Source organism: Catellatospora sp. NPDC049111 (assembly GCF_040648615.1).
GTDB lineage: Bacteria > Actinomycetota > Actinomycetes > Mycobacteriales > Micromonosporaceae > Catellatospora > Catellatospora aurea.
Genome location: NZ_JBEZEB010000008.1, coordinates 11,949 through 123,160, shown reverse-complemented (window position 1 = coordinate 123,160; position 111,212 = coordinate 11,949). Strand labels below are relative to the sequence as shown.

At 72.6% G+C, this 111,212-nt stretch carries 110 protein-coding genes (1 of these 110 only partly in view); 48 read left to right on the top strand and 62 right to left on the bottom strand.

The features are described 5' to 3' along the window. The 13 genes in view from AB0B66_RS14715 to AB0B66_RS14655 are tightly spaced (at most 44 nt apart) and all read right to left on the bottom strand, a layout consistent with a single transcriptional unit that may run on beyond the window. A protein-coding gene (locus AB0B66_RS14715; RefSeq protein WP_360528594.1) for a S41 family peptidase crosses the window boundary here: on the bottom strand, positions 1 to 630 show its 5' portion. The gene continues 312 nt to the left of window position 1, outside the view; only the first 630 of its 942 coding nucleotides appear in the window; the start codon lies at positions 628 to 630; the stop codon falls past the left edge of the window. Between the two features lie 44 nt (positions 631 to 674). Continuing rightward, positions 675 to 2,888, bottom strand: a complete 2,214-nt coding sequence (locus AB0B66_RS14710; protein WP_360528591.1) for a LysM peptidoglycan-binding domain-containing protein — start codon at positions 2,886 to 2,888, stop codon at positions 675 to 677. Positions 2,889 to 2,932: 44 nt separating this feature from the next. Beyond that, a complete protein-coding gene (locus AB0B66_RS14705) occupies positions 2,933 to 3,340 on the bottom strand; it encodes a hypothetical protein (RefSeq protein ID WP_360528588.1) in 408 nt (135 codons plus the stop codon). Next, the gene (locus AB0B66_RS14700) at positions 3,337 to 3,774 is read right to left on the bottom strand and encodes a TadE family protein (RefSeq protein WP_360528585.1); all 438 of its coding nucleotides are present in this window, start codon (positions 3,772 to 3,774) and stop codon (positions 3,337 to 3,339) included. Before AB0B66_RS14700 ends, AB0B66_RS14705 begins: the two co-directional genes overlap by 4 nt. Continuing rightward, positions 3,771 to 4,163 carry a TadE/TadG family type IV pilus assembly protein gene (locus AB0B66_RS14695; protein ID WP_360528582.1) on the bottom strand — a complete coding sequence of 131 codons (393 nt, stop codon included), beginning with the start codon at positions 4,161 to 4,163 and terminating at the stop codon, positions 3,771 to 3,773. Before AB0B66_RS14695 ends, AB0B66_RS14700 begins: the two co-directional genes overlap by 4 nt. A gap of 29 nt (positions 4,164 to 4,192) precedes the next feature. After that, a complete protein-coding gene (locus tag AB0B66_RS14690; protein WP_360528579.1) occupies positions 4,193 to 4,408 on the bottom strand; it encodes a hypothetical protein in 216 nt (71 codons plus the stop codon). Between the two features lie 14 nt (positions 4,409 to 4,422). Next, positions 4,423 to 5,301 carry a type II secretion system F family protein gene (locus tag AB0B66_RS14685; RefSeq protein WP_360528978.1) on the bottom strand — a complete coding sequence of 293 codons (879 nt, stop codon included), beginning with the start codon at positions 5,299 to 5,301 and terminating at the stop codon, positions 4,423 to 4,425. Further along, positions 5,301 to 6,203 (bottom strand): type II secretion system F family protein, encoded by a 903-nt coding sequence (locus AB0B66_RS14680; protein ID WP_360528576.1) that lies wholly within the window; start codon positions 6,201 to 6,203, stop codon positions 5,301 to 5,303. The genes AB0B66_RS14685 and AB0B66_RS14680 overlap by 1 nt, the downstream gene beginning before the upstream one ends. After that, the gene (locus AB0B66_RS14675) at positions 6,200 to 7,702 is read right to left on the bottom strand and encodes an ATPase, T2SS/T4P/T4SS family (RefSeq protein WP_360528573.1); all 1,503 of its coding nucleotides are present in this window, start codon (positions 7,700 to 7,702) and stop codon (positions 6,200 to 6,202) included. The genes AB0B66_RS14680 and AB0B66_RS14675 overlap by 4 nt, the downstream gene beginning before the upstream one ends. After that, positions 7,699 to 8,493, bottom strand: a complete 795-nt coding sequence (locus AB0B66_RS14670) for a ParA family protein (protein WP_360528570.1) — start codon at positions 8,491 to 8,493, stop codon at positions 7,699 to 7,701. The genes AB0B66_RS14675 and AB0B66_RS14670 overlap by 4 nt, the downstream gene beginning before the upstream one ends. Before the next feature lie 10 nt (positions 8,494 to 8,503). Further along, entirely contained in the window at positions 8,504 to 9,175 is a 672-nt protein-coding gene (locus AB0B66_RS14665; RefSeq protein ID WP_360528568.1) for an SAF domain-containing protein, read from the bottom strand. 31 nt (positions 9,176 to 9,206) lie between these two features. Beyond that, positions 9,207 to 10,157: a hypothetical protein gene (locus AB0B66_RS14660; protein WP_360528565.1), complete on the bottom strand. Its 951-nt coding sequence runs from the start codon at positions 10,155 to 10,157 to the stop codon at positions 9,207 to 9,209. After that, a complete protein-coding gene (locus tag AB0B66_RS14655; protein WP_360528562.1) occupies positions 10,151 to 10,741 on the bottom strand; it encodes a hypothetical protein in 591 nt (196 codons plus the stop codon). The genes AB0B66_RS14660 and AB0B66_RS14655 overlap by 7 nt, the downstream gene beginning before the upstream one ends. Positions 10,742 to 11,149: 408 nt before the next feature. Between AB0B66_RS14655 and AB0B66_RS14650 the strand changes: the two genes are divergently transcribed. Beyond that, positions 11,150 to 12,361 (top strand): cytochrome P450, encoded by a 1,212-nt coding sequence (locus tag AB0B66_RS14650; RefSeq protein ID WP_360528559.1) that lies wholly within the window; start codon positions 11,150 to 11,152, stop codon positions 12,359 to 12,361. A 117-nt stretch (positions 12,362 to 12,478) separates the two neighbouring features. Here AB0B66_RS14650 and AB0B66_RS14645 read toward each other — a convergent pair whose 3' ends face one another. From AB0B66_RS14645 to AB0B66_RS14635, 3 genes are all read right to left on the bottom strand, one after another. Further along, complete coding sequence (locus AB0B66_RS14645) at positions 12,479 to 15,298, bottom strand: AAA family ATPase (RefSeq protein ID WP_360528556.1); 2,820 nt, start codon at positions 15,296 to 15,298, stop codon at positions 12,479 to 12,481. Positions 15,299 to 15,409: 111 nt separating this feature from the next. Next, positions 15,410 to 15,724, bottom strand: coding sequence for a hypothetical protein (locus tag AB0B66_RS14640; RefSeq protein WP_360528554.1), 315 nt, complete (start codon positions 15,722 to 15,724; stop codon positions 15,410 to 15,412). Between the two features lie 136 nt (positions 15,725 to 15,860). Continuing rightward, a complete protein-coding gene (locus AB0B66_RS14635) occupies positions 15,861 to 16,121 on the bottom strand; it encodes a Prokaryotic metallothionein (protein WP_120318848.1) in 261 nt (86 codons plus the stop codon). A gap of 171 nt (positions 16,122 to 16,292) precedes the next feature. Here AB0B66_RS14635 and AB0B66_RS14630 point away from each other — a divergent pair, with 171 nt between their 5' ends. The 5 genes from AB0B66_RS14630 (at position 16,293) to AB0B66_RS14610 (ending at position 21,400) form a co-directional block, all read left to right on the top strand. Then, the gene (locus AB0B66_RS14630) at positions 16,293 to 17,546 is read left to right on the top strand and encodes a sensor histidine kinase (protein ID WP_360528551.1); all 1,254 of its coding nucleotides are present in this window, start codon (positions 16,293 to 16,295) and stop codon (positions 17,544 to 17,546) included. Further along, complete coding sequence (locus tag AB0B66_RS14625; RefSeq protein WP_360528548.1) at positions 17,543 to 18,196, top strand: response regulator transcription factor; 654 nt, start codon at positions 17,543 to 17,545, stop codon at positions 18,194 to 18,196. Before AB0B66_RS14630 ends, AB0B66_RS14625 begins: the two co-directional genes overlap by 4 nt. Before the next feature lie 266 nt (positions 18,197 to 18,462). Continuing rightward, entirely contained in the window at positions 18,463 to 20,517 is a 2,055-nt protein-coding gene (locus AB0B66_RS14620; protein ID WP_360528545.1) for an MMPL family transporter, read from the top strand. A gap of 200 nt (positions 20,518 to 20,717) precedes the next feature. Further along, positions 20,718 to 20,981 carry a type II toxin-antitoxin system VapB family antitoxin gene (locus AB0B66_RS14615; RefSeq protein ID WP_360528542.1) on the top strand — a complete coding sequence of 88 codons (264 nt, stop codon included), beginning with the start codon at positions 20,718 to 20,720 and terminating at the stop codon, positions 20,979 to 20,981. Beyond that, positions 20,981 to 21,400, top strand: coding sequence for a PIN domain nuclease (locus AB0B66_RS14610; protein WP_360528539.1), 420 nt, complete (start codon positions 20,981 to 20,983; stop codon positions 21,398 to 21,400). Before AB0B66_RS14615 ends, AB0B66_RS14610 begins: the two co-directional genes overlap by 1 nt. Here the strand turns inward: AB0B66_RS14610 and AB0B66_RS14605 are convergent. Both AB0B66_RS14605 and AB0B66_RS14600 read right to left on the bottom strand, forming a co-directional pair. After that, a complete protein-coding gene (locus AB0B66_RS14605; RefSeq protein WP_360528975.1) occupies positions 21,397 to 22,497 on the bottom strand; it encodes a sulfite oxidase in 1,101 nt (366 codons plus the stop codon). The two genes, AB0B66_RS14610 and AB0B66_RS14605, sit on opposite strands and share 4 nt — an antisense overlap. Positions 22,498 to 22,571: 74 nt before the next feature. Next, complete coding sequence (locus AB0B66_RS14600) at positions 22,572 to 23,363, bottom strand: alpha/beta hydrolase (RefSeq protein WP_360528972.1); 792 nt, start codon at positions 23,361 to 23,363, stop codon at positions 22,572 to 22,574. Between the two features lie 304 nt (positions 23,364 to 23,667). On the opposite strand from AB0B66_RS14600, the gene AB0B66_RS14595 reads away from it, so the two are divergent. Further along, the gene (locus AB0B66_RS14595) at positions 23,668 to 24,564 is read left to right on the top strand and encodes an ADP-ribosylglycohydrolase family protein (RefSeq protein WP_360528536.1); all 897 of its coding nucleotides are present in this window, start codon (positions 23,668 to 23,670) and stop codon (positions 24,562 to 24,564) included. A 15-nt stretch (positions 24,565 to 24,579) separates the two neighbouring features. Here AB0B66_RS14595 and AB0B66_RS14590 read toward each other — a convergent pair whose 3' ends face one another. Beyond that, positions 24,580 to 25,176 carry a hypothetical protein gene (locus tag AB0B66_RS14590; protein ID WP_360528533.1) on the bottom strand — a complete coding sequence of 199 codons (597 nt, stop codon included), beginning with the start codon at positions 25,174 to 25,176 and terminating at the stop codon, positions 24,580 to 24,582. A gap of 373 nt (positions 25,177 to 25,549) precedes the next feature. On the opposite strand from AB0B66_RS14590, the gene AB0B66_RS14585 reads away from it, so the two are divergent. The 5 genes from AB0B66_RS14585 (at position 25,550) to AB0B66_RS14565 (ending at position 33,413) form a co-directional block, all read left to right on the top strand. Further along, positions 25,550 to 27,292 (top strand): VWA domain-containing protein, encoded by a 1,743-nt coding sequence (locus AB0B66_RS14585; RefSeq protein ID WP_360528530.1) that lies wholly within the window; start codon positions 25,550 to 25,552, stop codon positions 27,290 to 27,292. Positions 27,293 to 27,567: 275 nt separating this feature from the next. Then, complete coding sequence (locus AB0B66_RS14580; RefSeq protein ID WP_360528527.1) at positions 27,568 to 28,056, top strand: hypothetical protein; 489 nt, start codon at positions 27,568 to 27,570, stop codon at positions 28,054 to 28,056. 53 nt (positions 28,057 to 28,109) lie between these two features. Beyond that, positions 28,110 to 29,795 carry an aspartate-alanine antiporter gene (gene aspT, locus AB0B66_RS14575; protein ID WP_360528524.1) on the top strand — a complete coding sequence of 562 codons (1,686 nt, stop codon included), beginning with the start codon at positions 28,110 to 28,112 and terminating at the stop codon, positions 29,793 to 29,795. Between the two features lie 103 nt (positions 29,796 to 29,898). Continuing rightward, positions 29,899 to 31,122: an FIST N-terminal domain-containing protein gene (locus AB0B66_RS14570; RefSeq protein ID WP_360528521.1), complete on the top strand. Its 1,224-nt coding sequence runs from the start codon at positions 29,899 to 29,901 to the stop codon at positions 31,120 to 31,122. Next, positions 31,119 to 33,413, top strand: a complete 2,295-nt coding sequence (locus AB0B66_RS14565) for a bifunctional diguanylate cyclase/phosphodiesterase (protein ID WP_360528518.1) — start codon at positions 31,119 to 31,121, stop codon at positions 33,411 to 33,413. The genes AB0B66_RS14570 and AB0B66_RS14565 overlap by 4 nt, the downstream gene beginning before the upstream one ends. Before the next feature lie 6 nt (positions 33,414 to 33,419). Here the strand turns inward: AB0B66_RS14565 and AB0B66_RS14560 are convergent, their stop codons facing one another. Further along, positions 33,420 to 33,770 carry a DUF2203 domain-containing protein gene (locus tag AB0B66_RS14560; RefSeq protein WP_360528515.1) on the bottom strand — a complete coding sequence of 117 codons (351 nt, stop codon included), beginning with the start codon at positions 33,768 to 33,770 and terminating at the stop codon, positions 33,420 to 33,422. A 203-nt stretch (positions 33,771 to 33,973) separates the two neighbouring features. Here AB0B66_RS14560 and AB0B66_RS14555 point away from each other — a divergent pair, with 203 nt between their 5' ends. Further along, positions 33,974 to 34,471, top strand: coding sequence for a DUF6232 family protein (locus AB0B66_RS14555; protein ID WP_360528512.1), 498 nt, complete (start codon positions 33,974 to 33,976; stop codon positions 34,469 to 34,471). Between the two features lie 54 nt (positions 34,472 to 34,525). On the opposite strand, the gene AB0B66_RS14550 is transcribed toward AB0B66_RS14555, so the two are convergent. The 8 genes from AB0B66_RS14550 to AB0B66_RS14515 form a co-directional block, all read right to left on the bottom strand. Next, complete coding sequence (locus AB0B66_RS14550; protein ID WP_360528509.1) at positions 34,526 to 37,222, bottom strand: PEP/pyruvate-binding domain-containing protein; 2,697 nt, start codon at positions 37,220 to 37,222, stop codon at positions 34,526 to 34,528. 36 nt (positions 37,223 to 37,258) lie between these two features. Further along, positions 37,259 to 37,747, bottom strand: a complete 489-nt coding sequence (locus AB0B66_RS14545; protein WP_360528506.1) for a MarR family winged helix-turn-helix transcriptional regulator — start codon at positions 37,745 to 37,747, stop codon at positions 37,259 to 37,261. Positions 37,748 to 38,095: 348 nt separating this feature from the next. Next, positions 38,096 to 38,749, bottom strand: a complete 654-nt coding sequence (locus tag AB0B66_RS14540; RefSeq protein ID WP_360528503.1) for a response regulator transcription factor — start codon at positions 38,747 to 38,749, stop codon at positions 38,096 to 38,098. Further along, the gene (locus AB0B66_RS14535; RefSeq protein ID WP_360528500.1) at positions 38,746 to 39,984 is read right to left on the bottom strand and encodes a histidine kinase; all 1,239 of its coding nucleotides are present in this window, start codon (positions 39,982 to 39,984) and stop codon (positions 38,746 to 38,748) included. Before AB0B66_RS14535 ends, AB0B66_RS14540 begins: the two co-directional genes overlap by 4 nt. A 45-nt stretch (positions 39,985 to 40,029) precedes the next feature. Continuing rightward, on the bottom strand, positions 40,030 to 40,995 hold the full coding sequence (gene egtD / locus AB0B66_RS14530) for an L-histidine N(alpha)-methyltransferase (RefSeq protein WP_360528497.1): 966 nt from the start codon (positions 40,993 to 40,995) through the stop codon (positions 40,030 to 40,032). After that, positions 40,992 to 41,726 carry an ergothioneine biosynthesis protein EgtC gene (gene egtC, locus AB0B66_RS14525; protein ID WP_360528494.1) on the bottom strand — a complete coding sequence of 245 codons (735 nt, stop codon included), beginning with the start codon at positions 41,724 to 41,726 and terminating at the stop codon, positions 40,992 to 40,994. The genes egtD and egtC overlap by 4 nt, the downstream gene beginning before the upstream one ends. Next, entirely contained in the window at positions 41,726 to 43,027 is a 1,302-nt protein-coding gene (egtB, locus tag AB0B66_RS14520) for an ergothioneine biosynthesis protein EgtB (protein WP_360528491.1), read from the bottom strand. The genes egtC and egtB overlap by 1 nt, the downstream gene beginning before the upstream one ends. After that, the gene (locus tag AB0B66_RS14515; protein ID WP_360528488.1) at positions 43,024 to 44,247 is read right to left on the bottom strand and encodes a glutamate-cysteine ligase family protein; all 1,224 of its coding nucleotides are present in this window, start codon (positions 44,245 to 44,247) and stop codon (positions 43,024 to 43,026) included. Before AB0B66_RS14515 ends, egtB begins: the two co-directional genes overlap by 4 nt. Before the next feature lie 217 nt (positions 44,248 to 44,464). Between AB0B66_RS14515 and AB0B66_RS14510 the strand changes: the two genes are divergently transcribed. Beyond that, positions 44,465 to 44,653 (top strand): hypothetical protein, encoded by a 189-nt coding sequence (locus AB0B66_RS14510; RefSeq protein ID WP_360528485.1) that lies wholly within the window; start codon positions 44,465 to 44,467, stop codon positions 44,651 to 44,653. A gap of 144 nt (positions 44,654 to 44,797) precedes the next feature. On the opposite strand, the gene AB0B66_RS14505 is transcribed toward AB0B66_RS14510, so the two are convergent. Beyond that, complete coding sequence (locus AB0B66_RS14505; RefSeq protein ID WP_360528482.1) at positions 44,798 to 46,837, bottom strand: glycosyl hydrolase family 18 protein; 2,040 nt, start codon at positions 46,835 to 46,837, stop codon at positions 44,798 to 44,800. A gap of 89 nt (positions 46,838 to 46,926) precedes the next feature. Beyond that, the gene (locus AB0B66_RS14500) at positions 46,927 to 47,862 is read right to left on the bottom strand and encodes a sulfite exporter TauE/SafE family protein (protein ID WP_360528479.1); all 936 of its coding nucleotides are present in this window, start codon (positions 47,860 to 47,862) and stop codon (positions 46,927 to 46,929) included. Between the two features lie 205 nt (positions 47,863 to 48,067). Here AB0B66_RS14500 and AB0B66_RS14495 point away from each other — a divergent pair, with 205 nt between their 5' ends. Both AB0B66_RS14495 and AB0B66_RS14490 read left to right on the top strand, forming a co-directional pair. Then, positions 48,068 to 48,661 carry a hypothetical protein gene (locus tag AB0B66_RS14495; protein WP_360528476.1) on the top strand — a complete coding sequence of 198 codons (594 nt, stop codon included), beginning with the start codon at positions 48,068 to 48,070 and terminating at the stop codon, positions 48,659 to 48,661. Between the two features lie 207 nt (positions 48,662 to 48,868). Continuing rightward, entirely contained in the window at positions 48,869 to 50,401 is a 1,533-nt protein-coding gene (locus AB0B66_RS14490; protein WP_360528473.1) for an alpha-N-arabinofuranosidase, read from the top strand. A gap of 62 nt (positions 50,402 to 50,463) precedes the next feature. Here AB0B66_RS14490 and AB0B66_RS14485 read toward each other — a convergent pair whose 3' ends face one another. The 4 genes from AB0B66_RS14485 to AB0B66_RS14470 are packed head-to-tail and all read right to left on the bottom strand — an operon-like array spanning position 50,464 to position 52,996. Beyond that, complete coding sequence (locus AB0B66_RS14485) at positions 50,464 to 51,465, bottom strand: aldo/keto reductase (protein WP_360528471.1); 1,002 nt, start codon at positions 51,463 to 51,465, stop codon at positions 50,464 to 50,466. A 26-nt stretch (positions 51,466 to 51,491) separates the two neighbouring features. Then, positions 51,492 to 52,025 (bottom strand): GNAT family N-acetyltransferase, encoded by a 534-nt coding sequence (locus AB0B66_RS14480; protein WP_360528468.1) that lies wholly within the window; start codon positions 52,023 to 52,025, stop codon positions 51,492 to 51,494. Positions 52,026 to 52,043: 18 nt separating this feature from the next. After that, on the bottom strand, positions 52,044 to 52,229 hold the full coding sequence (locus tag AB0B66_RS14475; RefSeq protein WP_360528465.1) for a hypothetical protein: 186 nt from the start codon (positions 52,227 to 52,229) through the stop codon (positions 52,044 to 52,046). Positions 52,230 to 52,255: 26 nt separating this feature from the next. After that, on the bottom strand, positions 52,256 to 52,996 hold the full coding sequence (locus tag AB0B66_RS14470; protein ID WP_360528462.1) for a CBS domain-containing protein: 741 nt from the start codon (positions 52,994 to 52,996) through the stop codon (positions 52,256 to 52,258). Positions 52,997 to 53,174: 178 nt separating this feature from the next. Here AB0B66_RS14470 and AB0B66_RS14465 point away from each other — a divergent pair, with 178 nt between their 5' ends. Then, entirely contained in the window at positions 53,175 to 53,408 is a 234-nt protein-coding gene (locus AB0B66_RS14465) for a DUF6158 family protein (protein ID WP_239167130.1), read from the top strand. Between the two features lie 79 nt (positions 53,409 to 53,487). On the opposite strand, the gene AB0B66_RS14460 is transcribed toward AB0B66_RS14465, so the two are convergent. Further along, on the bottom strand, positions 53,488 to 53,727 hold the full coding sequence (locus AB0B66_RS14460) for a hypothetical protein (RefSeq protein ID WP_360528459.1): 240 nt from the start codon (positions 53,725 to 53,727) through the stop codon (positions 53,488 to 53,490). Between the two features lie 117 nt (positions 53,728 to 53,844). Here AB0B66_RS14460 and AB0B66_RS14455 point away from each other — a divergent pair, with 117 nt between their 5' ends. After that, entirely contained in the window at positions 53,845 to 54,606 is a 762-nt protein-coding gene (locus AB0B66_RS14455) for a hypothetical protein (protein WP_360528456.1), read from the top strand. 246 nt (positions 54,607 to 54,852) lie between these two features. Here AB0B66_RS14455 and AB0B66_RS14450 read toward each other — a convergent pair whose 3' ends face one another. Further along, entirely contained in the window at positions 54,853 to 55,332 is a 480-nt protein-coding gene (locus tag AB0B66_RS14450; protein WP_360528453.1) for a GNAT family N-acetyltransferase, read from the bottom strand. A 75-nt stretch (positions 55,333 to 55,407) separates the two neighbouring features. After that, positions 55,408 to 55,653 carry a DUF5522 domain-containing protein gene (locus AB0B66_RS14445; protein ID WP_360528450.1) on the bottom strand — a complete coding sequence of 82 codons (246 nt, stop codon included), beginning with the start codon at positions 55,651 to 55,653 and terminating at the stop codon, positions 55,408 to 55,410. Between the two features lie 53 nt (positions 55,654 to 55,706). Here AB0B66_RS14445 and AB0B66_RS14440 point away from each other — a divergent pair, with 53 nt between their 5' ends. Then, positions 55,707 to 56,210, top strand: coding sequence for a macro domain-containing protein (locus tag AB0B66_RS14440; RefSeq protein WP_360528447.1), 504 nt, complete (start codon positions 55,707 to 55,709; stop codon positions 56,208 to 56,210). An 89-nt stretch (positions 56,211 to 56,299) separates the two neighbouring features. On the opposite strand, the gene AB0B66_RS14435 is transcribed toward AB0B66_RS14440, so the two are convergent. Next, complete coding sequence (locus AB0B66_RS14435; protein ID WP_360528444.1) at positions 56,300 to 56,866, bottom strand: GNAT family protein; 567 nt, start codon at positions 56,864 to 56,866, stop codon at positions 56,300 to 56,302. Positions 56,867 to 57,013: 147 nt separating this feature from the next. Here AB0B66_RS14435 and AB0B66_RS14430 point away from each other — a divergent pair, with 147 nt between their 5' ends. The 4 genes from AB0B66_RS14430 to AB0B66_RS14415 all read left to right on the top strand — a co-directional run bounded on the left by AB0B66_RS14430 (position 57,014) and on the right by AB0B66_RS14415 (position 58,717). Beyond that, a complete protein-coding gene (locus AB0B66_RS14430) occupies positions 57,014 to 57,340 on the top strand; it encodes a metalloregulator ArsR/SmtB family transcription factor (protein ID WP_360528441.1) in 327 nt (108 codons plus the stop codon). Beyond that, complete coding sequence (locus tag AB0B66_RS14425; RefSeq protein WP_360528438.1) at positions 57,337 to 57,696, top strand: VOC family protein; 360 nt, start codon at positions 57,337 to 57,339, stop codon at positions 57,694 to 57,696. The genes AB0B66_RS14430 and AB0B66_RS14425 overlap by 4 nt, the downstream gene beginning before the upstream one ends. 78 nt (positions 57,697 to 57,774) lie before the next feature. Continuing rightward, positions 57,775 to 58,266, top strand: coding sequence for an AraC family transcriptional regulator (locus AB0B66_RS14420; protein WP_360528435.1), 492 nt, complete (start codon positions 57,775 to 57,777; stop codon positions 58,264 to 58,266). Between the two features lie 10 nt (positions 58,267 to 58,276). Further along, the gene (locus AB0B66_RS14415) at positions 58,277 to 58,717 is read left to right on the top strand and encodes a VOC family protein (RefSeq protein ID WP_360528432.1); all 441 of its coding nucleotides are present in this window, start codon (positions 58,277 to 58,279) and stop codon (positions 58,715 to 58,717) included. 154 nt (positions 58,718 to 58,871) lie between these two features. Here AB0B66_RS14415 and AB0B66_RS14410 read toward each other — a convergent pair whose 3' ends face one another. Together AB0B66_RS14410 and AB0B66_RS14405 are read right to left on the bottom strand one after the other, a co-directional pair. Beyond that, on the bottom strand, positions 58,872 to 59,483 hold the full coding sequence (locus AB0B66_RS14410) for a histidine phosphatase family protein (RefSeq protein WP_360528429.1): 612 nt from the start codon (positions 59,481 to 59,483) through the stop codon (positions 58,872 to 58,874). Between the two features lie 79 nt (positions 59,484 to 59,562). Next, entirely contained in the window at positions 59,563 to 60,834 is a 1,272-nt protein-coding gene (locus AB0B66_RS14405) for an FAD-dependent oxidoreductase (protein ID WP_360528427.1), read from the bottom strand. A gap of 237 nt (positions 60,835 to 61,071) precedes the next feature. Here AB0B66_RS14405 and AB0B66_RS14400 point away from each other — a divergent pair, with 237 nt between their 5' ends. The 3 genes from AB0B66_RS14400 (at position 61,072) to AB0B66_RS14390 (ending at position 63,715) form a co-directional block, all read left to right on the top strand. Next, a complete protein-coding gene (locus tag AB0B66_RS14400) occupies positions 61,072 to 61,656 on the top strand; it encodes an RNA polymerase sigma factor (protein ID WP_360528424.1) in 585 nt (194 codons plus the stop codon). Then, a complete protein-coding gene (locus AB0B66_RS14395) occupies positions 61,653 to 62,726 on the top strand; it encodes a hypothetical protein (protein WP_360528421.1) in 1,074 nt (357 codons plus the stop codon). The genes AB0B66_RS14400 and AB0B66_RS14395 overlap by 4 nt, the downstream gene beginning before the upstream one ends. Positions 62,727 to 62,815: 89 nt before the next feature. Continuing rightward, on the top strand, positions 62,816 to 63,715 hold the full coding sequence (locus tag AB0B66_RS14390; RefSeq protein WP_360528418.1) for a dienelactone hydrolase family protein: 900 nt from the start codon (positions 62,816 to 62,818) through the stop codon (positions 63,713 to 63,715). A gap of 116 nt (positions 63,716 to 63,831) precedes the next feature. On the opposite strand, the gene polX is transcribed toward AB0B66_RS14390, so the two are convergent. Then, complete coding sequence (gene polX / locus AB0B66_RS14385; protein WP_360528415.1) at positions 63,832 to 65,559, bottom strand: DNA polymerase/3'-5' exonuclease PolX; 1,728 nt, start codon at positions 65,557 to 65,559, stop codon at positions 63,832 to 63,834. A gap of 22 nt (positions 65,560 to 65,581) precedes the next feature. Between polX and AB0B66_RS14380 the strand changes: the two genes are divergently transcribed. The 4 genes from AB0B66_RS14380 to AB0B66_RS14365 all read left to right on the top strand — a co-directional run bounded on the left by AB0B66_RS14380 (position 65,582) and on the right by AB0B66_RS14365 (position 68,192). Next, positions 65,582 to 65,857, top strand: coding sequence for an acylphosphatase (locus AB0B66_RS14380; protein WP_360528412.1), 276 nt, complete (start codon positions 65,582 to 65,584; stop codon positions 65,855 to 65,857). Positions 65,858 to 65,997: 140 nt separating this feature from the next. Beyond that, the gene (locus tag AB0B66_RS14375) at positions 65,998 to 66,669 is read left to right on the top strand and encodes a DUF3105 domain-containing protein (protein WP_360528409.1); all 672 of its coding nucleotides are present in this window, start codon (positions 65,998 to 66,000) and stop codon (positions 66,667 to 66,669) included. Further along, positions 66,666 to 67,202 (top strand): peptide deformylase, encoded by a 537-nt coding sequence (def, locus tag AB0B66_RS14370; RefSeq protein WP_360528406.1) that lies wholly within the window; start codon positions 66,666 to 66,668, stop codon positions 67,200 to 67,202. Before AB0B66_RS14375 ends, def begins: the two co-directional genes overlap by 4 nt. A gap of 126 nt (positions 67,203 to 67,328) precedes the next feature. Continuing rightward, the gene (locus AB0B66_RS14365) at positions 67,329 to 68,192 is read left to right on the top strand and encodes a hypothetical protein (RefSeq protein ID WP_360528403.1); all 864 of its coding nucleotides are present in this window, start codon (positions 67,329 to 67,331) and stop codon (positions 68,190 to 68,192) included. A 9-nt stretch (positions 68,193 to 68,201) separates the two neighbouring features. Here AB0B66_RS14365 and AB0B66_RS14360 read toward each other — a convergent pair whose 3' ends face one another. After that, positions 68,202 to 69,452, bottom strand: coding sequence for an ATP-grasp domain-containing protein (locus AB0B66_RS14360; RefSeq protein WP_360528400.1), 1,251 nt, complete (start codon positions 69,450 to 69,452; stop codon positions 68,202 to 68,204). A gap of 115 nt (positions 69,453 to 69,567) precedes the next feature. Then, complete coding sequence (locus AB0B66_RS14355) at positions 69,568 to 70,821, bottom strand: SGNH/GDSL hydrolase family protein (protein ID WP_360528397.1); 1,254 nt, start codon at positions 70,819 to 70,821, stop codon at positions 69,568 to 69,570. A 188-nt stretch (positions 70,822 to 71,009) separates the two neighbouring features. On the opposite strand from AB0B66_RS14355, the gene AB0B66_RS14350 reads away from it, so the two are divergent. Beyond that, positions 71,010 to 71,585, top strand: coding sequence for a TIGR03086 family metal-binding protein (locus tag AB0B66_RS14350; RefSeq protein ID WP_360528394.1), 576 nt, complete (start codon positions 71,010 to 71,012; stop codon positions 71,583 to 71,585). Here AB0B66_RS14350 and AB0B66_RS14345 read toward each other — a convergent pair. Beyond that, a complete protein-coding gene (locus AB0B66_RS14345; protein ID WP_360528392.1) occupies positions 71,546 to 73,150 on the bottom strand; it encodes an MFS transporter in 1,605 nt (534 codons plus the stop codon). The two genes, AB0B66_RS14350 and AB0B66_RS14345, sit on opposite strands and share 40 nt — an antisense overlap. Positions 73,151 to 73,291: 141 nt before the next feature. Between AB0B66_RS14345 and AB0B66_RS14340 the strand changes: the two genes are divergently transcribed. Together AB0B66_RS14340 and AB0B66_RS14335 are read left to right on the top strand one after the other, a co-directional pair. Continuing rightward, on the top strand, positions 73,292 to 74,266 hold the full coding sequence (locus AB0B66_RS14340; protein WP_360528389.1) for a LysR family transcriptional regulator: 975 nt from the start codon (positions 73,292 to 73,294) through the stop codon (positions 74,264 to 74,266). A gap of 151 nt (positions 74,267 to 74,417) precedes the next feature. Then, positions 74,418 to 74,945, top strand: coding sequence for a hypothetical protein (locus tag AB0B66_RS14335; RefSeq protein WP_360528386.1), 528 nt, complete (start codon positions 74,418 to 74,420; stop codon positions 74,943 to 74,945). 54 nt (positions 74,946 to 74,999) lie between these two features. Here the strand turns inward: AB0B66_RS14335 and AB0B66_RS14330 are convergent, their stop codons facing one another. Then, positions 75,000 to 75,809, bottom strand: coding sequence for an ATP-grasp domain-containing protein (locus tag AB0B66_RS14330; RefSeq protein ID WP_360528384.1), 810 nt, complete (start codon positions 75,807 to 75,809; stop codon positions 75,000 to 75,002). A 133-nt stretch (positions 75,810 to 75,942) separates the two neighbouring features. After that, positions 75,943 to 76,443, bottom strand: coding sequence for a helix-turn-helix domain-containing protein (locus tag AB0B66_RS14325; protein ID WP_360528381.1), 501 nt, complete (start codon positions 76,441 to 76,443; stop codon positions 75,943 to 75,945). A 55-nt stretch (positions 76,444 to 76,498) separates the two neighbouring features. Between AB0B66_RS14325 and AB0B66_RS14320 the strand changes: the two genes are divergently transcribed. Next, positions 76,499 to 77,026 (top strand): PaaI family thioesterase, encoded by a 528-nt coding sequence (locus AB0B66_RS14320; RefSeq protein WP_360528378.1) that lies wholly within the window; start codon positions 76,499 to 76,501, stop codon positions 77,024 to 77,026. A gap of 77 nt (positions 77,027 to 77,103) precedes the next feature. On the opposite strand, the gene AB0B66_RS14315 is transcribed toward AB0B66_RS14320, so the two are convergent. The 4 genes from AB0B66_RS14315 to AB0B66_RS14300 form a co-directional block, all read right to left on the bottom strand. Next, positions 77,104 to 78,495, bottom strand: coding sequence for a GH1 family beta-glucosidase (locus tag AB0B66_RS14315; protein ID WP_360528375.1), 1,392 nt, complete (start codon positions 78,493 to 78,495; stop codon positions 77,104 to 77,106). Then, positions 78,492 to 79,304: a carbohydrate ABC transporter permease gene (locus tag AB0B66_RS14310; RefSeq protein WP_360528372.1), complete on the bottom strand. Its 813-nt coding sequence runs from the start codon at positions 79,302 to 79,304 to the stop codon at positions 78,492 to 78,494. Before AB0B66_RS14310 ends, AB0B66_RS14315 begins: the two co-directional genes overlap by 4 nt. Beyond that, positions 79,301 to 80,212, bottom strand: coding sequence for a sugar ABC transporter permease (locus tag AB0B66_RS14305; protein ID WP_360528369.1), 912 nt, complete (start codon positions 80,210 to 80,212; stop codon positions 79,301 to 79,303). Before AB0B66_RS14305 ends, AB0B66_RS14310 begins: the two co-directional genes overlap by 4 nt. A gap of 85 nt (positions 80,213 to 80,297) precedes the next feature. Then, positions 80,298 to 81,566 (bottom strand): extracellular solute-binding protein, encoded by a 1,269-nt coding sequence (locus AB0B66_RS14300; protein ID WP_360528366.1) that lies wholly within the window; start codon positions 81,564 to 81,566, stop codon positions 80,298 to 80,300. 263 nt (positions 81,567 to 81,829) lie between these two features. On the opposite strand from AB0B66_RS14300, the gene AB0B66_RS14295 reads away from it, so the two are divergent. The 3 genes from AB0B66_RS14295 to AB0B66_RS14285 are packed head-to-tail and all read left to right on the top strand — an operon-like array spanning position 81,830 to position 84,656. Continuing rightward, entirely contained in the window at positions 81,830 to 82,840 is a 1,011-nt protein-coding gene (locus AB0B66_RS14295) for a LacI family DNA-binding transcriptional regulator (RefSeq protein ID WP_360528363.1), read from the top strand. 23 nt (positions 82,841 to 82,863) lie between these two features. Next, on the top strand, positions 82,864 to 84,213 hold the full coding sequence (locus AB0B66_RS14290) for an NAD(P)/FAD-dependent oxidoreductase (protein WP_360528359.1): 1,350 nt from the start codon (positions 82,864 to 82,866) through the stop codon (positions 84,211 to 84,213). A gap of 14 nt (positions 84,214 to 84,227) precedes the next feature. Next, complete coding sequence (locus AB0B66_RS14285; protein WP_360528356.1) at positions 84,228 to 84,656, top strand: hypothetical protein; 429 nt, start codon at positions 84,228 to 84,230, stop codon at positions 84,654 to 84,656. 48 nt (positions 84,657 to 84,704) lie between these two features. On the opposite strand, the gene AB0B66_RS14280 is transcribed toward AB0B66_RS14285, so the two are convergent. The 5 genes from AB0B66_RS14280 to AB0B66_RS14260 form a co-directional block, all read right to left on the bottom strand. Continuing rightward, positions 84,705 to 86,471, bottom strand: coding sequence for an ABC transporter ATP-binding protein (locus tag AB0B66_RS14280; RefSeq protein ID WP_360528353.1), 1,767 nt, complete (start codon positions 86,469 to 86,471; stop codon positions 84,705 to 84,707). A 238-nt stretch (positions 86,472 to 86,709) separates the two neighbouring features. After that, on the bottom strand, positions 86,710 to 87,177 hold the full coding sequence (locus tag AB0B66_RS14275; RefSeq protein ID WP_360528350.1) for a peroxiredoxin: 468 nt from the start codon (positions 87,175 to 87,177) through the stop codon (positions 86,710 to 86,712). 156 nt (positions 87,178 to 87,333) lie between these two features. Next, positions 87,334 to 88,788 carry a glycoside hydrolase family 6 protein gene (locus AB0B66_RS14270; RefSeq protein WP_360528347.1) on the bottom strand — a complete coding sequence of 485 codons (1,455 nt, stop codon included), beginning with the start codon at positions 88,786 to 88,788 and terminating at the stop codon, positions 87,334 to 87,336. Between the two features lie 254 nt (positions 88,789 to 89,042). Beyond that, a complete protein-coding gene (locus tag AB0B66_RS14265; RefSeq protein ID WP_360528344.1) occupies positions 89,043 to 90,032 on the bottom strand; it encodes an AEC family transporter in 990 nt (329 codons plus the stop codon). A 292-nt stretch (positions 90,033 to 90,324) separates the two neighbouring features. Beyond that, positions 90,325 to 91,875 carry an AMP-binding protein gene (locus AB0B66_RS14260; RefSeq protein WP_360528341.1) on the bottom strand — a complete coding sequence of 517 codons (1,551 nt, stop codon included), beginning with the start codon at positions 91,873 to 91,875 and terminating at the stop codon, positions 90,325 to 90,327. A 233-nt stretch (positions 91,876 to 92,108) separates the two neighbouring features. On the opposite strand from AB0B66_RS14260, the gene AB0B66_RS14255 reads away from it, so the two are divergent. Further along, on the top strand, positions 92,109 to 93,371 hold the full coding sequence (locus AB0B66_RS14255; RefSeq protein ID WP_360528338.1) for a hypothetical protein: 1,263 nt from the start codon (positions 92,109 to 92,111) through the stop codon (positions 93,369 to 93,371). 56 nt (positions 93,372 to 93,427) lie between these two features. On the opposite strand, the gene AB0B66_RS14250 is transcribed toward AB0B66_RS14255, so the two are convergent. Further along, a complete protein-coding gene (locus AB0B66_RS14250) occupies positions 93,428 to 94,339 on the bottom strand; it encodes a PAC2 family protein (RefSeq protein ID WP_360528336.1) in 912 nt (303 codons plus the stop codon). Positions 94,340 to 94,510: 171 nt separating this feature from the next. Continuing rightward, the gene (locus tag AB0B66_RS14245) at positions 94,511 to 95,530 is read right to left on the bottom strand and encodes a hypothetical protein (RefSeq protein ID WP_360528333.1); all 1,020 of its coding nucleotides are present in this window, start codon (positions 95,528 to 95,530) and stop codon (positions 94,511 to 94,513) included. A 100-nt stretch (positions 95,531 to 95,630) separates the two neighbouring features. Between AB0B66_RS14245 and AB0B66_RS14240 the strand changes: the two genes are divergently transcribed. The 4 genes from AB0B66_RS14240 to AB0B66_RS14225 all read left to right on the top strand — a co-directional run bounded on the left by AB0B66_RS14240 (position 95,631) and on the right by AB0B66_RS14225 (position 100,359). Then, positions 95,631 to 96,233: a TetR/AcrR family transcriptional regulator gene (locus AB0B66_RS14240; protein WP_360528330.1), complete on the top strand. Its 603-nt coding sequence runs from the start codon at positions 95,631 to 95,633 to the stop codon at positions 96,231 to 96,233. A gap of 110 nt (positions 96,234 to 96,343) precedes the next feature. Further along, positions 96,344 to 98,317: a CocE/NonD family hydrolase gene (locus AB0B66_RS14235; protein WP_360528327.1), complete on the top strand. Its 1,974-nt coding sequence runs from the start codon at positions 96,344 to 96,346 to the stop codon at positions 98,315 to 98,317. A 58-nt stretch (positions 98,318 to 98,375) separates the two neighbouring features. Further along, positions 98,376 to 99,686 carry an MFS transporter gene (locus tag AB0B66_RS14230; RefSeq protein WP_360528324.1) on the top strand — a complete coding sequence of 437 codons (1,311 nt, stop codon included), beginning with the start codon at positions 98,376 to 98,378 and terminating at the stop codon, positions 99,684 to 99,686. Positions 99,687 to 99,756: 70 nt separating this feature from the next. Then, a complete protein-coding gene (locus tag AB0B66_RS14225; RefSeq protein WP_360528321.1) occupies positions 99,757 to 100,359 on the top strand; it encodes a TetR/AcrR family transcriptional regulator in 603 nt (200 codons plus the stop codon). A gap of 104 nt (positions 100,360 to 100,463) precedes the next feature. Here AB0B66_RS14225 and AB0B66_RS14220 read toward each other — a convergent pair whose 3' ends face one another. Both AB0B66_RS14220 and AB0B66_RS14215 read right to left on the bottom strand, forming a co-directional pair. Further along, positions 100,464 to 101,249: a DUF6807 family protein gene (locus AB0B66_RS14220; protein WP_360528318.1), complete on the bottom strand. Its 786-nt coding sequence runs from the start codon at positions 101,247 to 101,249 to the stop codon at positions 100,464 to 100,466. A 49-nt stretch (positions 101,250 to 101,298) separates the two neighbouring features. Further along, positions 101,299 to 102,363 carry a hypothetical protein gene (locus tag AB0B66_RS14215; protein WP_360528315.1) on the bottom strand — a complete coding sequence of 355 codons (1,065 nt, stop codon included), beginning with the start codon at positions 102,361 to 102,363 and terminating at the stop codon, positions 101,299 to 101,301. 73 nt (positions 102,364 to 102,436) lie between these two features. On the opposite strand from AB0B66_RS14215, the gene AB0B66_RS14210 reads away from it, so the two are divergent. The 6 genes from AB0B66_RS14210 to AB0B66_RS14185 all read left to right on the top strand — a co-directional run bounded on the left by AB0B66_RS14210 (position 102,437) and on the right by AB0B66_RS14185 (position 108,866). Beyond that, positions 102,437 to 103,540, top strand: coding sequence for a P1 family peptidase (locus AB0B66_RS14210; RefSeq protein WP_360528312.1), 1,104 nt, complete (start codon positions 102,437 to 102,439; stop codon positions 103,538 to 103,540). Between the two features lie 262 nt (positions 103,541 to 103,802). After that, positions 103,803 to 105,422: a glycoside hydrolase family 13 protein gene (locus tag AB0B66_RS14205; protein WP_360528309.1), complete on the top strand. Its 1,620-nt coding sequence runs from the start codon at positions 103,803 to 103,805 to the stop codon at positions 105,420 to 105,422. 79 nt (positions 105,423 to 105,501) lie between these two features. Next, entirely contained in the window at positions 105,502 to 106,347 is an 846-nt protein-coding gene (locus AB0B66_RS14200; RefSeq protein WP_360528306.1) for an alkaline phosphatase family protein, read from the top strand. A gap of 1 nt (position 106,348) precedes the next feature. Then, positions 106,349 to 107,212, top strand: coding sequence for a DMT family transporter (locus AB0B66_RS14195; RefSeq protein ID WP_360528303.1), 864 nt, complete (start codon positions 106,349 to 106,351; stop codon positions 107,210 to 107,212). Positions 107,213 to 107,294: 82 nt separating this feature from the next. Further along, positions 107,295 to 108,317, top strand: coding sequence for an aspartate-semialdehyde dehydrogenase (locus AB0B66_RS14190; protein WP_360528300.1), 1,023 nt, complete (start codon positions 107,295 to 107,297; stop codon positions 108,315 to 108,317). 147 nt (positions 108,318 to 108,464) lie between these two features. After that, positions 108,465 to 108,866 carry a hypothetical protein gene (locus tag AB0B66_RS14185; RefSeq protein ID WP_360528297.1) on the top strand — a complete coding sequence of 134 codons (402 nt, stop codon included), beginning with the start codon at positions 108,465 to 108,467 and terminating at the stop codon, positions 108,864 to 108,866. Positions 108,867 to 108,921: 55 nt separating this feature from the next. On the opposite strand, the gene AB0B66_RS14180 is transcribed toward AB0B66_RS14185, so the two are convergent. The 3 genes from AB0B66_RS14180 to AB0B66_RS14170 all read right to left on the bottom strand — a co-directional run bounded on the left by AB0B66_RS14180 (position 108,922) and on the right by AB0B66_RS14170 (position 111,054). After that, a complete protein-coding gene (locus tag AB0B66_RS14180; RefSeq protein WP_360528294.1) occupies positions 108,922 to 109,380 on the bottom strand; it encodes an HAD domain-containing protein in 459 nt (152 codons plus the stop codon). Further along, positions 109,377 to 109,865, bottom strand: a complete 489-nt coding sequence (locus tag AB0B66_RS14175; protein ID WP_360528291.1) for a GNAT family N-acetyltransferase — start codon at positions 109,863 to 109,865, stop codon at positions 109,377 to 109,379. The genes AB0B66_RS14180 and AB0B66_RS14175 overlap by 4 nt, the downstream gene beginning before the upstream one ends. Before the next feature lie 142 nt (positions 109,866 to 110,007). After that, positions 110,008 to 111,054, bottom strand: a complete 1,047-nt coding sequence (locus tag AB0B66_RS14170) for an ABC transporter ATP-binding protein (RefSeq protein ID WP_360528288.1) — start codon at positions 111,052 to 111,054, stop codon at positions 110,008 to 110,010. Positions 111,055 to 111,212: the final 158 nt, after the last annotated feature.

Genomic DNA, 111,212 nt, shown 5'->3' with positions numbered 1-111,212 from the left:
GCCGGCGGAGAAGGTGCGGTCGCTGGTCAGGACGTATACGGGTCGGTCGAGGTAGCGCTCGCCGGGCAGGTAGGCCACGCTCCAGTACTGGCGCAGCGAGGTGCCCGCGCCGGACTCGATGCTGTTGAGGTGGGTCTCGCCGTCGGGGAAGAAGTAGCTGGTCCAGAAGATGGCGCCGTCGGGTGAGCCGCCGCGGTTGCGGCGCAGGTCGATGATCAGCGCCTCGGTCTGGGAGACCAGTTCCATCGCCGCCGCGATCGCCCGGCCGCCCAGCCCGGCCATGGTGATGCCACGGAGGTCGAGGCAGCCGATATTGCCGTCGAGGCGTTCCACGCGGGCGATGCCGTGGTTGGTGACGCGCAGGTGCTCGCGGTAGACGGCGTCGGCCTCTGCGGGGTCGACGGTGGTGTGCAGGCGGGCGTCGCGGACGCGTACCCGAAGGTGCTTGTCGGCGCAGTGCTCGGCCAGCCGCAGGGTGAGCGCCTCGGCGAGCGCCGCCTCGTCCAGGCCGTCGTACTCGCCCTCGGTCAGGCGGCGGCGGACGTCGGCCGCCGCCGGGACCGCACGCTCGGGGAACACGTAGTTGGCGCACATGAGTTCCATGGCACGCTCGACGAGAAGCTTGGGCATGGCCGACACCGTAACGGGCCGCCCGGTGGGCGGTCGTCGGGGTTTCAGCGCAGCCGGTGCCGGGGCCCGGTGGACTGCACCGGCACCCGGGCCGCCTGAGCCACCTGGGCCAGCCCGGCCACGTGCGCGGCCAGCCGGGCGCTGGTCAGCTCGCAGGCGGTGATGTCGGTGACGGCCAGCCAAGACATGTGCACGCCGCCGTCGGCGGAGATGCTCGCCGACCAGCGGGTCCCGGTGGGATGCGTGGCGATCACCGCGACCCCGACCCGGCCCAGGTCGGCCAGCAGCGCGTCCAGGTCGCGCAGCTGCTCGGTGTGTTCGCCCCACGGGTCGGCCACGAACAGCAACTGGATGCCCCAGGCGTCGCCGGTGACGTTGTTGATGCGGGCCGTCGGCATGTCGGCGGTCTGCGAGTCGTGCAGCACGGCGGCGTTCGCGGCGGCGCGGCGGCCGATACGCGCCAGGGCGTCGCTGACCGACGAGCTGGTGCGCACCCGGTCGCTGAGCGCGCCGAGGGCTCGCATGTCGGCGCTGCTCAGCCCGGCGACGGTGACGGCGGCCTCGTCGGCCCAGCTGGCGGTGGCGGCTTCGGCGACCAGGTAGCGCAGCAGGTCGTCGCAGCGCTGCGGGTCGCCGAGCAGGGTCAGCAGGCCGGTGCGCTCGCCGTCGACGAACAGCTCGCCGCCCTGCGGCCAGGTGCCGATCTTGAGCAGGCCGGGCAGCAGCGACGGGGTGTCGACGCGGTCGGGCAGCCACGACGACGCCGACAGCGACCAGGTGTTGGGCCACTGCACGTCGAACGGCTCCGGCGGGTCCGCGCACGGGGCGGCGAGGATGATCGCGAGGTCGCCGCCGTGCTCCCAGGCGGCGGCGATGTCGGGCATCTCCCACGGGGCGCGGCCGCGCAGGCCCGCGGTGAGCTGGCGCAGTCCGGCGTCGAGGCGTTCGGTGGCGCGGTGGCGCGGCGGCACCTCACGGGTCCGGTAGCCGAGCGGGCTGCGCACCCCGCCGACGCCGCGGCGGCGGCCCACCCGCAGCCGGTGCAGGCGGCGGATCCGGCGGCGTACCACGACGTGCCCGGCGAGCACCCCGGCCAGCGCCAGGCCGGCGCCGGCGGCGAGCACCTTGGTCCGGCCGGTGCCGGGGTCGGTCTCGTCCAGCGGTATCACGTTCGGGCGGGTGGCCGGGGCGGGCACCGCCGAGGTGGACGGGGCCGGGGCCGAGGGCGTCACCGCGGTCGCCGGCGCGGGCGAGGCCGGCGGCGGGCTGGCCTGTGGGGACGGGGTCGCCGGGGCCGGGGTCGCGGGCGGGGGCGGCGTGGTGGGCTGCTGCGGGGTGGTGGGCTGCTGCGGGGTGGTGGGCTGCTGCGGGGTGGTGGGCTGCTGGGGTGCGGGTGTCTCGACGGCGGGCAGCAGCAGCTTGCCGGTCGCGTGGCGGATCTGGCCCCGGTCGTGCGCGTCGGCGGGCAGCACGATGCGCCAGCCCGGCTCGATGTGGTTCGGGTTGCGGATCAGCTGCGGGTTCAGCGCCGCGAGCTGCTGGTATCGGTCGAAGTCGCCGGTGAAGCGCTGCGCGATGCAGCCGAGGTAGTCGCCCTTCTTGACGACGTACACGGGACGTTCGACACGTTCGCGCAGCGAGGCCTGGCGGCGTTCCACCGCGGCCGCGACGGCCTGCACGGGCGTGGGAGCCGCATGGGCCTGCACGGGCGCGGAAGCCGCGTAGGCCTGCACGGGCGCGGCCGAGGGTGCGGCGTACGCCAGGGCGGGCGCGACCCGGGGTGCGGCCACCACACCGGCGTACGGAGCGGACGGAGCGGACGCCACGAGCCGGGCGGCGCTCGGCGCGGGCAGGGACGGCAGTGCGGCGGTCGCCACGCTCGCCCCGGCGAACACCGCGATGAGCGCGCCCACCAGCACAGCCGCGACCCGCTGCTGCAGGCCGAGGCCGGGCAGCCGGGCGGCGCGGCGGCCGCTGATCCGGGCCCCGATCTCCACCAGGATGCTGAGCGTGAAGGTGGCCCAGGCGATCCAGCCGGCCACCGCGAGCGTGTTCAGGAACAGGTCGCCGTCGTCGGGCGAGGTCAGCGCGGTGGTGATCTCGTCGAGCGTGGGCAGCTGCCGGGGCAGCGGGTTGCCTGCGAGCTCCATCAGCGCCACGGGCACGCCCGCGACGATCGCCACGATCCCGGTCAGCGAGGCCAACCCGGCGAGCAGGCGCAGGGTCCAGTGGGGGCGGTTGCGCCGGACTGGTGCCATGATCGCGCCCTTTCGTGTGTGGCTGCTCGGCCGGCCGAGCAGGACTATCCGATGAGGAGTGTCGCGGTGGCCTCGCCGGTGGCGCGCCACGTCGCCCCGCCGAGGAAGGCCAGGCCGGTGGGGTTCTCGTAGGTGATCGTGGCGCTGACGGTGACCGTCGTGTTGTCGGGCGCGATGGTGACCGTGCCGGTCGCGCCGACGGTGTTCAGGTAGGCCTGCGCGGCGTTGGTGGCCAGCGTCAAGTCGATGATCTTGTCGCCCCCCTGGATCGCGAGGGCCGGGTTGATGGCCTGCCCGGCGCTGCGGGCGGCCTCGGCGGCGATGTTGTCGGCCCGCTGGTAGGCCCGCAGCCGCCCGCCGCCGACGACGACCAGGCCGAACATGAAGACCCAGGCCTGCGCCATGATCACCACGAAGACCGTCGCCTTGCCCCGGTCGTCACGCCACCTCATGTGCGGCTCCGGTACGTGTCGAGCGGACTGGTGAAGGAGGACTCGATGACGAAGCTGCCCGGCACACCCGGCATCGCGATGTCGGCGAACTGCAGCTCGCAGACGACCCGCACGGTGACCGTGGCGGCCACGCCCACCGGCTGCTGGAAGCCGCTGGGGTCGACCAGCTCCGCGTCGAGCGGGTCGCAGGTGAGGCCCGCGGCCAGATAGGAGTTGCGCGCGGCGGTCTCCGCCTGGCTGCGGGCGTCGCCCTCGGTGCGGGCCAGGCTGGCGGTGCGCGCGGCGTCGTACGCCGCGGCCTCCCCGGCCTGCCGGGCCAGGCTGTACCGGCCGCCGACGATCACGGCGGCGAAGAACAGCAGCACCGAGGGCACCAGGATGGCCAGCTCGACGGCGGCCGAGCCGCGGTCCCCGCGGCGGGCAGGCGTGCTCACGGCACCCACCTCTCCACCGGCCCGTGCGCCTGCTGCGTGACGTCGAAGGGGTTCAGGAACGGCAGCAGGCTGACTGCCCGCCCGGTGACAACCACGGTCACCTCGGTGTTCGCGACGTTGCGGGTCGCGGTGACCTCCGCGCCCTGCAGGCCGAGCCCGATCCGGCGCAGGAAGTCCTCCGCGTTGGCCTTGGCCGAGGCGTCGGTGCCGTCCTGCTGGCGGCCCGCGTACGCGCCCTGGGTCGCCGCCGCGAGCGCGACGGAGCGGGCGTAGAAGTACAGCCCCGTCTGCACCACCATCAGCGACACCAGCAGCAGCGGCGCGGCGATGATCGCGAACTCGACGGCGGCGCCGCCGCGGTCCGGGCACGCCCGTGACCGGCTCCGCACTCGGAGCCGGTCACGGAGCGGGCGTGAGGTCACGGGCCGGCCGGCGCGTCCGGCGCGTCGGTGGGGACCTGTTCGATCCACACCTGCGCGATCTCCCAGACCGCGTAGGCGACGAAGGCCGCGGCGAGCGCCATGATCGTGACCATCACGATGTGCGGCACGGGCCCTTCGCCGCGGTCCCGGACGGCCGGGGACAGCAGGGTGCGCAGGCGGACCTCGACCGCGGCGCAGAACGTGTTGAACATATCGCCTCTACTCCTCATCGTTGGTTGAACAGGCTCACCATCAGCGGATAGCCGACCAGGACCAGCAAGATCATGATCATCATCGTGGATGGGATGTCCAGCTTGGAGGTGCGCGTCTTGGCCACCTCCAGGGCCCGGACCCGGATCTGGTCGCGCAGGGACGCCGCCTGGGCGCGCAGCGTCTGGTACACCTGGGCGCCGTCGTTGCCGGCGCTGCGCATGATGTCGGCGAAGCTGGTCAGCTCGACCACGCCGATGGTCGTCGCGAGACTCTTCAGCTCGTCCCACGGCGCGCGCATCTGCAGTTGCGCACTGAGCAGCGCGGTCCGCAGGCGCACGTACGGCCAGCCGTCGCAGATGCGCGCCGAACGCTCCATCGCCTCCACCGCGCCGTGGCCGGAACGCACCTGGTGCGCGGTCAGCGTCGCGTACGTGCACAGCGCCCGCACGAACTCCGCCCGCGCCGACTTGGCCTTGTTGAGCATGTCGTAGTGCGCGAGCGCGCCCAAGCCCAGCGCCAGCACCAGGGTCAGCGCCACCGGCACCGCGAACGGCACCGAACGGCCCGTCGCGACCAGCACCACCGTCAACAGCACCGGCAGCATCAGCCCGAGCAGCGCCGACAGCGCGACGCCGGACACGTGCCGCTCCGGGGTGCGGTCCAGGATCGCCAGGTCGGCCTTGGGCAGCCGCAGTCTCGACAGCCAGTCGCCGTCGACGGCCGGAGCGTGCTCCGGGGCGGCGAAGCTCGGATCAGCCCCCGGGTGCAGCCGCCGCAGCGCCGGGCCGAGCGCCGGTGTGGCCGGCACGAACTGCATGACCAGCAGGTACACCCCGAACCCGGCGACCGCGCCGCCCGCGATGCCCAGCGCCAGCCACAGGTTGCCGTTGATCACGGGGCCACCTCCACCGATGCGGCGGCGGCCTCCGAGCGCAGCAGGCGCGGCAGCCGCTCCGGCAGCGACAGCCCGCGGATCCACATCATCAGCGCGACGTACAGGCCGGCCAGCAGCGCGAGGATCAGCTGGCCCAGCAGCGTGCGGTAGGGCGCGGCGTAGCCGGGGTTCAGTGCGCCGAACAGCACCAGCACCACGGTCACCCCGGTCAGGAAGCGCACCGTGAAGCGGGCCGAGGAGCGTTCGCTGTCCACGGTGGCCCGCGCGACGATCTCCTCGGCCAGACCGTTGGCGATGTCCAGCAGGGCCAGGTGCAGGCCCTCGCCGCCGTCGGCCGACTGCAGGATGAGCGGCGCGACCACCTCGTCGCAGCTGGGGTCGTCGAGCTCGTCGGCGAACGCGCGCAGCGCCCCCGGCAGGCCGGTGCCCGCCTGCAGGCGCGCGGCCAGCGTGCGGATCTCGGTCGCCAGCAGCGGCGGCGCGGTGCGGGCCGTGGCGATGATGGCGGCCTGCAACCCGATGCCGTTGCGCACGTAGTCGCTGACCCGCCGGGTCCACGCCTCCAGCGCCGCCAGCCGGGCCAGTGCCTTCTTCTCGGCGGTGGCCGCGGAGAACAGCCACGGCACCCCGGGCACCGCCAGCGCGACGATGATCCCGCCGACCGGCCACCCCGTGACCAGCCAGGCCACCGCGCCCGCGCACACCGCGAAGATCAGCACCCCCTGGCGGGTATGGCGCTGGGCGGCGGTGCGCCCCGGCCCACGCCAGAACCGGCGCAGCCACAGCCGGGTCGGCGAGGCCGGTCCCGCCGGGCGGCGCGTGCCGACGATGAACAGCACCGCCAGCACGACACCGGAACCCGCCGTGAGCACGGACAGCGCCGCGAGGATCTGGATCATTGGCGCACCCGCTTGACGTGCAGCTCCCTGGTCCAGGCGCCCCGGTTGTGCGGGCCGGCCTCGATGTAGGGCACCAGCTCGCGCGGGTCGTAGCCGACGTCCATCAGGTCGTCGCGGATGCGCTCCGGCAGGTGACGGGGCACGGCCCGGCCGTCCGGACCCGGCCCGAACACCGTCGTGGTGACCACGCGGTCCTCGCGCATACCGCCGACCTCGATGACGTGCGAGACGAACCGGTGCTCGCCGCCGCCGATGGCGCGCTCGTCGACGACCGCCGTGTACACGATCAGGTCGATGCCCTGGGCCGCCATGCGCAGTGCCTGGTCCGCACCGATGTCGTTGCCGTACGAGCAGGCCAGCTGCACGATCGAGTCCATCACCTCGCGGGCCTGGCGGGCGTGGATGGTGCACATCGCACCCCGGCTGACCGTCATCGCCCGCAGCATCGGCACGATCTCGCGGCCGCGCGTCTCACCGACGATCACCCGCCGCACGCCGAGCCGCTGGGTGATCGGCATCATGTCGTGCAGGGTCTTCTCACCGCGGCGCTTGCCGTTGTTGTCGTACTCCCCGTGGCCCTGCAGGGCTTCGAGGCTGATCACCCAGTTCTCGTCCGACGGGTGCACGGACTCGTGCAACCCGAGCTCGCGGGACTCCTCCAGGGTGATGTACGGCTCGCCGGCCGGAATCGTGCGGCCCAGCGCGCGCAGCAGCGTGGTCTTGCCGGACGCGGCCAGCCCCGCGATCATGATGTTCGCGCCGGACTCCAGCGCCTTGATCAGGAAGCGGTACAGCAGCAGGTCGATCATGCCCCAGCGGTCGCGCAGCTCCTCCAGCGTCGCCGTGAACAGGCTGTGCTTGCGGATGTACACGACCGGCCGCGGCGACACCTTGTACAGCACCGTCATCCGGGAACCGTCGGGCAGCTGCATGTCCAGCTCGGGGTTGGACTCCGACAACTGGCGCTCGGTGGCCGCCACCCGCATAGCCAGCACCTGCAGCATGCCGATCAGCTCGTCGTCGGTGTCGGCGACCGGCTCGCCCCGGCTGCGGCTGCCGTCGGCGTGGTGCAGCAGCACCTGGTCGCAGCCGATGATGTGCACGTTGGTGATCTTCGGATCGTCCAGCAGCCGCTGCAGCCGGCCCGCCCCGAACATGCCGGCCACGACCGCGTCGAGCAGCGCCTGCTCGTAGGCGGGGCTGACCGGGGTGCCGGCGTGCGCCATCGCGACCACGTAGTCGGCGATGATCTCGCGGCCGATGCGCGACGCCGTCTCCCGCCGGTACGCCGCGGTGACGTTGGCCGAGTCGGCCAGCATCCGGGTCAGCGTCTCGGTGACCCGTCCCTGCAACTGGCGCACCACCGCGTAGTCCACCGGCGTCGCGGGCGCGGCGTGCGCGCCCGGCGGCTGGGGCTGGTAGCCCACCCGCGCGTGGCCGTTGACCCGGGGCACCGCCGCGGGCTCCGGCGGGATCGGGATGAACCGCGGGGCCGTCACGGCGTCACCGGCAGCGGCTCGGTGTCGCGGCGCGACAGCGCGCTGTCCATCCGGCGGTTCGCGATCAGACCGGTGACGTTCTCGTACGCCGCGGCCGACTTGCGCATCAGCGCGGCCCGGCGGCGGCCCCGGCCGTCGCCGCACAGCGCCCCCGCGGTCGCGGCGTCCCACGGCAGGCTCGCCACCACCGGCACGCCCAGGTGCCGGGAGACTTCCCGCCCCGCGATCCCGCCCCCGATCAGCAGCAGGCCGAGGCTGTTCTCCACGAAACCGGCGGGCAGCTGGCGGCGCATCGCGCTGACCGCGGAGACCGCGGGCGACACCGTGCGCAGCGAGTGCGGCCGCAGCGCCAGCAGCACCAGGTCGGCCCGCGCCAGCAGCGCCCACGGCGGGTGCGCCGACGACAACCGCCCGCAGTCGGCGATCACCATCTGCGCCGTCATCCGGGAGAAGAACTCGCCGAGGCTGGTCCAGGCGAGGTTCAGGGTCGCGCTCTGGCCGGGCTCGGTCAGCCCGGGCAGCGCCATCCGCTGCTGGCGGGGCGCGTCCAGGTCGATGAGGTTGCCGGCGAGTTCCTGCTCCGCGGTGCCGCGCAGGGCCGCCGACGCCAGCGGCAGCATCCCCCGGCCGGCGGGCAGCTCGTAGCGGGCCAGGTAACCGGCCAGCAGGTCGCCGCCGGCCGGGTCGCATTCGGCCAGCAGCACCGGCGACGGCCAGGTCAGCGTGAACGCCAGCGCGGCCGTGGAGACACCGGGCGAGCCCTTGGCGGAGACGATCGCGATCAGAGTCATCGGCGGCGGCTCACGATCCGTCGAGGACGAGCACGATGCGGTCACCGGCGGCGAGTGCCGCCACCGACGGCGCGTCCACCGTGGCCACCTCCACGTTGATCACCCACTGGCCAGACCTGGCGCCCGCGGCCAACTGCACGATGGTGGCGGTGACGGTGCGCGGCGGTACCAGGTCCGGGCCGTCGTTCGACCCGCCGCCGCGCTCGGGCACCACGACGAGCAGCACCTGCGCGCCCACGGACAGCCGGGAGGCCGACGGCATCTTGTCCTCGCCGAGGGCGATGCCGATCAGCTGGTGGCCGGGAGCCGGGACCGGTGTCTCGGTGACCTGGTCCAGCGTCAGCAGCGTGCCCGGGACCAGCGCCATCACGGCGCGTTTGCCGATCACCTGCGCGGCGTTCGCGGCGAGGATCGGGCGCAGGCCCACCGCCTGGTTGACCCGCACCACCACCAGGTCCTCGCGAGCGATCAGCGCGCCCTTGCCGACCGGCCGGGCCATCGCCAGGTAGTCCTGCGTGCTGCCGATGCGCTGCGCGACGTACGCCGCGGTCAGCGCGCCGACGATGATGAGCAGCACGGCGAGCGCGCCCTGGGCGACCGACCTGCGCCGGGGAGCGGTGCGGGGCACCGGGATCGGCGCCGCGGGCAGCGCCCGCGCGGGCGCACTGGTGTTGACGCTCATGCCGCCTTGCCTCGTTTCTCGACGTTCCCGCTCACTTGTTCACTACCTGCATCTCGTCGATCCGGACCTCGGTGTCGGAGGACCGCTCGATGTCGATCACGCCGGACTCGACCAGGCCCGTGCCGCCGCCCTCGGTGACGTGCCATTCCACGTGCCACGTGGTGACGGCCACGACGTCGTACGTGCCGTCACCCTCACTCCGGGACGGCTCGGTGTACCGGTGGCCGCAGGTCGGGGACGGCGTGTTGCCCTTGTCCGCGGTGTACGGCGTGCCGGGCCCGTTGCAGGGCACCGCGGCACTGCCGTCGCCCATGTTCCAGCGGATGACCGTGGCCGTCGCGGTGGCCTCGACCGTCAGGCCGGGCACCGACGCCTCCCGGGTGACCGAGCCCCAGGTGCTCTCGCTCACCGTGGTCCACATCCACACCGGCAGTCCGACCAGACCCGCACCGTCGGGGTCGGGCGCCATCTGGATGTCCGGACCCGCGATGGGCATCGCCCTGATCGCCCGCACGGCCAGCGCCATCGGCGAGGGCATCGCCCCGTAGCCCGGCGGCGGATCGGTCAGGTACTCGTCGCTGCCCTGCTGCCAGCCCGCCGACAGGCCGCCGTAGCACCAGACGGCGTACATGAAGCCCTCGGCCGGGTCGTTGCCGCCCCAGATCGGGTCGTTGTCGGGCAGCTCCATGCGCTTGTAGTAGCAACTGTCGGTGTGGTTGAACCAGCCCATGCTCTCGTCGTGGCAGGGGATGAGGCCGAGGTCCTCGTGCTCGCAGTCGATGCCGTCGCCACCGCCGCCGCCTCCCCCGCCACCGCCGCCGCCTCCCCCGCCGCCACCGTCGACGATCAGGATGCAGGGGCCGTTGTTGGGCGGGCAGTAGATGTAGTCGGCGTGGGCGGGGCTCTGCGTCACGACCAGGGTGAGCGCCAGCGTCACCGCGGTCGTGGCGAGCGTGGCCAGCACGCGGGTGCGGGTCAGCACGACGCCGCCCGGTCGGTGTGGGAGTCCACCCAGCGCCAGAGGCTGTCGGGGTAGAGCCCGGCACGCAGGGTCACCGGGTAGCGCTTGTTCTGCCCGGGGGCCGCGACGGATTTGCGGGTCTTCTTGTTGACGGTGTCCGTGCCGGCGTCGTCCACGCAGGCCTCCACGACGATCGAGGTCGAGCTGACCGAGACGACCCGGCGCAGCGTGACAGTCGGTTTCCCGGTGCGGATCAGCCCCTGCGCGGAGAGCAGCCCGAGGTCGCGCTCCAGCTGGGCCATGTAGCGGCCGCCGGCGTACCGGTAGAGCGGGCGGCGCGTGACGTCTTTGTTCCAGTCGTACTTGCCGGTCTGGCCGGCGGCGAGATAGATGGTGTTCAGCTTCTGGAAGGCCGTCCAGGCGGTGTCTACCGTGCGCTGCTGGTCGTCGCTGAGCTTCGGGCCGGGCGATCGCACCGCGGCCTGGGTCGGCAGAGCCTCGGGTATCGGCACCTCGGCCGAGCACCCGGTGAACGCCAGCAGAGAGGCAGCGGCCAGCAGGGCCGCGGCGGCGACCGACCGTCCTCTTCGGCTGTACGGAATCATGCGCCCCCCTCGTCCCCGACGAGCCCCGCTGAGTCCTTCACCTGCCAGAAGTCGTTGTGCTGTAAGCGGATCCCCCCGCATCAGACGGCCGATCGTACGATGAACTCCGCCGATATAACAAGGGGTGAGGAATAGCCACACGGACAGTGTTTGTCATCAGATCTTCCATTTACGACTCACGATCATTCCGATCTCGATCGTCTCGTCGGCGCGGAAGGCTCCCCTGACAGCGGCCTTCGATCCATCGAACATGACAAATGGTAAGTGCGGCGCCCCGGGTCATGAATGCGACGGCGCGGGGCGACTGGCGCACCGCTCCGCGCGCACCGGAAACCACGACCGATTCCACATATCAGGCAAAAAGCCGTTGATCTGCCGGTAAGATGACAAAGTTATCGACGGGGAGTGATGGCTGTGGTGACTGTCGACAAGAGCACGAGCTTCGCCGAGGTGCCCGGACGGCTGGACGAGGTGCTGGGCTGGTTCGCCCGGATGCGCGAGCGCGACCCGGTCAGCTGGGACGAGCACTACGGCGCCTACCAGGTCTTCCGATACGCCGACATCGAGAAGGTGCTCTCCGATCCGGCGGTCTTCTCCTCCGACCTGACCGGCCTGGTCCCGCCGCAGGAGGAGATCGAGCTGTTCAGCCGCGGCAACTTCGTGCGCATGGACCCGCCCCAGCACACCAAGATGCGCCGCATCGTGAGCAAGGCGTTCACCCCGCGGGTGGTCGCCGGCCTCGCCCCGCGCATCGAGACGATCACCAACGAGCTGCTCGATCAGGTGGCCGGACGTGAGCACGTCGATCTGGTGCAGGCGCTGGCATACCCGCTGCCGGTGACCGTGATCGCCGAGCTGATCGGTGTGCCCGCAAGCGACCGCGACGTCTTCCGGCGCTGGGCCGACGAACTGCTCAGCGCCCAGGTGCCAGACACCGTCATCCCGGACGAGCAGATGATGCAGCAGGCCGGCAAGCGGCTGCGCGGCATGATCGACTACTTGCTGGCGCACATCCGGCAGCGGCGGGCGAACCCGGCCGACGACCTCACCAACGCCCTGATCGAGGCCGAGGTCGACGGCGAACGCCTCACCGACGAAGAGATCGTGGGCTTCCTCGGCGTGCTGCTGATCGCCGGGCACATCACCACCACGACGCTGCTCACCAACACGGTGCTCTGCCTGGACGCGAACCCCGGGGCCGCCGCCGCGCTGCGCGCGGACCCCGAACGCATCCCGGCCGCGCTGGAGGAGGTGCTGCGCTACCGCTCGCCGTTCCCCCGGCTGGCCCGGCTCACCACCGCCCCCGCCATGGTCGGCGAGCGGCAGGTGCCCGCGGGCAAGGTGCTGATCCTGTGGGTGGCCTCGGCCAACCGGGACGCCGCCCAGTTCGTCGAGCCGGACACCTTCGACATCGCGCGTACGCCGAACCCGCACCTGAGCTTCGGCCACGGCATCCACTTCTGCATCGGCGCGCCGCTGGCCCGGCTGGAGGGCCGCATCGCCGTGCGGACCCTGCTGCGCCGCTGCGCCGACCTGGCCGTCGCCGACGGCGTCGAACTCTACGACCCGCGTTTGATGACCGGCGCCCGCGTCCTGCCCCTGCACGCCCGCTGGTCCTGACCCACCCGCCGCCACCCGCCGCCACGCGCCCGGCGGGCCGCCATGATCGTCGGACTTGCCAGGCAAGCGGGCGAAAGCGGCCTCAAGATACGCACAGGTGCCAGGCAAGTCGAGCGATCATGGGCGCGGGGTGGATCCGGTGCGCTGGTGGGCGGTGACGGCGAGTTCGACGCGGGAGTGGATGCCGAGTTTGGCGAGGATGCTCGACACGTGTGACTGGACGGTGCGCCGGGACAGGAACAGCTGCGCGGCGATGTCGGGGTTGGACATACCCGAGGCGACCAGCAGCGCGACCCGGTGCTCGGTCTCGGTGAGCGCCTCCCAGCCGTGTTTGGGGCGCTTGCGGGAACCCGGCCGGCCGCGGCGCACCCCGAGCCGGCGCAGCCGCGCGTCGGCCCGGAAGATGTCGCGTCTGGCGTCCATCGCGGTGTAGAGGTCCAGCGCCCGGGTCAGCGCGGCACGCGCCGGTTCGGCCTCGCCGCGGGCCGCGTACGCCACGGCGGCGTCCTCGCGGGCCTGCGCCTCGTACAGCCGCCAGCCGCAGGCGGTATAGGACTCCGCGGCGGCCAGCAGCAGCTCCGGGTCGCCCTCGGCCAGGCCCCGGCACAGCTGGGCGGTAGCGGTCAGACTCACCGCGGGCTGCGCGGCGGCCAACTCCTCGGTCTTGGCGACGAGCGCGGCGGCCCGGTCCCGGTCGCCCGCCGCGGCCGCCAGCCGGGCCAGGTCGGGGCAGATGTGGTACATCACCCGGGGCGGCAGGTGATCCCGCGCGGAGGCGTGCTCCCAGAACGGGTAGAACAGGTCGAGGCAGTGCAACGCCCGCGCGGGCTCCTCCTGCAGCACCCGCGCCCACGTGTCCAGGTAGACGTACTGCGCCTCGGCCGCGCCGCCCTGTCCCTGCGCCACGATCGTCGCCTCCGGCAGCGGTTCGCCGCGGTGGATCGCGATGAGCCGGCGCAGGCCGCGCAGCCACGGCTTGTCGCCCAGCGGGTCCGGGTACTCCAACCCGGCCTCGATCTCGGCGAGCGCGTCGTCCCAGGCCCCGGTGAGGAAACGCAGCTGCGCCCGCAGCGCGTGGACCAGCGTCAGGTACGGCCCGCCGTAGCGCTGGTTGCTCGCCAGCGCGTCGGCCAGCTCCTGCTCGGCCTCGTCCAGCCGGTCCAGCTGCAGCAGGCAGTAGCCGCGCAGCACGCACTGGCCCGCGGGCATGTCGGGCAGCACGCCCAGCCCGAGGTCGGCGATGGCCTGCTCGCTCAGTGCCAGCCCCTGCCCGATGTCGCCCTCGACGAAGCGCAGCACCCCCTGCACGAGCCGCCCCAGCCCCACCGCGTACCCGTCGCCGGCCTGCTCGCCGTGCGTGATGGCGAGCGCGGCGGCGGACGCGGCCGCCGCGTGTTCGCGCAGGAAGAAGCGGCACTTCGCGCAGAACCCGTGCAAGCGCCCGACGTCGGCCGAGGGCAGGTCGTCGGCCGCCAGCGCCGCCGTCGCGACCCGCACCGCCTCGGCCTGCCGGCCCTGCCGGAACAGCGCGTCCATGAGCAGCCAGTACAGCGTGCTGCGTCGGCGCGGGTCGGGGTCGAGCCGGATCGCCTCCCGGGCCGTCTGCTCGGCCTCGCCCAGGCTGCTCTCCCAGATCAGCGCCCGCACCAGGTGGAAACGCAGCTCCCCGGCCCGCTCCTCGGACACCCCGGCCAGCGCCCGGCGCAGCAGCCGTACGGCCGTGGCGGGTGCGCGGGCCATCAGCTCGTCGGCGGAGGCGATCAGCCAGTCCAGTGTGGCCGCGTCGAGGGCGGTGCCCGCGACCAGGTGTTCGGCCACCCGCTCCACCGGGGCTCCGGACGCGGTGAGCACCTGCCCGGCGCGCAGGTGCAGCGCCGTGCGCATCTGCTCGGGCACGCCCTCGCACAGCGCCTGGCGGATCAGCGCGTGTCGGAACTCCAGGTACGGCCCGGCGTCGACGACCACGCCGGCGTCCAGCGCCGCGAACATGACCTCCGACAGCGCCATCGGCGGCATCTCCAGCACCGCCGCCAGCTCCCCGACGTCGATGGCGCGGCCCAGCACGGCCGCCTGCCGCAGCGTCTCGCGCTCCTTGCGGGGCAGGAAGGACAGCCGGCGCATGATCATGTCGAGCAGCGAGCGCGGCATACCGGCGTCGGCGGCGTCCGGCGTCAGTTCCGCGGTGCCGCGTACCACCCGGATCCGGTCCTCGCGCGTCAGCGCGGCCAGCAGTTCCGTGACGTAGAACGGGTGGCCGCCCGCGCCCGCCACCAGCCGGGCCAGCCGCGGACCCGGCGGCGCGCCGAGCCGGTCGGCGACCAGCGCGGTGACCGCGTCCTCGGGCAGCGCGGCCAGTTCGACCACATCGGCGCCGCGTGACTGCAGGCTGCGCAGCAGCCCGGCGGCTTCCGCGCGGCCGGTGGCCCGGGTGGCGACCACGACCAGCAGCGGGTACTCGTCGATGCCGCGGCCGAGGCGGTGCAGCACCACCAGGCTGGCCGGGTCGGCCCACTGCACGTCGTCGACGATGACCGCGACGGGGCCGGCCGCACACCAGGCGTCGACCAGGTCGAGGATCGCCTCGGTGACCGCGAGCTGGTGGTTGGCCGCGGCCGCGCTCAGCGCCAGCACGCCCTCGCCGCGCAGCAGCCGCGCCACCCGGGCCTGGGCCGGATCGTCGGTGACGGTCAGCAGCCCGAGGCACGCGCCGATGGCGGAGAAGGGCAGCCGCTGTTCGAGGTCCTCGGCCGCGCCGCGCTGCACCCGCATGCCGAGCCGCCCGCACTCGGCGGCGGCCGCGTCCAGCAGGCTGGTCTTGCCGATGCCGGGTTCGCCCTCGACCAGGACCGCGGCACCGGTTCCGGCGGCCGCCGACCGGGCCAGCTCCCGCAGGAGCCCCACCTCGGCATCGCGGCCCACGAACACTGGCGCCGCCATGGGACAAGCCTAGTCGTCAGGCATGTCCCAGGCGGCGCCATGGGGCCGAACGTGGCCGGCCCCGGGTGGGCCGCCGTGTTCGGGGTGGGGTTGGGATGGGTGCGAGGAACGTCAGTGGTCCGCGCGTCCGGCGTACATCTCGTTGACGACGGTGAGCACGTCATGGATGGAGGTGCGGGCACGGGTGGCGATGTGCTCGACGGGGGCGTTGCTGGCGAACGCCTCCCGGATGGCCGCGCGCAGTGAGCCGGCGTCGTGGGCGGTCGCGCCGCCGGTGGCCACGGCCTGGTCGATCAGGCACAGTGCGTGGTCCGCGGTGACGTACATGCTCATCTCCCAGCTGCCGGGTCGCGTGGCGGTCGGTGCGGAGGCCCAGGCCTGCCTGCCCGCATGGCGGAGCGACGAGCGCCGGTGCTTCCGTGACATCCACGATCCGGCACCCGGCGCAGCGAAACATCCGCCACCCGGCGGTACTGTCCGCCCGACTCATACCCTTTTTATATGGAAAAGCTCCGTTCGTGCCGGTCTTTCGGCAGAAACGGAGCCTTCGAGCACCCGGGTCTCAGCCCGGATGCACACCGACGGCGTCGCGGATCTTGAAACCCTCCCGCGCGTCGGCCGACCGGGCGCAGTGCGCACAGCAGTAGAAATGCCCCGACACCTCGACCCCGTGTCCGATGATCTTGCAGGCGCAGTGCTCGCACACCGGCGCCAGCATGTGCACCGCACACTCGAACGAGTCGAAGACGTGCACCGCGCCACCCGCGGTGTGCACCTCGAACGACAGCCAGTAGTCGTTCTTGCAGACCTCACACGTGCCCACAGACAACCCCTCCCATCGGCGTATCCATGAACAGTCTCCGGTCAGTCACCGCCGGTTATCGGCAAAACAACCCATTTGCCCAGGCCACCGGTGTGATCCGCTGCGTACGCAGCTCGACGTACGCCCTCGCGCGGATGCGGCCGGACCCGCCGACTCCGTAACCTCGCACCTGTGCACCTGCTCCATCGCCTGGCCGCCCGCCCCCAGCTCGCCGACACCCTGTTCGCACTGGTCGTCGGCGTCCTGGTGATCGGCTGCTCGTTCCCCACCCAGAGCGAACAACCCGACCGACTCCGGCTGGACACCACCGCGCTGGCGCTGCTCGCCCTCGGCGCCCTGGCCCTGGTGGTGCGCCGCCGCTGGGCGGTGCTCGCCTGCACCGTCACCTTCGCCGTGGTCACCGTGTTCATCGGCGCCGGCTACCCGTACGGGCCGCTGTTCCTGTACGTCATGATCACCGTGTACTCGCTGGCCGCGTGGCGTGGCACGGGCTGGTCCGTCACGGTGACGTCCGTGCTCGTCGTGCTCTACGTGTGGCTGAGCGCGTGGGTCGAGAAGGAACCCGACGGGGTGCTGTTCAACCTGGCCACCACCACCTTCTGGCTGGCCACCCCGCTGATCGCGGGCATCGCGGTGCGCGTGCGGCGGCACTCGCTGGAGCAGTCGGCGATCGAGGAGCGGCGGCGGCACGCGTACGAGGAGCGCCTGCGCATGGCCCAGGAGGTGCACGACGTGGTCGGGCACAGCCTCGCCGTGATCAGCATGAACGCCGGCGCGGCGCTGCACGTGCTCGGCCGGAGCCCGGACACCGCGCCGCAGGTCGAGGAGTCGCTGCGGGCGATCCGGCAGGCCGGCACCGCCGCCCTGGACGAGCTGCGGGTCACCCTGTCCGCGTTCACCGGCGTCTGCCCCGCACCCGAGCGCCCCGCGGCCGGGCTGGGCCTGCTGCCCGAACTCGCCGCCGCGACCACCTCCGACCGGCTCGCGGTCCGCCTGGCCGTGCACGGGACCGCCCGGCCGCTGCGGCACGCGGTCGACCTGGCCGGATACCGCATCGTGCAGGAGGCCCTGACCAACGTGCTGCGGCACGCCGCCGCCCGGCGGGCCACCGTCGAGGTGGCGTACGGCCCGCACGAGGTGGCGCTGACCGTCACCGACGACGGCCGCGGCGGGACCCCACTGCCCGGCGGCTCCGGCCTGGACAGCATGCGCGAACGCGCCCGCGCCCTGCACGGCGCACTCGACGCGGGCCCGCTGCCCGGCGGCGGCTTCGAGGTGCGCGCCGTGCTCCCGTACGGCGACGCCCCCGGCCCGGCATCCCGGGTCCCCCGACCGCAGCGCGGGGCCGTGAACCCGCTCCCGGACAGCGCCGCCGAGCCGAGCACGGTCGGCAACCCGCTACCCGTGCCGGGCGGGGTCGCATGATCCGGGTCGCGCTCGCCGACGACCAGGCGCTGCTGCGGCTGGCCATGCGCACCCTGCTCAGCTGCGAACCCGACCTCGAACTCGTCGGCGAGGCCGAGGACGGCGTCGGCGCGCTCGACCTCGTCGCCGAGCAGCGGCCGGACGTGCTGCTGCTCGACATCCGCATGCCGCGGATGGACGGGCTGGAGGTGCTGCGCCGCCTCGACGGGCCCACCCGCGTGATCGTGCTGACCACGTTCGAGCTGGACGAGTACGTCTTCGAGGCGCTGCGGGCCGGGGCGTCGGGCTTCCTCACCAAGGACGCCGAGCCGGCCGAGCTGCTGCGCGCGGTGCGGGTGGTGGCGGCCGGGGACTCGCTGCTGTCGCCGACGGTGACCCGCCGGGTCATCGAGCGGTTCGGCGCGACGCCGGGGGCGGCTCCGCCGCTGCGCGTACACCCCGAGCTGCACCTGCTCACCGAGCGGGAGCGGGAGATCGTGGGCTGGGTGGCGACCGGCCTGTCCAACGACGAGATCGCCGCGGGCCTGGTGGTCAGCCCCGCCACCGTACGCACCCACGTCAGCCGTGCCCTGATCAAACTCCACGCCCGCGACCGAGCTCAACTGGTCGTCATCGCCTACCAATCCGGCCTGCCCATCCCCCACCCCTGACCCCCGGCCCGGCCCGCACCTCCTTGATCGTCCGACTTGCCAGGCAATCGGTCGAATGCGCGCTCAAGATACGCACGGGTGCCAGGCAAGTCGGACGATCTTGCGCCGCCGCGACGCGCCGCGCGGACGCCGGGCGCGGTGGGGGCGCGCCGCGCGGTGGGGGCGCGCCGGAACGTAGGCGCGGTTACGCGCCCGCGTTGATGTGCGCGACGGGGGTGGGCCGCGAACCTGGCCGGGTTCCAGAACCCGAACAGGAAGGCCCGCCCATGTCCTCCGCCTGGCAGCGGATCGCCACCGCCCCCGCCGGCCGCCGCACCGCCTGGTCCGTGCTGGTCGGCTGGCTGATCGTCGCCGTGTCCGCCACCATGTTCGCCAAGGTCGGCGACGTCGAGACCAACGACCTCAGCTCCTGGCTGCCCGCCTCGGCCGAGTCGACCCGCGCGCTCGAACTGGCCGCCCGCGAGTTTCCGGCCGCCGAACCGGAGCGTTTGCTGCTGGTGTACACCCGCGACGGCGGCCTGACCACCGCAGACCGCGACGCGGCCGCCGCCGACGCCACCGCCCTGGCTGCCCTCGCCGCGGGCCCGGTGTCCCCGCCGATCCCGTCGCGGGACGGCGCGGCGCTGCTGGTCACCGTGCCGCTCAGTGCGGAGCAGACCGCCGACGAGGCGATCGGCCCGGTGCTCGACCAGGCCCGCACAGTGCTGGCCGAAGGGCTGCCCGCCGGCCTGGGCGCGTGGATGACCGGCGGACCCGCCGCCGGGGCCGACTTCGACGCCGCGTTCGACTCGCTGGACACCACGCTGCTCGGCGTCACGGTCGGCGTGGTCGCGCTGCTGCTCCTGCTCACCTACCGCAGCCCGGTGCTGCTGCTGGTGCCGCTGGTCGCCGTGGGCGTGGCCAGCCAGCTCGCGAGCGCGCTGGTCTACGTCGGCGCGAAGTATCTCGGCCTGGTCGTCAACGGGGCCAGCGCGGGCATCCTCACCGTGCTGGTCTTCGGTGCGGGCACCGACTACGCGCTGCTGCTGATCTCCCGCTACCGCGAGGAGCTGACCCGGCACGCCGACCACCGGCACGCGATGCGCCTGGCCCTGCGGCACAGCCTGCCCGCGATCATCGCGTCGGCCGCCACGGTGATCCTGGCGTTGCTCACGCTGCTCGCCGCCGGGCTGAACTCCACCCGCGGCCTGGGCCCGGTCGCCGCGCTCGGCATCGTCTCGGCGCTGCTGGCGATGACGACGCTGCTGCCCGCCCTGCTGGTGATGTGCGGGCGGCGGGTGTTCTGGCCGCTGATCCCCGCGGTACGCGACACGGCGGCGCCGGCCCGCGGACCGGGCCTGTGGGCGCGCACGGCGGAGTTCGTGTCCCGGCACGCCCGCCCGATCTGGATCGTCACCGCGCTCGGCCTGGCCGCGCTCAGCCTCGCGGCCACCACCCTCGGCACCGGCCTGCGCCAGTCCGAGTCGTTCGTGACCAAACCCGACTCGGTACGCGGCTTCGAAGCCCTCGCCGAGCACTTCCCCGCCGGCTCCGGCGACCCCACCGAGGTGTACACGAACACCGCCACGGCCACACAGGTCACCGGCACGCTGCGTGCCCTGCCCGGCGTCGCCGAGGTCGGCGAGGCGGAGCCGTCCCCGGCGGGCGGCTGGACCCGGCTGCGCATCGTGCTCGCCGACGCGCCCTCCAGCGACCGGGCGGAGCAGACGGTGCTGCGGCTGCGCGACGCCGTGCACACCGTCGACCCGGCGGCCCTGGTCGGCGGCGCGACCGCGCAGGAACTCGACGAGAACACCACCATGGACGCCGACCTGCGCCTGCTCATCCCGCTGATCCTGGCGGTGGTGCTGGGCGTGCTGATCGTGCTGCTGCGCTCGCTGGTCGCGCCGCTGCTCCTGCTCGGCAGCGTGCTGCTGTCCTTCGGCGCGGCACTCGGCGCGGCCGCGCTGGTCTACCACGCGATCGGCTTCCCCGCGATCGACCGCTCCGTGCTGCTGCACGGCTTCCTGTTCCTGGTCGCGCTCGGCGTCGACTACACCATCTTCCTGATGACCAGGGCCCGCGAGGAGGTCGCCGAACACGGCCATGCCCAGGGCGTCACCCGCGCCCTGTCCGTCACCGGCGGGGTGATCACCAGCGCGGGTGTGGTGCTCGCCGCCACGTTCGCGGTGCTGTCCCTGATGCCGATCGTCTTCATGGTCCAGGTCGGCATCCTGGTCGGCCTCGGCGTCCTGCTGGACACCTTCGTCGTCCGCACCCTCCTGGTCCCCGCCCTCGTCCACCACGTCGGCCCCCGCACCTGGTGGCCCCGCCACCCGTGAAGTGAAAGGAAGGGCACCTTCACATCGCTCCGCGATGTAGAAGGTGCCCTTACCAACTTTCGATGACCGAGTGAGCCTCGCCCGCGCACCGGCAGACCGGTTCACGCTCCGGGCTGATGCCGACGACCGATCACTCACGGCGCGCCAATCTTACGATCTTGGTGTGCGTATTAAAGCAATCTTGGTGTATGTTTGATGGCATGACGCGCATCACGGTGGACGTCAATGATGAGTGGCTGGAAGCTGCGATGGAGGAGCTCGGGACCACCACGAAGGTCGCCACGATCAACGAGGCGCTGCGCACGTTCGCCGCACGGCGCAAGGCACGCGACATCATCGCCGCTTTCGGCTCGGTGCAGATGGACTACACGGGTGCGGAGCACGCTTTCGGTCACGGCGGTGGCCGCGACCTGTCCAGGCTGGAGGAGGACGCCCGCCAGGCGGACGCGCACCGGGCACCGTGATGGCGTCCCCGATCTACCTGGCCGACACCTCGGTCTACGTCCTGCAGAGCCGCCATGAGCAGGTCCGCCGCCGGTTCGAGCAACTGCTGCTGGAAGGCAGACTCGCGGCCTGCCACATGGTGGCGCTGGAGTTCCTCAACAACGCGCCCGACCCGAAGGCATACCGGGTCCTGCACGAGGCCATGCTGAGTCAGCGCTGGCTCGATGTGACCACCGCTGCCATGGACCGGGCGATGGCAGTGCACCTCAGCCTCGCCGCCAGCAGCCAGCACCGGCACTTCAGGCTCCCCGATCTGATCATCGCCGCGACGGCCGAGCAGCATGGAGCGACCGTGCTGCACTACGACGCCGACTACGACCGCATCGCGGCCGTCACGGGGCAACCCGTCGAGTGGGTCGCCCCGCGCGGATCCCTTTAGTCCAGGCAGGCGACCGGCACCTGCTGCACGGCGTTGTTGGCGAAGCCGCCGCGGTTCCAGGCCTGGTCGATCGGCTGCTCCCCGCCCAGCGCGTCGACGGCGCGGGCGGTCAGCAGGTGCGAGCCCGGCACCGCGTCCCACGCGTACGTGAACCGCCGCCACGCCCACCGGTGCCCGGTCGCCGGCTCCAGCTCGGCCGCCGACCAGCTCTGCCCGCCGTCCACGCTGACCTCCACCGAGGTCACCGGCGCGCGGCCGGACCAGGCCCGCCCCTCCACCAGCACCGGCCCCGGACGGACCACCCGGGTGCGGGACATGAAGTCGGGGAAACCCGGCGGGGCCAGCAGCGCCCGCGGCGCGATCCGGGTCACCGGCACGCCCGGGTCCTCGGCGTCGCGGCGCACCCGGTACGCCACCGCCTGCTGGAAGCCCTCGAACGGCCGGTCCACCAGGGTGATCTCGCGCAGCCACTTCACGTGTGCCATGCCGTACCAGCCCGGCACCACCAGCCGCACCGGGAAGCCGTGCTGCGGCAGCAGCGGCGCGCCGTTCATCTGGTACGCCAGCAGCACGTCCTCGCCGAGCGCCTCGTCCACCGGCAGGCTGCGCTGGTAGTCCTGCTCGACCCCGCGCTCCACCCCGTGATCGGCCCCGGTGAACACCACCTCGACCGCGAACGGGTCGATCCCGGCCGCCGCCAGCACGTCGCGCAGCGGCACACCGGTCCACTCCGCGGTGCCGACGGCCTCCACCAGCCACGGCTGGCTGACCGGGCGGGGCAGCAGCCGGGCCCGGCCGTTGCCGGCGCACTCCATGGTCACCCGCACCGTCCGGGACGGCATCGCGCGCAGCCCCGCCAGGTCCAGCCTCAGCGGCCGGTCGACCAGCCCACCGACCGCGACCTGCCAGGACGCCTCCTCGGCGTACGGAATGTCGTAGTGGATCAGCAGGTAGTGCAGGCCGGCCGGGGTCACGTCGTAGCGCAGCGCCTCCAGCGGCATGCCGTGGTTGCGGGCGGCCAGCGCCAGCTCCTCGGCGCTGATGCCCTCGTCCGGGGCGGCCAGGCGGCCGGGGCGGCTGACGTCGTTCAGGGTCATGTCCACCCGACCAGCATCACCCCTCACCCCGGCCGCGCGGAACCCGACCCGCCCCGGCGGTCGGCGGCAACGGGTCAGGGGTCGGGTGGGGGCAGGACTCCGGACAGGCGCAGCAGGGAGACGAGGATGCGCTCGCCGTGTGTCCACGGCAGCGCGCCCCCGGCGTGCGCGAGCAGGTGGCGGCGGGCGTGCGGGATGCGGGCGGCCAGCGACTCGCCGAAGTCGGGCGAGTGGACGGGGCTGGTGTCCAGCCCGCCGTACCAGAACTCGACCGGAACAGTGATCGCGGCCGGGTCGAACGGCCACGGCGTCATCGACAGCAGCGTGTCCCTCGCGTACCCGGCCGACCCCTGCGCGAAGCCCTCCGCCAGCGCACGGCGGAACGGGGCTGCGAACGCCGGATCCTCGTACACCGCACGGTCGTCCGGTCCGCTCATCGCGGTGACCATGAGCAGCAGCCGCTCGGCGTCAAGCTGCGCGAAGTACGCCTCGGCCTCCTCTGGGCCGTCGGCCGCCGAGGTGACCAGCCACCGCACCTGCTCCGGCAGCGCCGCCGCCACCTCCGGCCGGGCCAGTTCGTCGGTGCCGGACACCACCGCCACCGCGCCGACCGCCCCCGCGGCGGCGCAGGCCAGCGCGAACGGCGCGCCCTGCGAGAAACCGACCGCGGCCGGCCGCCGCAGCCGCGCCAGACCGGTGAACTCGGCGACGTCGGCGGCCCAATCGGACAGTGTGCGGCCCGGGGCGGGATCGGAGGCGCCCAGTCCGGGCCGGTCCAGCGAGATCAGGCGTACGCCGAACGCCTCGACCGCCTCGGCCCCGAACCCGAGCCGCCGGCTCGTGGCCGCACCCGGGCAGAACAGCACCGGGGCACCGTCCGGAGCGCCCCACTCCGCCCAGCCCAGCCGTCGGCCGTCACCCAGCCGCACCTGCCCGAGCCGCGCCGGCTCGCGTACTCCAAGGCACACGCTCCGATTCTGCCGTCCCACCCGTCGGCCAGGGGCGATCCGCCGCCGGTCCACGCCCTGGCGAACGTTCCGTGATCGCTCGACTTGCCAGGCAACTGGGCGAATGCGCGTTCAAGATACGCACAGGTGCCAGGCAAGTCGGACGATCATGGGCGCGGGTCGGCCGGCGGAATCCGATTGCGTGCCCGGCGATGATCGAATGATGACCCCGAACCGTGCCGCGGCGCTGTGCTCGCTGCGCGGGCTGGCCCTGGGTGACGCCTTCGGCGAGACCTGGTTCTTCCAGCCCGCCGACAAAATCGAGTGGCTGATGGACGAGCGGCAGGCCCGCTCCGGCCCCTGGCCGTGGACCGACGACACCGCGATGGCGCTGTCCCTGATGCGCGTGCTCACCGAGCACGGCGAAGTGGAGCAGGACGCGCTGGCGTTGGCGTTCGCGAACGCGTACGACGCGGACCCGTACCGCAACTACGGGCCGTCCATGCACGGGGTGCTGCGCGCGGTGTTCGAGGGCGAGCACTGGCGTAAGGTCACCGGGCGGCAGTTCGGCGGCCAGGGCTCGTGGGGCAACGGCGCGGCGATGCGGGTCGCGCCGCTGGGCGCGTGGTTCTCCGCGGACCTGGACCTGGTCGTCGCGCAGGCCCGTGCCTCGGCCGAGGTCACTCACGCGCACCCCGAGGCGGTGGCGGGCGCGGTCGCGGTCGCCGTGGCGGCGGCGCTGGCGGTCTCCGGCATCGCCGCGAGCGAGCTGATCGAGGGCGTGCTCGCCCGGACCCCGGACGGCGAGGTCGCCTCGGGGCTGCGCCGGGTGGCGCGGCTGCCGTTCGACCGGCATCCGACCTGGGTGGCCGGCGAGGTGGGCTGCGGGCTGCGCATCTCCGCGCCGGACACGGTCCCGTACGCCGTGTGGTGCGCCGCGCGGCACCTCGACGACCTGCCCGAGGCCCTGTGGGCGACCGCGTCGGCGGGCGGCGACATCGACACGACGTGCGCCATCGTCGGCGGCATCGTGGCCGCTCGCACCGGTCTCGACGCGGTGCCCGCGACCTGGCGCGAGGCCTGCGAGCCGCTGCCCGCCTGGGTCGCGGCCGCCGGCTGACCGCGCGGCCTGCCGTCAGGGGCGCAGTGTGCCCGTGGGCGGCAGGCCGGCGGACGCGGTGACGTGCACGGCAGTCGTCCACCAGCGGCTGTCGAGACGGCCCGCGGCGGTCCAGTCGATGACCCAGTCGAGCATGCACAGGGGCGGCTCGTCGTAGCTGTCGGGCAGCGGCAGCAGGGTGATGCCGCCGTCGGGCTCGACGTAGCCGTCCAGCGGCAGTTGCCGGGGCATCGCCAGGCGCGAGGGCAGCAGCTTCCACGCCCGGTGGGACGGGTAGCTGTGGTCGGTGGCCCAGGTGTCGATGATCCCCGCCCGGACCAGCGGCCGCAGCAGCGACGCGGTGTCGGTGCACAGCCGGTCGCGCTTGGGCTGGTACGGCGTGAAGCTGAGCAGCCGCGCCCGGGTCAGCTCCACGCCTCCCGGCGACCCGTCCCGCTCGCCTGCCCGGCGGTCCCAGGACGAGCCGTTCCGGTCTGCGTCCCAGGGCTCGGGCTGTTCCGCCCATCCGTCAAGCGGCTCCACCGGGCCGACGGGCTCGTCCCACGAATCGGACGTCTCGGTCCCGGACTGCTCCGGGTCGGCCTGCTCGCGCCGCCGGCGACCGCGGCGCACCTGCCGGTCGTAGGATTCGGCGAGCGCGGTCTCCGGGTCACCGCCTGCACCGTATCGGGCCTGATGAGGGGCGGTATCGGCGTGAGATATGTCATCCAGGGCGATTCCGCCGGTTCCGGCCGAAGGGTCCTCCGCGGGCCGCCGCGCCGAACCTCGCATTCGGGACGTCCACATCGCCGCACCTCCAGAAGTCCCGGGGAATGGGACGGGACGGGATGAATTCCGGTCCGCCAGAAGGAGTAACGGGTGATCTTTCCGTCGGGTTAGCGGTGTTCAGGCAGTACAGAAGGTCGATTCAGGAAGTTCCTTCCCGGTAACATTCGTCCGAACGTATGTGGCGAGACGCCTTCACGTTGACGAAACATAGCTTCTTGTGCCGGGCCGCCATCGCAACACACGTCGTCTCCACCCCGTCACCAGCGCCATCGCCGCAGTCTTCGCGGTCGCGCTGGTCGTCTCGGGTGCCTTCCTCGTCTACCGCCAGCTCGCCGAGCCGGCCTGCTCCGGGGAGGCGCCGCTGACCGTGGCCGCGCCGCCGGAGATCGCGCCGGCGCTGCAGGAGACCGCCGCGGCGCTGTCCGCACAGAAGGCCGAGATCGACGGGGCCTGCATCGCCGTACAGGTGACCGCGGCCGACCCCGCCGACGTGGCGGCCGCCGTCGCCGCGCTGCGCGGGCTGTCGCTGACCGGCGTCGGCCAGCCCAGCGGCAGCACCCAGGTGCCCGACGTCTGGATCCCGGACTCCGCGACCTGGCTGGCCCGGGTGAGCGCCGCCGCCCCCAACACCGCCGTCCAGGAGGCGCCCTCGATCGCGCGCAGCCCGGTCGTGGTGGCCATGCCCGAACCCGCCGCCACCGGCCTGGGCTGGCCGTCGGCGAAGCTGACCTGGCCGGCCCTGCTCCAGCAGATGACCTCCGGCACCAAGCTGCACGTCGGCATCGTCGAGCCGACGCGCGACTCCGCCGGCCTGTCCGGCCTGCTGGCGATGGCATCGGCGGCGAGCACGTCGCCGAACGCCCAGGCCGCCACGACCGGCGCGCTGCGCACCCTGGCCGCGGGCCGCTCGGTGCTGCGCCAGGACATCCTCGCGCGCTTCCCCCGCGCCAACGACCCCGCCGCGATCGCCTCCGGGCTGGGCGCGGCCCCCCTGTCCGAGCAGGCGGTCATCGCCTACAACGCGGCCAAGCCGCCGGTGCCGCTGGCCGGGCTCTACCTGGAGCCAGCGCCGATCGCGCTGGACTACCCGTACGCCGTCATGCCCGGTATCGAGCCGGAGCGCCAGGGCACGGCCGCCCGCATGCTGGAGGCGCTGCAGACGCCCACGTTCCGCGACCGGCTCGCCAAGATCGGCCTGCGCGGCCCGGACGGCGGCTTCGGCACCGGCGCGACGACTCCGCGCGGCGCGCCCGAGGTGATGGGCGCTCCGGCGCCGGCCGCCTCGCCGACCGCCGCGACCACCACCGCCGCCGTCGAGCGCATCCTGTCCACCTGGGTGGCCGTGACGCTGCCGGCGCGCATGCTCGCCGTGATCGACGTGTCCGGTTCGATGCTGCAGCAGGTCGCCACCGCGGGCGGCGCGACCCGCGCCCAGGTCACCCTGGAAGCCGCACGGCGCGGCCTGGGGCTGTTCGACGACTCGTGGGCGGTCGGCCTGTGGACCTTCTCCACCGAGCTGGACGGCAGCAAGGACTACAAGCAGCTGATGCCGATCGGGCCACTGGCCTCGAACCGCACCAAGATGCTGTCGACACTGGCCGCCATCAGGCCCAAGCCGACCGGTGACACGGGTCTCTACGACACGATCCTCGCCGCTTACCAGACCGTGCAGAAGGACTGGGATCCCGGGCGGGTCAACTCCGTGGTGCTGATGACCGACGGCGACAACGACGACAACAACGGCATCTCGCACGAGGCGCTGCTGGCCAAGCTGAAGGAGATCGCCGACCCGGCGCGTCCGATCCAGGTCGTCATCCTCACCATCGGCGACGTCAGCACCGACCCGCTGAACAAGATCACCAAGCTGACCGGCGGCGGCGTCTTCTCCGCGAAGGACCCCGCCAAGATCGGCGAGATCTTCCTCAAGGCGATCTCGCTCCGCTCCGGCCAGCCCAGCTGACCCACCCCCGGGGGCGGCCCCACGCCGCCCCCGCCCACCTACCGCTCCACCCACCCCGTTCCGCTCCACCCACCCCGTTTTTCCATCGACATTGGCCTATTACATCGAGAATTCAGCGCTCGGATTCGATGTCATAGGCCAACGTCGATTAAGGGCGCGACGCGGCGCGGGACGCGCGACGCGGCGAACGCGGGTGACGCGGCGAACGCGGGTGACACGGCGAACGCGGTGCAGCCCAGAGGCGGGCGGTCGGTGGCGCATGGCAGTATCCGGGAATGCTTAGTGGGGAGCTGCGGCGCCTGCCGGCGGTGGCACGCGGGATCGCCGAGGCCGCCGTGGACGCGGTGGACGCGGCACAGGCGCACGACGCCGCGGGCCTGACCGAGGCGGCCGACCGACTGGCGGCCGCCGACACCGAGCACGTCGGCCTGGTCCTAGGCAGCGTGGTCCGCGCGCTGCTGGAGGACCTGCACCCCGACGGACTGGCCGGCGAGGACATCCAGGACGTGCTGGAGCAGTGCGCACGCGACACCCTGTCGTGGACCGCCGACCTGGACGTGGACACCCTGGTCACCGTGCTGACCGGCGCGCTGGGCGTGCACCAGCAGGAGGACGGGGCACCCCGGCCCGACCCGCGCAGGCTCGCCTGGCACGCGCCGGTGCTGCTGGCCTACCTGCTGACGGTCTCGGGACGGCGGCTGGAGCCATACCTGGCGGCCGCGTTCGCGGAGATCATGCGAGCCGAGACCGTGGAGATGCCGTAGCCGACCACACCCTTTGTCCTAATATGAGGTGAACTCATGGGCGGGGGTGCGCGGTGCTCGACTGGCTGGGCGACCTGCTCCGCAGCACCCCGGGGCTGGCGCTGTTCACCTGCCTGGCAGCCGGCTTCGCACTGGGCCGGGTGCGCTTCTGGAAGATCACTCTCGGCGGGGTGGCCGGCACGCTGCTGGTCGCGCTCGCCGTCGGCCTGCTGAACGTCACCCTCAGCCCTGAGCTGCGCAACGTCGCCTTCGCGCTGTTCATCTTCACGCTGGGCTACCTGGCCGGGCCGTCGTTCTTCGCCCACCTCAACCGCCGGGCGCTGCGGTATGCCGTGTTCACGGTGATCCAGGTGGTGACCCTGGTCGCCCTGGTGTGCCTGACGACGCTGGTGTTCCGGCTGGACCAGGGCACCGCGGCCGGGCTGCTGGCCGGCGGCACGACGTCGTCGTCGGTGCTCGGCACCGCCGGGGAGGCGATCGGCGCGCTGCCCGTGGGCCCGGAGCGGGTCCGCGAGCTGCAGTCCAACCTGGCCACCTCGTACTCGATCGCCTACATCTTCAGCCTGGTCACGCTCATCATGTTCACCAGCCAGCTCGTGCCCATGCTGATGCGCGTCGACCTGCGCGAGCAGGCGAGCGCGCTGTGGCGCAAGCTGGGCGGCGAGCCCGAGCGTTCGGAGAGCACGAGAAGAGCGGTGCCCGGCGTGGTGGGTCGGGTGTACGTGGTGTCCGCCGCCCACGGACGCACCCTGGCGCAGCTGGCCGAGGAGCTGGGCGACGGCGCGGCGGTGGAGCGGCTGCGCCGCGGCGGCGAGATCACCCCGCTCGAACCGGCCACGGTGCTGCAGCACGGGGACCGGCTGGTCGTGGTCGGCCACCGCGAGACGCTGATCCACGCGGAGCGCCTGATCGGGCCGGAGACGCTGGGCACCGGCGGCGACCCGCTGAGCCTGGACGTGGTCGAGGTCGTCATCACCGACCCGCGCTACCGCGGCTGGACCCTGGAGCAGCTGCACCAGCAGGTCCCGCCACGGGGCGTGTTCGTCACCGGGCTGTCCCGGATGGAGCACGACCTGCCGATCAAGCCGTCGACCGACATCACCACCGGCGACACGGTGCGGCTCACCGGCGCGACGCACGACCTGGCCGCGTACACCCCGCTGCTCGGGGTGCGGATCAACCCGGCGGTCAAGGCAGACCTGAGCTTCATCGCGCTCGGGGTGGTGGTGGGCATCCTGGTCGGCAAGCTCGCCATGCCGGTGGGCGGGGTGCCGCTGGCGCTGGGCATCGGCGGCGGCTGCCTGTTCAGCGGGCTGTTCTTCGGCTGGCTGCGGGCGCGGCACCCGACGTACGGGCAGTACCACCCGGCGGCGGCCCAGGTGATCCAGCAGTTCGGTCTGGCCACGTTCGTGTGCGCGGTCGGGCTGAGCGCCGGCCCGGCCGCGATCTCCCTGATGAAGCGCTACGGGGTGCTGCTGCCGGTGGTGGCGGTGCTGGTCACGGCGGTCCCGGCGCTGCTGAGCCTGTGGGTGGGCAGCCGGTTGATGAAGCTGCCCGCGCCGCTGGTCGCCGGGTCCATCGCGGGCCAGCAGTGCAGCACCCCGGCGGTGGACGCGGTGCGGGAGGCGGCGGGCAACACCACGCCGCTGCTGTCGTACACCATCGTCTATGCCTTCTCGGCGGTGTTGCTGCCGCTGCTCGGGCCGCTGATCGTGGCCCTGTCGGGGGCGCTGCCGTGAGACCTGATCTTTGGCGTACCGCCCGGTTAGCGAGTTATGGTCGCTTTGTGAAGTGCCAGGTCAGGCGGCCCGCGAGGCCCTCCGTCGGGTGCCAGGAGTGATCATGCCTGCCGACATACCCGCGCCCCGGCCCGTCGCCGTCCCGCCTGCCACCGAGCCGCTGAACGTGGGGGTGGGCCACAGCGACGCGGCCGACGCGGTCACCGCCGGGCGCGCCGCCGCCGCCGAGGCCCTGGCGGGCCTGAACGGCACCCCACCAGAACTGATCATCGTGTACGCCTCCGTCTCCTACGACCTGATCGCCCTGCTGCACACGATCCGCCGCGCGACCGGCAAGGCGCCGCTGGTCGGCGCGACGACCAGCGGGCAGTTCCACGACGGCAGGCTGATCGACCCCGGCCTCGGGGTGTCCGTGCTCGCCCTGTCCGCCGGGCCCTACCGCTTCGGCACCGCCTCGGTCACCGGCGTCACCGAGAACGGCGACGACGCCGGGCAGCGGCTGGCGCGGGCCGCCCGCACGGCCGCCGGACCGGAGCCGTCCGCGCACGCCGCCGTGCTGCTGCTCACCACCGGCCTGGCCGGACACCAGCAGGAACTGCTCAACGGCGTGCACAAGGTGGTCGGCGCGCCGGTACCCGTGGTCGGCGGCAGCGCCGGGGACGACCGGCTGCTCATCCGCACCTGCGTGTTCGAGAACGACAACGTGCTCACCGACGGCGGGGCCACCGCCGTCTGGATCGCCTCCCCGACGCCGCTGGCCGTGGTCGCCGAGCACGGCTGGCACGACGTGGGCCTGCCGCTGCTGGTCACCAAGTCCGACGGCCTGGTCATCCAGGAGATCGCCGGCCGCCCCGCCGTCGAGGTGTTCCGCGAGCACTTCCACGACGAGGTCGACTTCGAGCGGCCCGGCCTGATCAAACCCGCGCCCGGCTACCTGTCGGCGTACGCCTTCGGGCTCATCCAGCCCGACGGCAGCAAGCTCGTGCGCGGTGCGTACATCGACGAGGACGGCGAGCTCAAGACGTTCAGCCCGCTGCCGCTGTACGCCCCGGTGCAGATCGTCTCCTGCAAGGCCGAGGACCTGCTGCGTGTGACCGGCGACGTGGTCCGGCAGAGCCTGGCCGGCCGCGACGCGTCGGTGCTGCTCGCGTTCAGCTGCGTGGCCCGCCTGGACGTGCTGGCCGAGCAGGGGGCCGAGGAGGCGGCGCTGATCCAGGACGCCGCCGGCGACGTGGCGACGTTCGGCTTCTACACCTACGGCGAGTTCGCCCGGACCACCCGCGTCGCCGGATACCACAACGCGACACTGACCGCGATCGCGCTGTGACCGCAGCCGTGCCCGCCGACAGCGAGACCGAGCAGCTCAGACGGCAGCTGGCCGAAGCCGTCGACGCGGCCCGCGACGCCTACCGCGACACCACCCGCCTCATCCAGCTGCTGGACCTGCTGGGCCGCCCGGCCGAGTCGGCGGAGCTCATCGGCGACATGCTCAACGTGCTGTCCGACGCCTTCTTCGCCGACGTCGTCTGCATGGCCGAGGTGGCCGGGGACCGGCTCATCGTGTCCGGGTCGTGCGGGCTGCCCGAGGACGACCCGGCGTACACCGACGGCTGGCCGATGGGCGAGGCCGCGCACCGCACCCTGGCCACCGCCGAGCCGACCGCCCTGCACGGCGACGTACGCGGCGACGACGTGCCCGGTTCGGTGGCGGGCCTGGGCATCCGGTCGGCCGCCTGGATCCCGCTGTCCGCCCAGCGCTACGCCGACAGCCTGCTCATCCTGTTCCGCAGCCTCGACCAGCCGTTCGCCGTCGCGGACCTGCGCATGCTGACATCGGTCGCGGTCCGGCTGCGTTTGGCGCTGGACGAGCGCGAACACCACTCGATCATCGAGCAGCTCGCCCACCACGGCCACCTGCTGGCCCGGCACCTGGAGGTGCAGCCGCTGCTCGACGAGGCCGCCGGGCTGCTGCTGCAGCTCACCCGCGCGGACCGGGCCTGGGTGGTCACCGTCGAGGGCGGCGAGGGGCGGCTGCGCGCGCACCGCGGCCTGACCCCGGAGATCACCGCGGCGTGGCCCGTTCCCGCGAAGAGCCTCGACGACCTGCCCGCCTGCGACTCAGGGCTGCCCGAGGTGCTCAAGGTCGCGGTCGCCCGGGAGAACGGTGCCACCGCGCTGCTGTACGCCGGACGCGAGCAGCCCCGCCCGTTCGCGCCGGGCACCCTCGACATCATGACGATCTTCGCCAACTACCTCGGCGTCGCGCTCACCAACGCCGAGCTGTACCACGCGCTCGCCGAACGGGTCACCCGCGACCCGCTCACCGGCCTGGCCAACCGCAGCGCGCTGGTGTCGCACCTGGACACCCTGCTGTCCGCCGCCGACCCGACCCGAGTCGGCGTGCTCTTCTGCGACCTCGACGGGTTCAAGTCCGTCAACGACCTGTTCGGTCACGAGGCCGGCGACGAGCTGCTGATCCAGGTCGCCGACCGGCTGCGCAGCAGCGTACGCCCCGACGACCTGCTCGCCCGCTTCGGCGGCGACGAGTTCGTGATCGTGCTCGACCGGGTCAAGCAGCTGTCCGAGGTCGCCGAGATCGGGGCCCGGGTCTGCGCCGACCTCGACGACCGGCTCATGGTCTGCGGCGAGCAGGTGCACGTCTCCGCCAGCATCGGCGGCGTGCTCGGCGTACGCGGCAAGGCCACCCCCAGCACCATGCTGCGCGACGCCGACGCCGCCATGTACGTCGCCAAGGCCCGCGGCAGCGGCCAGGTCGAGGTGTTCGACGAGGACGCCTCGCACCGCTCCCGCGACCGGCTCGACCTGCGCGCCGAGCTGCTGCTCGCACAGACCCGCGGCCAGCTGCACCTGGCGTACCAGCCGATCTTCGCGCTCGACAGCCGCGCCATCGTCGCCTTCGAGGCGCTGCTGCGCTGGACCCACCCGCACCACGGCACCGTGCCGCCGGACGTGTTCATCCCGCTGGCCGAGGAGACCGGTGCCATCGTCGAGATCGGCCAGTGGGTGCTGGCCCAGGCCTGCCGCCAGCTCGCCCAGTGGCACCGGCTGCCCGAGGGCCGCGGGCTGGGCATGAGCGTCAACCTCTCCCCCGTGCAGCTGCACCAGCCCCAGGCCGCCGAGCGCACGCTCGACGTCATCCGCGCCGCCGGGCTGCATCCCGCCGACATCTGGCTGGAGATCACCGAGCACAGCTACCTGCGCCACGAGGTCACCGAGTACGCCGGGGCGCTCGGCGCGGCCGGGGTGCACCTGGTGCTCGACGACTTCGGCACGGCGTACTCGAACCTGAGCTACCTCAAGCGGCTGCCCATCGAGATCCTGAAGATCGACAAGTCCTTCGTCAGCGGGGTCACCGGGCCCGGGGGTGGTCACCTCGACCTGAGCATCGTGCGGGCCATCCTGGCCATCGCCGACTCCCTCGGCCTGGTCGCCATCGCCGAGGGCATCGAGACCGAGGACCAGCGCACCGCCCTGCGCTCGCTGGGCTGCCGGCTCGGCCAGGGCTACCTGCTGTCCCGCCCGCTCCCCGCCGCCCAGGCCGGCCTGCTGCTGCGCCCTCAGTCGCAGATGCCCGCCCGCGCCCACCGCGTCGGCTGACCGGGTTCAGCAGGGCCGGCGGCCCGCGAAACCGGTGTCGCTGCGGTGGTACCAGTCGATGCCCTCGTCGCCCTCCAGCCAGCACCAGCGCACCGCGCGGCCGTCGAGCTCACCCGGGAAGTCGAGCAGTAGCGGGGCGAAGCCCTTGACCTCGATGTCCTGGTCGGCAATCTCCTCCAACGCGGCGTAGAGCCGCGCCTCCAGCGCCTTCGCCTCGGCCAGTCCGCCCAGCTCGCTGTGCCCGCCGGTGTCCAGATCGGCGCGCAGCTCGGCGAGGTCGGCCCGTACGCCGATGAGCTCTTCGAGCCGCGGCATCAGCGCGGCGAGCCGGGTGCGCGCTTCGTCCAGGGTGAACATCATCCCAGTATGTCGGCCCCACGCCAGACCACCGCACGAGGCCGCCCATGATCGCTCGACTTGCCAGGCAGGTGGGCGAAAACGGGCCCAAGATACGCACGGGTGCCTGGCAAGTCGGACGATCAAGAGGGCCGTGGATTCACTCACGGACGACTTGGTCACTCTGCGCGATCCTAAGACAACGCTGAAGCGTCGGAGGGGTCGTGATCACCTACTATCGTGATGAGACGGTGGCGGTGACCTCGACGTATGTCCAGGTCGAGGACCGCCGGTTCCGCCTTTCCGAGCTGCGTTACGTCTGGCACCGCCAGGAGCGCCCGGACTGGCGGGTGCGCCGCCGCACGGCCGGCCGCGGGATCCTCAACCTCCTGATGATCCTGTCCGCCTTCGCCGGCTTCATCGCGCTGGTCGGGTTGATCGCAGCCGCATACGGTGAGTCCCGCGTCGCCGCCGCGCTCGGCAGGCTGCCGTTCCCGCGGGACACGCTGCTGCTGGTCGCGGTGCTGCTGCTGGCGCTCGGACTGGTGCCGCTGCTGTGGGAGTGGGCGCTGCACCGCGTCGACGACAGCTACGACCGCGGCAACGCCATCTACGAGGCCTGGGCCGAGATCGGGGGCACCCAGGTCCTCCTGCTCCGCATCGACGACGCCGCCCGCTTCGGCAAGATCTACCGAGCCCTCCAACGCGCCCTCGGCCAATGACGGTGGGGCGGCCCGCAGGGGTGCCGGGCCGCCCCGGGAAGGGGATGGGTGGTCTCAGGTGACGGTGATGATGCCGGCGGCGCCGTCGACGGCGATCTGCCGGCCGGTGGTGATGAGGTGGGTGGCGTCGGGGACGCCGACCACGGCGGGGATGCCGTACTCGCGGGCCACCACGGCACCGTGCGAGTTCGCGCCGCCCATTTCCATGACCAGGCCGCCCGCGGTGAGGAACAGCGGGGTCCAGCCGGGGTCGGTGGACGGGGCGACGAGGATCTCGCCGGGCTCCAGGTGCGCCCCGACCGGGTCGAGGATCACCCGGGCGGTCCCGGTGACCCGACCGGCCGAGGCGGGCGTGCCCACGAGCGCCCCGTCGGCGCTGCCCGCGGTCGGCTTCGCCTGCGGTTCGGTGCCGTCGGACAGCAGCACGCGCGGGATGTGGCGACGGCGCAGCTCCTCGCCGTACGCCCGGCGGCGCGCCCCGACCAGGTCACGCTGGTCCGTTCCGGACAGTGCCGCGCGGGCCTCGGCGAGGTCGAGGAAGAACACGTCGTCGGCCTGCTCGAGCCGCCCCTCCTTGGCCAGCTCCGCCCCGACCAGGGCGACCTGCTGCCGGCAGGCGGCGATGATCCGCACCATGTAGTACTTCGGCAGCTCGCGCACCCCGGCCAGCAGCCGGGCCCGGCCGAGCATCGTCCGCACCACCTTGCCGCGCAGGCGGCTGCGCTTGGCGGCCCGCCCGGCCAGGGTCTCGACCATCGCCTCGGCCTCGGCCGCGCCCTGGGCGAACAGCCGGTCGGGCGTCAGCGCCGCCCCGTCGGCCGGGTCCATCCGCAGGTAGTTGGCGAGCACGCCGAGGATGTAGCGCGGGTCGTCGGACCAGCGCGGCATACCCATGTCGATCTCAGCGACGGCGCGGTGGCCATACCGGGCCAGGAACTCGGCGATGCCGGCCTGCGCCGCGGCGGGCATGGTGCCCGCGCCGTACCGGTGCGCGAGCTCGTCCACCTTCGCCGACCCGAACAGCCGCGCGGTGGCCTCGTCGGCGCGCAGCCGGACCGCCAGGTGCCACAGCTCCAGGTCCATGTCGGTGGTGACGTTGTGCGGGATGCCGCGCAGCACGGCCTGCACGTCACCGACGGCGGCATCGGACCCGAGCAGCTTGTCGGCGATGCCCAGCGCGGCGAAGCCGGCCGCGGCCACCGGCATGACGCGGGGCAGCAGCGGAACGATCTCAGTGCCGAGCACCGTCTCGACGAAGTCCAGGCGCTGCGCGGCGGAGGCCCGCTCCGGCGCGGCGAGCCGGCGCTCCAGCTCCACGCCGACCCGGTCCACCGCGGCCAGCCCACGCTGCGGCTTGACCAGTGCCCCGACCAGCTTCAGCGGCACCCGGTGCTGCGCGGCCACCGCGCCGACCCGGCGAATGAACGGCAGCCGCGAGGGGCGCGTGTTCGAGAACCGGGGGTCCTCGAACAGGTTCAGGAAGATCGCCGCGGAGCGGGCCTCCATCACGCCGAGGATCTTCGGAAGCAGGGTGCGGCCCATGCTGCTGCGTACGGCGGTCGTGACGTCGATGAAGACGCGCTGCCCCGCGGGGGCGAACACCGCGGGCCCGGCGAGCGGGTCGGCGACGCCGAACCCGAACAGGCGCGCGGCCGACGAGGCCAGCACCCGGAACGCGGCCATGCCCATCGGCGTGATCGGGCGGTAGAGCCCCTGGGCCACGCTGAAGCAGAAGTAGGCCCGGGTGTCCGTGCCCGGCGCCGGTGCGCGCTCGGGCAGCGGGAACAGTGTCGTGATGGGACGGGCCTGGGTCAGCCACAGCGCCCCGTCGCCGTCGATGGCCCACTCGGTGTCCTGCGGTGCGCCATAGTGCGCCTCCACCCGGTCGCCCAGCGCGGCCAGTGCGAGCACCTGCGCGTCGGTGACGCAGGCGGTGTCGCCGCCCGCGGGCAGGGTCACGTGCTCGGTGCCGCCGCCGGGCAGCGACCGGATGGCCAGCCGCTTGTCGCCCAGCCGCCGGTCGAGGATGGCCGCGTTCGCCGTGTCCACCACGAAGTGGTCCGGGTTGACCGCGCCGGAGACGACGGCCTCGCCAAGGCCGGGGCTGGCGTCGATGACGGCCTGGCGGCGCTGCCCGGTCACCGGGTTCGCCGTGAACAGCACTCCGGCCACCGCCGAGTCGACCATCCGCTGCACGACCACCGCCAGCCGCACCGTGCGATTGTCGATGTCGTTCGTGGCCCGGTAGACCACGGCCCGGTCGGTCCACAGCGATGCCCAGCAGCGGCGTACCGCGTCGACGACCGCGTCCTCGCCGACGATGTTGAGGTAAGTGTCCTGCTGGCCGGCGAAGCTGGCGAACGGCAGGTCCTCCGCGGTCGCCGAGGAGCGCACCGCCACCGGCACGTCGTCGCCCAGCCGGGCGTATCCGGCGGCGACCGCCGCGGCGATGTCCGCCGGGATCGGGGCCGCCAGCAGCGCTTCCCGCGCCCGGCCGGCCAGCGCGATGAGCGCGGGCACGTCGGTGGGGGCGGTGCGGGCCAGCGCCTCGTGGATCTCGTCGAGGTGCGCCGTGCCGGCGACCACCCGGTACGCCTCCGTGGTCAGGCACAGGCCCGGCGGCACCGGCAGCCCGGCCCGCGTCAGCACCCCCAGGTTGCCGGCCTTGCCACCGACCACCGCCAGCATCCCGGCGTCGATGTCGGCGAAGTCGAGCACGAGGTCGGTCGCCGGGCTGAGCGTCGCGCTCATGCCGCCACCTCGCCCCGCTCGCCGCCGCCACGGGACTCAGCGCACATGATCTGCTCCCTGCGCTCGCTCATCCAGGTGCCTCCTCGAGGCCTTGCCGAGCAGCGCCATCGCCTCGCTCACCTGGCGCTGCTCGTCGTCGGTCAGGTACGTCATCAGCTGCTGCTGCGCCTGGGCCCGGACGCGCTCGAAGGCGCGCAGGTAGTCGCGGCCGGCCGGGGTGATCCGCAGCCGCTTGGCCCGGCGGTCGGCCGGGTCCTCCGTCCGCTCGATCCAGTCCCGCCGCACCATGTGCTCGACGAGCCGGCTGCTCACCGACATCGAGCGGCCAAGCTGCTCGGCCAGGTCGCGAACGGTCGGCTCCGGGCCGCTGTCGAGCACGTAGAGGGTGGCCATCTGCAGCAGGTTGGGCTCCTCATCGCCCATCCGGCGGACCAGCCCGAGCAGGAAGTCCGGGATGAGCGCACGCCGGAACAGCCCGATGTCCTGGGCGAGCTGGTCGAGCTGCGGCTCCACGGCGACTCCCATTGTTTGCGCCTTCGCAACTAATGCGTTAACGCAAGCTTAACGCGCCGTCCCCTCATCAAGTCAACGCGTGATGAAATATTCGCGGAGTAACGCCCGCCACAGCGCGCTCTGCCCGTTTCACCCCCACCCCCACACCCCACGCATCCGCCCCCTGCGCCCGGTGCGGCGGCGCGGCCGTTCAAGGTCATCCGACTTGCCAGGCACCTGTGCGTATCTTGAGCGCACATTCGCCCACCTGCCTGCCAAGTCGAACGATCTTGGTGAGGAGAGCGGCCCGGCTCAGGCGCTCTTGGCGCGGAGACCGCACGGTTCAGGCGCTCTCGATGGGGGAGAACGCCCGGCTCGGGCTCAGGAGTTGTCCAGGCCCGCCCGGTACGCCAGGCGGGCGGCCTGGACGCGGTTTTCGGCCGCCAGTTTGGCCAGGATCGCGCTGACGTAGCCCTTCACGGTGCCCTCGGTCATGAACAGCTCCGCCCCGATGTCGGCGTTGGACAGCCCCCGCCCCACCAGCCGCAGCACGTCCACCTCCCGCGCGGTCAGCGAGTCCAGCTGCGCCTTCTCCTGCGCCGTCAGCCGCGGCGCCTGGTCGGCGATGGCGTCGATGACCTGCCGGGTGACGGCCGGGTCGAGCATCGCGTGGCCGGAGTGCACCGCCCGCAGCGCCCGCAGCAGCTCGTCCGGCGGGGAGTCCTTGAGCAGGAAACCCGCCGCGCCGGACCGGATCGCCTCATCGACGTACTCGTCGGTGTTGAAGGTAGTCAGGATGATCACGTGGGGCGGCTGGTCCAGGGCCAGCAGCTCGCGGGTCGCGGTCAGCCCGTCCATGCCCGGCATGCGGATGTCCACCAGCGCGATGTCGGGCCGGGCCCGCCGGGCCGCCTCGATCGCGCTGCGCCCGTCGCCCGCGTCGGCCACCACCCGCAGGTCGTCGGCGGCGTCGATGATGGTGTGCAGGCCCCGCCGGACGATGTCGTTGTCGTCGACGATCATTACCTTGATCATGGGCTGCCCTCTCCCGCGGTGAACTGCGTCCGCGCCGCGACACCGGCCGGCGGCTCGGATCTCGGCCGCCCGGCGGGCGGGATGACCGCGGTCACCCGGAATCCGCCGTCGGGCAGCGGCGACGCCGCGAACTCGCCGCCGAGCAGGTCCACCCGCTCGCTCAGCCCGATCAGCCCGTGACCCGAGCTGGGCAGGTCCGCATCCCGTACGCCGGGCGGCCGGCCGTTCTCCACGGTGACGTGCACGCCGTCGGCCGCGCAGCGCACCGCGACCCGCACCGCCGCGCCCGGCGCGTGCTTGACCGCGTTGGTCAGCGACTCCTGCACCACCCGGTACACCGCCCGCTGGGTCTGGTCGGCCAGCAATTCGGGGAAGCCGGTCACGTCCAGCTCGACCGGCATCCGGCCCACACCACGCATGCGCTCCACGAGAGCGGGCAGGTCGCGCGCGGTGGCCTGCGGGGCCAACGGGGCCCGTTCCCCGGCCGCGTCGCGGGCGTTGAGCAGCCCGAGCAGGCCACGCAGCTCGGTCAGCGCGGCGCGGCCCTCGTCCCGGATCCGGTCCACCTCCGGGCGCACGCGCGGGGTCTGGGCTTCGGGGACGGCCTGCAGCGCCGTCGCCGTGACGACGATGTTGCTCACCCGGTGCGCCACCACGTCGTGCATCTCGCGGGCGATCCGGGCGCGCTCGGCCCGGCGCGCGGTCTGCGCCATCATGTCCCGTTCGCGCTCCAGGTCACCGGCCCGCTCGCGCAGACTGACCACCAGGTCCTGGCGCACCCCCGCGGCATAGCCCAGCAGCAGCGGACCGAGCGCGAACGACAGGGTGTACGCCCAGGCGCGCACGTCGGGATCCAGCCCCTCGGCCGCCGACAGCGCCTGCACAGCCACCCCGAACACGGACAGCACGCCCAGCTGCCACCAGCGCCGGGTGATGGCCCCCATCGTGTACATCATCACCGCGAACACGAACGGGGTGAACGCGAGCAGGTGGCAGGCCGCCGTGAACAGCGTGGTGGCCAGCGGCCGGCGCCGCCGGGCGAGCAGGGACAGCCCGGCGGCGAGAGTGAGCACCTCGGCGGCGACGGACCGGCCGAGCAGCCCCGGTGAGCTGGCCCCGACCAGTTCGTCAAGCTGGCCGACGATCAGCGCGACGGCGGTGACGACGAAGTCGAACCAGGTCAGGCGGGGCTTCTCGGCGGCCTCGCCGGGCAGCCGGGGCCGCAGATCCCCCATACCCGACATCTCACCACCAACACAGCGGCGCAGGGGCCGAACCGGCTACTCCACCGCCCGCGCCAGCGTCACCGCGAAGCGGCCCTGCGGGTCGGTCCACCAGCGCGCCGCCTTGAACCCGGCCCGGGACAGCTCCGCCTCGACCCGCACCCGGTCGAACTTCGCCGACACCTCGGTGCGCAGCTCCTCCCCCGCCTTGAAGTCCACGTCCAGGTCGAGCGAGGGCACCTCCACCCGCATGTCCCGGGTGGCCCGCAGCCGCATCTCGATCCAGTTGTGCTTGGGGTCCCACAGCGCCACGTGCTCGAACGCGGTCAGGTCGAAATCGGCACCCAGGTTGCGGTTGAGCACCCGCAGCACGTTGAGGTTGAACTCCGCGGTCACCCCCGCCGCGTCGTCGTACGCCGCGACCAGCGTCTGCGGGTCCTTGACCAGGTCCGTGCCGAGCAGCAGCCACTCGCCCTCGTGCAGCACGTCGCGCAGTTCCTCCAGGAACGCGGCCCGCTCCAGCGGGGGCAGGTTGCCGATGGTGCCGCCCAGGAACACCACCATCCGGCGGCCGCCCTCGGGGATACGGTGCAGGTCGTGGCTGAAGTCGCCGACGATGCCGTGCACCTCCAGGTCGGGGTAGTCGCCGTCGATCGCCTTGGCGGCCGAGCGCAGCGCCGTCTCCGACACGTCCAGCGGCACGAACTGGGCCAGCGTGCCCGTGTCGTGCATGGCGTCCAGCAGCAGCCGGGTCTTGTCCGACGAGCCCGAACCCAGCTCCACCAGCGTCTTCACGCCGGTCTCGGCGGCGATGTCGGCGGCATGCTCGGCCAGCACCGCGCGCTCGGCGCGGGTCGGGTAGTACTCGGGCAGCTTGGTGATGCGTTCGAACAGGTCACTGCCGTACGCGTCGTAGAAGTACTTCGGCGGCAGCCACTTCGGCGACGAGGTCAGCCCCTCGCGGGCGTCCTCGCGCAGCTGCTCGCTCAGGTCGTCGGGTGTGAGGTACACGTCGAGCTTCATGATTCCTCCACGGTGTACGAGGCCGGGTGCGCCACCACCAGTCGGCGGTCGGGCACCTGCACCCAGCCGGGGTCGTCGTCGAAGGGCTCGGAGGCGACCACCACCCGACCGGGCGAGTGGTGGACCGCCAGCGCGTGCCCGAAGGTCGTCGCGTACGCCTTGTCTCCGTCGGTGAGCAGCAGGTTCAGCCGGGAGCCGTGTGCGGCGGCGCTCACCTCCGCCACCGTCGCGCGCAACGCGTCCGCCGGGCCGTACCCGGCGCGCAGGCGGTTGCGCACCAGCACCCATACGAACGCGGCGTCCGTGGGCGCGTCCATCGTCATCAGGTCCGTCACCGGCAGCCGCTCGGCGAGCTTCGCCACCGTGTCCGGCCAGCCCGCGACGAAGCCGTTGTGGCTGAAGAACCAGCCGTCGCCACTGAACGGCGCGCAGGCGTCGTCGGTGACCGTCAGGCCCGGCGTCGCCGAGCGCACGGCCGCCAGCAGCGAGCCGGTGACCGTGACCCGGGCGATCGCGGCGAAGTTGCGGTCCGTCCAGATCGGCACCGCGCGCCGGTAGCGCACCGGTCCGGCAGAGGTGTACCAGCCCACCCCGAAACCGTCCACGTTGATCGTCCCGCCGCCGCGCATGTCGCGGGGCGCCCAGGACTGGTGCTGCAGCCCGTACGGCGGCTCCACCAGCAGGGCCGCCAGCGGCACCGGCGGACCGAGATAGACCAGGTGGCGGCACATCAGTCGGCCAGCTCCCCCGGTCGCGGGTCGCGGGCGCAGCGGAAGCCGCTGAAGATCTGCCGCCGGATCGGGTAGTCCCAGTTGCGGAACGTGCCCCGCACGGCCGCCGCGTCGGTGCCGAACGAGCCGCCGCGCAGCACCCGGTAGTCGTCGCCGAAGAACACCTCGGAGTACTCCCGGTACGGGAACGCCCGGAACCCCGGGTAGCCGCCGAACGGCGAACTCGTCCACTCCCACACGTCGCCGATGAGCTGGTGCACGCCCGCGGGCGAGGCCCCGGCCGGGTACGCGCCGACCGGCGCGGGCGACAGGTGCCGCTGGCCGAGGTTCGCGTGCTCGGGCGTCGGGTCGTCGTCGCCCCACGGGTAGCGCCGCGAGCGCCCGGTCGCCGGGTCGAGGCGGGCCGCCTTCTCCCACTCGGCCTCGGTGGGCAGCCGCCGCCCGGCCCAGGCCGCGTACGCGCTCGCCTCGTGCCAGTTCACGTGCACCACCGGCTCGTCGCCCACGATCGGCTCCCGCCGCCCGAACCGGGTGTACGTGCCGTCGCCGTGCCAGTGCGCCGGGCCGGCCAGTCCGGCCTCCTGCCGGTGCGCCCAGCCCCGCTCGGTCCACCAGCGCGGGTCGTCGTACCCGCCCGCGTCGATGAACGCCTGGTACATCGCGTTGGTGACCGGGGCGCGGTCGATGAAGAACGGCGGCACCTCGACGGCGTGCGCGGGCCGCTCGTTGTCCAGCGCCCACGGCTCCAGCGAGGTGCCCATCTCGAACGGGCCGCCAGGGATCAGCGCCTCGCCCGCGACGATCGCCCGCGAGCGCGGGGCCGGTTCGGCCACGAGCACCGGGTCACCGGTGCGCAGTTGGTGCGTGGCCAGCATCGTCTCGTCGTGCTGCTGCTCATGCTGGATGATCATCCCGAAGGCGAAGCCCTGCTCCACCAGCGGACGGCCCTCCAGCTCCACCGAGTCGAGCAGGTCCAGCACCTTCTCGCGCACGGTGCGCACGTACGCCCGCGCCTGCGCCGGTCCCAGCAGCGGCAGCTGCGGGCGCTCGCCGCGCGGGTGCTTGAACGCGTCGTAGAGCTGGTCGATGTCGGCGCGGACCGGCTCCCGGCCGCCCACGTCGCGCACCAGCCACAGCTCCTCCTGGTTGCCGATGTGCGCCAGGTCCCAGACCAGCGGCGACATCAGCCGGGAGTGCTGGCGCACCAGGTCGTCGTCGTCCACCGCCTCGGTCAGCCCAACGCTGCGCTGCCTGGTCCGGGTCAGTTCGGCGGCGGCCCGCTCCCGCAGTCCGGTGCTCATCTCAGTCCTCCTTCGCGCAGCCGCCGCTCCACCACGGCCGTCACCGCCTCGACGGTCGCGGGCGGCAGGTCGGTGTGCTCCAGTGCGCCGCAGGCCAGGTCCAGTAGGCGCGGCGCGACCGCGGCGATCGCCGGATCGGCCAGGCCGTGCCGGGCCGCCTGCACCCAGCGCCCCGCCGCGGGCGCGGCCAGCGCCGCCGCCGCGTCGACGGTCTCCTCCCGGGCGAACAGCGCCACCAGCACCGCGACCGGGGCCACCCAGTCCAGACCGGACTGCATGTCCAGGTAGCGCACCTCGAAGTAGCCGCGCGCCCGCACGGGCGGGAACATCGTGCTCACGTGGTAGTCGAGGTCCGCATAGGTCGGTGCGGGCGCCATCGCGCCGCCGATCCAGTCCGCGAACGTGATCCCGGGCGGGACGTCCCACGAGCCGTCGTCGCGGCGTACGCACAGCACGGGTGTGTCCAGCACGCGCCGCGCCCAGCCGGCCACCGGATCGGCGTCGTCGGCCGGCGGCCCGTTGCGCATCGGGTCGGCGGCCAGGCAGGCCCGCATCCGGGCCGACGCCCAGCCGGTGTCCGTGCCCGCGGCACGCGCCGAGTTGGCGAACGCGGCGACCAGCGCCGGGCCCACCGCGTGCAGCGCCCGCCAGCGCGGCGCGACCCGCTCGGGCAGGCCCGCGTCGAGGCACACCTGCACGCTCGCGGTCCCGCACATCCACTGCCTGCCGTACGGGCCGAAGCGGTCGAAGACGCGCTCCATGGCCGCGTACCGCGGCGTGTCGAGGATGCGGCCCGGCCGCCGGTGGGCGTCGCAGCCCTGCCCGTCCAGTGCCAGGCCCGCGCGGTCGAGGAGGCCGGTCAGCTGCTGAAGATCCGCCACGGTGGCGTCGAGCAGCCCGGCGAGGGAGTCGCTGGTATCGGTGGAGATCTCCACCTGCCCGCCCGGTTCGAGGGTGACCCGGCCGCCGTACGGCAGCGGGGTCTGCGGGCTGTCCGGCACCAGACTGCGCGGGGCGTGCTCGCCCAGCGCCGAGCCGAGGACCCCCGGATCGACCGGCCGCGCCGGATCGTCCAGGTGGTGCGTGGTCCACTCCAGCTCGATGCCCACCCGCCCCGGCGGCCCCGTCTTGAAGCACACCTTGGCGACGTAGCCCTCGGCCTCCGCCCGATCCGCGATCCGCACCCCCGCGTCCCGCACCACCTGCACCACCGCACTCACCCCCGTCCATCCACCACCGGCCCGTGAGACCGCCCAACCTACTCCCCCAACCGCACCCCCACCCCGTTCTTTCACGTTGATCATGAACTTACGGCCGTGTTCGACGGCGTGTCGCTGCCCTAACTTCATGATCGATGCCAGGCGGATGGGGCGGGGCCGACTGTGGGATTCCCCGATCGGGGGATCTCGAACCCTCGGGCGGGCGGACAATGGCCACATGCAGCCTGAACTGCGCGAATCATTGAGCTTGGACGAGGTACTCGCCGAGGAGGCCGACTTCGCCAGTGAGCACGAGCGCACCAGTACCAGCGACGCCGTCAGCGCCGGCAAGGACCTTCATTCGGATCCCGACATACCACGCGGCCTGGGTGGCATGGACATGAAACGCCTCCATCTCCTCGACTGACCGCACACCCACCCACCTCGGCGATCATGAAGTTGCGGTGGTGACACGCCGTCGAACACGGCCATAGGTTCATGATCAACGCGGCGCACGACAGAGCCCCGCCGCGGCCGAGGGGCGCGGCGGGGCTCGGTGGTGGGGCGGGGGTTACGGGAGGGCGTTGAGGAAGGGTTCGTGGGAGTTGCTGAACTCCCAGTTGTAGTAGCGGTCCCAGTTGATGGACCAGGTCATCAGGCCACGGAAGTCGGGGCTGGTGCCGCCACGCAGGGTGTAGCCGCCGCAGTTCTGGTTCTTGACCAGGCAGTTGACGGCCTGCTGGACCTGGGCGGGGGTGGTGTACCCGCCGCCCGCGCTGACCGCGGCCGGCACGCCGAACGCGATCTGATCCTCGCGCAGCGCGGGGAACGTGACACCCGTGTTGGCCACCGGGAAGCCCGCGGCCAGCATGTCGGTCATGGCGATGTGGAAGTCCGCCGCGCCCATGTTGTGGTACTGGTTGTCCAGCCCCATGATCGGACCCGAGTTGTAGTCCTGCACGTGCAGCACGGTGATGTCGTTGCGCAGCGCGTAGATGACCGGCAGGTACGACCCGGCCCGGTTGTCGCAGCCGCTGCACGTGCCGCCGTAGAACTGGTACCCGAGCTGCACGAAGAACGTCTCCGGGGCCATCGTCAGGATGAAGCCCGAGCCGTAGCGCGCCTTCAGCGTGCGCAGCGCCGAGATCAGGTTCACGATGACCGGGGTCGTCGGGTTCCGGATGTCGCCGTCACCGGCGTTGAGGTACAGCGAGTGGCCCTCGAAGTCGATGTCGAGGCCGTTCAGGCCGTACTTGTCGATGATGGCGCTGACCGAGCTGACGAACGTGTCCCGGGCCGCGGTCGAGGTGAGCTGGACCTGCCCGTTCGCGCCGCCGATGGAGATCAGCACCTTCTTGCCCTGGGCCTGCTTGGCCCGGATGGCGGCGATGAAGTCGGTCTCGCTCTCCACGTTGGGGCACTCGGCGACCGGGCACTGCCGGAACCGGATGTCACCAGAGGTCACCGAGGTCGGCTCGCCGAAGGCCAGGTTGATGATGTCCCACGAGGACGGCACGTCGGCCATCCGCAGGTATCCCGACCCGTTGGCGAAGCTGGCGTGCAGGTAGCCGATGAGCGCGTGCTTGGGCAGCCCGGTGTTGACGCAGCCGGTGGTGGTCGCGCTGACCGCGCCGCTCTTGGCGGACTCGCCGGAGGCGTTGTACGCCGCGACCGTGTAGGCGTGCGCCGAGCAGGTGGCCAGGCCGCTGACCGTGGCCGTGGTGCCGGTGCCGGTGGCGACCTGCGTGGTGCCCTCGTACACGCGGTAGCCGGTCGCGCCGGAGGACGCGGACCAGGACAGCGACACCGAGGTGTTGGTGGCGCCGGTGACCGCCAGGCCGGTCGGCGTCGGCGGGACCGTGGTGCAGCCCGTGGTGGTGGCACTGACGCCGCCGCTCTTGGCCGACTCGCCGGAGGCGTTGTACGCAGCGACGGTGTAGGTGTGCGCCGAGCACGCGGCCAGGCCGGTGACGGTCGTCGAGGTGCCCGTCACGGTGGCCCGCACGGTCGTGCCCTCGTACACCCGGTAGCCGGTGACCGTGCCGCTGGACGCGCCCCAGGACAGGGCGATCGAGGTGTTGGTGATCGTGCCGACCGACGGGTTGCCGGGCACCCCGGGCACGCCCGTGCCGCCGGGGCCGTCGAGGCTGATGTCGTCGGCGAAGTAGGTGCCCTGGCCGTACCAGCCGTGCGTGTACACGACCACGCTGGTCTGCGACGCGCCGGTGGTGAAGTTGACGGTGAGCTGCGTGAACGCGGCCGCGCCGGGGGTCCAGGTGGACGCGCCGCCGTCGATGCCGAGGTAGACGTAGTTGCCGCGGACCCAGCCGGTCAGCGCGTACGCCGTGTTCGGCTGCACCGCGACGGTCTGGCTGCACTTGGCGTTGTCCGACGACGACGCCGCGCCCTGCAGCGCCTTGGTGCCGGAACGGACCGGGGTGCCGACCACGGAGCCGAGGCCGCCGGTGCAGCTCCACGGGGACAGCGTGCCGGTCTCGAAACCGGGGTTGGCCAGCAGATTGGCCGCCGAGGCCGGGGTGGCGACGGCGAGGACGCCGACCGCGACCAGCAGTGACAGGGCGGCGGAGAGTGCGAGTGGTCTTCTGGTCACGGGCCCTCCTCAAGGATGGATGGCCCTGATTATTAACTCTCTTAACTGTTAATGTCCATGCCAGATTGATGATGTTCCACAAACGACGGTCAGGCCAGCAGCGCCGTGGTCGCCACACCCACCCCGACCAGGATCACCGCGGACGAGGTGACCAGCGGCAGCAGCCGCCACCCGCGGTGCGACATCCAGGCGCGGGGAGCCCGCTCCCACCGGTCGCGCAGCCGGGTCAGCAGCAGACCGATACCCAGCAGCGACAGCGCCATGCCCGCGCCGTACGCCGCCACCAGCAGCACGCCGTACCAGGCCCGCCCCAGTGCCACCGCGCCCAGCAGCACCACCACCGCCGACGGGCTCGGCATCAGCCCGCCCGCGAGTCCCATCGCGACGATCCCGCGCCCGGCCGGCCGTGCCCCGTGCCCGACGCAGCCGCCGTGCCCGTCGTGGGCGTGGCCGCCCGGCGCGTGGCCGACGTGCGCGGGCGCGCCGGGGCGGTCCCGGTCGCGCCAGGCCCGGCGCAGCAGCGACAGCCCCACGGTGACGACCAGCGCGCCGCTCAGCACGGTGAGCAGCGTGTACACCCGGTGCGGGACGAAGTGCAGCCCGGCCGCCAGCACCACCCCCAGGACCAGCACCCCGGCGGTATGGGTGAGCGCGACCGTGCCCGCCACCGACACCGCCTGGCGCAGCGCTCCCCGCTCGTTCACCAGATACGTCGCCATCAGCAGCTTGCCGTGCCCCGGGGCGAGCGCGTGCCCCGCGCCCAGGGCCAGGGCGACCAGCATGGCCAGGGCGGCGAAGCCCGGCGTCAGCTGCTGCCGCCCGACCAGCCCGGTGAACTCGGCCGTCAGCCGCCCCAGCAGCGGGCCGTGGTCGTGGCCGTCGTCGGCGAACCCGGCCGCCGGGCCGGGCGCGCCGCCGGTCGCCCACCAGGCGGCCAGCCCCACCCCGGCCAGCCCGGCGACAACCGCCAGTACCGGCCCGGGACGAAGCCGCCGACGTGCCACCTGCGCTGGATCCACCGCCATGAGTCCCCCCTTGCTCCGCGGGCTCAACTCGGGACGTACCGGCAGGGAAACGGCCCCGAGGCCGGGACGGCACGTGCCCGTTTCGGGCGGTTCCATCCCTGATCACACGTATCCGGGACAGAAGAAACGCGTTGACCAGGTGGTGCCGCAGCCCGGCCAGCCCTCCTACCCGCCGCCCGCCCGGACGGCCAGAGAAGGACGACCCATGCGTATGTCCCGAGAGCAGTCCCGCCTGGCCTGGCTCGCCGCCGTCGCGACCGCGGTCACCGCGATGGTGGTCGCCTCGGTGATGTTCCTGTTCGTCACGCCCGGCACCGCCGGCCCCGACGACCGCGGCAAGCACCGCGGATACGGCACCCACTCGGCGACACCGACCGGGCCCGGCGGGCACAGCCCGTCCACCGCGCCCACCGCGCCGTCCACTGCACCGTCCGCCGCGCCGTCCGAGTGGCCGTCCGACGGCCCGACCGACTCGTCGACCCCGACGACCGGTGTCTCCGGGGCTCACCACGACGACGATGACGACGATGACGACGGCGGTGACGACAACGGCGGTGACGACGGCGGCGACCACAACGGCGGTGGCGGCGGCGATGACGAGCTGCCTCGCACCGGCACCTCCGGGCCGTCCACGTCGACGCTGGTGCTCACCGGCCTGACCGTGCTGCTGCTCGGCGCGGGCGCGCTGTGGCTGGCCGCCGCGCTGTCCCGCCGCCTGGAGGGCACCCGCCTGAAGGCACAGGCCGCCGGAGCCGTCGCCGGGCTGCGCCGCCGCCCCAGCCCTCGCCCCCGCGACTGAACCCCCGCACCGACCCGCGCCGCGGCCGGGACCGACCCGCGCCTTCCACAGAGGTTGGCCTATCTCATCGAATCTGACTCACAGATTTTCGACGAGATAGGCCAACGTCCATAAGAACCGTGCTGTCGCCCCCGGTGCCCGGGGCAGGACGGGCCGATAGTTTCGCGGCTGTGGACGGCGCGCGCCGGGTACGCGAAGCTGGCCGTCATGCCGCCACCCCGTTCCGCCGTAGTCTTCCTCGACCCGCACTTCACCGTCGGTGAGGTCGACCCCATGCTGTTCGGCTCGTTCGTCGAGCACCTGGGCCGGTGCGTGTACACCGGACTGTTCGAACCCGACCACCCGGCCGCCGACGCCGCCGGCCTGCGCACCGACGTGCTGGCCCTGGTCCGCGAGCTCGGCGTGACCATGGTCCGCTACCCGGGCGGCAACTTCGTGTCGGCGTACCGCTGGGAGGACGGCGTCGGCCCGGCGGACCTGCGCCCGCGCCGGCTCGACCCGGCCTGGCGCACGATCGAGACCAACCGGTTCGGCCTCGGCGAGTTCACCGCGTTCACCCGGGCCGCCGGGCTGGAGCCGATGATGGCGGTCAACCTCGGCACCCGGGGACCGGCCGAGGCCGCCGACCTGCTGGAGTACTGCAACCACCCGAGTGGCACCACGCTGTCGGACCTGCGCGGGGCGCACGGCGCGCCGGAGCCGTACGGCATCCGGCTGTGGTGCCTCGGCAACGAACTGGACGGGCCATGGCAGGTCGGGCACAAGACCGCCGACGAGTACGGCCGCCTGGCCGCCGAGACCGCCCGGCTGATGCGGATGATCGACCCGTCGGTGCGGCTGATCGCCTGCGGCAGCTCCGGGTCGGGCATGCCGACGTTCGGCGACTGGGAGTCGACGGTGCTCGCGCACGCGTACGACCAGGTCGACTACATCTCCCTGCACGCCTACTACGACCCCGAGGCGAACGACCCGGCGTCCTACCTGGCCAGCGCCTGCGACATGGAGCGGTTCATCACCGACGTGACCGCGCTGTGCGACGCGGCCCGCGCCCGGCACCGCTCGGCGAAGCGGCTGTCCCTGTCGTTCGACGAGTGGAACATCTGGTACATGTCCCGGCAGCGGCCCGGCCAGGGCGAGTGGCCACGGGCGCCGCGGCTGCTGGAGGACGTGTACACGGTCACCGACGCCGTCGTGTTCGGCACCCTGCTGATCACGCTGCTGCGCCACTGCGACCGGGTCACCGCCGCCTGCCTGGCGCAGCTCGTCAACGTCATCGCCCCGATCATGACCGAGCCCGGCGGCCCGGCCTGGCGGCAGACCATCTTCCACCCGTTCGCCCAGGCCGCCCGGTACGGCCGCGGGCAGGTGCTGCGCCTGCACGTCGAGTCCCCGACGTACGAGACCCCGAAGTTCGGCGACGTGCCGCTGCTGCACGCCACGGCGGTGCAAGGCGAGGACGGCGTGCTCACCGTCTTCGCCGTCAACCGCGACCCGGCGGCGGACCTGCCGCTGACGGTGCACCTGGGCGGCTTCACCGCGGGCGGTCCCGCCGTCCACTCGGTGCTCGCCGACGATGATCCCGCGGCCGCGAACACGATGACCGCCCCGGACCGGGTGACGCCCCGGACCCTGGCCGTTCCGGAAGTCGAGAACGGACGCCTCACCGCCGTCCTGCCGCCACTGTCCTGGAACGTGATCCGGCTGCCGGTCGCACCGTCGCCGCAGGTCCCCGCCTCGTGAAGATAGGAAGGGCACCTTCTTATACGCGGAGCGATAAGAAGGTGCCCTTCCTTCGCCTGGGGCTACCAGCGGTGGTGGATCTGGGGGCGGATCAGGTCGTCGTAGACCTCGGTGACGACGCGGAGCTGGTCGGGCAGCAGGGCGGGCAGGTCGGCGGCGGCGGCGTTGGCGCGGGCCTGCTCGGGATTGCGGGCACCGGGGATGACCACGGTGACGCCGGGCTGGTCGATGATCCAGCGCAGCGCGAACTGGGCCATGGTCGCGCCGGACGGCACCAGCGGGGCGAGTCGGCGCACCGCGGCCAGGCCGGTGGCGAAGTCGACGCCGGAGAACGTCTCGCCGACGTCGAACGCCTCACCGTGGCGGTTGTAGGTGCGGTGGTCGTCCGCCGCGAACGTGGTGTGCTCGTCGTAGCGCCCCGACAGCAGCCCGCTGGCCAGCGGCACCCGGGCGATGATGCCCACCCCGGCGGCCGCGGCGGCGGGCAGCACCCGCTCCAGCGGCTTGAGCCGCAGCGCGTTGAAGATGATCTGCACGGACGCCACGTGCGGCCGGGCGATCGCGGTCAGCGCCTGCTCGCAGGTCTCCACGCTCACGCCGTACGCGGCGATGCGCTTCTCCTCGACCAGGGTGTCCAGCGCGTCGTAGACGGCCTCGGCGGAGTAGACCTCGGTCGGCGGGCAGTGCAGCTGGACCAGGTCCAGCGTGTCCACCCCGAGGTTGGCCCGGGACCGGTCGTTCCAGGCCCGGAAGTTGTCCATGTTGTAGTTGGCGGCCTCCTGGGCGACCCGGCGGCCCATCTTCGTGGCCACGGTGATCCCGTGGTCGGCCCCCCGCTCCCGCAGGCCCCCCTGCCGCAAGAACTGTCCGATCAGGGTCTCGCTGCGGCCGTCGCCGTACACGTCGGCGGTGTCGATGAAGTTCACGCCCGCGTCGACGGCGGTGGCGAGCACCGCCAGGGCGTCGTCCTCACTGACGCTGCCCCAGTCCGCGCCGAGCTGCCATGCGCCGAGCCCGACCACGCTCACATTCCGGCCCGTCCGGCCGAGGATTCGCTGCTGCACCTCGACAGCCTAGTCGCGCGCCGGGGTTACAGGTCGCGGTGCATCACGACGCAGTCGCGGCCGGCTTGGAGGTCCGGTCGGCGGTCGATCTCGGTGTAGTCGAGCCTGGTCCAGAACGCGAGCGCGGCCGGGTTGTTCACCAGCACCGCCAGCCGCACCCCGGGTCGGCCCGCGCGGCGCAGCCGTTCGTGGACCTCCTCCGCCACCTCACGGCCCAGCCCGCGGCCCTGCCGCCGCGCGTCGACCATCAGCAGCCCGATCCACGGAAAGCCGTCGACCGGGTGCGTGTCCAGCAGCGCCACCACCCCGGCCAGCGACTCGCCGCCCGCGTCAGGGGTGGTTTCGGGGCGGGACACGCGCACGAGGAGCACCTCGACGCCGGGCATCGCCAGTTCGCCGGAGAGCGCGCCGGCCACCTCGGCGGGGCTGACGGTCTCCGGGTCGGGCCCGAACTCGCCGCTGAGGCGGTGGAAAGCGGCGTTGCCGGCGTACAGCTGCGCGAGCTCGGCCAGCACGGGTGAGCCCGGCGCGAGGTCGCCGGGAGCGAGCGGAATCAGCACCGGCTGGTGTCTCCCTGATCAGTCCTGGTCGCCGCGGTGGCGGCGCGCCGTGTTGTTGGCCTTCTCGATGGCCCGCACCAACTCGGCCTTGGTCATGTGCCAGCGTCCGGTGACGTTGAGCTTCTTGGCCATGCCGAGCAGCTGCTCCTTGGTCTGACTCGACTGGTAGCGCAGCTTGCTGCGCATCTCCCGTTGGATCGGCATCGGGCCTCCCACTCCTTCGATCCTGCCTACTCAACGATCCCCAGCGTGCCGTCGCGGGGACGTTCGGGCCCATCCACCTCGGCGTTGAACTCGTAGCGCTTGTCCAGGCGCGGGGTGTCGTCGTACTCGTAGGTCAGCGCATTGACCACGTCGATCACGCCGGGCACGCCCCGCACCAGGCGCTCGGCGATCTGGGCCGAGCTGCGCCGGCCGGTGCCGCCGGTCAGGGTCACCACGCCTTCGTCCACGGTCGCGTCGATCTCGGGCGGCTGCACGAAGAGCATGCCCTGGATGATGTCGTGCACGACGTCGTGCCGGATCGCCTCGTCCGAGCGGCGGTACGTGCGCAGCAGGTCGCGCCGCGACACGATGCCCACCAGCATGCCCTCGGCGTCCACCACCGGCAGCCGCTTGAGCTGCTCGTCCTCCATGCGGCGGGCGGCCGCGACGACGGAGGCGTCCGGCCCGACCGTGATGACCGGGCTGGTCATCAGGTCCTCGGCCTCGTCGCCTTCGGCCTTGGCGCGGGCGACCGCGCGCCGCCGACGCTCGAACAGGTGCCGCTGTGGCTCCTCGCCGCTCAGGGCCAGTTTGTGCAGCAGATCGGCCTCGGAGACGATGCCGACCACCATGCCGCCGGGGTCCAGCACCGGCACGGAGCTGATCCCGTGCTCGGCCAGCAGGTCGATGATCTCCTTGTACGGCGTCGCGGTGCCCACACTGATCACCGGCGCGGACATCACCTCCCGCACGGTCCGCACCGTCATCAGCGCACCCCCTCATTCGGCCTCGTTCGGCCGGCGTGCCCCGGTTCGGCCGATGCGGCCCACCCGAGCAGGCCAGACTGGAGAGGTGAGCCACCGCGGCCGGTGGGTACATGCCCACTGTGATCGTACCGAGCCGGACGTGCCCGTTCGGCCCGGTTGACCCACCCGGAGGTGCATGATGAGGTCCGACGTGGCCGACCGCAGCGGCATACCCGCCGCCGCGCTGAGCAACCACGAGCTGTCCCGCGAGCTGGCGTCGCTGCACCGTACGCGGCACGACACGTTCGTGCACGGCTCCGACCACGCGCTGGCCAACCATGATCAGCGCAGCCGCGAACTGGAGCTGGAGTACCTGCAGCGGTTCCCCGAACGCGATCCCGATCCGCGGCGGTTGCGCCCCGCCGACCAGTGACGGCGGCCCGGCCGGCCACCGCCACTACGAAACGGGTAAAAAGTCTTTTTCGGACCAACCGTCCGAGTGTCCGTTCAGGTCAGTGACCGGTGAAGAGGACCTTCACCCGGTGCTGGCCCCGCTGCACGCCGTCCGCGGCGGTCAGTCGACCCGCGAGGCTGTCCGCGGCGTCGCGGGACTCGGTGGTGTGCTCGGCATCGCGCTGCTCCGGCCAGCGCAGCTCGTCCCGTCCGCCACCATTCGGGTCAAGCGGACGAACGCGGCTGACCACGACAATCCACTTGCCGGCGGCCGACTTTCGCCTCCTCCACCAGAACATCTCTGCCTCCGTCTCCCGCGTGCGCCGAGTGCCCACCGTACCGTGGCGCGTTCAACGGGACAGCCCTCGGTTGCGGGGTACGTTGGAAGGCCGACCGACCTTGATGGGGAGGGCAAGGTGACAGGCCTTTTCGCTTCGATAGGCGTCGACCTCGCCCGAGCGGACCTGCGACGGTTCACCCTGGCGGTCGTCACCGACGGCGTGGCGGTGCCCCACTCCCGCCGTTTCTGCGACCACGTGTGGACCGACGCCTCCGGTGCCCGGGTGGTGGCCCGCGCCCGCTGGGGCCGCATCCACCACGTGCAGCCCTCACTGGCCGGCGGCGCGGCGGCAGTGGCCTGCGAGAACATCCGCCTGATCGACGACCGCACCGCGATCATGGACCTGCTCGACGAGACCGACGGCGGCCTGCTCTGCCCCGTCGCGGTCCACCTGGAGGACCACACCGCCCTGCACGTCGCCGGCGGCGCCCTCCCGCGCGGTCAGATCACCCTGTCCGCCCTGGCCGAATCCCTCGAACCGCAGCCGCCGCCCACCCCGGACGACCCCACCCCGCCCGGCCTCGTCTGCGACGACCTCACCCGCCCCCACCAGGCCGACCCGGCCTGGACACCGACCCCCCGAGCCCGCCTGCACGGCACCGTCCGCCTCGCCGAACTACGCACCAACACCCTGACCGGCGAACCCTTCCACTGGCTGCGCCTGAGCGTCCACCCCGCCATCGCCCTCGACATCGCCGCCCCCGCCACCACCCTGCCCATCAGCCCTCCCCCCGGCACCACGCTCCGCCTCCGCGCCACCCTCACCGGCCGCCTCAACCTCCCCCCAAAGGAAGGGCACCTTCCCCACCAAATGCGTAGAGGAAGGGCACCTTATTAACCCGGCATGCGGGCCGGGCTGCGGTGGGATGGCGTAACGACGGGCGTTACAGTCCGGGACCTGTCTCACCATGCAGAGACAGGTCCCGCCTGACGCCTCCAGGTCGTGCCCAGCGTGGGTGCGCCGCGTCCGGGGACCTCGTGGGACCCGGCCGCCGGCGCGGCTGAGATCTGGCGCCATCATCACACCCGGCGGTTTCCGGCGCGTCCCCCGACCGACCATGCGCGGCGCGGGCTTCGGCCGAGGTCACCGCCGCCCGACGGCCAGCCGCAGCGCGGTGTGCGAGACCGGCGCGAACCCCAGCGCCCGGTACAGCGGCTCACCGTCGGCCGTGGCCCGCAGGTCGACCGTCGACACCCCGCGCCCGGCGAACCAGCCCAGCAACGACTCCATACACGCCCGCGAGAACCCCCGGCGGCGGTACGCCTTATCGGTCACCACGTTGTACACGTACCCGGTCCGCCCGGACGGGTTGCCCGGCCCGCCCAGCCGCAGCTCGATCGCGCCCACGGCGCACGCCGCCAGTCCCGCCCCGCCTGGCACGTCCACCACGTACGCCGCCATGACCGGATCCGGCTCCTCCAGCCGCGCCCGCAGCAGCGCCATGGCCTCCCGCTGCCACGGCCCCGGCTCGACCGGCTGCCCCGCCATCGCGCCGAGCATCACCGCCCGCAGCCGGACAAGCTCCGCCGCATCCGCCGTCACCGCTCGCCGCGTCTCGATCACGAACCGCAGGCTAGCCGAACCGCGGCACGGCAGCCGTCCCGCCGACCGGTCCGCTTCAGGCCCTGCCTCTGCCGATCAGGTCACGTACGGGCAGTGCCGGCAGCCTCGGGTGCAGCAGAACCCGCGCTTGGCGAGGAACCCGGCGCTGAGCACGAACAGCCCGGACGACGGATCGAGGTAACCCGGCGAGCCCTCGCGCAGCGCCTCCGTATGCCGGGCCAGGATCTCGGCCCGCTCCGGGTGGTCCTCGCGGAGCCGGGCCGGATGCGGTTCGTCCAGCTCACGGGGTGCCAGCGGCCATCGCTGCGGGGGTGCGGCCATCCGGCGACGATACCGCGCGGCACCCGTCGACTTCCGGTGACATCATCGACGGCATGACCGTCATCGAGGTCGTGCTCGGCGACATCACCGCCGAGGACGTCGACGCCATCGTGACCGCGGCCAACGAGTCGCTGCTGGGCGGCGGCGGGGTGGACGGGGCGGTCCACCGCGCGGCCGGGCCCGGACTGGCCCGCGCCGGCGGGGCGATCGCGCCCTGCGACCCCGGCAACGCGAAGGCCACTCCCGCGTTCGACCTGGATCCGCCGGTCCGCCATGTGATCCACACGGTCGGCCCGGTCTGGGAGGGCGGCACGTACGGCGAGGACGAAACCCTCGCCTCCTGCTACCGCCGCTGCCTCGAAGTGGCCGACGAGCTGGGCGCGGACAGCATCGCCTTCCCCGCGATCGCCACCGGTGTGTACGGCTTCCCCGCCGAGCGCGCGGCCCGCATCGCGGTCACGACCCTGCGGTCCACCCCGACTCGCGTGGCGCGCATCCGCCTCGTCGCCTTCGACGCCACCGCCCGCGACCTGCTGCTCGACGCCCTCAACGGCTGAGCCCGGACGCGGGCGCCCAAAGGCGGGCACGCGGCCTGCGCAGCCTGGAAAACATGCACACGCGGTGGGCCACGAACCCGGCGCACCGGTCAGGGCGCGGACCAGGTCTGCTCGTCGGCGGCCACGCGGGCATAGAGCAGCATGTCGCGGCGTACCCCGCCCAGCTCCATCCAGCTGCGCAGCAGGCCCTCGCGCTGGAACCCGGCGCGCTCGGCGGTGCGGATCGAGGCGGTGTTCCACGGCTCGACGTGCAGGTGCACTCGCGGTATGGCGAGGTCGGTCAGTGCCCAGCGGGCCACCGCCGCCAGCGCGCGCCCGGCTGCTCCCCGCCCGCGCGCCGAGGGCGCGATCCAGTAGCCGGTCGCGGCCCGACCCTCGGCCAGCTCGGTCACCCACAGGCCGATCTGCCCGACCGCCCGGTCTCCGACCCGATCGACGATCGCCAGGGAGTAGCCGACGCACTCCCGTGCCCGATCGTGCTGCCGCTGGACGAACGCCAACCCGGCAGCCTCGGTGTACGGCACCGGCACCGAGCTGATCACCGGGATGTACGCGTCGGCGGCGGCCTCCTCGATCAGCGGCAGGTCGCCGGGCCGGAACGGGCGCAGCAGGAACGGTCCCGCGTCCAGTTCGGGGATCACCAGTCCGTCTGTCATCGCGCGAGTCTGCCACCTCGCCCGGTTCCCGCGGCCTACCGGAGTCCGTGGTTGCCCGACGAGTCCAGCGATAGGTAAGCTGACACTTACGCATTTCACGAGACCGCGGCCTGGCGGGGTGCGGTAAGCCTGCCGGGAGGGACGGGGATGGCCGTGGCCGGGCTCGACGCGGTCCTGCACGCGGTCGCCGACGGCACCCGCCGGGCGATCGTCCAGCGGCTCGCGCACGGTCCCGCGACGACCGGTCAGCTCGCCGAACTCGCACCGATGAGCCGTCCCGCCATCTCGCAGCACATCAAGGTGCTGCAGGAGGCCGGGCTGCTGCGCACCACGGTGGCGGGCCGGCACCGCTGGCACTCCCTCGACCACGCCGCGCTGGCCGTGGTCGAGGACTGGGCCCGCCGCACCGGCAAGATCGCCCGCGCCGCACCTGCGCTGCACCTTCCGGAAGCGCCTGACAAGGAGAAACCATGATCCAGCCAGTCACCTACGTCGAGCTCAACAGCCCCGACCTCGATGCCACCTCGGCGTTCCTGTCGGCCGCGTTCGGCTGGCGGCCGCAGCCGTTCGCCGCTCCGGACTACCTGGTCGCCGCCCACGGTGACGCCGCGGGCGTGGACACCGGCATCCTGCCGTCGCGTGACGGGCAGCCCCGGGCGATCCCGGTGATCCGGGTCGAGGCCATGGCCGCGGCGATCGAGCGAGTACGCGCGCATGGCGGAACCGTCGTGGTCGAGCCGTTCACCATCACCGGGGTGGGCCAGGGCTGCTACATCACGGATCCGGCAGGGCTGCTGATCGGGCTGCACGCGTACGACGCCGCGGCCTGACCGCAGCGCACGGGGCCGCGCGGCCCGCACCGCGCGATCGGACCGGTTTCGTCGGCGGGCAGCCCTAGGCTCGGGCCCATGGCGAGGATGAGTCGGTCCGTGGCGGTGGAGCTGCTGCCCCACCTGCGACGAGCACGCGACCACATCGACCGCCATTACGCCGAAGCGCTCGACCTCGACCGACTCGCCCGGGTCGCCGGGGTGTCGAAGTTCTACTTCGTCCGCTGCTTCGAGGCGGCGTACGGGGAGACACCGATCCGCTACCTCACTCGCCGCCGCATCGAGCGGGCCCAGGACCTGCTGCGCCTGGCCAACCTGACGGTGACCGAGGTGTGCATGATCGTCGGGTTCGCCAGCCTCGGCTCGTTCTCGACCAGGTTCTCGGCGCTGACCGGGCAGACCCCGACGGGCTACCGCGACCGCTGGGCCGCCCGGGGCGGGCCGCACGTGCCCGGCTGCTATCTGTTCATGCGGGGCGTCTTCGACCTCGGCGGCACCACCGGCCACCCGAACCGGAACCAGCGAGACAGTGCAATCTCGGAGAAGCCCCAGCTCAGCGCCGAGTCCTAGGCTTGCCGACATGATCACAAACATCTCGCTGGTCACGGTGTACTGCCTCGACCAGGACAAGGCCCGCGACTTCTACGTCGACGTGCTCGGCTTCCAGCCCGGCACCGACATCACCATGGGCGAGGGCTTCCGCTGGGTGACCGTCCGCCACCCCAGCCAGCCCGAACTCCAGGTCACGCTGATGACGCCGGGGCCGCCGCTGGACGCCGACGCCGCCGACTTCGTCCGCCGCCAGCTGGAGAAGGGCGAGATGGGCGGGCTCGGTCTGAGCGTCGACGACTGCCGCAAGACGTTCGAGGAGCTCAGCGCCAAGGGTGTGGTGTTCCTCCAGGAGCCGGCCGACCGCCCGTACGGCGTCGAGGCCGTGATGCGCGACAACTCCGGCAACTGGCTGGTCCTCGTCGAAGAGAAGCAGTGGACCCCGGAGAACTTCGACTACCCCCGCGACTGAGGCAAGGAAGGGCACCTTCACAACGCTCCGCGTTATAGAAGGTGCCCTTCTTAACGTCGCAGCGCCGTGACCGGGGCCGATACGGGACGATCGGTGTGCGGCGATGCCCTGGCGGGCGCGACCGGCCAGCCGGGCGGGCGGGCCGGCCCTCGGGTCAGGCGGCGAAGCGGTGCAGGGTCCAGCGGGTGGGCGGCGAGGTGGCCGGGTCGCCGTCGGTGGTCCACTCGGTGAGCGAGCCCGGCGCGACCGCCGTGTCGAACGCGCGCAGCAGCGGCTGCATCCCCAGCACATGGAACGAGCTGTTGACCGTCTCGCTGTGCCCGACCAGCACCACCGTCTCGCCCGCGTGCCGGTACGCGATGTCGATGATCGACCGACCGGTCCGCACCACCAGCTCCGCCCAGCTCTCGTTCTCCCGCTGGAACGGCCGGTGCACGCCGCCTCCCGGCAGCTCGGCGCCCTTGAGCACGGCCAGCGGCCGCCCGTCGGCGTACGCCGGATAGTGCCAGGTGCACAGCCCGCAGTCGGTTACCGGCTCCACCCCCAGCGCCGCCGCGATCGGGGCCGCCGTCTCGACCGCCCGCCGCAGCACCGAGGAGTAAACGGCGACCGGCCCCGCCACCTCGCCCGCCAGCCGCCGCGCGGCCACCGCCGCCTGCTCGTGCCCCCGCGCGGTCAGCCCGCGGCACCCCGCCCGCCCGCCCACGATCCGCTCGACCGTGTGCACCGATTCCCCATGCCGCACGAAGATCAGCCGCGTCCCCATCGGACAGATGCTACGGCCGCCGCGACGATCATGAAGTTATGGCAGTGACACGCCGTCGAACACGGCCATAAGTTCATGATCAACGCAACAGGGTGGCGGGGAGGGGGACGGATGGGTCGGTGAGGCGGGCGGGGTCGGCGGGGGTGCCGGTGAAGCCGGATTTGACCAGGGCTGAGAGGTCGTCCTGGACGTCCCAGATGTTGATGTTCATGGCGGCGACGACGCGGTCGTCGTCGGTGAGCCAGAAGGCGATCACCTCGGGGGCCTTGCCGTCGCGCAGGGACGGGTCGCCGCGGAAGACGACCCGCGCGTAGTCGCCGGGGCCGGCCCAGCCGCAGTACTCCATGCCCAGGTCGTACTGGTCGGTGAAGAAGTACGGCACCTGGGCGTAGGACACCTCCTGACCGGCCATCGCCCGGCCCGCCGCCTTGCCGCCGGCGCGGGCGTTGGCCCAGTGTTCCGTCCGCAGATGTCTGTCCAGCAGGGGGTTCAGGGACGAGGCCACGTCGCCGCAGGCGTAGATGTGCGGATCCGAGGTGAGCAGGCCCGCGTCGGTGACGACGCCGTTGTCCACCGCCAGTCCCGCCTGCTCGGCCAGCTCGGTGGCGGGCCGGATGCCGACGCCGACGGCCACGAGGTCGGCGGCCAGCTCGCTGCCGTCGTCGAGCACCGCGCTGCGCACCGCGCCGTCCAGACTGCCGAACTCGCGCACCCCGGTGCCGAACCGGAACTCGACCCCGTTGGCCTCGTGCAGCGCCCGGAACAGCGCGGCCAGCTCGTCGCCCAGCACATGCCGCAGCGGGGCGCGGTCGGGCGTCACCACGGTGACCGGGCAGCCGTAACCCCGGGCCGCGGCCGCGATCTCCAGGCCGATCCAGCCCGAGCCGACGACCAGGACCTGCGGCCGCGGATCGGCCGTCAGGGCCCGGCGCAGCGCCTCCGAGTCGGGGTAGGCGCGCAGGTAGTGGATCCCGGACACGTCCGCGCCCGGCACGTCGAGGGTGCGCACCTTCGAGCCAGTGGCCAGCAGCAGCTTGTCGTACGAGACCTGCTCGTCGGAGTCGAGCGTCACCGTGCGGGCGGCCGGGTTCACCGACAGCGCGCGACGGCCGAGCATCAGTTCGATGCCCTGCTCGGCATACCACTCGCGCGGGTGCACGTACGCCTTCTCGCGCGGGTCCTTGCCCTGCAGGAAACCCTTGGACAGCGGGGGGCGCTCGTAGGGCACCTCCTCCTCCTGCCCGATCAGCAGCACCCGGCCGGGGAACCCCTCGGCCCGCAGCGCCTCGGCGGCCCTGGCCCCGGCCAGCGACGCACCGACGATGACGAATACCCGCTCGTCCGCACTCATGCCGTCCAGCCTCCCGCATCGCCCGTCCAGCGGTCCATGGAAACGCGACAGTCGTCCGGAAAACGCGCCGCGAAACCGGGCGAGCGCGGACCCGCGTGGACCCGGTAACCTCGCCGTCCCGGCAACCGGATGCGGCTGGAGCACGGAGGCGATCTCGGCCACGCAAGTGCGCGGCCCGCGCCGACCGCTTGGAGGGGAATCGGGGAACATGGCCGACACGTGCGGGCAAGTACTGGCATGACCGTGACGACCCAGCACGACCCGCCGCCGGGTGCCGCCCCGCCGGCCGAGACCGCGGTGCCGCCCGACCCGGCGGACCTCGGCGCGATGTTCGACGCGTACGCGCGCGACCTGCTCCGCTACGCGGCCCAGCGGGTCGGCGAGCAGGTCGCCGAAGACGTCGTGGCGCAGACCTTCCTCGTGGCGTACGAGCAGCGCCACCAGTACGACAGCACCCGCGGCGCGATGCTGCCCTGGCTGTACGGCATCTGCGGCAACCTGCTGCGCCGCCACCGCCGCACCGAGGTCCGGGCGCTGCGCGCCGTGGCCGCGGCCCAGTCCCACGCCGCTGACGAGGTCGCGCCGGACGCCCGCTCCGCGGAGCGCGTCGACGCGCAGCGCACCGTGGCCCGCGTCGCGACGGCCCTGGCCAAGCTGCCCCGCCGCCAGCGCGAGGTGCTGCTGCTGTTCGCCGTCGCCGAGCTGGGGTACGCCGAGATCGCCCAGGCGCTCGGCATCCCGCTGGGCTCGGTGCAGTCGGCGCTGCACCGCGCCCGCACGAAGATCAAGTCCGCGCTCGCCGCCCCCGGAGGTTCCCGATGACCCGTACCGACGCCGACCTCACCGCGGTCCGCGACCTGCCCCCCGGCTCGCCCGACCCGTCCGACGAGTCCGTCTCCCGCACCTGGTACCTGCTCAGCGCCCGGCAGGCCGCCGCACGCGGCCGGGCTCCGCGCCGGCTGGCCCGATGGCTGGTCCCGGTGGCCGCGGGCCTGACCGTGACGGCGGTCGCGCTCAGCGCGGTGACCGTCGGCGGTGTCGGCGGCCACCGGTTCGCCACCCCGAACATCGCCCTGGTCGAGGCCTCCCACCAGCCACTGCCCACCGAGCGGGGCACGAACCCCGCGCTGACGCGGACCACCCCGGAGGCGATCACGGCGCTGGAAGAGCTCGCCCGCACCGCCGAGCGCGCCCAGACCGTAGACCTGCGAGCAGGGCAGTTCGTACATGTGCTCATCGAGGGCTGGGCCGTCCACCTCACCGACGGCTGGACCGGGACGGTGGAGTTCCAGCCGCGCGAGTTGTGGCTGGACCCGCAGGGCATGATCCCGCTGAAGGTGCTGAACGGCGACGAGAACATGTTCGACAGCGGGCGCGCCGACCGCGAGGGCGACCTGGAGCACGCCCGCAACTTCCTGCGCGACAACGGCCCGAGCATCGTGTCGCCGACCCCGCAGTGGCTTGCCGGACTGACAACGCAACCGCAGGCGCTGCTGGCCCTGCTGCGGGCCGACGTCCCCGACAACGAGACGTTCACCAAGGACCATCAGCTCTGGGACGCCATGACCTACCTCTACCAGAGCTGCGACATCCTGCTCAGCCCGCAACTGCGGGCCGCGCTGCTGCGCGCGTTCCAGGGCATGGACGGGCTCACCGCCGGCACGGTCATGATCGATGACATCGAGCTGGTCGCGATCCGCCAGACCGACGGGAACTCGGCGATCGAGATCCTGTTCGACCCGGTCACCGCGTGGGCCGTCGGCCGGCGCAGCATCAGCCTCGACGACCGGCTGCGCCTGACCCCGCCCAGGACCGGCCCGAAGTTCGACCCGCTCGTCGACTACCACGCCACCTGGCGGCAGAACATCGTCGACAGCCTCGACGAGCGCTGATCCGCTCGCCGGCGGCCTCGGCCGGGCCCGCGCCGCGTGCGCGGGCCCGGCTCCCGCACCCCGCCCGGTCGGGGGAGTATGAATGAGACATGTCTGAGTTGGGCGAATATCTGTCGAGCGAGGTCGTCGTCGACTACGCCGACGGTCTGATCTCCCGCCGCGAGGCGCTGCGCCGCCTGGGCCTGCTCGGCGTCGGCGCGGCGGTCGCGACCCCGCTGCTGGCCGCGTGCGACGCCCAGCGCGGCACCACCACACCCCCGCAGGCCGCACCGACGCCCACGATCACCGGGCCGGCCGGCCCCAGCCCGGCCCCCACCGAGCCGATCACCTTCCCCGGCCCGAGCGGGCAGCTACAGGGCCGCTGGGCCGCCGCCGCCACCCCCAAGGGGTCGATGCTGGTGATCCACGAGAACAAAGGCCTGACCAAGCACATCGCCTCGATCGCGGGCCGGCTGGCCGCGGCGGGCTGGTCCGCGCTCGCCATCGACCTGCTCTCCGAGGAGGGCGGCACCGCGACGTTCACCGACCCCGCCCAGGCCACCGCCGCGCTCAACGCCGCCCCGCCGGCCCGGTTCATCGCCGACATGAGAGCCGGCATCGACGAGCTGCTCCGGCGCAACCCCGGGCACACCGTCGGCGCGACGGGCTTCTGCTTCGGCGGCGGCATGGTCTGGTCCCTGCTGGCCGCGGGCGAACCCCGCCTGTCAGCCGCCGTCCCCTTCTACGGCCCGTTCCCCGCGGACGCCTCCCTGTCCGGCTCCCCCCAGGCCGCCGTGCTCGGCGTGTACGCCCAGCTCGACGACCGGGTCAACGCCAGCCGCGACGCCGCCCGCGACGCCCTGCGCAAGGCCGGCCTGACGTACGAGATCGTCACCTACCCCGACGTCAACCACGCCTTCTTCAACGACACCGGCGCCCGCTACAACGCCCCCACCGCCACCCAAGCCTGGACCAAACTCACCACCTGGCTAACCGACCACCTCACCTGACCGAAGGAAGGGCACCTTCTTATCGTTTTTCGTTGAGGAAGGGCACCTTCTTAACCTCTTGCCGATGAAGGCGCAGGTGGCAGTGCTAGTCGGCGGCGTTCCGTCGCTGTCGCCGGTCAGGCGCCTCGGCGTTTGGCGGCGATGAAGGCTTTCAGCCTGGTCAGCGTCCAGGTGTTGATGACGTCGGCGGGGGTCAGCCAGCCGCGCTGGGCGATCGCGATGCCGAAGCGCAGCATGTCCAGGTGCACCGTGGAGTGCGAGTCGGTGTTGATCGCGAACTTCACCCCGCGCTCGCGCGCCCGCATGATCAGCTCGTCGGGCAGGTCGAGCCGGTCCGGGAACGCGTTCACCTCCATCGCGGTGCCGGTCGCGGCGGCTGCGTCGAAGACGGCGTCCCAGTCGGGCTCGACCGGCTTGCGCCGCCCGATCAGCCGCGTCGTCGGATGCCCGATGATGTTGACGTACGGGTTCTCGCACGCCTTCACGAACCGGTCGGTCAGCTCCGCCGGAGTCTGCGTGAAGTGCGAGTGCACCGAGGCGACGCAGATGTCGAACCCGGCCAGGAAGTCCGCGTCCCAGTCCACCGCGCCGTCCGGGTCGATGTTCAGCTCGCTGCCGTGCAGCAGCGCCATCTTGCCGTCCCCGGCCAGCGCCCGCAGCTTCTTGCGCTGGGCGAGCATCTTCGCGTCGGTCATCCGCTGCATCGGCATGTTCTTGGCGTGGTCGGTGACCGCGTAGTAGCGGTAGCCGCGCGCCCGTGCCGCGGCCAGCATCTCCTCCAGCGTGGACACCCCGTCCGTGAGGTTCGTGTGCGTGTGCAGGTCGCCGCGGATGTCGGCCTCGGTGACCAGGTCCGGCAGGGTGCCGTTGCGGGCGGCGGCCACCTCGCCGCGGTCCTCGCGCAGGGTGGGCGCGATCCAGGGCAGGCCGAGCCGCTCGTACACCTCCTCCTCGGTCTCCGAGACGAGCAGCGTGTCGTCCTCGGCGCGGAACAGCCCGTACTCGGACAGTTTCAGGCCCTTGCGCACGGCGATCTCGCGTACCCGGATGTTGTGCTCCTTGGAACCGGTGAAGTACTGCAGCGCCGCGCCCCACGACTCCGGCGGCACCACCCGCAGGTCCACCTGCAGCCCGGTCGTGGTGCGGATCGACGTCTTCGCCGGACCGCCCGCGATGACCTCGCCGACGAGCGGCAGCTCCGTGAACGCCGCCATGATCGGCTTCGAGTCGCGCGAGGCGACCAGGACGTCCACGTCGCCGATGCTGTCCCGCCCGCGCCGCAGCGACCCGGCGTACGTGCACTTCTCGCACTCCGGCAGCATCGACAGCGCAGCGATGACCTCCTCGGCGACCTCCAGCGCCGCGGAGACCAGCACCCGGCCGCCGCTGTGCCGCAGCACCTCGATGCCGTGCAGGATGTTCGCCGCAGTCTTCGCCCCGAACCCGCGCAGGCCGCTCAGCCGTCCGGCCTCGATCGCGTGCACCAGCTCGTCGACCGAGGAGACGCCCAGTTCGCGGTGCAGCGCCATGGCCTTCGCCGGGCCCAGGCCCGGGATCGCGATCAGCTCCAGCACGCCCGCGGGCACCTTGGCCCGCAGCTGTTCCAGGGCCGCCATCCGGCCGGTGGTGAGAAACTCGACGATCTTCTCGGCGGTCGACTTGCCGACGCCGGGGATCTGCTCCAGCCCCTTCAGGTCGAGCGTCCCCACGTCGGTGGCGTGACCGGCCACGCCCCGCGCGGCCTTCTCGTAGGTGCGGGCCCGGAAGGCGTCACCACCGGTGATAGCGATGAGATCGGCGTACTCCTGCAGCGCCGCCGCGACGACCTCGTTTGGCCGGGCCATGCCGCCAGTCTACGGTTGACGGATGATCCGCAGGCGGGTTGTGGTCTCGGGTGAGGTGCAGGGCGTCTACTACCGCGACACCTGCCGGCAGCAGGCCCGGGCGGCGGGCGTCGCCGGGTGGGTCCGCAACCGGCACGACCGCACGGTAGAGGCCGTCTTCGAGGGTACGCCCGACGGCGTGGACCGCCTCGTCGCCTGGACCCGGCAGGGCCCCGAGCTGGCCATCGTCGACGACGTGGCGGTCTTCGAGGAGAGCCCCGAGGGCCTGTCCGGCTTCGACATCCGCCCCACCGCCTGACCTGCCCCTCACGCCCCGCGAGGTGGGGAAGGTGCCCTTCCGCTACCTATGGCGATGTGCAGGTGCCCTTCCTTTCCGCACAGCTAGGTGGGGGTCGATAGGATCGGCGCGGCGAATCGAGTTCCTGGGGAGGCCGCGCCATGGTGGATTACACGAACACGCCGCGCAAGCCGGCGGTGCCCGTGTGGGCGTGGGTCGCGGGCGGGGTGGCCGTGCTGCTCTGCTGCTGCCTCGGGGTGGCCGGGGCGCTGTTCTACTACCTGCGGGCCGGGACCGAGAAGCCGGGTGGGACGACCGCGGTCGCGCCGACCGGGACGTGGCAGCAGCAGCTCGCCGGGATCGACGGGGTGCGCAACTACCTGGCCGATGGTGAGCTGAGTCAGGACCACGCCCCGGGTGCGGTGGTCTACCCGCAGCAGCCGCCGGTCGGCGGGCAGCACAACGGCACCTGGCAGAACTGCACGGGGGCCGTCTACGACGCGCCGATCGCGAGCGAGCGGGCCGTGCACAGCCTGGAGCACGGCGCGGTGTGGATCACCTACCGGCCCGGTCTCGGCGACGGCGACGTCCGGGCGCTGGCGGCGAAGGTGTCCGGGCGCGAGTACCTGATGCTGAGCCCGTACCCGGGCCAGGACAAGGCGATCTCGTTGCAGGCCTGGGGCTACCAGCTCAAGGTGGACAGCGCGGACGACCCGCGCATCGACTTCTTCATCAACGCCGCCCGCCGCAACGCCGCGCCCGAGGTCGGCGCGCCCTGCTCGGGCGGCACCCGGGAGACCGGGGAGCTGCCGCCCGCCGGGACCGCGGCATGAGCGGGCAGGCCGTCGGGGCCGGGGTCGCCCGGGACATCACCATGTACGGCACGCCCGTGCTGCACCGGCCCACGGCGCAGGTCGCCGACTTCGGGCCGGACCTGCACCGGCTGGTCGCCGACATGTTCGCCAGCATGTACGCGGCGAACGGGGTCGGCCTGGCCGCGAACCAGATCGGGGTCGGCCTGCGCGTCTTCGTGATGGACTGCCCCGACACGACCGGCGGCCCGAACGTGGTGGCCCACGTGGTCAACCCGGTCCTGGAGCTGCCCCCGCCGCCGCGCGAGCTGGCGGTGTCCGGGGAGGGCTGCCTGTCGGTGCCCGGCCAGCGCGGCGAGGTGGCGCGTACGGCGGTCGCGGTGGTGACCGGGGTGGACATGTACGGCGAGCCGGTGCGCATCGAGGGCACGGAGCTCGTGGCGCGCTGCCTGCAGCACGAGTGCGATCACCTGGACGGCACGGTCTACGTGGACCGGCTGACCGCCAAGGAGCGCAAGAAGATCCTCAAGGCCGCCGGGCTCACGCCGGACTGACGGCCGCGCCATATTCACGTTCTTGACACTGTTAACACTTCCTGCATAGATGTATTTATTGTCAACGCAGCTATCGCGCCGCGTCGACAATGCGTCCCATCAGGACTTTCGTCAGGGAGTGAACCGGTGCTTCGTGCGTATTTCGCGCGCCACAAGTCTGCGTCGACCTGGGCCAGATCCATCCTGCACGAGGCGGCCTTCGCGCTGAACCTCAAGGTCGACACGATCCACGTGCCGGACCAGTGGGCGCCCTACGACAGCCTCGGCGACTACGTGCGGGCCACCCGCCCCGATCTCCTGATCATGACGAACGCGAAGCCGGAATGGGTGGACACGCTGCCCGAGACGCGGGCGTTCCACCTCATCCGCGACCCGCGCGACATCGTGGTGTCCGGCTACTTCAGCCACCTCAACAGCCACCCCGAGGTCGTCGGCGGGGTGCCCTGGCCCGAGCTGGTGACGCACCGGCGCAACCTGCGCACCCTCGACGAGGCCGGCGGCCTGCTGGCCGAGGTCGAGTTCAGCGGCATGTTCCTGGACCCGATGGCGCAGTGGGACTACGCCCGCCCCGGGGTGCTGGAGGTGCGCATGGAGGACGCCATCACCGACCCGGTGAAGTCCTGGACCCAGATCCTGCACCACCTGGACCTGCTCACCCCGGAGGGATCCGGCCCGGAGCAGGCCCGGATGGCCGCGGTCCGCTGGAACGTCGCCGCCCGCCGGGGCATCCCGAAGGCGCTGGCGTATCCGCGCCACGTGCTGCCCCGGCTGCCCCTGCGCCGCCTGCCCGGCGCGTACGTGGCCGACGCCTGCGCCCGGTTCTCGTTCAGCCGCCTGGCCAAGGGACGCGAGCCGGGGCAGGAGGACGTGCACAGCCACTACCGGCGCGGGGTCGCGGGCGACTGGCGCAACCATCTCGCCGCCGAGCACCTCGCCGCGTTCCGGGCCCGCTACGGCGACCTCGTGGAGCGCCTCGGCTACGAGTGGTGACCCGGCGCGTCAGCCGTGCTCGGCCGGCGGCTCGCCGTTGACCCGCAGCGCCGCGCCCGCGGCGTCGAGCGCCCGCTCGCACTCGGCCGCCGTGGCGGCGACAGCGGTGGCGTACGCCACCCGGCCGTTGACCGTGCCCTGCGGCGGCGGTGAGCGCCGGTCGCCGGGTTCGGCCAGCAGCGCCAGCTCGTCCACGGCGCTCGGCAGCCCGGCCCGGTCGAACGCCAGCGTCTCGATGACGGTGCCGGGCTGCGCCGGGTAGAAGAAGCGCACCCCCGCCACCAGCTTGCGGTCGGGCGCGGCGGCCGGAGGCAGCCCGCAGGCGACCGCGGCCGCGGCCAGCGCCACGTCGACGCCGGTGGCGCGCAGGCCCAGGTAAGGGATCATGTCGCCGCCGAGCCGCCCGTTCACCTCGATGATGCGCGGCCCCCGCGAGGACAGCTTGATCTCGGTATGGGTGACCCCGTCGCGGAACCCGAGCGCCGTGTGCGCGGCCTGCAGCAGCCGCGGCAGTTGCGGATCGTGCAGCAGCGGGTCGTCGCCGTGCACGTAGTGCCCGATCTCGATGCAGTACGGCGGGTGCCCGATCTCCTTGCGGGCCAGGCACAGCGGGGTCACCACACCGTCGTGCACCGCCGCATCGACGCTGATCTCCTCGCCGTCGACGTACTCCTCCAGCAGTACCTGGGGTCGCCAGTCGGGTAGCGCGCCGTGCCGGACCGCGCTGGTGAACTCGTACGCCGCGGCCAGCTCCTCGGGCCCCGTCACCTTGATCACGCCGACGCTGAGCGCGAGGTCGCTGGGCTTGAGGATGACCGGATAGCCGATCCGGGCGGCCTCGGCGAAGGCCTGTGACAGCGAGCCCACCGGCACCGACGCGGGCTGGGCGACCCCGGCGGCGGCCAGGGCGCGGCGGGTCAGCAGCTTGTCGCGGCAGCGCGCGGTCACGGCCGGGTCGCCGGGCAGTCCCAGTGCCACGGCCAGCTCGGCGGTCTGCAGCGTGCGGGCCTCGTCCCAGGTGAACACGCCCGCGACCGGGCCGTCGGGCAGCCGCTGGGCGGCCTCGGCCATCGCCGTCACGTCCAGCAGGCTGCCCAGTTCGGTCGCGCCGGCGACGTAGTCCAGCTCCCAGGTCGGCGCGACCCCGGTGAACACGTGCACCCGGTAGGCCGGGGCCAGCGAGCGGAGCAGGTACTCGCGGAACTCGCGCTTGCCGGTGCGGACCATCAGCAGCAGCGGACGATCGTCGTGGACGGCCATGCCTCTTCCTCTCGACCCCGTTGGTGTCCGATATGCGGGATCGGCACGCACAGCCTCACGCGCCGATCCCACGATGTCAACCGCTGTCGATGTATCTAGGCGCGAGCGCGGCGGCTCACGACAGCAGCCACAGCGGCACGAAGTCGGCCATGGCCTGGTATCCGGCGTCGTTGGGGTGGATGTGGTCGCCGCTGTCCCACTCCGCCCGCAGCTTCGACGGCGCGGCCGGGTCGCGCAGCAGCTGGTCGAAGTCGACCAGGCCGGTGAACTCGGCCCGGTGGGTGCGGAGGTACTCGTTGATCGCCAGGCGGCTCTGCTCCTTCTCCGGCGTCCAGGACGAGAAGCCCTCGAACGGCGTGATCGTGGAGATCACCACGTCTATCCCGGCCAGCCGGGCCTGGGCGGCGAGCTGCCGCAGCCCGCCGATCACCTTGTCGGCCGGGTCGGCGTAGATCTGCAGGTCGTTGATGCCCAGCGCGAGCACGACCGTCTGCACGCCGGTCTGGCTGAGCACGTCGCGCTGCAGCCGGGCCAGGCCGTTGACGCCCAGTTCGGCGTACCCGATCTCGGTGCCGTCGTGGCTCACCGCGTTGCCGGCCAGGCCCTGGTTGAGCACGCCGACCTCGGTGTGCGGGGCGTGCCCGGCCAGCAGGCGCGCGGCCAGCCGGTCGGTCCAGCGGGCGTTGCCGTTGATCGTGGACTGGCTGCCGTCGGTGATCGAGTCGCCGAGCACCACCACCGAGCCCGGCGACCTGCGGCTGAGCACGTCGACGCCGGTGAGGAAGAACCACGAGTTGCGGGTGCCGGTCAGGGTCGCGCCGGTGGGCTCGGCGACAGTGTCGCCGCTGCCGTAGTACGCCGCCTGCCGCGAGGTCCAGTGCCAGGTCGCCGGGCCGGTGGCGACGGGCAGGTAGATGCTGACCACCAGGTCGGACAGCTCGGGCACGGTCACCGGCAGCGGGTCGCTGACGACCTGGCCGCCCTTGGGGATGGTGATGCCGGGCGCGCCGTTGAAGGTCAGCTCGGCGACGCTGGCGGGCAGCACGTCGGTGAGCGCCGGGGTGGCCGCGTCGGGCCGGGCCACGGTGGCGTGCCCGATGGTCACCGCGCCGGTGCCGAAGGTGTTGGACAGCCGGATCCGCGCCGCGCTGCCGCCCACCGAGGTGTGCACGATCATGCGGATGGTCTGGTCGGCGAAGCCGGTGCCGGACAGGCCCGCGCCCGCCCCGGTGGGCGCGGCCGACCAGGAGCCGACCCACTCGTCCTTCGCGCCCGCGGTGGCCCCGCCACCGGGCCCGGCCAGCACGCCGAGGGTCGTGGCCAGCAGGGCCGCGGCGAGCAGCGCCCGCCGCGTCGAGGGGTGCTTCACAGGGGAGAACCTCCTTGGGCGGGCAGCGAGCCACGCACCGTCGTGGGGGTGTGCGGCACCCAAATTACGAAGAAATGTTTGCACGAGTCAATATCTGCCGACTCAGCTGATTGGACGGTCCGGACAGCTTTACCGCCTGGCGGTGTGAGCGGTGGAGCGCACCGAGCTGCGCCACTATGGTGCGAGATATGGACCTTCGTGACCTCGACCGGCGTGCGCTCGCCGCGGCCGCCTCGGCCGTGAACCGAGTCAAGCGCGCCGATCTCGCCCGGCCCTCGCCGTGCGGCGACTGGACCCTCGGCCAGCTGATCGGGCACATGATCGGCCACAATCGCGGCTTCGCCGCGGCGGCGGCCGGCAAGCCCACCGATCCGGCCGTCTGGGACGACCTGACCCCGCCCGCCGACCCGCGCCGGGCGTTCGCCGACTCCGTCACCCTGGTCACCAAGGCGTTCAGCGCGAAGACGCTGCTGGACCGCAAGATCGAGGTGTACGGCTACGGGACCTTCACCGCGCAGACGGTGCTCGGCATGCACTTCGTCGACTTCCTGGTGCACGCCTGGGACGTGGCCAAGTCGACCGGCGCGGACGCCACGCTCGACCCTGACCTGAGCGCGTCGGCCATGAAGATCGCCCTGCGCTGGCCCACCGACCGCCCCAGCAAGGCCTTCGGCGTCATGGTCGAACCGGCCGCGGACGCCTCGCCCAGTGACCGGCTCGTCGCCTACCTGGGCCGCTCCCCCGGCTGGCCGGACGGCCACTGAGCCGACGCGGCCCGCAGCTCGGTCAGCGTCGACTCGAGCTCGCGCAGGTTCGCCCGCACCACCGCCGCCCGCCGCTCGGCGTCCCGGCGGCGGGCCAGGTGCACCTCTTCCACCGTCTCGTACACCTCGGGCAGCTCCAGCGCGGCGACGTGCTGGAGCGCCGCGGCCGACGTGACGGCGTACGGCCGTGCCAGCCGCCGCCTGCCCCGGCGTGCGGTGACGGTCCAGCCGCCCCCGGCGTACGCCAGCGTCACCGACACCGGCACGGCCGGCCCGGTGTCCACCAGGCCCATCCGGCGGCCCAGCTCGGACAGGTACTCCTGCCACAGGGGCAGGTCAGGGGCAGCCTTGCCCGGTTTGATGTCGTCGATCTGCCGCCACAGCCGCCACCCGAACACCGGCGTCAGCGTGGCCGCGAAGTACGCCACCCCCGCCAGCCACAGCCCGCCGGACAGGCCGAGCGTCTCCACCGCCCACGCTCCGACCATGCCGCCCAGCGGGATGCCGCCGAACGTGATCGCGCCGGTCAGCCCGAACACCCGGGTCTGCATCGCCCGCGGCACCCGCTCGAACATCAGCAGCCCGTACGTCGGGTTCACCGAGGACATGGCCACCCCGGACACGAACGACACGGCCAGCGCCACCCGCAGGTCGTCGCTGAGCGCCAGCACCAGGAAGCGCGGCGCGCCGCCGACGAAGTATCCGATGACGAGGGTCGCGTACCGCGGCAGCCTCGTCACCAGCGCCGCGAACGCCGCCCCGCCCGCGATCGCGCCGAGCGCGAAGGCTCCGCCGATCCAGCCCAGCGCCACCGGCGAGCCGAGGTGCTCGCGTACCCACATCGGAATGAACACGACCGCGCTGGCCTGGTTGAACAGGTTCGTCACGAACATCATGCCGACCAGGCTGCGCAGCAGCCGCTCCCGCCGCACGAAGCCGAACCCGGTGCGCAGCCCCTGCCAGTAGGACTCCTGCGTGCCGCGGGCCGGGTGGTTCTGCTCCCGGGTGATGCGCACCAGCGCCACCACGACACCCGCGCAGGCCGCGAAGGTCGCCGCGTCGGCCCAGATCGCGCCGACCGGGCCGAGCCACGCGATCAGCACCCCGGCCACCGCCGCGCCGATCACCATCGCCATCCGGTTGAGCGCGGAGAACACCGCGGTCACCCGCGCCATCGGCGTGCCCGACGCCTCCACCACCGGCGGCAGCAGCACCCGCTTCGACTTGTCGCCCACCCCCCGCAGCGCGCCGAGCGTCGCGACGAGCGCCACCAGCACGGCGAAGTCACTGCCGCCGAACGCGGCGATCGCGCCGACGACCAGCGCACTGCCCAGGTCGGTGCCGATGGACACCTCGCGCACCCCGAACCGATCCGCCAGCGGCGTGCCGAAGATCCCGGCCAGGATGTACGGCAGCGCCTCGGCGAACGCCACCACCCCGACCTTCGTCGGGTCGTCGGTCGTCACCAGGACCAGCCACGGAATGGCCAGGAACGACATGCGCGAGCCGACGGTCGACACCAGCTCGGCGCCGAGCAGCCCGATCAGCGCCGCCCTGCGCCGCATCGCCACCTCCTGGACCAGGCCCAGCCGGGCCGTCGTGCGGATCGACCCTACCGACGAAATTCGATCTCCGTCCATATCGGCCGATCGGGTGATCGCGGCCGACACCTTCCCGGGCCGCCGGTGCGGCCATAACATCAGCGGGTGAGGTTGGAGCTGCGGCACCTGCGGGTGGTCTGCGCGATAGCCGACGCCGGCAGCGTGACCAAGGCGGCGGCGGTCCTCGGCCTGGCCGCGCCCGCCCTCACCACCCAGTTGCAGCGCATCGAGCAGGCCTTCGGCGGCCGGCTGTTCGAACGCGACCGCCGCGGTGCCCGTCCCACCCCGCTCGGCGAGCTGGTGCTGGCCCGCGCCCGGGTGCTGCTGCCCGCGGTGCAGGGATTGCAGGACGAGGCGACCCGGTTCGCCGGGCTGGCCCGCGACTCCGGCGGCGACGGGCTGCCCGGCTATCGCATCGGCGCGGTGAACGGCCCGCTCATCGGCGGCGTCGTGCACCGGCTGGCCGCCGCGCAGCCCAGCGCTTTGCTGAGCACGTACCCGTCGTGGTCGTCGGCGGAGCTGGCGGCGATGCTCGCCGACGCCCGGCTCGACTTCGCGTTCATCGGGGCCTGCGGCGAGACCACCCCGCCCGACGACGGCCGCCTGATCTGGCACACCGTCGCCATCGCACCGGTCTTCGTGCTGCTGCCCGCCTCCCACCCGTACGCCGACGCCGACGAGATCGAACTCGCCGACCTGGCCGGCTCCCGCTGGGCGGCCACCCCCGGCGACGGCTGCTTCGCCGACTGCTTCGCCGCCGCCTGCGCCCGCGCCGGCTTCACCCCCAGCCCGATCCACGAGAGCGACCTCGGCGGCTGCTCCGACCTGGTCCGCGGCGGCAGCGTCGTGGCCCTGTGCCAGCCCACCTTCCGCGAGACCGCCGGCGTGCGCACCGTCCCCCTGGCCGGCACCCCCTTACGCTGGCGCCACCTCCTCGGCTGGCACCCCGACTCCCCCGCCGCCCGCGTAGCCCCCCGCCTCATCCACTACGCCGAGGAGTCCTACACCGACGCCACCCACCAGGCCCCCACCTACACCCGCTGGCTAACCCACCACCCCCACCCCACCCCGTCGCGTTGATCATGAACTTGTGGCCGTGTTCGACGGCGTGTCGCTGCCACAACTTCATGATCACTTAGCGGGGGCGGGCAGGCCCGGACAGGTAGCCCGGTGGCGGGATCGGATGCGGTGGTGATCCCACGAACGCCGTTAGCCTGGCTAAGCTCAGACGGTGATCAGATTCCGTGCGCCGGTGACGGCGGTGCTCGCGGTGGTGACCATGTTCAGCCTGCAGGGCTGCATCGGGGTCGGCGACTCGTGGACCCGCGACCAGGCCGCACCCGATGTCGCCACCTCACCCGCCGCCGCGCGGCCCACCGGAAGCCCGGCCGCCGCCACGACGTCCGCCGGCGCCACCATCAGCCGCGTCGAGTCCAATGTGGCCGCCATCGGCAACCCGACCTGCGGCGGTGTCCTGCCCCAGACCGTCGCGGTGACCGCGGAGATCGCCGACGGCGGCACACCGGTGACCGCCAAGGCGCGGTACGCGATGACCGGCGGCAACTACACCGGCGAGGTCACGCTGACCCGCGACGCCACCATGGCCCGGTACACCGCGACCCTGCCCAAGCTGGAGAACAAGCACTTCACCGGCGCGGCGACCAACATCTTCGTCACCGTGACCATCCAGGGCGCCACCGCCCAGCAGGGCTTCACCTCCATCACCGTCACCCCCTGCGGCGGCAGCACCCGCGCCTGACCGGGCACCGCACCGCCGACCAGGCGCGACGCGGTGCCCGACGACCGGCGCGAATCAGCGCGACACCGCTGGCAGGCGGCGCAGGAAACGCCGGTCATCCGGCGCGATCCCGGCCACCGGGCGACTCGCCGCGAGCACCACGTCGAGCGCCCCGTCCGGGTCGGCCGCGTAGTGCCCGCTCGCCCAGGCCGCGTTCGCCTCGATCACCGCCCATTCCGGACGCCCGGCCCCCGCGCCGGCGAGCAGCCCGACGTCGACCACCACCGCACTCGGCAACTCGGGCATCCCCACGGCGAAGAGGATCGACGCGAAGGCCGCCGCCTCCGCGCACCGCGGGTCCTCCGCGGACGCGGCGAGATCCAGTTCCCCGTCCACGGCGTACCTGCTCGCGGCGAGCACCCGGCCCGCCGCCACGAACAGCCGAAACTCCACCTCGAAGCGCACCACGTCACTGACCAGCACCGGGGCGTCGTCCTCCAGCACATCCGGCCCGGGAAGACTCGTACCGGACGCGTAGACCCCGGCCGGGAAGCTCTTGTCGTCCGGCGGCTTCACGAACGCGGGCCGGTCCAGCAGGCGCGCCTGCGCGAGGGTGGTGAACACGATCTCCCGGCGGGTCGCCTCCCGCGGCAGTTGGGCGAGCCAGTCCTGGTCGGGCTCCAGCAGCCCGGCGCCGAGTTCCGCGCCGACCGCGTCGGCGAACAGCGGCCCGGCGTAGAGGTGCGCACCGGGGTGCCCCGCCAGGTGCTCGGGCAGCCGCCAGGTGTGCAGGGTCTCCACGCGCATGCCGCGCCGGCGCGCGGCGTCGGCGAAGGCCAGCCCGGTCTCGGTCACTCGCGGCGGCAGGATCAGCACTCGTTCCACGCCGCGCCATGCTGCCAGCCCGCGCGGCGCGGGGCCAGCCCGATTCCAGGTCGCCGCAGACCGGTCGCGACACACCGCCGCCGGTCGACCGGCGAGCACGGGCGAGCGCGCCGCGGTCCGCCGCCGGGCCGGGTCAGGCCGCTTCCGCGGCGGCGGGCGTACGCCCCCGCCGGATCGCCCCCGCCCCCGGCCGGGTCACCACCTCCCGGGGCGAGCCCATCTCGTGCCCGTCGGCGCAGGCCAGCGACACGTGCACGGCCGACCCGCAGTCCCGGTGCACCATGTCCACCGGCGGCCCCGCCGGATCGGCGAGATACCGGTCGCCCCACTCCCGCACGGCGACCAGCACCGGATACAGGTCGAAGCCCTTCTCCGTCAGCCGGTACTCGTGGCGCTCGCGCTCGCCGGGCTCCCGGTATGGCACCCGGCGCAGCACACCCTGCTCGACCAGCATGCTGAGCCGGTTGGTCAGCACCTGCCGGGGCATGCCGCTGTGCTCGCGCATGTCCTCGAACCGGCGGATGCCGTTGAAGACCTCCCGCAGCACCACCAGCGTCCACCGCTCGCCGAGCACGGCCATGGCCCGAGCGACGGTGCAGTTCTCGGCCGACCAGTCGAGTGCGGTAGGTCTCACCCCACCAGGCTAAGTCTCGTTGACAGACTCAGCAACAGGCTGCCAGGCTGAGTCCATGACGCAGACCCAGACCGAGCCGGCCGCGACCCTGGCGACCGCGGAGCGCACCCGCACCTTCTCCTGGTCCGACCCGCGCCGCAACGCCGCCGAGCTGGGCCGGTCGAGCGGCCTGGAACTGTTGCAGGCGATGTCGCGCGGCGAGCTCCCCGCCCCGCCGGTGATGCACCTGCTCGGCATGGAGGGCCTGGAGGCCGAGGAGGGTCGCGTCGTGGTCACCATGCGCGCCCAGGAGTTCCACTACAACCCGCTCGGCGGCGTGCACGGCGGCATCCTGGCCACCCTGCTCGACACCGCCGCCGCCTGCGCCGTGCACAGCACCCTGCCCGCCGGCGTCGGCTACACCTCCCTGGACCTGACCACCAAGTTCCTGCGCCCCGTCAGCGTCGACTCCGGCCTGCTCCGCTGCGAGGGCACCGTCATCTCCCGCGGCCGCCGCACCGCCCTGGCCCAGTCCCAGCTCACCGACGACCGCGGCCGCCTGCTCGCCCACGCCACCTCCACCTGCCTCATCTTCGACGCGTAAGGACAAAGGAAGGGCACCTTCACATCGCTCCGCGATGTGAAGGTGCCCTTCCTACCACTCCCCCAGAGTGTCCCTGGTCAGAGCGTGTTGGCCCGGGTCACGTCGCGGTACCAGAGCGCCGAGTCCTTCGGGTAGCGCCGCTGGGTCTCGTAGTCGACGTAGACGAGGCCGAAGCGCTTGTCGTAGCCGAAGGCCCACTCGAAGTTGTCCAGCAGGGACCAGGCCAGGTAGCCGCGCACGTCCGCGCCGCCGGACAGGGCCGTGTGCACGGCCCGCAGGTGCCCGTCGAGGTACGCGATGCGCTCCGGGTCGGCCACCCGGTCCCCGGCCCGCGCGTCGGCGTACGCCGCGCCGTTCTCGGTCACCATCAGCGGCGTGCCCGGATACTCCTTGGACAACCGCAGCAGCAGGTCGGACAGGCCGCTCGGGTCGACCGTCCAGCCCATGTCGGTGACCGGTCCGGGCTGCGGCAGGAACGCCACCCCCTCACTGCCCGGGTACATCGGGTGCGCCGCCGCGCCGACCTGGGCCCGTACCAGGGCGGGCTGGTAGTAGTTGATGCCCAGCAGGTCGATCGGCGCGCCGATGACGGCGAGGTCCCCGTCGACGATGGCGTCCGCCGCGCCGAACCGCTCGAACAGCCCCAGCATGTCCAGCGGGTACCGGCCGCGCAGCACCGGGTCCAGGAAGATCCGGTTGAGCACCCCGTCGACGCGCCAGGCCGCCGCCACGTCGTGCGGGTCGCCCGGGTCGTCGGGGCTGACCCGGGCCAGGTTCAGGGTGAGCGACAGCTCGCGTACGCCCGCCGCGCGCAGCGCCTGCGCGGCCAGCCCGTGCCCGAGCAGCAGATGGTGCGCGGCCCGGAAGGCCTGCCGGTTGTCGGTGTGCCCCGGCGCGTGGTCGCCGCTGGCGTAACCGAGGAACGCCGATACCCACGGCTCGTTCAGCGTGGTCCAGGTGCCGACGCGGTCCGCGAGCCGGGACGCGGTCACCGCGGCGTACTCGGCGAAGTACGCCGCGGTGTCCCGGTCCCCCCAGCCGCCCCGCCCGTGGGACTGCAGCGCGAGCGGCAGGTCCCAGTGGTAGAGCGTCGCCATCGGCTCGATCCCGTGCGCCAGCAGCTCGTCCACCAGCCGGTCGTAGAAGTCCAGCCCGCGCACGTTGACCGGACCGGTCCCGTCCGGCTTGACCCGCGGCCACGCGATCGAGAAACGGTACGTGCCGATGCCCAGCTCGGCCATCAGCGCGACGTCCTCGCGGTAGCGCCGGTAGTGGTCGCACGCGACGTCCCCGGTGTGCCCGGCGAACACCCGGCCGTCCCGGCGAGCGAAGCTGTCCCAGATGGACGGTCCGCGCCCGTCCTCGGCCGCGGCCCCCTCGATCTGGTACGCCGCCGTCGCGGCCCCCCACCGGAAACCCTCCGGGAACCGGAGCACCTCCGCCGATGCCTGCACCTGCACTGTGCTCATCCCTTCACCGCGCCCTGCATGATGCCGCCGATCAGCTGCTTGCCGAGCAGGCCGAACACGAGCAGCAGCGGCAGCGTGGCCAGCAGCGTGCCGGTCAGCGCCAGCGAGTAGTCCTGCACGTAGCCGGCCCGCAGCTGGGACAGCGCGACCTGGACCGTCTGGTTCTCCGGCGAGGCCAGCACGACCAGCGGCCAGAGGTAGTCGTTCCAGACGTTGAGGAAGGTCAGCATGCCGAGCACGGCCGCGGCGGGCCGGGCGACGGGCAGCACCACGTGCCAGAACAGCCGGTGCGTGGCCGCGCCGTCGATGCGCCCGGCCTCCAGCAGCTCGGTCGGCAGCGCCTCGGACAGGTACTGCGTCATGAAGAACACGCCGAACGCGTTGACCAGGGCGGGCACCGTCACCGCGAGCAGCGTGTCGTGCCACTCCAGCTTGGTGACCAGCATGAACAGCGGGATGATGCCCAGCTGCATCGGCACCATCATGGTGCCGACCACGGTCAGCAGCAGCGCGGTGCGCCCCTTGAACTTCAGTTTCGCGAACGCGAACCCGGCCAGCGTCGAGAACAGCACCACCGACGCGGTGTTGATGCCCGACACGATCACGGAGTTGAGCAGTGCCTGGTCGAACGGCACGGTCTCGAAGACCCGCTTGATGTTCTCGATCAGGTTCGCGCCCGGCAGCACCGGCGGTGGCACCTGCGCCAGGGCCGAGTTGTCCTGGCTGGCCACGACGACGCTGAAGTACAGCGGGAACGCGGTCAGCATCAGGACCCCGGTCAGCGTCAGGTAGACGATTCTGCGTGTCATCGGGAGCTCCGGATCCGGCGCGTGATCAGGTAGTTGACGGCGGCGGCGAGCACGATCAGGCCGAACATCACCCAGGCGGTGGCCGAGGCGTAGCCGAACTCGAAGCCGCGGTTGAAGCCGTGCTCGTACATGTAGAGGGTCAGGGTCTGGAACTGCCGGTCGGGGCCGCCGATGATGCCGTTGGGCCCGCCCCCGGCGAACAGCTGGGGCTCGGCGAAGACCTGCAGGCCGTAGATCGTCGACACGATGACCACGAAGATGATGGTGGGCCGGATCGACGGGATGGTGATCTTCCGGAGCTGCTGGCCGGCGGTCGCCCCGTCGAGCGTGGCCGACTCGTACAGCTCCTTGGGCACGGCCTGCATCGCGGCCAGGAAGATCAGGGCGTTGTACCCGGTCCACCGCCACGTGATCATCGCGGCGATGGCCACGTGGGAGGACGCGACGCCCGCCTGCCAGTCGATACGCCCGAGGCCGAAGCTCTCCAGCAGCCAGTTGATCAGGCCGAAGTCGCGGCCGAACAGCTGGCTGAAGATGACCACGACCGCGACCACGCTGGTGACGTTCGGCAGCAGCATGCCCAGCCGCCACAGCGTCTTGGCCCGCAGCGGCCGGTTCACCAGGTGCGCCAGGATCAGCGCGAGGATCAGCTGCGGGATGGTGGACAGGGCCAGGATGGACAGGGTGTTGCGCAGGGCGTTCCAGAAGTACGGGTCGGCCAGCAGTTCCGAGTAGTTGCCCAGGCCCACGAACGAGTGCTCGTCGGAGAGCAGGCTCCAGTCGTGCAGCGACACCCAGGCGGTGTAGCCGAGCGGGAACAGGCCGAAGACCGCGAAGAGGATGAAGAACGGCGAGATGTAGACGTACGGGGACAGAGACGTGTCCGCCTTGTAGAGCCAGGTGCGCACGGAGCGCTCCCCTTCCCTGAAGGGCCCGGTGACCGGGCGGGCATCGGTGTGCGCCGCCCGGCCCCCGGAAATCGGTGGAAACGCGTCAGCCCAGCTTGGCCACGTCGGACAGGACCTGCTTCCAGGCGTCGTCGGCGGACTGCTTGCCCTGCTCGATGCGGCCCAGCCCGGCGCCGATCGTGTTGAACACGTCGCCCTGCTTCGGGCCCTGGTGCTGCGGCTGCACCGCCTGCGCCGAGGCCGTGAAGATCTTGCCGAGCGGCGCGTTGTTGAAGAAGGGCTTGCTGAACCCGGTCAGGTCCGGGTCGGTGTACAGCGACGGGGTCGACGGGAAGTTGCCGGTCGCCTTGAAGATCTTCTTCTGCTGCTCCGGCGCGGTCAGCCACTTGATCAGGTCGTACGCCGCCTGCGCGTTCTTGCCCTGCTTGGGCAGCGCCAGGTGCGAGCCGCCCATGCTGCCCGCACCGCCCGGGACCGCCGCGATGTCCCACTTGCCGGCCGCGTCCTTGGCGTTGGTCTCGATGTACGCCGTCATCCACGCCGGGCACACGATGGTGGCGAAGGTGCCCTTGCCGAACGCCGCGCTCCACTCCGGCGTCCAGGCCGCGAGCTTCGCGGACTGGTCGGCGGCGATCGCGTCGACGGTCAGGTCCCAGGCCTTCTTCACGGAGGCGTTGCTGTCCACGATGAGCTTGTCGGCGTCGTCGTACACGCCGGTCGGGGCCTGCTCGACCATGGCCCGGAACATGTTGCCCGACGCCTCCATGAAGTACGACTTGGGCGCGGCGGCCTTGTACTTCTTGCCGGTGGCGACGTACTCCTCCCACGTCGGCCACAGCTTGGACACCTCGTCCCGGGCGGTGGGCAGGCCCGCCGCCTTGAACAGGTCGGTGCGGTAGCACATGGCCATGCCGCCCACGTCGGTGCCGAGGCCGATCAGCGTCTTCTTGTCGGTCGACAGGCCCTGCTGCCACTTCCACGGCAGCCACTGGCTCTCCAGCGACCCGGCGCCCAGGTCGAGCAGGTTGTGGAAGCGGTTCGGGGTGGCGGTGAAGCTGGACAGGTAGCCGATCTCGACGGCCTCGATGTCGGCCGCGCCGCTGCCGGTAGCCAGGTGCGAGATCAGGCTCTGGTGGTGCGCGGCGTAGTCGGAGATCCGCTCCTTGATCGTGATGTTCGGGTGTGCCTTGGAGTACTCCTCGTACAGCGGCTTGAAGCCGAAGTCGCCGAAGAGCGCGACGTTCAAAGTGATCTTCTCGTTGCCGCCGGGCTGCTCGTCGGAACCGCACGCGGCGATCGCCAGCAGTCCGGTCACCATGATCGGGACCAGCAGGCGGCGCAGGGAGGCACGCATGACGACCCTCCTTGGGGGTGTCAGTAGGAACCCGGCCGCTCATCAGGGCAATTCGCGGCCGGGATGAGAGAGCGCTCTCACAGCAGAGAATGGAGTCGGACCTAGGCCCTGTCAAGGGTTGATTACCTTCTCGTTACCGAGCTGTGCAATCGCTCTCTCCCTGAAAGCGCTCTCACGTGCGGCTTCGTGCCGTAACGGGAAGGAGGTAAGGTCACCTTCGTCGGACCCGCCCGGGGCGGGTCGCACAGGAACAGGGAGCACGCATGAGCCAGGCACATGAGCGGCCTACGTTGGAGGCCGTGGCGCGTCTGGCCGGGGTGTCCCGGGCGACCGTCTCGCGGGTGGTCAACGGCTCGCCCAAGGTCGCCGAGCCGATCCGCAGCGCGGTGCGCCGAGCCGTCGAGGAGCTTGGTTACATCCCCAACGCGGCCGCCAGGAGCCTGGTCACCCAGCGCACCGACTCGATCGCGCTGGTCCTGCCGGAGAGCGCCAGCCGCGTCTTCTCCGACGACCCGTTCTTCCCGAGCATCATCCACGGCGTCAGCCAGGAGCTCGACGCGGCCGACAAGCAGCTCGTGCTGATGATGACCAACACCGTCGGCGGATACGAGCGGGTCGAGCGCTACACCACCGCGCGGCACGTGGACGGGGTGCTGTTCGCCTCGACCCACGGCGTGGACCCGCTGCCCGGACAGCTGCACCGGCTCGGCATGCCGGTCGTCGTCAGCGGCCGCCCCCTGGGCCGCTCGGCGGTCCCGTACGTCGACGTGGACCACATCGGCGGCGTGCGGGCAGCCGTGCGCCACCTGCTCGACTCGGGCCGGTCCCGCATCGCCACCATCGCCGGGCCGCAGGACATGGTCGCCGGCATCGACCGGCTCGCCGGCTACCGCGCCGAGCTGCGCGGCTCCGACCGGCGCTCGATCGTGGCCGTCGGCGACTTCACCCGCGAGTCCGGCGCGACCGCGATGCGCCAGCTGCTGGAGGACGACCCGCAGCTCGACGCGGTCTTCGTGGCCTCGGACCTGATGGCGCACGGGGCCATCACCACGCTGCGCGAGCTGGGCCGGCGCATCCCCGAGGACGTCGCCGTGGTCGGCTTCGACGACTTCGACATCTCCCGCTACACCGACCCGCCGCTGACCACCGTCCGGCAGCCGATCCTGGAGCTGGGTCGGGAGCTGGCCCGCCAGCTGCTGCGGGTCATCGCGGGCGAGGAGGTCCCGCCGGCCGTGGTCCTGCCGACCGAACTCGTGGTACGCGCATCAGCCTGACCGGATTCGGATATACAGGACTCATGGCTGAAGAAGTGGACGTCATCGTCCTCGGCATGGGCGTCGGCGGCGAGGAGGTCGGCGGCAAGCTGGCCATGGCCGGGCTGAGCGTGCTCGGCATCGAGAACCGGCTCGTCGGCGGCGAATGCCCGTACTGGGGCTGCGTCCCCAGCAAGATGATGATCCGGGCCTCCGGCCTGCTGGCCGAGGGCCGCCGGATCAGCGGCATGGCGGGCTCCTCGGAGGTCTTCCCCGACTGGGCCCCGGTGGCCAAGCGCATCCGGGAGGAGGCCACCGACTTCTGGGACGACAAGGTCGCCGTCGACCGGTTCACCGGGCGCGGCGGCCGCTTCCTGCGCGGCACCGGCAGGCTGGCCGGGCCGAAGCGGGTCGAGGTCGACGGGCAGGTCTACACCGCGCGCAAGGGCGTCGTCGTCGGCACCGGCACCAAGGCCGCGATCCCGCCGATCCCCGGGCTGGCCGAGACCCCGTTCTGGACCAACAAGGAAGCCATCGAGGTGGAGGACCTGCCGACGTCGCTGACCGTGCTCGGCGGCGGGGCGATCGGCCTCGAACTGGCGCAGATGTTCCAGCGCTTCGGGGTCCGGGTCACCGTCATCGAGGCGATGGACCGGCTGATGGCGTACGAGGAGCCCGAGTCGTCGGAGCTGATCACCGAGGTGCTCCAGCGCGACGGCGTCGCCGTGCACACCGGCTGCCGGGCGGTACGGGTCGACGGCAACACCGTGCACCTGGCCGACGGCCGGGAGTTCGCCTCGGAGAAGCTGCTCGTCGCCACCGGGCGCACCGCCGACCTGCACAGGCTCGGCCTGGACACGGTCGGCCTGGACCCGGCCGCCAAGGAGATCACCGTGGACGGGCACATGCGGGCCGCCGACGGGCTGTGGGCCGTCGGCGACTGCACCGGCCACGGCGCGTTCACGCACATGGCGATGTACCAGGCGGCCATCGCGATCCGCGACATCCTCGGCCAGGAGGGACCGCCCGCCGACTACCGGGCGCACCCCCGGGTCACCTTCACCGACCCCGAGATCGGCTCGGTCGGGCTGACCGAGGAAGCGGCTCGCCACCAGGGCATCCACGTGCAGACCGCGTACACGAAACTGCCCGAGTCCACCCGCGGCTGGATCAACAAGGTCGGCAACGACGGGTTCATCAAGCTCGTCGCCGACCGCGACCGGGACGTGCTCGTCGGCGCGACCTCGGCCGGGCCCACCGGCGGCGAGGTGCTCAGCGCGCTGGCCGTCGCCGTGCACGCCCAGGTCCCGGTGCACGTCCTGCAGCACATGATCTACGCGTACCCGACCTTCCACCGCGCCATCGAGGCGGCCGTGCAGCAACTGGAGGTGTAGGGCACACTGCGGGCATGCGCAAGCTGATCGTCCGGCTCGGGCTGGCCGGCATGGCGGTGGTCCACCTGTGGTGGGGGCTATGGGCCTATGCGGCCCCACGCCACTTCTTCACCACGTTCCCCGGCCTCGGCCACCACTGGACCGCCGCGTACCCGCCCTACAACGAGCACCTCACGGCCGACCTGGGCGCGACCTTCCTGACCCTGGCCGTCCTGCTGGCCGTGCCCGCGATCCGCTACCGCCGCGCCACCGCCCGCCTCGCCCTCGCCGGCTCCATCACCTTCAACACCCTCCACCTGGGCTTCCACACCTTCCACCACGGCACCCTGACCGGCCCCGACCTCTGGGCAAGCCTGTTCACCCTGATCGCAGGCCTCGCCGTGCCGGTCTCCCTCTTCCTCCTCGCCCCAAAGGAAGGGCACCTTCTTAACGCTCCGCGTTAAAGAAGGTGCCCTTCTTAACCTTCGTCATGCACTGAGCTGCGGGTTTCCTCAGGCGAGCTGGGTGGACTGGAGGCGGGCGTACGAGCCGCGCCGGGAGAGCAGGTCGTCGTGCGGGCCGATCTCCTCGATGCGGCCGTCGCGCATGACGATGATGCGGTCGGCGTTGCGGATGGTGGACAGGCGGTGCGCGACGACGAAGACGGTACGGCCCGCGACCAGCCGCTCCATCGCCTGCTGGATCAGCGCCTCGGAGTGGGTGTCCAGGGCGGAGGTGGCCTCGTCGAGGATCAGCACGCGCGGGTCGCGGATCAGGGCGCGCGCGATGGCCAGGCGCTGGCGCTGGCCGCCGGACAGGCGTGCGCCGCGCTCCCCCACCACCGTGTCCAGCCCGTCGGTGAGCTGGTCGACGAAGTCCAGCGCGTTCGCGTCGGCCAGCGCCTGGCGCACCCGCTCCAGGGGCACGTCGGCCATGCCGTACGTGACGTTGTCGAAGATGCTGCCCTCGAACAGGATCGGCTCCTGCGGCACCACCGAGACGAAGCGCCGGTAGGTGCGCAGGTCCAGGGTCTCCATGTCGCGGCCGTCGAGCAGGAGGCGGCCGGAGGTCGGCCGGAGGAAGCCGATGACCAGGTTCAGGATGGTGGACTTGCCCGCGCCCGACGGGCCGACCAGCGCGATGCGCTCGCCCGCCGCGACGTCGAGGTCGAAGTCGCGAACAGCGCTGCCTGCCGCGCCGTCGTACGCGAAACCCACGCCCTCGAAGCGCACCGCGCCGCGCACCTCGTCGACCCGCAGCTTGCCCGCGTTGACCTCCAGGTCGGGGGCCTGCAGCAACTCGCCCGCCGAGCGCACCGACTCCAGCCCCTTGACGAAGATCGGGCCGAGGCTCATCAGCGTCATCACCGAGCCGGTCAGCGTGGAGAAGTACGCGCTGAGCATCACCACGTCGCCCTCGGTGATCGGGGCCCAGCCGTAGTACGCGACCAGCGCCGAGCCGGCCAGGCAGGCCACGCTCAGCACCTGCATCTGGGTCCAGGCCAGCGCACCGAAGCGGCCGTTGAGCAGGTCCAGGCGCAGACCCGCGCGCAGTACGCGGTCCAGCGAGCCGTCGACCCGGCGCAGCGCGTCGCGCTCCAGGCCGTGCGCGCGGGTGATCGGGATCAGCGTGGTCATCTCGGCGACCCGCGACGACAGCCGCTCCACCTCGCGGCGGAACGACTCGTTGTCCGTGCGCATCCGGTTGCGCAATTTCATCACCAGGAACGCCGCGCACGGCACCAGCACCAGGAAGACCGGCAGGAACAGCGGGGCCCGAAGCGCGATCACGACGGTGCCGCCGAGCAGCATCATCAGCGCGCCCACGCCCACGTCGCCGGCCTGCTGGACCATCTGCTCGATCGCCTCGACGTCGCGGATCACCTTCGACTGCAGCACGGCCGCGCTGGAGCGGGAGTGGTAGCCGATGGACAGCTCCTGCATCCGGCGGCACAGGGCCGAGCGCAGCCGGGTGCCCATGCGTCGGACGGAGCCGCTGTGGTTGCGTACGAACAGCACGTGGAACGGGTAGTTGAGGCTCAGGCAGGCGAGCATCAGGCCGGCGTTCCACCACAGCCGCTCGACGGGTTCGTGGCGCACCACGACGTCGATCACGTTGGCGGTGACCAGGGGCAGCAGCCAGGTCGGGCTGTGCTTGACCGCGAACGCCAGCACCCCGAGCAGCAGCCGCCAGCGGTCCTCGCGCAGCAGGTAGGCGACGGTGCGCACCGGGTGTTCGCCGTGGTAGCGGTGGTCAAGGGGGTGCTGGGCCAGCGCCATGTTCGTTACCTGCCTCGCCGGGCGGCCCGCGCGCTTCGGAGGGTCCTCGGGTGCGGCGAGCAGCCCTTCGCCTTCGAAGTCCGGGCACGAGCCTAGGCGACGGCGACCGGTGCGGCCAGGGCGGCCTGCGTCACGCCGTCGCGGTGGCGGCGCTCCCGCCCTGCTCAGGCACCATCGGGCGTTAAGAAGGGCACCTTGTGCAACGCGGAGCGTTAAGAAGGTGCCCTTCCTTTGCCCGTCAGGCGAGGGACTGGACTACTTCGAGGGCGGAGGTGACGTGTTTGCCGATGTTGGCCTGGGAGGAGAAGACGTTGCGGACCACGCCCTCGCGGTCGATGACGTAGGTGACCCGGCCGGGCAGCAGGCCGAAGGTGGCCGGGACGTCGTACGCCTTGCGGACCTCGCCGCCCGCGTCGGCCAGCAGCAGGAACGGCAGCTTGTAGCGCTGGGCGAAGCCGTCGTGCGACTCGACGGAGTCGGAGCTGACGCCGATGACCTGTGCGCCGGCCTCGGTGAAGACCTCGTAGCTGTCCCGGAAGGAGCAGGCCTCCGCGGTGCAGCCGGACGTGTTGTCCTTGGGGTAGAAGTACAGGACGACGGTCTGCTTGCCCCGGAAGTCGCTGAGTCGCACCGTCTCACCGCCCTGCGAGGGCAGCTCGAAGTCGGGAGCCACCTCGCCCACCTGCGGACCACGTGCCTTCGCCATGCCTGCCTCCACTGTCACCGGAACATCCACCGTAGGACCCGAATCGTATTCGTGTCCGCCCAGGTCGAACACCGACCCCGGCGCGGCTGTTCCCACCACCGGCGGCCGGAGGGCCGATACGCAGCGTATCGGCCCTCCGGTCCTGCTCAGCCGTTCTCAACTGCAGGTGACGTTGTTCAGTTTGAAGGCGGTCGGGTTGGTGTTGGTCCCGCTGTACGTGGCCTGGAAGCCGAAGCTCGCCGTCCCGTTCGTGGCGATGCTGCCGTTGTGCGCCACGTTGCGCGCCGTGACGTTCGCCCCGCTGGCCGTGACCGTGGCGTTCCAGGCGTTGGTGACCGCCTGGTTGCCACTGTACGTCCAGGTCAGCGTCCACGACGTGATCGCCGGCCCGCGGTTGGTGATGACCACCGACACGACGAAGCCGTTGTTCCACTGGCTGTCCACCTTGTAGCTCACCGAACAGGCCCCGGTGCCCTGGCTCGCCGACGGTGACGGCGAGGGCGGGGTCGACGGCGAGGCCGAGGGCGACGGCGGAGCCGACGGGGACGGCGAGGCCGAGCGCGACGGCGACGGCACCGTGGACGGGCTCGGCGGCGGGCTGGTCACGATGCCGTTCTGGGCCAGCGAGTACGCCAGGTCCGGCACGAACTGCCCCGCGCTCGCGGCGCAGCCGTCGGCCTCGCCCGGCGGCTTGATCCAGATGAACGCGTCGACGGTCGACTCGTTGGTGGCGGTGGTCGGCGCCTGGCCGGTGCCCCGGCCGGACGGGTCGCACCACTCGCTGCCCAGCGGGCCCTTGCCGTTGCGGGCGGTGTCGATGACCTGGTGCAGGTTGCCGTTGCCGAGCGCGTTGAGCACGTTGCGGCCGAAGTTGACCTCGTCGGCGGTCCAGCGGAAGTTGGACGCGTTGGAGTAGAAGCCGGCCGCGTTGGACACACCGGCCGCCTGCAGCCGCGACGCGGTGTCCGACGCGCTGTTCCAGGCCGAGTGGCCCGCGTCGAGATACACCTTCGCGTTGGAGTTGACCTGCTTGAACTTCGTCACGGCGTAGCTGAGCGCGGAGTTGCGATCGGCCTTGTCGCTCGACGACAGGCAGGTCTGCAGGGCCAGCGAGTCCGGCTCGAGGATGATCACGGCGGTGCGCGTGCCGAGACCCGCGGCGAAGCTGTCGATCCAGGTCCGGTAAGCGCTGATGGTGGGCGCGCCGCCCGCGCTCGCCCCGCCGCAGTCGCGGTTGGGCAGCATGTACGGCACCAGCACCGGGATCTGGTTCACGCTGTTCGCGGCGTTCACGTACGACGTGACCTGCGACTGGATCGTGCTCAGGTTGTAGTTGGCGAACCAGCGGGCCTGCGGCTGGCTGCCGATGCGCTGGCTGATCAGCGACGCGCGCGAGTCGTTCGGGTTGGCCGCGAGCCACTGGTTCACGCCGGACGTGGGGTCGCGGTAGAAACTGCCGCTCAACGTGCCTGCGGCGGCTTCGGTGCTCGCCAGCAGCACCCCCGCCAGGGCGGTGGCGGCGGTCATGGCGGCGGCCGCGCCGAGCGCGACCAGGCGGCGGTCGGCCCTGCGGCGGTGGTGGTGCGGCGATGACGTGAGATCGGGGGTCAACGCACTCTCCTAGAGACGTCTGTGATGCGGTCGACGTGCAGATTCCTGCCCGGACACGGCTACGACAGACGTCACGGCCTACGCCACCCGTACGAACCGAATGGTTCTGCCCTTCGCACGGCGGCGCCTCAGCTCCACCCCCATCATTCCCTCCCCTCGCGAGGAAAGGAAGGGCACCTTCACATCGCTGTATGTGGAGGAAGGGCACCTTGTTAACACTCCACCTGCTCTGAGCAGGCATGAAGCGGTCCGCGTCAGGCTGGGCCGAGCAGCCAGAGGATCAGCGTGAGGGTGCCCATCGACAGCAGGCTGGAGAACAGGATCGCGTCCCTGCTCAGCGCGGTCGAAGCACGGAACTCCGACGCGTACACGAAGGTGTTCTGGGCCGTCGGCAGGCCCGCGACCAGCGTCACCGCCAGCAGCGCCGCGCCGTCGAGGCCCAGCAGCCAACGCCCGATCAGGTACGCCGCCACCGGCTGGGCGACCACCTTCAGCAGCACCGCCGCGGTGACCTCGCGCCCGGGCAGCCGCCACGCCGACGCGTCCGTCTGGTGCAGCGACATGCCCAGCGCGAACAGCGCCGCCGGCACCGCCGCGCCGCCCAGCAGCTCCAGCGGCCGCAGCAGCCACTCCGGCGGCAGCCACCCGGCCGCGCTCGCGGTCACGCCCGCCATCGACCCCAGGATCACGGGGGTACGCAGCGGCAGCATCGCCAGCCGCCGCCAGCGCGACGCCGCGGCGCTCCCGGCCCGCTCCTCCGCCCCGGCGCCGTGCTCCGGACCGGCCGCCAGGCGGTCCCGCTCGGCCCGGTGCGCGGAGGCGTCGAGCCGCCCGACGATCAGCGGGGTCACCAGCATGGTCTGGAAGACCAGCACCGCCATGATCAGCGAGACGTCGTCGAGGACGTACACCGCGACCGGCACGCCGAGGTTGCCCGCGTTGACGTACGCCGACGCCATCGCCGCGATGACCCGATCCCCGTCGGGGCCGGGCATGAGCCGGCGCGCGAGGAGGTACACCGACAGCCCGATCAGCAGCGTGCTCAGCGCGATGGCGGCCAGCGGACGCAGCGGCAGGTCGCCGAGCGGCACCTTGACCAGTGACGTGAACAGCACGCACGGGATCGCGATGACGAAGGTGAAGTTCGCCAGCGCCTGCTGGGTGGCCCGGGTCAGCACCCCGAAGCGCATCGTGCCCCAGCCCAGGGCAGTGATCATCCAGATCGGAGCGAACGCGGCGAACACCTGGTCACGCTAGTCCTCCGCCCGACACGCCCGCGCAGCCGGGTGCGGCACCCCCACGACGCTGCCCCATGATCGTCCGACTTGCCCGGCAAGTGGTCGTATGGGCGCTCAAGATACGCACAGGTGCCAGGCAAGTCGAACGATCGTGGCGGCGCCGGACACGCCCACCTGGCCTTTGGGGATTCGCCGGTCCTGCTCACCCCGCGCCCCGCGTCAGGAAGGGCACCTTCTACAACGCGGAGCGTTAAGAAGGTGCCCTTCCTTCGTCCCGGCCCGGCCCGGCCCGGACCCGTCAGAGCTGGGCGCGGAGGTCCTTGCGGAGGATCTTGCCGGAGGCGCTCTTGGGGATGGCGTCGACGAAGGTGACGGCACGGACCCGCTTGTACGGCGCGACCCGCTCGGCGACGTAGTCCTTGACGTCCTGAGCGCTCAGCTCGGCGCCGGGGGCGGCCGCGACGAAGGCGTGCGGGATCTCCTCGCCCTCGGCGTCGTGCCCGGCGACCACCGCCGCGTCGGCGATCAACGGGTGGCCCAGCAGCACCGCCTCCAGCTCGGCCGGCGGCACCTGGTAACCCTTGTACTTGATCAGCTCCTTGACCCGGTCGACGATGAACCAGTCTCCGTCGGCGTCGACCAGGCCCACGTCGCCCGTGTGCAGCCACCCGTCGGCGTCGACGGTCGCGTCGGTGTCCGCGCGGCGGCCCAGGTAGCCCTGCATCACCTGCGGCCCCTTGATCCACAGTTCGCCGGGCTCGCCGGTGCCGAGGTCGTCGCCGGTGGCCACGTCCACCACCCGGGCCAGCGTGTTCGGGATCAGCGGACCGACCGTGCCGGGCTTGACCCGGGTGTCGCCGTGGACCTGCGCGTGCGACACCGGCGACAGCTCGGTCATGCCGTAGCCCTGCTGCACCACGCAGCCCAGCCGGGTCGCGCAGGCCTGCGCGAGTTCGCCGTCGAGCGGGGCCGCGCCGGAGAACACGACCTGCAGCGCGGACAGGTCGTACTGGTCGACGAGCGGGTGCTTGGCCAGCGCCAGCACGATCGGCGGCGCGACGAACGCGCGGCTGACCTTCTGGTCCTGCATCGCGGTCAGGAACTCGACCAGGTCGAAGCGCGGCAGCACGATCAGCGTCGCGCCCTTCGACAGGGCCATGTTCATCAGCACGGTCAGCCCGTAGATGTGGAAGAACGGCAGCACCGCCAGCACCTTGTCCGCGGGGTCGTATTTGACTACCTGCTGGGTCTGCGCGATGTTGGCGACCAGGTTGCGGTGGGTGAGCATGACACCCTTGGCCACGCCGGTGGTGCCGCTGGAGTACGGCAGCACGGCCAGCGCCGTGGCCGGGTCGATGTCCACCACGGGCGCGGGCTCGGCCGTGGCCATCAGCTCCTGCACCGAGCGGTATCCCTCGGCCGTGTCGCAGACGAGGATCTCCTGCACCTGCGCGGCGGCGGCGCTCGCGCGGTCGAGGAACGGCGACACGGTGACCAGCAGTTTCGCCCCGGAGTCGCTGAGCTGGGTGGTCAGGTCCTTCGGGGTCGCCAGCGCGTTGACGGTGGTGACCGTCGCGCCGGCGGCCAGCGCGGCGTGGAACACCACCGGATAGAGCAGCGTGTTCGGGCTGAACAGGGCCAGCACGTCACCCGGCCGCAGCCCGGCCCCGGCCAGCCCGGCGGCGAGCCGGTCCACCATGTGCGCGAGCTGCGCGTACGTCAGCGTCTGCCCGGTGCGGCCGTCGATCAGCGCGGGATGGTCGCCGCGGGCCGCCGCGGGTCCGATCACGAGCTGCGGGACGGAGACCTCGGGGATCTCGACGTCGGCCATGGGGCTGGAAAAGGGCATCGTCGCCTCACTCTCGTACGCGGTGCACGTCGAAGTTCCGTCATCATGCGTGCACGTTCACCGTTCGGCAATACCCCGGCAACGGTCGGCGACGATCCGGGCCGGTCCGCCGTCGCGCGTCGCGATGATCGCGGGACCACCCTGCGATACAACTAGCACGAGGCCGTGAGCTGCGCTTTCGTCGCGCGCTCGGGTGCGGCCGACTCATGTCGCAACCATGCGGGGGAACGTACATGCGACCTGTCACGACAGGACTGCGCGCCCTGGGGGCCGTCGCCGTCACCACCATGATCGCCCTGGCGGCGCCACATGCCGTCTGGGCAGAGGATGTGAAAGGCGGTGGCAGCCACGCCGGCGGCAGCCACGGCAAGCCGAAGCCCAGGCCGCAGGCGCCGGTCGCGGGCGTCGAGTCCTGGGGCTTCAACGACTCCGGCCAGCTCGGCGACGGCACGCTGATCACCCGGCCGAGCGCCGTCAGCGCCGCCGTGCCGGATGAGGTCCTCGACGTCGAGGGCGGCGGCCGGTTCAGCCTGGCGCTGCTGCACAACGGCACGGTCAAGGCGTGGGGCGACAATGAGGACGGCCAGCTCGGCGACGGCACCACCATCGACCGCCCGATCCCCGGCTCCGTGCCGAACGTGCGCGGGGTGAAGGCCCTGGCCGCGGGCGGGGCGCACAGCCTCGCCCTGTTGGGCAACGGCACCGTGCTCGCCTGGGGCGACAACGCCCGCGGCCAGCTCGGCGACGGCACCACCGACGACCGCACCACCCCGGTCGCCGTCACCGGGCTGACCGGGCTGAAGGTCGTCGGCATTGCGGCCGGTTCGCAGTTCAGCCTGGCGCTGCTGGCCGACGGCACGCTGCGCGCCTGGGGCGACAACCGCTCCGGTCAGCTGGGCGTCGGCGAGGTCAGCCCCGACCCGCAGACCACGCCGGTGACGGTGGGCGGCCTCGCGGGCGTACGGGTCAAGCAGGTCGACGCCGGCGACAGCCACGCGCTCGCGGTGCTCGGCAACGGGACTGTGCGCGGCTGGGGCGAGAACTCGCGCGCCCAGGTCGGCACCGGCACCGCCAGCACCGCCCCGGTGCCGACCCCGACGCCGGTCGTCGACCTCACCGGCGCCAGGACCGTCAACGCGGGCGGCTTCTCCAGCCTCGCGATCCTGGCCAACGGCCGGGTGAAGGGCTGGGGCGCGAACGGCGACGGCCAGCTCGGCCTCGGCACGACGGCGACCCCGCAGCTGCGCCCCGCCGAGGCGGTCGGCCTCACCGGCGTCGTCGACATCTCCACCGCCGGGTCCGGAGCGGGCCTCGACGGCGGTTTCACCGTCGCCATCAGCAACGGGATCATCAAGGCCTGGGGCGACAACTCGTCCGGGCAGGTCGGCATCGGGTTCACCGGGTTCGACCCGGTGCTCGTTCCGGCGACCGTGGTGACCGGCCTGGACAAGCCGAAGGACGTGTCGACCGGCTTCCAGTTCGCCCTGGCCACCTGAGCGGACATGGCGAAGGGGCGGCACGCCACGCGTGCCGCCCCTTCCGTCGTACCTGGTCAGCCCTCGCTCTTGTCGCCCTTGCTGTGCTCGGCGAGGAAACGCTCCAGCTCCGCACCCAGCTCGTCGGCCGTCGGCAGCGGCGCGGGCTCGGTCAGCAGGTTGCTGCCCCGGCCGCGCATGAAAGCGTCGTACTGCTCCTCCAGCGCCTTGACCACGGCCGCGGCCTGGTGGTTGTCGGTCAGCTGGCGTTCGATCTCGGCGCGCACCCGGTCCCCGGCCTCGCGCAGGTCCTCGGTCGGCAGCAGCAGGCCGGTGGCCCGCGACACCGAGGTCAGCAGCAGCTCCGCGGCCTGCGGGTACTCGCTGTCGGCGAGGTAGTGGGGCACGTGCGCGGCGAAGCCCATGGCGTCGTGCCCGGCCTCGCCCAGCCGGTACTCCAGCAGGTTGGTCATGCTCGCCGGGACCTGCACGTCGGCGATCCACGGCTCATGGCCGACCACCAGCTCGGGCCGGGTGCCGTGGGCGGTGATGCCCGCGGGGCGGGTGTGCGGCACGGACATCGGGATCGCGTGCACGCCGATGGTCAGCCGCACCTGGAGCTGCTCGATCAGCCCGGTCGTGGCGGCCACGAACCGCTCCCACTGGAAGTCCGGCTCGGGACCGGTGAGCAGCAGGAACGGGGTGTCGTCGTGGTCGCGCAGGGCGTGCAGCTCCAGTTTGGGCTCGTCGTACGCCTCCCAGTGGTCGGCTGAGAAGTGCATCAGCGGACGGCGGGAGCGGTAGTCGTAGAGCTGGTCGAGATCGAACTCGGCCACCACGGTCGACTCCAGCGAGTCGAGCAGGTGCTCGCGGGCGAGCTTGCCGGCCGAACCGGCGTCGACGAACCCGGAGAGCGCGTGCAGCAGGACCGGCCGGCCCAGCTCGGGCAGTTCGTCGGTCAGCTGGTAGAGCTTCTGTGGGTCGAGCACGTCGTTCGCCTCCTGCAGATGGTCGTTCCACCGGAGCCAACAACGCGCACGGGGAGCGCATTCCTGTTCCGGAACACCATCGTTCCGGATTCCCGCATCGCCGTCTACGGAACCCCGTTCCGCAGGGGGATACGCCGGGCGCGCAGGCGGGCGCGCCCGGCGTACGTCAGCTCAGGCTGCCACCGTAGCGCCGAGCTGGCGGGCCGCCTCGTGCGCCTCCGCCTCCTCCGGCAGCGCCTGCTCCTTGCGTCCGAGCCCGCCGAGGCCGACCAGGGCCAGCCCGATCAGCGCCCACGAGGCCAGCACCCAGGCCGCCGGACCGCCGCCCGCACCGCCGAACCAGGCGGCCGAGCGCAGCAGGGTCGCCCCGGCCCCGATCGGCAGCCATTGGCCGACCTCGCCCCACGGCTGCGGCAGCAGTTCGGGGGCCGCGCCGACCGCACCCAGCGCGTTGCCGACCAGCAGGATCAGCACCGCGCCGAGGCCGATGCCGCGCGGCCCGGCGACGCCGGCCAGGCCGTGGATCGTAGCGCTGATGGCGAGGGTGATCAGCGCGATGACGCCCGCGACCGGCCACCAGTCGCCGCCGACGACACCGAGCCAGGTCTGCAGCACAGTCGCGCCGGCCGCGCCGGACAGGGCGGCGAAGGCGAGCAGCCCGACGAGCCGCGCGGCGAAGCCGGCCACGACGAAGTAGAGCGCGATCGCGGCCGCCATGGACGTGATAACCAAGGGGAAGAAGCCCGCCGCGAAGCCGCCGCCGCGCGGGTCGTCGGGGCCGAGCGGGGCGAGGTCGGTGACGGTCACCGGGGTGCCGGTGCTCGCGCCGAGCTGCGCGGCGGCGGCGCTGAACAGGCCGGCCACGGCGGGCGCGGCGGCCGAGGCGGTGCGCAGGGCGACGCCGCTCGGGCTGAGCACGAAGGCGGCGTACGCCTCGCGGTCCAGCACCGCCGCGTCCGCCGCGGCGGCGTCGGCGACCGTGGTGACCTCGAACGCGCCCGGGCTCATCGACTCGATCTTGGAAGTGAACGCCGCTACGGCCGGGGCGGGACCGGTCACGACGACGGGCAGGTCACGCGGCTCCACGTTGGCGGCGGGCGCGGCGAACAAGGGCAGGAGCAGGGCCTGCAGGGCCATCACGCCAACGGCGACGGCCACCGCCAGGACCGCCGGGGGCGGGGTGCGGCGCATGGTGGATCTCCTTAAAACGAATGTTCGTTCTCTTTGGCGCAACCATGCGCCCGCTCCCTGCCACCTGTCAAGAACGATCGTTCGTTTTACGATGAGAGCCATGCCACGCGTCTCCGAAGCCCACCTCGCCGCCCGCCGCCAGCAGATCCTCGACGCCGCTCGGGCCTGCTTCGCGCGCAACGGCTTCCACGCCACCTCGATGCAGGACGTGATCTCCGAGGCCGGGCTGTCGGTCGGCGCGTTCTACCGCTACTTCAAGAGCAAGGAGGAGCTGGTCACCGCCATCGCCGAGCAGGTGATCGGCCGGGTCAGCGACCTGCTCGACGAGGTGCGCGCGATCGACCCCCCACCGCCGATCGAGGACGTGATGCGCCGCCTGCTGCAGACCGTCGACCCGCAGTTCAGCCCGGAGGGCGTGTTCCCGATGGCGCTGCAGGTCTGGGCCGAGTCACTGCGCAATCCGGAGCTGGCCGCGTTCGTCCGCACGATCTACGGGCGGGTCCGCGGCCACTTCGACGAGATCGCCCGCGACCAGCAGGCCGCCGGGCGGCTGCCCGCCGACGCCGACCCCGAGGCGGTCGGCGCGGTGCTGTTCAGCATGGTGCCCGGATACGCGTTGCAGCGGGTGCTGCTCGGACGACCCGATCCGGACACCTTCCTCGCCGGCATCACGGCACTGCTGCACTCTCCTGACAAGAACTGAGACCCGGCCATACGGCTGTGACCTGGGTGACCGCTGCGGTTCATGCGCGCTTTGTTGACTGATGACTCAGTCAGCAAGTAACCTTGCGGGGAACCGGGAGGGGTGTCGGCATGGCCACGCGGGCCGCAGGGCGCAGCGAGCAGGTCTGGATCACCATGGACGACGGTGTCCGGCTTGCCGCGTCCCTGTACCTCCCCGCCACCGACGCCCCGCAGCCCTGCCTGCTGGAGGCGCTGCCCTACCGCAAGGACGACATCACCTCCTCGTACGCCGAGGAGTACGAGCGCCTGCGCGACGAGTTCTCGTACGCCGTATGCCGGGTCGACCTGCGCGGCACCGGCTCCAGCGAGGGCATCGCCGTCGACGAGTACCCGTTGCGCGAACAGGACGACCTGGTCGCCGTCATCGCGTGGCTGGCCGAGCGGCCCTGGTGCGACGGCAATGTGGGCATGTACGGCACGTCCTACTCCGGGTTCAACGCGATCCAGGTCGCCATGCGCCGCCCGCCGGCGCTGAGGGCGATCGTGCCGATCTACGCGACCGACGACCGCTACACCGACGACGTGCACTACATGGGCGGATCACTGCGGCTGCTCGACGTCGTCGACTACCCGACGTACATGATCGCGATGAACGCGCTGCCGCCGGTGCCGTCGATCGCGGGGCCGGACTGGCGCGAACGCTGGCACGACCGGCTCGACCGCACCGAGCCCTGGCTGCTGCGCTGGCTCGACGAGCCCCTCGACGGCCCCTACTGGCGGCACGGCTCCCTGCGCGACCCGTCTTTGGACACCGACGAGGGGTACGGCAACGACTACGCCCGGATCGCCGTGCCCACGATGATCGTCGCGGGCTGGGCCGACGGCTACCGCAACAACAGCTTCCGCACCGTCGCGCAGCTGCGCGACGCGGGCACCCCGGCGCGGCTGCTGGCCGGGCCGTGGAGCCACATGTCCGCCGAGTCCGCGCTGCCCGGACCGCATCTCGACCTGGTCGCCGAGCTGGCGCGCTGGTTCGACCGCTGGCTGCGGGGCGTCGCCAACGGGGTGGACACGGAGCCGCCGTACACCTTCTTCCTGCGCGAATCCGGCGGCACCCCGGAGCCGGACGCGGCGCAGGTCGCCGGGTCCTGGCGGAGCATGCCCGACTGGCCGAACACGACCTGGCGCTGCCCGCGGTCCGGGGCGATCGGCGGTGGCACCCGGGTGCTCGCGGTGCGCGCCGACACCGGCACCGCGGCGTGGAACAGTTGCGCCGGGCGGCTGCCCTGGGGCCAGCCCACCGACCAGCGCTTCGACGACGCCGCCTCGCTGACCTGGGATCTCCCTGCCGAGACGGAGCCGCTGACGCTCGTCGGGCCCGGCTGGGTCAGCCTGCGCGTCGCGGCCGACCAGCCGCTGGCGAGCGTGTCCGTCAAGCTGTGCGACGTCGCCGACGACGGCACCTCGACGCTGATCACGCGCGGATTCCTCAACCTGGCCCACCGCGACGGCCACACCGAGCCGGTCCCGCTCACGCCGGGCGAGTTCACCGACGCCGAGGTCGAGCTGGAGACCTGCGCCTACACGGTGCTGCCCGGACGCCGGCTGCGGCTGTCGGTCAGCGGCGTGGACTGGCCGAACACCGTCGCGCCGCCGCGCCCGGTGACCCTGGCCGTGGACGGCGAGCGCAGCACGATCCACCTGCCCGCCCCGCAGGCCCACGACCCGGCGCCCCGCTACGACCAGGGGCAGCGCACGGTCGAGGGCGACGCGGTGGCGTGGCGGATCAGCGACGACGTGATCGACCGTGTCACCACGGCCACCGTGGAGCACGGCTCGACCTGGGACATCACCGGCGGCACCTGCACCGACCGGTACAGCGCCTCGGTCACCGTCGACCGGCGCACCTGGCGGCAGACGTCGACGTCCACCGCCCGGTTCACGCTCACCTGGGGCGAGACCAGCGTGAGCACCGAATGCGCGGTCGAGCTGACCGCCGACGCCGACCACCTGACGGTCGCGATCACGCTGCGGGCGTACGACGGCGACGCTGTCGTGAGCAAGCGCTGCTGGAACCACCAGGCGGCCCGCCGCTTCGGTTGACGCCGCTCACCGCGCCGACGTCGACCCTTTCCTTACTTCCTGCTTGGGAGCCCTTTCCATGTCCGGCCTCGCGGTCGTCACCGCTGCCCGCCGTTACCGTGCCCTGATGGCCAGCCCGGGTGTCGCCCGGGTGGCGCTGCCGTCCCTGATCGGCCGTCTGCCCTACGGCATGGCGACCCTCGTGTTCATCCTCGCCGTCCAGCACGGCACCGGCTCGTACGCCGTGGCCGGCATCGCCACCGGCGCGCACTCGGCGATCACCGCGTTCACCTCGCCCTGGCTGGGCCGGCTGTGCGACCGCGGGCACGCCGTCGCGGTGCTGCGGATCACCGGCGTGCTTTACGCGCTGCTGCTCACCGGCATGGTCGCCGCACTGTGGACGCACCAGCCGGTGGCCCTGATCATCGGCCTCGCCGCGCTGGCCGGAGCCGCAAACCCGCCCGTCGGCGCGGTCACCCGCGTCGTGCTGCCCGGCCTGGCCCCCGCGCACGTGCAGACGGCGTACGCCTTCGACGCCATCACCGTCGAGCTCACCTACGTGCTCGGGCCGATGCTGATCGCCCTGGTCACGGCGGCCACCAACCCGTACGTCGCGGTGATCGTCACCGCCCTGCTGGCCACCGTCGGCTCGCTGGGCCTGGCCGCCGCACCCGGGCTGACCGCCCGCTACCGCGAGGTGCGCACCGCCGCGCTCGCCGCCGCGGCCACCACCTCGGACCTCAGCTCCGCCGCGCGCACCCGCGCCCTGCGCGCCAACCGCCTGATGCGGCTGAGCCTGGTCGTCGTGCTGGTCGTCGGAGCGCTGGAGGCGGCCGCGTACGGCGTGATGGAGGTGGCGATCCCGAAGTACGCCGCCGACCTGGGCGCGCCGCAGGCCGCGGGTGCGGTGGTGGCCGCCTGGAGCGCGGGCTCCATCGTCGGCGGTGTCTGGTTCTCCGGCATGAACCCGAAACTCGGCCAGGCGAAGCTGTTCGCGCTGCTGCTGTGCCTGAACACGCTCGGTTTCGGCGCGATGCTGCTGGCCTACGGCCTGCCCAGCCTGGCGCTGATCCTGTTCCTGGGCGGCATGGTCATCTCCCCGACCACGGCGGTCGAGTGCGCGCTGGTCACCCGGATCGCCCCCGCCGGGCGCAGCACCGAGGCCTTCACCTGGGTCGGCACCGGCATCTACGTCGGCTTCGCGGCCGGCTCGTCGATCTCCGGCCTGATCATCAACCAGGGCACCAGCCTGAGTGTCGTCATCCTGATCGCCACCGCCATGGTCGCCACCGGAGCCCTGCTGGCCATCGCCGCCAGCCGCCGCATCGCCGCCGACGCCGCCGCCAACCCCGACCCCGCAGCCCTCCCCGCCCCCGCCGCCGCCCACTGACCCGCGGCCCGCAAGATCGTCCGAGTTGGCGGATGGTGGGGCATGGACAGGCGTGCGTTAGGGTTCAGCGGTGGCTCGACGAACTGCCGAAGTGCGCCTGGACGCGCTGCTGCGCACCGCAGTGGACGTGATCGTCGAACGCGGCTTCGCCAACACCCGCACCGCCGACGTCGCCAAGGCGGCCGGGGTCAGCCAGGCGCTGGTCTTCTACCACTTCACCAGCAAGGACGCGCTGCTGGCGCAGGCGTTCGCGTACGCCGCCGAGCAGGACATGGCCCGGCTGCACGCGGTGATCGACTCCAACGCGTCGTCCGTCGAGAAGCTCAAGAAGCTGGTGAAGCTGCTCGCCCCGACCGGGCGGTCCAAGTCCTGGATGATGTGGATCGACGGCTGGTCGGAGGCGCTGCGCACCCCTGAGCTGGAGAAGGTGTCGCGCCGCATGGACCTGCGCTGGAAGGAGGGCCTCACCGAGGTCATCGCCAACGGGGTCGCCGACGGCTCGTTCACCTGCGACGACCCGGCCGGCGCGGCCTGGCGCATCAACGCCATCATCGACGGCCTCGCCGTCCAGCTCACCGTGCACGAGAAGGCCATCTCCCGCAAGCAGGCCTTCGAATGGATGCGCATGACCGCCGCCCGCGAGGTCGGCCTCGACCCCGCCGCCCTCGCCTGACGGCCCCGCCGTCGCACGGCCGGGCCGTCGCGCACTTTCCGGGAAACTGCACGAATCAGCGCCCCCATTGCCGCAGTTTCCCCGCAACTGCCGCGTCCCGCGGCTCAGTCGCTGATCACCACGCGGAGGGCGCCGGTGCGGGTCTCGCCCGCTTCGATGATCCGGGTCCGCTCGTAGGCCCAGGCCGCGCAGACGCCCGGATACCCGGTCGAGCCCTCGGTGGTCCGCACGAACCAGCGGTCGCCGTCGCCCAGACCCGAGAACCGCAGGGTGTACGCCGCCCCGCCCGACTCGCCCCGCCACACCAGCTCAGGCTCCGCACTCCCGTTGACCTGCTCCTCACCGGACAACTCCCCCGCGGTCAACCCCAGGTTCGCCCCCGGCGCCACCCGCCAGAAGCACCCGCCGTAGCCGGCCCCGCCCGGCCGCCCGTTCGTCGCGGGGCTGCCCAGCGCCACGGTCTGCTCGGCGGTCAGCGCCCAGGCCAGGTCCAGCGCCCAGGACCGCTCGTCGAGGTGGGTGGCCGCCATGGTGCGCCGTTCCGACAGCAGCACCTTGCCGTCCGCGGCGCGCCAGGCCAGCCGCTGGGCGAACCCGTCCGGCCGCACCTCGTCGAAGCCCTCGCCGGTGATCGACCCGTGGTCGTCGAGCCAGGTGTACCCCTGGTCGCGCACGTACGTACGCCCGCCCCAGAGGTTGTTGCGGTTGACGTCCTGCATGGCCAGCGACAGGCCCAGGTGCCACCGGTGGTCGGCCGGCAGCGTGTCGGTGACCACGGTCCCGGCGAGCGTCCGGATCGGATGCAGGTGGGGCCGCGGCCCGAGCGTCGCCTCGATCCCCAGGCCCGAGCGGTATTCCGCGACCACCCGTCCCGCCACCGTGAACTCCACGCGGACCCGCCACCTCTCCCATCGCGGAAAGCGCTTACCGCATGTGAGGTTAGCGGGTTCCGGTGATGCCCGCCAGGGTGGCGACCGTCAGCGGGCCGAGCGTCGGGAGGTGGTAGCCGCCCTCGTGCACGGCGACGACGGGCAGGCCCAGCTCACGGACCAGCTCGCCGGTGCGACCGTAGCCGTCCTCGGTGACCTGCAGCGGGCTCTCCGGGTCGTCCTTGGCCGCGTCGACGCCCAGCGAGAGCACCACCGCGTCGGCCCGGTCGCCGATGAACTCGACCAGCTCGCGTACCCCGGCCAGCCAGCCCTCGTCGCCGGTGCCCGGGGCCAGCGGCACGTTCAGATTCGCGCCTTCGCCCGCACCGGTGCCGGTCTCGTCGGCGAAACCCGCGTAGTGGGGGAACCAGCCCTCGCCCGGGTCCACGTGCACCGAGGTGTAGAGCACGTCGGCGCGGTCATAGAAGATCGACTGAGTCCCGTTGCCGTGGTGGGCGTCCACATCGACCACGGCGACCCGGGCCACGCCCGCGCGCCGCAGCGCGAGCACCGCGACGGCGGCGTTGTTGAGGTAGCACGATCCACCGAAGCCGCTGCGGGTGGCGTGGTGGCCGGGCGGGCGGCAGATGGCGTACGCGGCCCGCTCCCCCGCGGCGACCAGGTCGGCTGCGGTCGCGGCGGCATGCGCGGCGGCCCGTGCCGCGGGCCAGGTGCCCGGACCGACCAGGGTCATCGTGTCGTAGCAGAACTGCCCCGCCCGCGCGTGCGTGGCCGTGGGCCGGCGCACCGGCAGCCCCTCCAGCATCGCCGGCGTCGGGAACACGTACGGCACCACCCGGTTCTGATACTCCAGGTAACCGCCCTCGGCCCACTGGCCGTAGACGCCTTCGAGGTGCGCCAGCAGTTCCGGAGTATGGGTCTGCGCGAGCAGCTCGTCGCCCAGCGGCCGCGCCTCGACCAGCCGCGCCCCGGCCCGCACCAGCGCCGAGCGCAGCACGGTGGCCCGCTCGGGCAGCTCCGTGCCGGGTGTGCGCACCCCGATCCAGATCTCCGCGTCCGGCACGTGCCGCAGCACGTCGTCGCTCCACACCACGGGCAGGTCCAGCTTCGCCATCCCGGCATGATGCCAGCGCAGGCAGCCCTCGACGGGGATCGTTACTGAGTCGAGACTCAGTTAGGCTGCGCCCATGCCTCGTGTTGACGACCTCGGCATCACCATCGGTGAGCTGCCCAGCGGCCCCAGCCGCTCCATCCTCGACGTGCCCGGCGTGGGCGTCGGCCACAGCACCGTGTGGCGGGACGAGGAGCCGCCGCCGGCCGGACGGGGTGTCGCCCGCACCGGGGTGACCGTGCTCGACCCGGGCGGCAACGCGTTCCGGGAGCCGATCCCGGCGGGCGGCGCGATCCTCAACGGCGCGGGCGAGTGCACCGGCTTCATGTCCGCGCAGGAGTGGGGCCTGGTCGAGACGCCGATATTCCTGACCTCCACGATGCAGCTGGGCCGGGTGTACGACGCCGCCTGTGAGCTGCTGATGGAGTCCGAGCCGGGCATCGGCGACGACGACGTGGTCATCCCGGTGGTGGCCGAGTGCGACGACAGCTTCCTGTCCGAGTCACGTCGTATGCAGGTGACCCGCGACGACGTGGCCGCCGCGCTGGACGCCGCGCGGGCGAGCGCCGCCGCGGCCGAGGCCGACCGCGCGGCGGGACGGCCCACCGCCGAGCCCGCCGAGGGCGCGGTCGGCTCGGGCACCGGTATGAGCTGCCTGGGCTTCAAGGGCGGCATCGGCACCGCGTCCCGGGTGCTGCCGTCGGGCCACACGCTGGGGGTGCTGGTGATGACCAACTTCGGCGAGCGCGGTCGCCTGACGGTGGCCGGTGTCCCGGTCGGACAGCTGCTGCCGCCCGCGCCCGCCCCGACCGCCCCGCCGGCGGGCTCCTGCATCGTCATCGTGATCACCGATGCGCCGATCGATCCGGCGGGCTGCCAACGGCTGGCCCGCCGCGCCGGGCTCGGCCTGGCCCGCACCGGCTCGACCGCGCACCACGCCAGCGGCGAGATCTTCCTGGCCCTGGCCACCGGCCTGCGCGCCCCGCGCGGCACCGCCTCGACCGTCATCCCGCTGCAGGGCCGTCAGCTCGACCCGTTCTTCGCCGCCGTGGTCGAGGCGACGGAGGAGAGCGTGCTGAACAGCCTGCTCAATGCCCCGACGGTGGTCGGCCGCGGTGGCAACACGTCGGAAGGCCTGCCCGTCGAACGTGTCGCCGCCCTGCTCGCCCTGCACTCGTAGGCCGATCGCCGCCCCGACCCCCGCACTCGCGGTCGCCCGCGCAGGGCCGGACACCCGCCAAGATCGTCCGACTTGCCTGGCACCTGTGGAAAAACGCGCTTCAAGATACGCACAGGTGCCGGGCAAGTCGGACGATCAACAAGGTGAACGGACCGTTGACCGTGAGTGAAACGTCCCGGTAGGGTGAGCGACCGCGATGGAAAACGTTTTCCATCGCGTTACCATCGGGCCACGTACCCGCACTCGCCCATCGGAGCCGGACATGTCCTCACGACACGAACACCCCTGGTGGCGTGACGCCGTCATCTACCAGGTGTACCCGCGCAGCTTCGCCGACGGGAACGGCGACGGCCTCGGCGACCTCACCGGCCTGCGCGAGCGCCTGCCGTACCTGCGCGACCTCGGCGTCGACGCGGTCTGGCTGAGCCCCTGGTACGTCTCCCCGATGGCCGACGCCGGCTACGACGTGGCCGACTACCGCGACATCGACCCGGTCTTCGGCACCCTGGCCGAGGCCGAGCGGTTCATCACCGAGGCCCACCAGCACCACCTGCGGGTCATCGTCGACATCGTGCCCAACCACTGCTCCGACCGGCACCCGGCGTTCCAGGCCGCGCTCGCCGCCGGACCCGGTTCGCCGGAGCGCGAGCTGTTCTGGTTCCGCCCCGGCCGCGGCGAGCACGGGGAGCTGCCGCCCACCGACTGGGGCTCGCACTTCGGCGGCCCGGCCTGGACCCGGGTCCCCGACGGCGAGTGGTACCTGCACATGTTCGCCCCCGAGCAGCCCGACTGGAACTGGGACAACCCGGCTGTGCCCGAGGACTTCCAGACCACGCTGCGCTTCTGGCTCGACCGGGGCGTCGACGGGTTCCGCATCGACGTCGCCGACCACCTGGTCAAGGACGCGGCCCTGCCGGACGTGGCCACGCTCGGTCCCGACATGATCCGGCCCTGGCGCGACCAGGAGGGCGTGCACGAGATCTACCGCGAGTGGCGCAAGATCGCCGACTCGTACCCGCAGCGCGGGGTGTTCGTCGGCGAGCTGTGGGACGACGACCCCGACCGGTTCACCCGCTACCTGCGCCCGGACGAGCTGCACACCGGCTTCAACTTCCCGTTCCTGTCCTGCCCCTGGGACGCGGCCGCGTTCCGCGACGTCATCGACACGACGCTGGCCACGCATGCCATGGTCGGCGCGCCCGCGACCTGGGTGCTGTCCAACCACGACGTGGTACGGCACGTCACGCGCTACGGCCGGGCGCACACCGCGCACTCGTTCGACGACGCCAAGCACTTCGAGGCCAGCGACCTCGCGCTCGGCACCCGCCGCGCCCGCGCCGCCGCGCTGCTGACCCTGGCGCTGCCCGGCTCCGCCTACGTGTACCAAGGCGAGGAGCTGGGGCTGCCCGAGGTCGAGGACATCCCCGACGCACTGCTGCAGGACCCGCGCTGGCTGCGTTCGGGCTTCACCGACCGGGGCCGCGACGGGTGCCGGGTGCCGCTGCCCTGGTCGGGGGATACCAAGCCGTACGGCTTCAGCCCGGACGGGGCGGCCGCCGACCCGTGGCTGCCGCAGCCCGCGAGCTGGGCCCGGCTGTCGGCCGCCGCGCAGACCGGGGACCGGCGCTCGATGCTGGAGCTGTACCGCCGCGCCCTGCACCTGCGCCGCACCGAGCCCGACCTCGGCGACGGCCCGATGCAATGGCTGCCCGCCCCCATCGGCGTGCTGCTGTTCCAGCGCGGCGACGGCTTCGCCTGCCTGGTCAACCTGAGCGACACCCCCGCCGAGCTGCCGCCCTACGAGTACCTCCTGCTCACCAGCGATCCGCTGGAGGACCTGAAGGTCCCCCCGAACAGCGCCGTATGGATGCGCGTCGCCTGACCCTGCCCTGACCCGTCTGCCCGCCCACCCGAGGCGGGCAGGTACCACGACCATGCCCTGAACACCCTGGAGCGACCGCATGAGCGCACACATCCTGGTCGTCGGCATCGACGGAGTCCGGCTGGACACCGCACGCGCGGCGCACACCCCCCACCTGGACACGATCGAGCGCGAAGGGTGGCTGGCCGAGTTCGAGCTGAGCACCGACGCGCCCACCCTGTCCGGGCCGACCTGGGCGTCGGTCGCGACCGGGCTGTGGCCGCGGGTGCACGGCATCTACGGCAACGTGTTCTCCGGCCACCGCCTCGACGCCTTCCCCGACGTGTTCACCACGGCCAAGCGCCGGGGTTTCACCACGTTCGTCGGGGCGAGCTGGGCCCCCCTGGTCACCACCGCGTACGGCGGCCCGATGTTCGCCTCGCCCAGCCTGCTCACCTTCGCCGACGGGCACACGCTCGGCCACGACGCGGCCGACCAGCAGGTCGCCGACGCCGCCGCTCGGGCCCTGGGCCAGGGCACATTCCACGCCTCGTTCGTCTACCTCGGCGAACCCGACGAGGTCGCCCACGAACTGGGCACCGGAGCGCAGTACACGGCCGCGATCGAGCGCGCCGACCACCGCCTCGGCCAGGTCCTCGACGCCGTCCGCGCCCGCCCCCGGTACGCGCAGGAGAGCTGGACGGTCCTGGTCGTCACCGACCACGGGCACCGGGACGAGGGCGGCCACGGCGGCCGCAGCCGCTGGGAGCGCACCGCGTGGCTGGCCGCCTGCGGCGCGGGCATCGGCGCCACGCCGCCCGCCGACGTCAGCCACGTCTCGGTCGCCCCGACCGTGCTGGCGGTGCTCGGCCAGCCCCTGATCGGCGAGAGCCACCTCGCCGGGACCTCCCTGATCCCCGAGCGCCGCCCGGCGACGGTGGCCTGACGTGTCCCTCACCGCTTTCGCCCTGGTCGCCGCCTCGGTGCTGTGCCACGCGACGTGGAACCTGCTGTCCAAGCGGGCCGCCGTCGCGGGCACCGTGTTCGTCGCGGTCTGGTCCGTGGTCGCCGCGCTGATCTGGGCCCCGTTCGGCATCTGGGCGCTGGTCACGGGCTGGGACTCCCTCGGCTGGGGCAGCCTGGTGCTGCTCGGCGGCGCGGCGCTGCTGCACACCGGCTACTACCTGCTGCTGCAGCGCGGCTACGCGGTCGGCGACCTGTCGGTGGTGTACCCGGTCGCCCGGGGCCTGGGCCCGGTGCTGATCTGCGCCGTCGCGGTGCCGTTCTTCGACGAGGACCCCGGCCTGCTCGGCTGGGCGGGCACGCTCGCACTGTCGGTCAGCGTCGCGCTGATCGGCAAGCCCTCCCCCGACGCCCTCAAACGCAAGGCCCCCATCCTGTACGCGCTGGCGACGGGCGTGTTCATCGCCGCGTACACCCTGTGGGACCGCAACGCGGTCGCGGTCGCCGCGCTGTCGCCGATCCTGGTCAACTGGGGTGGCGACACCGGCCGGGCGCTGCTGCTGGCCCCGTGGCTGTTCCGGCACCGCACGAAGGTCAGGCAGGTGTGGCGGGAGCACCGGCGCGAGGTGTTCGGCACCGCGATCTGCTCGCCGGGGGCGTACATGCTGGCCCTGACCGCGATGACGATGGCCCCGGTGACCGTGGTCGCGCCGCTGCGCGAGGTCAGCGTGCTGCTGGTGGTGTTCCTCGGGGCGCGGTTCCTGGGCGAGCGCGACATGTGGCGGCGGCTGATCGCCGCGCTCGGTGTGGTCGTCGGCGCGGTCGGCGTCACCCTGGGCCGCGGCTGACGTGCTGCTCGTCACGGGACGGCGCGGCCCGGATGACGGGACAGCACGCCTGGTAGATCAACCTTTTGAGTAACCTGTGCGTATGAGAATCGGCATTGTCGGAGCCACGGGCCAGGTCGGCGGCGTCATGCGCCGGGTGCTCGCGGAGCGCAAGTTCCCCATCGACGAGCTGCGGCTGTTCGCCTCGTCCCGGTCCGCCGGGCGCACCCTGCCCTGGGGCGACGGCGAGGTCACCGTCGAGGACGCGGCCACGGCCGACTACACGGGGCTCGACATCGTGCTGTTCTCCGCCGGCAAGACGACCTCGCTGGCGCTCGCGCCCAAGGTCGCCGCGGCCGGCGCGGTCGTCATCGACAACTCGTCCGGCTGGCGGCTGGACCCGGACGTGCCGCTGGTCGTCGCGGAGGTCAACCCGCAGGCCGCGAAGCTGCGTCCCAAGGGCATCATCGCCAACCCGAACTGCACCACCATGGCCGCGATGCCGGTGCTGCGCCCACTGCACGACGAGGCGACGCTGACCGGGCTGATCGCCAGCACCTACCAGGCCGTCTCCGGCACCGGCCTGACCGGCGTCGACGAGCTGCACGAGCAGGCCACGGCCGTGGTCGCCGACGCCCGCGCGCTCGCCCACGACGGCCGGGGCGTCGACTACCCGGAGCCGAAGGTGTACGCGCACCCGATCGCGTTCAACGTGCTCCCGCTCGCCGGCTCGGTCGTCGCCGACGGCTCGAACGAGACCGACGAGGAGCAGAAGCTCCGCAACGAGACCCGCAAGATCCTCGACATCCCGGGCCTGCCGGTCTCCGGCACCTGCGTCCGGGTGCCGGTCTTCACCGGGCACTCGCTGCAGCTCAACGCGCGCTTCGCCAACCCGATCAGCCCCGAGCGCGCCCGCGAGCTGCTCGCGCACGCCCCCGGCGTGATCCTGGCCGAGGTGCCCACCCCGCTGCAGGCCGCCGGCCAGGACCCGACCTACGTCGGCCGCATCCGCCGCGACGAGACCGCCCCGAACGGCCTGGCCCTGTTCTGCTCCAGCGACAACCTGCGCAAGGGCGCCGCCCTCAACGCCGTCCAGATCGCCGAACTGGTCCTCGCCGACTTCTAGGGCAAAGGAAGGGCACCTTCTTAACGCTCCGCGTTGTAGAAGGTGCCCTTCCTAACATCCACCGCGCGATCGGGCAGGTCGTGTGGATGCTGTGAAGACGTGGTGTGAGAAAGGGCCGCACGGCCGTCGGGTTGGTGCAATGAAGAGGTGACCCCCAACCCCTACCGGGCTCCCCTGCTCGCCGCCCGGCCGCACGTCGTCCCGGCCGTCGAGAACCGCGCCGACGCCTTCGAGCCGCCCGCCGCCGAGCGCGGCCCGCGCCGCGTACGGCGGGTGCGCTCCGGTATAGGGACCGCGCTGGCCGGTCACGGCCTGGCCGTGCTCCTGCCGATGCTCCCGGCGATGCTGACCGACGACCCGGGCCCGGTCTTCGCCGTCTGCGGCGTAGTCGCCCAGCTGCTGCTCGCCGCCTTCGTCGTCGCCTACGGCGTCGCCCGGACGGTACGCCGCGACGGAGCCAACGCCGTCGGGCTCGTCATCGGCTGGATGGCCGGCGTCCCGGGCGCCGCGATCGTCGGGCTCTTCATCCTCGCCAACCTCGCCACCTGACCGCCCGCCGACCCAGCCGGCTGCCCCGCGGGCGCAGGACTGCGCCGTCGGCGCGTCAGAGCCGCAACGCCTGATCGATGTGGACGTCCGCCAGACCCTCGACCGGATCGACGTGGATCAGGCGGGTCGGCGCGTCCCGGCGCTCGGCCCACTCGTGGGCGGCCGCGCTGTGCAGGTCGTCGAACCACACCACGGGCCGGTCGGCGACCCAGGGCGCGATCCCGAGAAGCTTGTCCCGCCCGCTGCCGGGCGGTCCCGCGCACGGGATCACCGGCAGCCGCGGCAGCCCCAGCAGCGGCGCGAGCAGCCGGTTCGCCTCGTCCTCCCAGTACGTGGCCCAGACCAGGGTGTACCGCTCCGCCAGCCGCAGCAGCATCGCCCCGTGCTCGGCCCGGACCCGCACCAGCTCCCCGGGGAACAGCTCGTGCTCGGTGTACCCGGCCGGGCAGGCGACCGAACCGTGCGGGTTGAGCACCCCGTCGACGTCGATCAGCGCGAGCGCCTCCCGGCTCACAGCGCCCTGCTCATCACCAGCCGCGGCCCCAGCACGTCCAGGCCCAGCTCGGCCTCGTGCAGGCGCAGCTCACGCATCTGCGGGCCAGGCTCGGCCACCGGGCGGAAGCCGCGACCGGCGTAGAACGGCCCGTTCCAGGGGATCTGCGCGTACGTGGTCAGGGTCAGCTCGCGATGGCCCGCGGCCGCCGCCCACCCGCACGCCGCCGCCAGCAGCGCGGTGCCGACACCCTGCCCGCTGTGGTCCGGATGCACGGACAGCTGCTCCAGGTAGGCCGTCCCGTCGACCAGCCCGAGCCGCGCGAAGCCCACCGGCGGATCACCCACGACCAGCACGCACTCCGCATCGGCGTAGGACGGGGCGGGCGCGGCCGGCGGCAGCGGGCCGAACCCGATCGGCTCGAACACGCGGTCGGCCGCCGACTCCAGCGCCTCCAGCAGGGGCCAGTCACCCTCGGTCGCGGACCGCACCCGATACCCGCCCACTGCCCCTCCGCCGTCGTCGAAAGGCCGACGATAAGCCGACGGCAACGCTCCCGTCTCGCGATTTCCCCCACCATCGCTTGATCTAGATGATTTGTGGTCGCCCGGCGACCACAAATCATCTAGATCCAGGCAGAGCTGCCCGTCAGGCGGAGTGCAGGCCGGTCGGGGAGCCGCCGGCGGCGCCGGCGATGCCGTCGCCGATGTGGCCGGACAGCAGGCAGGCGGCCGCGTGCGGGCCGTGCAGCGGCAGCACCGGCAGCGTCTCGCCGACGCAGCGGTCGGCGATGCCCGCCCGCTGCGCGAGACCGTCGGCCAGCGCCGGGCAGCGCGGATGGAAGCGGCAGCCCCCCGGGATCCGCGACGGGTCCGGCGACTCGCCGGACAGGATCACGGGGGTACGCCCCGAAGCCTCCGGCAGCACCGACAGCAGCGCCGCCGTGTAGGGGTGCTTCGGCGCGGCCAGCACCTGCTCGGTCCGTCCCACCTCGACGATGCGCCCGAGGTACATCACCGCGAGCCGGTCGGCGATGTTCCAGGCCAGGCCGAGGTCGTGCGTGACGACCAGCACCGACAGGCCCAGCTCGTCGCGCAGCGACAGCAGCAGCGCGAGGATCTCGCCGCGCACCGACGCGTCCAGGGACGCCACCGGCTCGTCGGCGATGATCAGCTCGGGTTCCAGCACCAGCGCACCCGCGATGACGACGCGCTGGCGCTGCCCGCCGGACAGCTCGTGCGGATACCGGCCGAAGAAGCGCTCCGCGGGCCGCAGCCCGGCCTGCGCCAGCGCCTTGGCTACCTGCGCGCGCTCGTCCCCGGGCACCTTGTGGATGCGCAGACCCTCGGCGACGGCCTCGTACACGGTGCGGCGCGGGTTGAGCGCGCCCGTCGGATCCTGCAGCACCAGCTGCACCCTGCGCCGCAGCGCCTTGAGCCCCCTGCCGCTGTAGTCCAGCGGCCTGCCGTGGTGCAGCACCTCACCCTGGTACGGCCGCTGCAGGCCGAGCAGCGTCCGGGCCAGCGTCGTCTTGCCGCTGCCCGACTCCCCGGCCAGCGCGACAATCTGTCCCTTGTCGACGGACAGCTCGACCCCGTCCACGGCCCGCACCGGCGGGATCCCCTTGCCACGCCCCCCGAACCCGACGTGCAGGTTCCGCGCCTCCAGCACCGGATGCACCGAGATCTCGCTCATGCCCGCTCCTCGCTCCGCTCGTCACCAGCATGAGAACCGCGCCCGCCGATTCGCTCGCCCAGCTCGCTCATGCCCGCTCCTCGCTCCGCTCGTCACCAGCATGAGAACCGCGCCCGCCGATTCGCTCGCCCAGCTCGCTCATGCCCGCTCCTCGCTCC

Excerpts from the sequence above, each read along its gene's own strand:
- AB0B66_RS14710 (WP_360528591.1), bottom strand. The coding sequence starts at position 2,888 with ATGGCACCAGTCCGGCGCAACCGCCCCCACTGGACCCTGCGCCTGCTC.
- AB0B66_RS14705 (WP_360528588.1), bottom strand. The coding sequence starts at position 3,340 with ATGAGGTGGCGTGACGACCGGGGCAAGGCGACGGTCTTCGTGGTGATC.
- AB0B66_RS14690 (WP_360528579.1), bottom strand. The coding sequence starts at position 4,408 with ATGTTCAACACGTTCTGCGCCGCGGTCGAGGTCCGCCTGCGCACCCTG.
- AB0B66_RS14680 (WP_360528576.1), bottom strand. The coding sequence starts at position 6,203 with ATGATCCAGATCCTCGCGGCGCTGTCCGTGCTCACGGCGGGTTCCGGT.
- AB0B66_RS14670 (WP_360528570.1), bottom strand. The coding sequence starts at position 8,493 with ATGACTCTGATCGCGATCGTCTCCGCCAAGGGCTCGCCCGGTGTCTCC.
- AB0B66_RS14665 (WP_360528568.1), bottom strand. The coding sequence starts at position 9,175 with ATGAGCGTCAACACCAGTGCGCCCGCGCGGGCGCTGCCCGCGGCGCCG.
- AB0B66_RS14655 (WP_360528562.1), bottom strand. The coding sequence starts at position 10,741 with ATGATTCCGTACAGCCGAAGAGGACGGTCGGTCGCCGCCGCGGCCCTG.
- AB0B66_RS14650 (WP_360528559.1), top strand. The coding sequence starts at position 11,150 with ATGGCTGTGGTGACTGTCGACAAGAGCACGAGCTTCGCCGAGGTGCCC.
- AB0B66_RS14645 (WP_360528556.1), bottom strand. The coding sequence starts at position 15,298 with ATGGCGGCGCCAGTGTTCGTGGGCCGCGATGCCGAGGTGGGGCTCCTG.
- AB0B66_RS14640 (WP_360528554.1), bottom strand. The coding sequence starts at position 15,724 with ATGTCACGGAAGCACCGGCGCTCGTCGCTCCGCCATGCGGGCAGGCAG.
- AB0B66_RS14625 (WP_360528548.1), top strand. The coding sequence starts at position 17,543 with ATGATCCGGGTCGCGCTCGCCGACGACCAGGCGCTGCTGCGGCTGGCC.
- AB0B66_RS14620 (WP_360528545.1), top strand. The coding sequence starts at position 18,463 with ATGTCCTCCGCCTGGCAGCGGATCGCCACCGCCCCCGCCGGCCGCCGC.
- AB0B66_RS14615 (WP_360528542.1), top strand. The coding sequence starts at position 20,718 with ATGACGCGCATCACGGTGGACGTCAATGATGAGTGGCTGGAAGCTGCG.
- AB0B66_RS14610 (WP_360528539.1), top strand. The coding sequence starts at position 20,981 with ATGGCGTCCCCGATCTACCTGGCCGACACCTCGGTCTACGTCCTGCAG.
- AB0B66_RS14605 (WP_360528975.1), bottom strand. The coding sequence starts at position 22,497 with ATGACCCTGAACGACGTCAGCCGCCCCGGCCGCCTGGCCGCCCCGGAC.
- AB0B66_RS14595 (WP_360528536.1), top strand. The coding sequence starts at position 23,668 with ATGACCCCGAACCGTGCCGCGGCGCTGTGCTCGCTGCGCGGGCTGGCC.
- AB0B66_RS14580 (WP_360528527.1), top strand. The coding sequence starts at position 27,568 with ATGCTTAGTGGGGAGCTGCGGCGCCTGCCGGCGGTGGCACGCGGGATC.
- AB0B66_RS14570 (WP_360528521.1), top strand. The coding sequence starts at position 29,899 with ATGCCTGCCGACATACCCGCGCCCCGGCCCGTCGCCGTCCCGCCTGCC.
- AB0B66_RS14560 (WP_360528515.1), bottom strand. The coding sequence starts at position 33,770 with ATGTTCACCCTGGACGAAGCGCGCACCCGGCTCGCCGCGCTGATGCCG.
- AB0B66_RS14550 (WP_360528509.1), bottom strand. The coding sequence starts at position 37,222 with ATGAGCGCGACGCTCAGCCCGGCGACCGACCTCGTGCTCGACTTCGCC.
- AB0B66_RS14545 (WP_360528506.1), bottom strand. The coding sequence starts at position 37,747 with ATGGGAGTCGCCGTGGAGCCGCAGCTCGACCAGCTCGCCCAGGACATC.
- AB0B66_RS14540 (WP_360528503.1), bottom strand. The coding sequence starts at position 38,749 with ATGATCAAGGTAATGATCGTCGACGACAACGACATCGTCCGGCGGGGC.
- AB0B66_RS14535 (WP_360528500.1), bottom strand. The coding sequence starts at position 39,984 with ATGGGGGATCTGCGGCCCCGGCTGCCCGGCGAGGCCGCCGAGAAGCCC.
- egtD (WP_360528497.1), bottom strand. The coding sequence starts at position 40,995 with ATGAAGCTCGACGTGTACCTCACACCCGACGACCTGAGCGAGCAGCTG.
- egtC (WP_360528494.1), bottom strand. The coding sequence starts at position 41,726 with ATGTGCCGCCACCTGGTCTATCTCGGTCCGCCGGTGCCGCTGGCGGCC.
- egtB (WP_360528491.1), bottom strand. The coding sequence starts at position 43,027 with ATGAGCACCGGACTGCGGGAGCGGGCCGCCGCCGAACTGACCCGGACC.
- AB0B66_RS14510 (WP_360528485.1), top strand. The coding sequence starts at position 44,465 with ATGCAGCCTGAACTGCGCGAATCATTGAGCTTGGACGAGGTACTCGCC.
- AB0B66_RS14500 (WP_360528479.1), bottom strand. The coding sequence starts at position 47,862 with ATGGCGGTGGATCCAGCGCAGGTGGCACGTCGGCGGCTTCGTCCCGGG.
- AB0B66_RS14495 (WP_360528476.1), top strand. The coding sequence starts at position 48,068 with ATGCGTATGTCCCGAGAGCAGTCCCGCCTGGCCTGGCTCGCCGCCGTC.
- AB0B66_RS14490 (WP_360528473.1), top strand. The coding sequence starts at position 48,869 with ATGCCGCCACCCCGTTCCGCCGTAGTCTTCCTCGACCCGCACTTCACC.
- AB0B66_RS14475 (WP_360528465.1), bottom strand. The coding sequence starts at position 52,229 with ATGCCGATCCAACGGGAGATGCGCAGCAAGCTGCGCTACCAGTCGAGT.
- AB0B66_RS14470 (WP_360528462.1), bottom strand. The coding sequence starts at position 52,996 with ATGACGGTGCGGACCGTGCGGGAGGTGATGTCCGCGCCGGTGATCAGT.
- AB0B66_RS14465 (WP_239167130.1), top strand. The coding sequence starts at position 53,175 with ATGAGGTCCGACGTGGCCGACCGCAGCGGCATACCCGCCGCCGCGCTG.
- AB0B66_RS14460 (WP_360528459.1), bottom strand. The coding sequence starts at position 53,727 with ATGTTCTGGTGGAGGAGGCGAAAGTCGGCCGCCGGCAAGTGGATTGTC.
- AB0B66_RS14445 (WP_360528450.1), bottom strand. The coding sequence starts at position 55,653 with ATGGCCGCACCCCCGCAGCGATGGCCGCTGGCACCCCGTGAGCTGGAC.
- AB0B66_RS14440 (WP_360528447.1), top strand. The coding sequence starts at position 55,707 with ATGACCGTCATCGAGGTCGTGCTCGGCGACATCACCGCCGAGGACGTC.
- AB0B66_RS14435 (WP_360528444.1), bottom strand. The coding sequence starts at position 56,866 with ATGACAGACGGACTGGTGATCCCCGAACTGGACGCGGGACCGTTCCTG.
- AB0B66_RS14430 (WP_360528441.1), top strand. The coding sequence starts at position 57,014 with ATGGCCGTGGCCGGGCTCGACGCGGTCCTGCACGCGGTCGCCGACGGC.
- AB0B66_RS14425 (WP_360528438.1), top strand. The coding sequence starts at position 57,337 with ATGATCCAGCCAGTCACCTACGTCGAGCTCAACAGCCCCGACCTCGAT.
- AB0B66_RS14420 (WP_360528435.1), top strand. The coding sequence starts at position 57,775 with ATGGCGAGGATGAGTCGGTCCGTGGCGGTGGAGCTGCTGCCCCACCTG.
- AB0B66_RS14415 (WP_360528432.1), top strand. The coding sequence starts at position 58,277 with ATGATCACAAACATCTCGCTGGTCACGGTGTACTGCCTCGACCAGGAC.
- AB0B66_RS14410 (WP_360528429.1), bottom strand. The coding sequence starts at position 59,483 with ATGGGGACGCGGCTGATCTTCGTGCGGCATGGGGAATCGGTGCACACG.
- AB0B66_RS14405 (WP_360528427.1), bottom strand. The coding sequence starts at position 60,834 with ATGAGTGCGGACGAGCGGGTATTCGTCATCGTCGGTGCGTCGCTGGCC.
- AB0B66_RS14400 (WP_360528424.1), top strand. The coding sequence starts at position 61,072 with ATGACCGTGACGACCCAGCACGACCCGCCGCCGGGTGCCGCCCCGCCG.
- AB0B66_RS14395 (WP_360528421.1), top strand. The coding sequence starts at position 61,653 with ATGACCCGTACCGACGCCGACCTCACCGCGGTCCGCGACCTGCCCCCC.
- AB0B66_RS14390 (WP_360528418.1), top strand. The coding sequence starts at position 62,816 with ATGTCTGAGTTGGGCGAATATCTGTCGAGCGAGGTCGTCGTCGACTAC.
- polX (WP_360528415.1), bottom strand. The coding sequence starts at position 65,559 with ATGGCCCGGCCAAACGAGGTCGTCGCGGCGGCGCTGCAGGAGTACGCC.
- AB0B66_RS14380 (WP_360528412.1), top strand. The coding sequence starts at position 65,582 with ATGATCCGCAGGCGGGTTGTGGTCTCGGGTGAGGTGCAGGGCGTCTAC.
- AB0B66_RS14375 (WP_360528409.1), top strand. The coding sequence starts at position 65,998 with ATGGTGGATTACACGAACACGCCGCGCAAGCCGGCGGTGCCCGTGTGG.
- def (WP_360528406.1), top strand. The coding sequence starts at position 66,666 with ATGAGCGGGCAGGCCGTCGGGGCCGGGGTCGCCCGGGACATCACCATG.
- AB0B66_RS14360 (WP_360528400.1), bottom strand. The coding sequence starts at position 69,452 with ATGGCCGTCCACGACGATCGTCCGCTGCTGCTGATGGTCCGCACCGGC.
- AB0B66_RS14350 (WP_360528394.1), top strand. The coding sequence starts at position 71,010 with ATGGACCTTCGTGACCTCGACCGGCGTGCGCTCGCCGCGGCCGCCTCG.
- AB0B66_RS14345 (WP_360528392.1), bottom strand. The coding sequence starts at position 73,150 with ATGCGGCGCAGGGCGGCGCTGATCGGGCTGCTCGGCGCCGAGCTGGTG.
- AB0B66_RS14320 (WP_360528378.1), top strand. The coding sequence starts at position 76,499 with ATGACGCAGACCCAGACCGAGCCGGCCGCGACCCTGGCGACCGCGGAG.
- AB0B66_RS14315 (WP_360528375.1), bottom strand. The coding sequence starts at position 78,495 with ATGAGCACAGTGCAGGTGCAGGCATCGGCGGAGGTGCTCCGGTTCCCG.
- AB0B66_RS14310 (WP_360528372.1), bottom strand. The coding sequence starts at position 79,304 with ATGACACGCAGAATCGTCTACCTGACGCTGACCGGGGTCCTGATGCTG.
- AB0B66_RS14300 (WP_360528366.1), bottom strand. The coding sequence starts at position 81,566 with ATGCGTGCCTCCCTGCGCCGCCTGCTGGTCCCGATCATGGTGACCGGA.
- AB0B66_RS14295 (WP_360528363.1), top strand. The coding sequence starts at position 81,830 with ATGAGCCAGGCACATGAGCGGCCTACGTTGGAGGCCGTGGCGCGTCTG.
- AB0B66_RS14290 (WP_360528359.1), top strand. The coding sequence starts at position 82,864 with ATGGCTGAAGAAGTGGACGTCATCGTCCTCGGCATGGGCGTCGGCGGC.
- AB0B66_RS14285 (WP_360528356.1), top strand. The coding sequence starts at position 84,228 with ATGCGCAAGCTGATCGTCCGGCTCGGGCTGGCCGGCATGGCGGTGGTC.
- AB0B66_RS14280 (WP_360528353.1), bottom strand. The coding sequence starts at position 86,471 with ATGGCGCTGGCCCAGCACCCCCTTGACCACCGCTACCACGGCGAACAC.
- AB0B66_RS14275 (WP_360528350.1), bottom strand. The coding sequence starts at position 87,177 with ATGGCGAAGGCACGTGGTCCGCAGGTGGGCGAGGTGGCTCCCGACTTC.
- AB0B66_RS14260 (WP_360528341.1), bottom strand. The coding sequence starts at position 91,875 with ATGCCCTTTTCCAGCCCCATGGCCGACGTCGAGATCCCCGAGGTCTCC.
- AB0B66_RS14255 (WP_360528338.1), top strand. The coding sequence starts at position 92,109 with ATGCGACCTGTCACGACAGGACTGCGCGCCCTGGGGGCCGTCGCCGTC.
- AB0B66_RS14245 (WP_360528333.1), bottom strand. The coding sequence starts at position 95,530 with ATGCGCCGCACCCCGCCCCCGGCGGTCCTGGCGGTGGCCGTCGCCGTT.
- AB0B66_RS14240 (WP_360528330.1), top strand. The coding sequence starts at position 95,631 with ATGCCACGCGTCTCCGAAGCCCACCTCGCCGCCCGCCGCCAGCAGATC.
- AB0B66_RS14235 (WP_360528327.1), top strand. The coding sequence starts at position 96,344 with ATGGCCACGCGGGCCGCAGGGCGCAGCGAGCAGGTCTGGATCACCATG.
- AB0B66_RS14230 (WP_360528324.1), top strand. The coding sequence starts at position 98,376 with ATGTCCGGCCTCGCGGTCGTCACCGCTGCCCGCCGTTACCGTGCCCTG.
- AB0B66_RS14215 (WP_360528315.1), bottom strand. The coding sequence starts at position 102,363 with ATGGCGAAGCTGGACCTGCCCGTGGTGTGGAGCGACGACGTGCTGCGG.
- AB0B66_RS14210 (WP_360528312.1), top strand. The coding sequence starts at position 102,437 with ATGCCTCGTGTTGACGACCTCGGCATCACCATCGGTGAGCTGCCCAGC.
- AB0B66_RS14205 (WP_360528309.1), top strand. The coding sequence starts at position 103,803 with ATGTCCTCACGACACGAACACCCCTGGTGGCGTGACGCCGTCATCTAC.
- AB0B66_RS14200 (WP_360528306.1), top strand. The coding sequence starts at position 105,502 with ATGAGCGCACACATCCTGGTCGTCGGCATCGACGGAGTCCGGCTGGAC.
- AB0B66_RS14190 (WP_360528300.1), top strand. The coding sequence starts at position 107,295 with ATGAGAATCGGCATTGTCGGAGCCACGGGCCAGGTCGGCGGCGTCATG.
- AB0B66_RS14170 (WP_360528288.1), bottom strand. The coding sequence starts at position 111,054 with ATGAGCGAGATCTCGGTGCATCCGGTGCTGGAGGCGCGGAACCTGCAC.